The organism is Streptomyces cyaneofuscatus, from assembly GCF_000718135.1.
GTDB classification, from domain to species: Bacteria; Actinomycetota; Actinomycetes; order Streptomycetales; family Streptomycetaceae; genus Streptomyces; species Streptomyces cyaneofuscatus.
Genome location: NZ_JOEM01000003.1, coordinates 170035 through 283916 on the forward strand (window position 1 = coordinate 170035; position 113882 = coordinate 283916).

General features: G+C 70.1%; 108 protein-coding genes and 3 tRNA genes (1 of these 111 running past the window's edge). 61 read left to right on the top strand and 50 right to left on the bottom strand.

The window, feature by feature from the left end:
- The first annotated feature begins 162 nt into the window (after nt 1–162).
- Both IF17_RS0106255 and IF17_RS0106260 read left to right on the top strand, forming a co-directional pair.
- Nucleotides 163–1341 carry a metallophosphoesterase gene (locus IF17_RS0106255; RefSeq protein ID WP_244890431.1) on the top strand — a complete coding sequence of 393 codons (1179 nt, stop codon included), beginning with the start codon at nt 163–165 and terminating at the stop codon, nt 1339–1341.
- 181 nt (nt 1342–1522) lie between these two features.
- Nucleotides 1523–2344 carry a hypothetical protein gene (locus IF17_RS0106260; protein WP_030562997.1) on the top strand — a complete coding sequence of 274 codons (822 nt, stop codon included), beginning with the start codon at nt 1523–1525 and terminating at the stop codon, nt 2342–2344.
- A gap of 101 nt (nt 2345–2445) precedes the next feature.
- On the opposite strand, the gene IF17_RS0106265 is transcribed toward IF17_RS0106260, so the two are convergent.
- On the bottom strand, nt 2446–2802 hold the full coding sequence (locus IF17_RS0106265) for a DUF805 domain-containing protein (RefSeq protein ID WP_018513833.1): 357 nt from the start codon (nt 2800–2802) through the stop codon (nt 2446–2448).
- A 304-nt stretch (nt 2803–3106) separates the two neighbouring features.
- A complete protein-coding gene (gene thiC / locus IF17_RS0106270; protein WP_030562998.1) occupies nt 3107–4897 on the bottom strand; it encodes a phosphomethylpyrimidine synthase ThiC in 1791 nt (596 codons plus the stop codon).
- Nucleotides 4898–5093: 196 nt separating this feature from the next.
- On the opposite strand from thiC, the gene IF17_RS0106275 reads away from it, so the two are divergent.
- On the top strand, nt 5094–6446 hold the full coding sequence (locus tag IF17_RS0106275; RefSeq protein ID WP_030562999.1) for a YibE/F family protein: 1353 nt from the start codon (nt 5094–5096) through the stop codon (nt 6444–6446).
- A 29-nt stretch (nt 6447–6475) separates the two neighbouring features.
- Here the strand turns inward: IF17_RS0106275 and IF17_RS0106280 are convergent, their stop codons facing one another.
- The 4 genes from IF17_RS0106280 to IF17_RS0106295 all read right to left on the bottom strand — a co-directional run bounded on the left by IF17_RS0106280 (nt 6476) and on the right by IF17_RS0106295 (nt 8733).
- Nucleotides 6476–6913, bottom strand: coding sequence for an SsgA family sporulation/cell division regulator (locus IF17_RS0106280; RefSeq protein WP_030563001.1), 438 nt, complete (start codon nt 6911–6913; stop codon nt 6476–6478).
- A gap of 101 nt (nt 6914–7014) precedes the next feature.
- The gene (locus IF17_RS0106285) at nt 7015–7785 is read right to left on the bottom strand and encodes an IclR family transcriptional regulator (protein WP_280518057.1); all 771 of its coding nucleotides are present in this window, start codon (nt 7783–7785) and stop codon (nt 7015–7017) included.
- Between the two features lie 270 nt (nt 7786–8055).
- The gene (locus IF17_RS0106290) at nt 8056–8268 is read right to left on the bottom strand and encodes a DUF5326 family protein (RefSeq protein ID WP_030563005.1); all 213 of its coding nucleotides are present in this window, start codon (nt 8266–8268) and stop codon (nt 8056–8058) included.
- A 147-nt stretch (nt 8269–8415) separates the two neighbouring features.
- Nucleotides 8416–8733: a cupin domain-containing protein gene (locus IF17_RS0106295; RefSeq protein WP_030563007.1), complete on the bottom strand. Its 318-nt coding sequence runs from the start codon at nt 8731–8733 to the stop codon at nt 8416–8418.
- Nucleotides 8734–8822: 89 nt separating this feature from the next.
- Between IF17_RS0106295 and IF17_RS0106300 the strand changes: the two genes are divergently transcribed.
- The 4 genes from IF17_RS0106300 (at nt 8823) to IF17_RS0106315 (ending at nt 11875) form a co-directional block, all read left to right on the top strand.
- Nucleotides 8823–9200 (top strand): phage holin family protein, encoded by a 378-nt coding sequence (locus IF17_RS0106300; protein WP_030563010.1) that lies wholly within the window; start codon nt 8823–8825, stop codon nt 9198–9200.
- 34 nt (nt 9201–9234) lie between these two features.
- Nucleotides 9235–10359 (top strand): cystathionine gamma-lyase, encoded by a 1125-nt coding sequence (locus tag IF17_RS0106305; protein ID WP_030563012.1) that lies wholly within the window; start codon nt 9235–9237, stop codon nt 10357–10359.
- Nucleotides 10360–10403: 44 nt separating this feature from the next.
- Nucleotides 10404–10883: an NUDIX domain-containing protein gene (locus IF17_RS0106310; protein ID WP_030563015.1), complete on the top strand. Its 480-nt coding sequence runs from the start codon at nt 10404–10406 to the stop codon at nt 10881–10883.
- 125 nt (nt 10884–11008) lie between these two features.
- Nucleotides 11009–11875, top strand: a complete 867-nt coding sequence (locus tag IF17_RS0106315; RefSeq protein WP_030563017.1) for a GNAT family N-acetyltransferase — start codon at nt 11009–11011, stop codon at nt 11873–11875.
- A gap of 25 nt (nt 11876–11900) precedes the next feature.
- Here IF17_RS0106315 and IF17_RS0106320 read toward each other — a convergent pair whose 3' ends face one another.
- Together IF17_RS0106320 and IF17_RS0106325 are read right to left on the bottom strand one after the other, a co-directional pair.
- Nucleotides 11901–12326 carry a GlcG/HbpS family heme-binding protein gene (locus IF17_RS0106320; protein ID WP_030563019.1) on the bottom strand — a complete coding sequence of 142 codons (426 nt, stop codon included), beginning with the start codon at nt 12324–12326 and terminating at the stop codon, nt 11901–11903.
- Nucleotides 12327–12430: 104 nt separating this feature from the next.
- Nucleotides 12431–13642 (bottom strand): MFS transporter, encoded by a 1212-nt coding sequence (locus tag IF17_RS0106325; protein WP_030563022.1) that lies wholly within the window; start codon nt 13640–13642, stop codon nt 12431–12433.
- 140 nt (nt 13643–13782) lie between these two features.
- Here IF17_RS0106325 and IF17_RS0106330 point away from each other — a divergent pair, with 140 nt between their 5' ends.
- Entirely contained in the window at nt 13783–14241 is a 459-nt protein-coding gene (locus IF17_RS0106330) for a MarR family winged helix-turn-helix transcriptional regulator (RefSeq protein ID WP_030563023.1), read from the top strand.
- 28 nt (nt 14242–14269) lie between these two features.
- Nucleotides 14270–14722: a GNAT family N-acetyltransferase gene (locus IF17_RS0106335; RefSeq protein WP_030563026.1), complete on the top strand. Its 453-nt coding sequence runs from the start codon at nt 14270–14272 to the stop codon at nt 14720–14722.
- An 85-nt stretch (nt 14723–14807) separates the two neighbouring features.
- Here IF17_RS0106335 and IF17_RS0106340 read toward each other — a convergent pair whose 3' ends face one another.
- The 3 genes from IF17_RS0106340 to IF17_RS1000000137540 all read right to left on the bottom strand — a co-directional run bounded on the left by IF17_RS0106340 (nt 14808) and on the right by IF17_RS1000000137540 (nt 17625).
- The gene (locus IF17_RS0106340; protein ID WP_030563028.1) at nt 14808–16187 is read right to left on the bottom strand and encodes a serine hydrolase domain-containing protein; all 1380 of its coding nucleotides are present in this window, start codon (nt 16185–16187) and stop codon (nt 14808–14810) included.
- A gap of 39 nt (nt 16188–16226) precedes the next feature.
- On the bottom strand, nt 16227–16883 hold the full coding sequence (locus IF17_RS0106345) for a M15 family metallopeptidase (protein ID WP_030563029.1): 657 nt from the start codon (nt 16881–16883) through the stop codon (nt 16227–16229).
- A gap of 163 nt (nt 16884–17046) precedes the next feature.
- Nucleotides 17047–17625, bottom strand: coding sequence for a winged helix-turn-helix domain-containing protein (locus tag IF17_RS1000000137540; protein WP_078615817.1), 579 nt, complete (start codon nt 17623–17625; stop codon nt 17047–17049).
- 112 nt (nt 17626–17737) lie between these two features.
- Here IF17_RS1000000137540 and def point away from each other — a divergent pair, with 112 nt between their 5' ends.
- The gene (def, locus tag IF17_RS0106350; protein ID WP_030563031.1) at nt 17738–18400 is read left to right on the top strand and encodes a peptide deformylase; all 663 of its coding nucleotides are present in this window, start codon (nt 17738–17740) and stop codon (nt 18398–18400) included.
- Nucleotides 18401–18459: 59 nt separating this feature from the next.
- On the opposite strand, the gene dnaB is transcribed toward def, so the two are convergent.
- On the bottom strand, nt 18460–19938 hold the full coding sequence (dnaB, locus tag IF17_RS0106355; protein WP_030563034.1) for a replicative DNA helicase: 1479 nt from the start codon (nt 19936–19938) through the stop codon (nt 18460–18462).
- Between the two features lie 459 nt (nt 19939–20397).
- On the opposite strand from dnaB, the gene IF17_RS0106360 reads away from it, so the two are divergent.
- Entirely contained in the window at nt 20398–21735 is a 1338-nt protein-coding gene (locus tag IF17_RS0106360; RefSeq protein WP_030563036.1) for an MATE family efflux transporter, read from the top strand.
- 173 nt (nt 21736–21908) lie between these two features.
- Here IF17_RS0106360 and rplI read toward each other — a convergent pair whose 3' ends face one another.
- From rplI to rpsF, 4 genes are all read right to left on the bottom strand, one after another.
- Nucleotides 21909–22355: a 50S ribosomal protein L9 gene (gene rplI, locus IF17_RS0106365; protein WP_018513854.1), complete on the bottom strand. Its 447-nt coding sequence runs from the start codon at nt 22353–22355 to the stop codon at nt 21909–21911.
- An 18-nt stretch (nt 22356–22373) separates the two neighbouring features.
- The gene (rpsR, locus tag IF17_RS0106370; protein WP_003967857.1) at nt 22374–22610 is read right to left on the bottom strand and encodes a 30S ribosomal protein S18; all 237 of its coding nucleotides are present in this window, start codon (nt 22608–22610) and stop codon (nt 22374–22376) included.
- Between the two features lie 43 nt (nt 22611–22653).
- Nucleotides 22654–23283, bottom strand: a complete 630-nt coding sequence (locus IF17_RS0106375; protein ID WP_030563038.1) for a single-stranded DNA-binding protein — start codon at nt 23281–23283, stop codon at nt 22654–22656.
- 74 nt (nt 23284–23357) lie between these two features.
- The gene (gene rpsF / locus IF17_RS0106380) at nt 23358–23648 is read right to left on the bottom strand and encodes a 30S ribosomal protein S6 (RefSeq protein WP_015609864.1); all 291 of its coding nucleotides are present in this window, start codon (nt 23646–23648) and stop codon (nt 23358–23360) included.
- Nucleotides 23649–23998: 350 nt separating this feature from the next.
- Between rpsF and IF17_RS0106385 the strand changes: the two genes are divergently transcribed.
- The 3 genes from IF17_RS0106385 to IF17_RS0106395 all read left to right on the top strand — a co-directional run bounded on the left by IF17_RS0106385 (nt 23999) and on the right by IF17_RS0106395 (nt 26731).
- Complete coding sequence (locus IF17_RS0106385) at nt 23999–24340, top strand: hypothetical protein (RefSeq protein WP_030563039.1); 342 nt, start codon at nt 23999–24001, stop codon at nt 24338–24340.
- 162 nt (nt 24341–24502) lie between these two features.
- Nucleotides 24503–25621: a lipid II:glycine glycyltransferase FemX gene (locus IF17_RS0106390; protein WP_018513857.1), complete on the top strand. Its 1119-nt coding sequence runs from the start codon at nt 24503–24505 to the stop codon at nt 25619–25621.
- Nucleotides 25622–25699: 78 nt separating this feature from the next.
- Nucleotides 25700–26731 carry an alanine racemase gene (locus IF17_RS0106395; protein ID WP_030563041.1) on the top strand — a complete coding sequence of 344 codons (1032 nt, stop codon included), beginning with the start codon at nt 25700–25702 and terminating at the stop codon, nt 26729–26731.
- A gap of 15 nt (nt 26732–26746) precedes the next feature.
- Here IF17_RS0106395 and IF17_RS0106400 read toward each other — a convergent pair whose 3' ends face one another.
- Together IF17_RS0106400 and IF17_RS0106405 are read right to left on the bottom strand one after the other, a co-directional pair.
- Nucleotides 26747–28249: a glycosyltransferase family 87 protein gene (locus IF17_RS0106400; RefSeq protein WP_051883898.1), complete on the bottom strand. Its 1503-nt coding sequence runs from the start codon at nt 28247–28249 to the stop codon at nt 26747–26749.
- 171 nt (nt 28250–28420) lie between these two features.
- On the bottom strand, nt 28421–31141 hold the full coding sequence (locus IF17_RS0106405; protein ID WP_244890427.1) for a transglycosylase domain-containing protein: 2721 nt from the start codon (nt 31139–31141) through the stop codon (nt 28421–28423).
- Between the two features lie 399 nt (nt 31142–31540).
- On the opposite strand from IF17_RS0106405, the gene IF17_RS0106410 reads away from it, so the two are divergent.
- The 3 genes from IF17_RS0106410 to IF17_RS0106420 all read left to right on the top strand — a co-directional run bounded on the left by IF17_RS0106410 (nt 31541) and on the right by IF17_RS0106420 (nt 34760).
- Nucleotides 31541–32224: a PadR family transcriptional regulator gene (locus IF17_RS0106410; RefSeq protein ID WP_018513862.1), complete on the top strand. Its 684-nt coding sequence runs from the start codon at nt 31541–31543 to the stop codon at nt 32222–32224.
- A gap of 59 nt (nt 32225–32283) precedes the next feature.
- On the top strand, nt 32284–33366 hold the full coding sequence (locus IF17_RS0106415; RefSeq protein ID WP_030563048.1) for an inositol-3-phosphate synthase: 1083 nt from the start codon (nt 32284–32286) through the stop codon (nt 33364–33366).
- A gap of 125 nt (nt 33367–33491) precedes the next feature.
- Nucleotides 33492–34760 carry an MFS transporter gene (locus tag IF17_RS0106420; RefSeq protein ID WP_030563050.1) on the top strand — a complete coding sequence of 423 codons (1269 nt, stop codon included), beginning with the start codon at nt 33492–33494 and terminating at the stop codon, nt 34758–34760.
- 114 nt (nt 34761–34874) lie between these two features.
- Here IF17_RS0106420 and IF17_RS0106425 read toward each other — a convergent pair whose 3' ends face one another.
- Nucleotides 34875–36317 carry a CCA tRNA nucleotidyltransferase gene (locus tag IF17_RS0106425; RefSeq protein WP_030563052.1) on the bottom strand — a complete coding sequence of 481 codons (1443 nt, stop codon included), beginning with the start codon at nt 36315–36317 and terminating at the stop codon, nt 34875–34877.
- Between the two features lie 182 nt (nt 36318–36499).
- Here IF17_RS0106425 and IF17_RS0106430 point away from each other — a divergent pair, with 182 nt between their 5' ends.
- The 7 genes from IF17_RS0106430 (at nt 36500) to trxA (ending at nt 46162) form a co-directional block, all read left to right on the top strand.
- Entirely contained in the window at nt 36500–38794 is a 2295-nt protein-coding gene (locus IF17_RS0106430) for a DUF6049 family protein (RefSeq protein WP_030563054.1), read from the top strand.
- A gap of 50 nt (nt 38795–38844) precedes the next feature.
- Nucleotides 38845–41007, top strand: coding sequence for a murein biosynthesis integral membrane protein MurJ (murJ, locus tag IF17_RS0106435; RefSeq protein ID WP_030563056.1), 2163 nt, complete (start codon nt 38845–38847; stop codon nt 41005–41007).
- Between the two features lie 129 nt (nt 41008–41136).
- Nucleotides 41137–42879, top strand: a complete 1743-nt coding sequence (locus IF17_RS0106440) for a protein kinase family protein (RefSeq protein ID WP_030563058.1) — start codon at nt 41137–41139, stop codon at nt 42877–42879.
- Between the two features lie 100 nt (nt 42880–42979).
- Complete coding sequence (gene sigM / locus IF17_RS0106445) at nt 42980–43696, top strand: RNA polymerase sigma factor SigM (protein WP_030563060.1); 717 nt, start codon at nt 42980–42982, stop codon at nt 43694–43696.
- Entirely contained in the window at nt 43693–44697 is a 1005-nt protein-coding gene (locus tag IF17_RS0106450) for an anti-sigma factor family protein (protein ID WP_030563062.1), read from the top strand. Before sigM ends, IF17_RS0106450 begins: the two co-directional genes overlap by 4 nt.
- A gap of 113 nt (nt 44698–44810) precedes the next feature.
- Nucleotides 44811–45782: a thioredoxin-disulfide reductase gene (trxB, locus tag IF17_RS0106455; RefSeq protein WP_018513871.1), complete on the top strand. Its 972-nt coding sequence runs from the start codon at nt 44811–44813 to the stop codon at nt 45780–45782.
- A 44-nt stretch (nt 45783–45826) separates the two neighbouring features.
- Nucleotides 45827–46162, top strand: a complete 336-nt coding sequence (gene trxA, locus IF17_RS0106460; protein ID WP_018489839.1) for a thioredoxin — start codon at nt 45827–45829, stop codon at nt 46160–46162.
- An 86-nt stretch (nt 46163–46248) separates the two neighbouring features.
- Here the strand turns inward: trxA and IF17_RS0106465 are convergent, their stop codons facing one another.
- From IF17_RS0106465 to rpmH, 9 genes are all read right to left on the bottom strand, one after another.
- Nucleotides 46249–46866 carry a GNAT family N-acetyltransferase gene (locus IF17_RS0106465; RefSeq protein WP_030563065.1) on the bottom strand — a complete coding sequence of 206 codons (618 nt, stop codon included), beginning with the start codon at nt 46864–46866 and terminating at the stop codon, nt 46249–46251.
- 322 nt (nt 46867–47188) lie between these two features.
- On the bottom strand, nt 47189–48268 hold the full coding sequence (locus IF17_RS0106470) for a ParB/RepB/Spo0J family partition protein (protein ID WP_030563067.1): 1080 nt from the start codon (nt 48266–48268) through the stop codon (nt 47189–47191).
- The gene (locus IF17_RS0106475; RefSeq protein ID WP_076967657.1) at nt 48265–49338 is read right to left on the bottom strand and encodes a ParA family protein; all 1074 of its coding nucleotides are present in this window, start codon (nt 49336–49338) and stop codon (nt 48265–48267) included. Before IF17_RS0106475 ends, IF17_RS0106470 begins: the two co-directional genes overlap by 4 nt.
- 317 nt (nt 49339–49655) lie before the next feature.
- Nucleotides 49656–50372, bottom strand: a complete 717-nt coding sequence (gene rsmG / locus IF17_RS0106480) for a 16S rRNA (guanine(527)-N(7))-methyltransferase RsmG (RefSeq protein ID WP_018513875.1) — start codon at nt 50370–50372, stop codon at nt 49656–49658.
- Nucleotides 50373–50481: 109 nt separating this feature from the next.
- Nucleotides 50482–50994 (bottom strand): Jag family protein, encoded by a 513-nt coding sequence (locus IF17_RS0106485; protein ID WP_015609843.1) that lies wholly within the window; start codon nt 50992–50994, stop codon nt 50482–50484.
- Between the two features lie 14 nt (nt 50995–51008).
- Nucleotides 51009–52262: a membrane protein insertase YidC gene (gene yidC / locus IF17_RS0106490; protein WP_030563069.1), complete on the bottom strand. Its 1254-nt coding sequence runs from the start codon at nt 52260–52262 to the stop codon at nt 51009–51011.
- 3 nt (nt 52263–52265) lie between these two features.
- The gene (gene yidD, locus IF17_RS1000000137550) at nt 52266–52625 is read right to left on the bottom strand and encodes a membrane protein insertion efficiency factor YidD (RefSeq protein ID WP_076967656.1); all 360 of its coding nucleotides are present in this window, start codon (nt 52623–52625) and stop codon (nt 52266–52268) included.
- Nucleotides 52622–52993 carry a ribonuclease P protein component gene (rnpA, locus tag IF17_RS1000000137555; protein WP_076967655.1) on the bottom strand — a complete coding sequence of 124 codons (372 nt, stop codon included), beginning with the start codon at nt 52991–52993 and terminating at the stop codon, nt 52622–52624. Before rnpA ends, yidD begins: the two co-directional genes overlap by 4 nt.
- Before the next feature lie 19 nt (nt 52994–53012).
- Nucleotides 53013–53150: a 50S ribosomal protein L34 gene (gene rpmH / locus IF17_RS0106505; protein WP_003967884.1), complete on the bottom strand. Its 138-nt coding sequence runs from the start codon at nt 53148–53150 to the stop codon at nt 53013–53015.
- Between the two features lie 381 nt (nt 53151–53531).
- Here rpmH and dnaA point away from each other — a divergent pair, with 381 nt between their 5' ends.
- From dnaA to IF17_RS0106550, 9 genes are all read left to right on the top strand, one after another.
- Nucleotides 53532–55379: a chromosomal replication initiator protein DnaA gene (dnaA, locus tag IF17_RS0106510; RefSeq protein ID WP_078615809.1), complete on the top strand. Its 1848-nt coding sequence runs from the start codon at nt 53532–53534 to the stop codon at nt 55377–55379.
- Between the two features lie 895 nt (nt 55380–56274).
- The gene (dnaN, locus tag IF17_RS0106515; protein WP_015609839.1) at nt 56275–57405 is read left to right on the top strand and encodes a DNA polymerase III subunit beta; all 1131 of its coding nucleotides are present in this window, start codon (nt 56275–56277) and stop codon (nt 57403–57405) included.
- 140 nt (nt 57406–57545) lie between these two features.
- Complete coding sequence (gnd, locus tag IF17_RS0106520; RefSeq protein ID WP_030563075.1) at nt 57546–58430, top strand: phosphogluconate dehydrogenase (NAD(+)-dependent, decarboxylating); 885 nt, start codon at nt 57546–57548, stop codon at nt 58428–58430.
- 67 nt (nt 58431–58497) lie between these two features.
- A complete protein-coding gene (gene recF / locus IF17_RS0106525; protein WP_030563077.1) occupies nt 58498–59628 on the top strand; it encodes a DNA replication/repair protein RecF in 1131 nt (376 codons plus the stop codon).
- A complete protein-coding gene (locus IF17_RS0106530; RefSeq protein ID WP_237667117.1) occupies nt 59625–60263 on the top strand; it encodes a DciA family protein in 639 nt (212 codons plus the stop codon). The genes recF and IF17_RS0106530 overlap by 4 nt, the downstream gene beginning before the upstream one ends.
- A gap of 421 nt (nt 60264–60684) precedes the next feature.
- On the top strand, nt 60685–62754 hold the full coding sequence (gyrB, locus tag IF17_RS0106535; RefSeq protein WP_030563079.1) for a DNA topoisomerase (ATP-hydrolyzing) subunit B: 2070 nt from the start codon (nt 60685–60687) through the stop codon (nt 62752–62754).
- A 47-nt stretch (nt 62755–62801) separates the two neighbouring features.
- A complete protein-coding gene (gyrA, locus tag IF17_RS0106540; RefSeq protein ID WP_030563081.1) occupies nt 62802–65441 on the top strand; it encodes a DNA gyrase subunit A in 2640 nt (879 codons plus the stop codon).
- Between the two features lie 93 nt (nt 65442–65534).
- A complete protein-coding gene (locus tag IF17_RS1000000137340) occupies nt 65535–66155 on the top strand; it encodes a DUF3566 domain-containing protein (RefSeq protein ID WP_030563083.1) in 621 nt (206 codons plus the stop codon).
- Between the two features lie 71 nt (nt 66156–66226).
- Nucleotides 66227–66300: transfer RNA gene (locus tag IF17_RS0106550), tRNA-Ile, on the top strand.
- Nucleotides 66301–66619: 319 nt separating this feature from the next.
- Here the strand turns inward: IF17_RS0106550 and IF17_RS0106555 are convergent.
- A complete protein-coding gene (locus IF17_RS0106555; protein ID WP_030563085.1) occupies nt 66620–66991 on the bottom strand; it encodes a DUF6344 domain-containing protein in 372 nt (123 codons plus the stop codon).
- A 291-nt stretch (nt 66992–67282) separates the two neighbouring features.
- On the opposite strand from IF17_RS0106555, the gene IF17_RS1000000137565 reads away from it, so the two are divergent.
- Both IF17_RS1000000137565 and IF17_RS0106565 read left to right on the top strand, forming a co-directional pair.
- Nucleotides 67283–67417, top strand: coding sequence for a DLW-39 family protein (locus tag IF17_RS1000000137565; protein WP_003958712.1), 135 nt, complete (start codon nt 67283–67285; stop codon nt 67415–67417).
- 353 nt (nt 67418–67770) lie between these two features.
- The gene (locus IF17_RS0106565; protein WP_030563087.1) at nt 67771–69120 is read left to right on the top strand and encodes a hypothetical protein; all 1350 of its coding nucleotides are present in this window, start codon (nt 67771–67773) and stop codon (nt 69118–69120) included.
- 9 nt (nt 69121–69129) lie between these two features.
- On the opposite strand, the gene IF17_RS0106570 is transcribed toward IF17_RS0106565, so the two are convergent.
- Together IF17_RS0106570 and IF17_RS0106575 are read right to left on the bottom strand one after the other, a co-directional pair.
- Complete coding sequence (locus IF17_RS0106570; RefSeq protein ID WP_030563089.1) at nt 69130–70506, bottom strand: serine/threonine-protein kinase; 1377 nt, start codon at nt 70504–70506, stop codon at nt 69130–69132.
- A 126-nt stretch (nt 70507–70632) separates the two neighbouring features.
- On the bottom strand, nt 70633–71181 hold the full coding sequence (locus tag IF17_RS0106575) for a helix-turn-helix domain-containing protein (RefSeq protein WP_030563091.1): 549 nt from the start codon (nt 71179–71181) through the stop codon (nt 70633–70635).
- A gap of 180 nt (nt 71182–71361) precedes the next feature.
- Here IF17_RS0106575 and IF17_RS0106580 point away from each other — a divergent pair.
- Nucleotides 71362–71434 (top strand) — tRNA-Ala (locus tag IF17_RS0106580).
- A gap of 158 nt (nt 71435–71592) precedes the next feature.
- On the opposite strand, the gene IF17_RS0106585 is transcribed toward IF17_RS0106580, so the two are convergent.
- Nucleotides 71593–72105 (bottom strand): DUF3515 family protein, encoded by a 513-nt coding sequence (locus IF17_RS0106585; RefSeq protein ID WP_030563093.1) that lies wholly within the window; start codon nt 72103–72105, stop codon nt 71593–71595.
- A 238-nt stretch (nt 72106–72343) separates the two neighbouring features.
- Nucleotides 72344–73060 carry a DUF5324 family protein gene (locus IF17_RS0106590; RefSeq protein ID WP_030563095.1) on the bottom strand — a complete coding sequence of 239 codons (717 nt, stop codon included), beginning with the start codon at nt 73058–73060 and terminating at the stop codon, nt 72344–72346.
- 279 nt (nt 73061–73339) lie between these two features.
- On the opposite strand from IF17_RS0106590, the gene IF17_RS0106595 reads away from it, so the two are divergent.
- Nucleotides 73340–73867 (top strand): peptidylprolyl isomerase, encoded by a 528-nt coding sequence (locus IF17_RS0106595; RefSeq protein WP_030563097.1) that lies wholly within the window; start codon nt 73340–73342, stop codon nt 73865–73867.
- Nucleotides 73868–73983: 116 nt separating this feature from the next.
- On the top strand, nt 73984–74889 hold the full coding sequence (locus IF17_RS0106600) for a rhomboid family intramembrane serine protease (protein WP_030563099.1): 906 nt from the start codon (nt 73984–73986) through the stop codon (nt 74887–74889).
- A 269-nt stretch (nt 74890–75158) separates the two neighbouring features.
- Here IF17_RS0106600 and crgA read toward each other — a convergent pair whose 3' ends face one another.
- Nucleotides 75159–75413: a cell division protein CrgA gene (crgA, locus tag IF17_RS0106605; RefSeq protein WP_018513895.1), complete on the bottom strand. Its 255-nt coding sequence runs from the start codon at nt 75411–75413 to the stop codon at nt 75159–75161.
- Between the two features lie 142 nt (nt 75414–75555).
- On the opposite strand from crgA, the gene IF17_RS0106610 reads away from it, so the two are divergent.
- The 6 genes from IF17_RS0106610 (at nt 75556) to IF17_RS0106635 (ending at nt 80138) form a co-directional block, all read left to right on the top strand.
- Nucleotides 75556–76323: a DUF881 domain-containing protein gene (locus tag IF17_RS0106610; RefSeq protein WP_203611258.1), complete on the top strand. Its 768-nt coding sequence runs from the start codon at nt 75556–75558 to the stop codon at nt 76321–76323.
- Nucleotides 76324–76354: 31 nt separating this feature from the next.
- A complete protein-coding gene (locus IF17_RS0106615) occupies nt 76355–77059 on the top strand; it encodes a class E sortase (protein ID WP_030563103.1) in 705 nt (234 codons plus the stop codon).
- Between the two features lie 89 nt (nt 77060–77148).
- Complete coding sequence (locus tag IF17_RS0106620) at nt 77149–77337, top strand: hypothetical protein (protein WP_018513898.1); 189 nt, start codon at nt 77149–77151, stop codon at nt 77335–77337.
- On the top strand, nt 77334–77972 hold the full coding sequence (locus IF17_RS0106625) for an aminodeoxychorismate/anthranilate synthase component II (protein ID WP_018513899.1): 639 nt from the start codon (nt 77334–77336) through the stop codon (nt 77970–77972). The genes IF17_RS0106620 and IF17_RS0106625 overlap by 4 nt, the downstream gene beginning before the upstream one ends.
- Nucleotides 77969–79384, top strand: coding sequence for a class E sortase (locus tag IF17_RS0106630; protein ID WP_030563105.1), 1416 nt, complete (start codon nt 77969–77971; stop codon nt 79382–79384). Before IF17_RS0106625 ends, IF17_RS0106630 begins: the two co-directional genes overlap by 4 nt.
- Nucleotides 79385–79409: 25 nt before the next feature.
- Nucleotides 79410–80138, top strand: coding sequence for a class E sortase (locus IF17_RS0106635; RefSeq protein WP_030563108.1), 729 nt, complete (start codon nt 79410–79412; stop codon nt 80136–80138).
- Nucleotides 80139–80235: 97 nt separating this feature from the next.
- Here the strand turns inward: IF17_RS0106635 and pknB are convergent, their stop codons facing one another.
- From pknB to IF17_RS0106665, 6 genes are all read right to left on the bottom strand, one after another.
- Nucleotides 80236–82239, bottom strand: a complete 2004-nt coding sequence (gene pknB, locus IF17_RS0106640) for a Stk1 family PASTA domain-containing Ser/Thr kinase (RefSeq protein ID WP_030563110.1) — start codon at nt 82237–82239, stop codon at nt 80236–80238.
- A gap of 172 nt (nt 82240–82411) precedes the next feature.
- On the bottom strand, nt 82412–83869 hold the full coding sequence (locus IF17_RS0106645; protein WP_030563113.1) for a peptidoglycan D,D-transpeptidase FtsI family protein: 1458 nt from the start codon (nt 83867–83869) through the stop codon (nt 82412–82414).
- Nucleotides 83866–85266: an FtsW/RodA/SpoVE family cell cycle protein gene (locus tag IF17_RS0106650; protein WP_030563115.1), complete on the bottom strand. Its 1401-nt coding sequence runs from the start codon at nt 85264–85266 to the stop codon at nt 83866–83868. The genes IF17_RS0106645 and IF17_RS0106650 overlap by 4 nt, the downstream gene beginning before the upstream one ends.
- 22 nt (nt 85267–85288) lie before the next feature.
- Nucleotides 85289–86737, bottom strand: a complete 1449-nt coding sequence (locus IF17_RS0106655; protein ID WP_030563117.1) for a Stp1/IreP family PP2C-type Ser/Thr phosphatase — start codon at nt 86735–86737, stop codon at nt 85289–85291.
- A gap of 135 nt (nt 86738–86872) precedes the next feature.
- Nucleotides 86873–87391, bottom strand: coding sequence for an FHA domain-containing protein FhaB/FipA (locus IF17_RS0106660; protein ID WP_003967913.1), 519 nt, complete (start codon nt 87389–87391; stop codon nt 86873–86875).
- Between the two features lie 10 nt (nt 87392–87401).
- A complete protein-coding gene (locus IF17_RS0106665) occupies nt 87402–88256 on the bottom strand; it encodes an FHA domain-containing protein (RefSeq protein ID WP_030563120.1) in 855 nt (284 codons plus the stop codon).
- Nucleotides 88257–88574: 318 nt separating this feature from the next.
- Between IF17_RS0106665 and IF17_RS0106670 the strand changes: the two genes are divergently transcribed.
- Nucleotides 88575–88657, top strand: a tRNA-Leu gene (locus IF17_RS0106670).
- A gap of 304 nt (nt 88658–88961) precedes the next feature.
- Nucleotides 88962–89810, top strand: coding sequence for a ScbR family autoregulator-binding transcription factor (locus tag IF17_RS0106675; RefSeq protein WP_030563122.1), 849 nt, complete (start codon nt 88962–88964; stop codon nt 89808–89810).
- Nucleotides 89811–89957: 147 nt separating this feature from the next.
- On the opposite strand, the gene IF17_RS0106680 is transcribed toward IF17_RS0106675, so the two are convergent.
- On the bottom strand, nt 89958–90569 hold the full coding sequence (locus IF17_RS0106680; protein WP_030563124.1) for an FMN-dependent NADH-azoreductase: 612 nt from the start codon (nt 90567–90569) through the stop codon (nt 89958–89960).
- 135 nt (nt 90570–90704) lie between these two features.
- On the opposite strand from IF17_RS0106680, the gene IF17_RS0106685 reads away from it, so the two are divergent.
- The 4 genes from IF17_RS0106685 to IF17_RS0106700 all read left to right on the top strand — a co-directional run bounded on the left by IF17_RS0106685 (nt 90705) and on the right by IF17_RS0106700 (nt 94096).
- Complete coding sequence (locus IF17_RS0106685) at nt 90705–91058, top strand: winged helix-turn-helix transcriptional regulator (RefSeq protein WP_030563126.1); 354 nt, start codon at nt 90705–90707, stop codon at nt 91056–91058.
- A gap of 138 nt (nt 91059–91196) precedes the next feature.
- A complete protein-coding gene (locus IF17_RS0106690) occupies nt 91197–92669 on the top strand; it encodes a DUF2252 domain-containing protein (protein WP_244890429.1) in 1473 nt (490 codons plus the stop codon).
- Nucleotides 92670–92785: 116 nt separating this feature from the next.
- The gene (locus IF17_RS0106695) at nt 92786–93682 is read left to right on the top strand and encodes a J domain-containing protein (RefSeq protein ID WP_030563129.1); all 897 of its coding nucleotides are present in this window, start codon (nt 92786–92788) and stop codon (nt 93680–93682) included.
- A 69-nt stretch (nt 93683–93751) separates the two neighbouring features.
- Nucleotides 93752–94096 (top strand): rhodanese-like domain-containing protein, encoded by a 345-nt coding sequence (locus IF17_RS0106700; protein ID WP_030563131.1) that lies wholly within the window; start codon nt 93752–93754, stop codon nt 94094–94096.
- Between the two features lie 51 nt (nt 94097–94147).
- Here IF17_RS0106700 and IF17_RS0106705 read toward each other — a convergent pair whose 3' ends face one another.
- From IF17_RS0106705 to paaA, 6 genes are all read right to left on the bottom strand, one after another.
- The gene (locus IF17_RS0106705) at nt 94148–95296 is read right to left on the bottom strand and encodes an acyl-CoA dehydrogenase family protein (RefSeq protein WP_030563133.1); all 1149 of its coding nucleotides are present in this window, start codon (nt 95294–95296) and stop codon (nt 94148–94150) included.
- Between the two features lie 127 nt (nt 95297–95423).
- Nucleotides 95424–96482, bottom strand: a complete 1059-nt coding sequence (locus IF17_RS0106710; RefSeq protein WP_030563135.1) for a 2Fe-2S iron-sulfur cluster-binding protein — start codon at nt 96480–96482, stop codon at nt 95424–95426.
- Nucleotides 96483–96980 (bottom strand): 1,2-phenylacetyl-CoA epoxidase subunit PaaD, encoded by a 498-nt coding sequence (paaD, locus tag IF17_RS0106715; RefSeq protein WP_018513915.1) that lies wholly within the window; start codon nt 96978–96980, stop codon nt 96483–96485. It lies immediately after the preceding gene.
- Nucleotides 96974–97690: a 1,2-phenylacetyl-CoA epoxidase subunit PaaC gene (paaC, locus tag IF17_RS0106720; RefSeq protein WP_030563137.1), complete on the bottom strand. Its 717-nt coding sequence runs from the start codon at nt 97688–97690 to the stop codon at nt 96974–96976. The genes paaD and paaC overlap by 7 nt, the downstream gene beginning before the upstream one ends.
- Complete coding sequence (paaB, locus tag IF17_RS0106725; protein ID WP_018513917.1) at nt 97687–97977, bottom strand: 1,2-phenylacetyl-CoA epoxidase subunit PaaB; 291 nt, start codon at nt 97975–97977, stop codon at nt 97687–97689. The genes paaC and paaB overlap by 4 nt, the downstream gene beginning before the upstream one ends.
- On the bottom strand, nt 97974–99035 hold the full coding sequence (paaA, locus tag IF17_RS0106730) for a 1,2-phenylacetyl-CoA epoxidase subunit PaaA (protein WP_030563139.1): 1062 nt from the start codon (nt 99033–99035) through the stop codon (nt 97974–97976). Before paaA ends, paaB begins: the two co-directional genes overlap by 4 nt.
- Before the next feature lie 115 nt (nt 99036–99150).
- On the opposite strand from paaA, the gene IF17_RS0106735 reads away from it, so the two are divergent.
- The 3 genes from IF17_RS0106735 to IF17_RS0106745 are packed head-to-tail and all read left to right on the top strand — an operon-like array spanning nt 99151 to nt 102040.
- Entirely contained in the window at nt 99151–99969 is an 819-nt protein-coding gene (locus IF17_RS0106735) for a DUF5819 family protein (RefSeq protein ID WP_179115546.1), read from the top strand.
- Nucleotides 99966–101333 carry an HTTM domain-containing protein gene (locus IF17_RS0106740; protein ID WP_030563143.1) on the top strand — a complete coding sequence of 456 codons (1368 nt, stop codon included), beginning with the start codon at nt 99966–99968 and terminating at the stop codon, nt 101331–101333. Before IF17_RS0106735 ends, IF17_RS0106740 begins: the two co-directional genes overlap by 4 nt.
- On the top strand, nt 101330–102040 hold the full coding sequence (locus tag IF17_RS0106745) for a TrmH family RNA methyltransferase (RefSeq protein ID WP_026241811.1): 711 nt from the start codon (nt 101330–101332) through the stop codon (nt 102038–102040). The genes IF17_RS0106740 and IF17_RS0106745 overlap by 4 nt, the downstream gene beginning before the upstream one ends.
- Nucleotides 102041–102045: 5 nt before the next feature.
- On the opposite strand, the gene paaN is transcribed toward IF17_RS0106745, so the two are convergent.
- A complete protein-coding gene (gene paaN / locus IF17_RS0106750) occupies nt 102046–103746 on the bottom strand; it encodes a phenylacetic acid degradation protein PaaN (RefSeq protein ID WP_030563145.1) in 1701 nt (566 codons plus the stop codon).
- Nucleotides 103747–103902: 156 nt separating this feature from the next.
- On the opposite strand from paaN, the gene IF17_RS0106755 reads away from it, so the two are divergent.
- Nucleotides 103903–104499 carry a TetR/AcrR family transcriptional regulator gene (locus tag IF17_RS0106755; RefSeq protein ID WP_030563147.1) on the top strand — a complete coding sequence of 199 codons (597 nt, stop codon included), beginning with the start codon at nt 103903–103905 and terminating at the stop codon, nt 104497–104499.
- A gap of 15 nt (nt 104500–104514) precedes the next feature.
- On the opposite strand, the gene IF17_RS0106760 is transcribed toward IF17_RS0106755, so the two are convergent.
- On the bottom strand, nt 104515–105120 hold the full coding sequence (locus tag IF17_RS0106760) for an Lrp/AsnC family transcriptional regulator (protein WP_380893047.1): 606 nt from the start codon (nt 105118–105120) through the stop codon (nt 104515–104517).
- A 259-nt stretch (nt 105121–105379) separates the two neighbouring features.
- Between IF17_RS0106760 and pdhA the strand changes: the two genes are divergently transcribed.
- The 7 genes from pdhA to IF17_RS0106795 all read left to right on the top strand — a co-directional run bounded on the left by pdhA (nt 105380) and on the right by IF17_RS0106795 (nt 113735).
- Nucleotides 105380–106537: a pyruvate dehydrogenase (acetyl-transferring) E1 component subunit alpha gene (gene pdhA / locus IF17_RS0106765; protein WP_030563149.1), complete on the top strand. Its 1158-nt coding sequence runs from the start codon at nt 105380–105382 to the stop codon at nt 106535–106537.
- Nucleotides 106534–107565, top strand: a complete 1032-nt coding sequence (locus IF17_RS0106770; protein ID WP_030563151.1) for an alpha-ketoacid dehydrogenase subunit beta — start codon at nt 106534–106536, stop codon at nt 107563–107565. Before pdhA ends, IF17_RS0106770 begins: the two co-directional genes overlap by 4 nt.
- A complete protein-coding gene (locus tag IF17_RS0106775; RefSeq protein WP_030563153.1) occupies nt 107565–108995 on the top strand; it encodes a dihydrolipoamide acetyltransferase family protein in 1431 nt (476 codons plus the stop codon). The genes IF17_RS0106770 and IF17_RS0106775 overlap by 1 nt, the downstream gene beginning before the upstream one ends.
- 91 nt (nt 108996–109086) lie before the next feature.
- Nucleotides 109087–110004, top strand: coding sequence for an NTP transferase domain-containing protein (locus IF17_RS0106780; protein ID WP_030563155.1), 918 nt, complete (start codon nt 109087–109089; stop codon nt 110002–110004).
- Complete coding sequence (locus IF17_RS0106785) at nt 110001–111500, top strand: molybdopterin molybdotransferase MoeA (protein ID WP_030563157.1); 1500 nt, start codon at nt 110001–110003, stop codon at nt 111498–111500. The genes IF17_RS0106780 and IF17_RS0106785 overlap by 4 nt, the downstream gene beginning before the upstream one ends.
- Nucleotides 111501–111531: 31 nt before the next feature.
- Entirely contained in the window at nt 111532–112650 is a 1119-nt protein-coding gene (locus IF17_RS0106790; protein WP_076967632.1) for a potassium channel family protein, read from the top strand.
- 98 nt (nt 112651–112748) lie between these two features.
- The gene (locus IF17_RS0106795; RefSeq protein WP_030563160.1) at nt 112749–113735 is read left to right on the top strand and encodes an NAD(P)H-quinone oxidoreductase; all 987 of its coding nucleotides are present in this window, start codon (nt 112749–112751) and stop codon (nt 113733–113735) included.
- 58 nt (nt 113736–113793) lie between these two features.
- On the opposite strand, the gene IF17_RS0106800 is transcribed toward IF17_RS0106795, so the two are convergent.
- Nucleotides 113794–113882 carry the final stretch of a bacterial proteasome activator family protein gene (locus tag IF17_RS0106800; protein ID WP_076967631.1) on the bottom strand. The gene runs 460 nt beyond the window's last position, so the window shows 89 of its 549 coding nt (coding positions 461–549); its start codon lies beyond the right edge, outside the window — the gene reads right to left on this strand; its stop codon occupies nt 113794–113796.

A 113882-nucleotide genomic window follows, 5' to 3' on the forward strand; every position in this document is an offset into this window, starting at 1 on the left:
TGATCGGCTCTTTTCGGACCAATCGGCCGGTGAACCGTACGTGCGCCCGGATTCACCACCCCTGGTGCGTCACACAGATCGATCCGCATTCCTATGATGGGCGCACGACACCGCGGACCACCTCTACCAGGCAGGGCCCGTCAGGTGTACGGCGGCGCGACGGTGGTGGAGGGGTCGATGACTCAGGGGGCCGGTCAGGAACCCGTGGTGCGGACGGCGACGTTGCGTGACTTCAGAGTTCCGCCGTACGCACAGACGCCCGTACCACCGGAGGCACCCGGCGCGGCGCCTCACCCGCCCGTGCCCCCGCACGCGCCGACGCCGCCCGCCCCGGTCCCGCACGCCTCCGTGCCCCCGCACGCGCCGGCGCCGCCCCACCTGCCGCACCCCGGCAACGCGAACGTCGGCGACGAGCCCCCGGAGGGGTACACCCCCACCGAGCGCGACCTCCCCGTCATCAACCGCGGCGACACCGTAAAGATGGAGACCGTCCCCGAACCCCGCCCCGTCAGCGGGGAGGGGCGCGGCCCGCTCTTCGTCGTCGGCGACGTCCACGGCTACCTGGACGAGCTGGTGGCCGCCCTCGCCGCCCAGGGCCTCATCGACGCCGAAGGCAACTGGGCCGCGGGCAACGCCCGGCTCTGGTTCCTGGGCGACTTCACCGACCGCGGCCCCGACGGCATCGGGGTCATCGACCTCGTCATGCGGCTCTCCGCGGAGGCGGCCGCCGCGGGCGGCTACTGCAAGGCCCTGATGGGCAATCACGAGCTGCTGCTCATCGGCGCCAAGCGGTTCTCCGACACCCCCGTCAACTCCGGTGCGGGCACCGCCACCTTCCAGGCCGCCTGGCTGCTCAACGGCGGCCAGAAGAGCGACATGGACCGCCTCCAGGACGTCCACCTCCAGTGGATGTCCCGGCTCGACGCGGTCGTCGAGGAGGACGGGCATCTGCTGATGCACTCCGACACGACGGCCTACCTCGACTACGGCTCCACCATCGAGGACGTCAACGACACCATCACCGCCATTCTCACGCGCAACGACGCCGACGAGTGCTGGGACCTCTTCCGCAAGCTCACCAAGCGCTTCGCCTTCCGCGACGAGGGCGGCGCCGAAGCGGTGCGCGAGCTGCTGACGACGTACGGCGGACAGCGCGTCGTCCATGGTCACAGCCCGATTCCGTACCTCCTGGGCGAGGTCGGCACCGAGGACGGCGAGGACGGTTCGGGGCCGGTGGTGAACGGTCCGCACGTCTACGCCGAGGGGCTCGCGATCGCCATGGACGGCGGAGTGACCATGGCCGGAAAGCTACTGGTCGTCCAACTGCCCCTGCATGACTGACCTTCGGCGGGGAAGACGCTTCTGGATCGGACCGCACCGATCATCGGGCCTATTTCCGGAAACACCCTGTCACCCCGTGCCGTGAGCGCTCTACCATCGGCTCATCAGTGGCAGGCTCTCCTCCGTTTCCGCCCGATCGCCCGGTCAACGCGGGCTGCCGGGCCCGACGGAGCATCGGGGGATGCAGATGACAAGCGCTCCGCACCTGCAGGCCGAGGACGGTCCCGAGTACGCCCGGATCCTGGGCGACGCACTGCGTCACGCCCATGAACGCCCGGATCTGGAAGGCGTCGGTGACCGGCTCAACACCGAACAGCTGCGCACGATGGCGCTCAACGCCACAGCGCTGATCACCGCGGCCGCGGCCACCGAGTACGAGCACTACGTGAAGGCCCGCGCCGAGCTGCGCGCGGCGAGCGCGACCGTACCGGAGGGCGGGAGTTACGGGGACACGTCGTCGGCCACCGGGCCCGGCGCCGGCGTAGGAGCGGTCCTCACGGTCCTCACGCCGATCCTGGCGGGCACCGCAGCCGTGATCTTCCTGCTCGTCGGCTATCTGATGAGGGCCCTCAGCCCGTCCGTCGGCTTCGGCACCACCATGATCGCGGCCGGGTGGTTCTTCGCGGCCGTCGCCGCCGCGGCCATCCTGGTCGCCGCCGTGGGGCTGCTCGTCACCGCCCTGCGCAACGGCTCCACCTCGCGGGCCGCCGAGGACGAGGAGGACGAGCTTCCGGAGGAGGTCGCCCGGGCCCGGGAGGCCTGGCGCCACGCCCTGCTGGAGCGTGGCATCCTGCCGTTCCTGCGGGACGCCCTGGCCGACCCTACCGCGGGCCCCGCCGCCCGGACCCCGCACCGCTCGCCGAACCGGATCCCGAAGGTCGGCTACAGCAGGCCGGACTTCTCCGGCCCCGAGGAGGGCCCGTCGGCCGGACCCCGTCCGACGTTCACGAGCCCCGACTTCACCAGCCCGGACTTCGGCGGCCCGGACCACCGGCCGGAGTAGGGCCGAGCCGTAGCCCCGGGGGGGTCCGGAAACGCCACAGGCCGGGGCGGCGAATGCCGCGCCCGGCCTGTGCGGTGCTCCGGCCCTGCCGGAGCGGTGGATCAGCCCACCTGCGGGGCGAGCTTCGGGTTGGTGCCGTACTGGTTCGGCTCCTGCTTGCCCTCGGAAGCGAGGAAGACGATCAGGATGATGAAGCCGACCAGCGGGATCAGCCCGATCAGCAGCCACCAGCCGGAGCGGCTGGTGTCGTGCAGGCGGCGCACACCGACGGCGAGCGTCGGGATGAGGATCGCGACGGCGTAGATGTAGGAGAGGAAGTCCGCGCCGATCAGACCGCCGACGATCGACAGCACCAGGCTGATGACGAAGCTGATGAGCGTGAACATCCAGTACTCCTTGCGGCGCGCGCGCCCGCTGAAGCCTGCGTAGTTCTTGAGTACTGCCAGGTACCAGTCCATGGTGTTTCCCTCCCCGAGGCCCCCGTGCGAGGGCCGCCAAAATTCAGCCAAGCAAGCCGGAAAGTAAGCCACAGATAAGGAACAGGTCAAGCCCAGTTGACGCAGCAGCGAAACGTACATCCAGCTGCCGCACGACTGTATCCATACTGTCGCTTAACAAGGCCCACTATCACCCCATATGATGACCAAGGACGCAATACGCACATAGCGGTACGCCTCCTGACGTCACGTCACCGGGCACGGCCCGTACAAAGGCCGTCCCCGACACCTGCCGAGGTGCCGGGGACGGGGAAGACCGCGGACGCTAGTCGGCGATCGGCAGGTAGACCCGGTTGCCCGCGGCCGCGAACTCCTTCGACTTCTCGGCCATGCCCTCCTCGATCTCCTCCTGCGAACCGCCGTGCTGCCGGCGGATGTCCTGGGAGATCTTCATGGAGCAGAACTTCGGCCCGCACATGGAGCAGAAGTGCGCCGTCTTCGCCGGTTCGGCGGGCAGCGTCTCGTCGTGGAACTCCCGGGCCGTGTCCGGGTCGAGGGCCAGGTTGAACTGGTCCTCCCACCGGAACTCGAACCGTGCGTCGGAGAGCGCGTCGTCCCACTCCTGCGCGCCCGGGTGTCCCTTGGCGAGGTCGGCCGCGTGGGCGGCGATCTTGTAGGTGATCACGCCCGTCTTCACGTCGTCCCGGTTGGGCAGCCCCAGGTGCTCCTTGGGCGTGACGTAGCAGAGCATCGCCGTGCCCCACCAGGCGATCATCGCGGCGCCGATGCCTGAGGTGATGTGGTCGTAGGCGGGCGCGACGTCCGTGGTCAGCGGGCCGAGCGTGTAGAACGGCGCCTCCTCGCAGATCTCCTGCTGGAGGTCGATGTTCTCCTTGATCTTGTGCATCGGGACGTGCCCGGGGCCCTCGATCATCGTCTGGACGCCGAACCGCTTGGCGATCGTGTTCAGTTCGCCCAGCGTGCGCAGCTCGGCGAACTGCGCCTCGTCGTTGGCGTCCGCGATCGACCCGGGGCGCAGCCCGTCACCGAGGGAGTAGGTGACGTCGTACGTCGCGAGGATCTCGCACAGCTCCTCGAAGCGCTCGTAGAGGAAAGACTCCTTGTGGTGCGCCAGGCACCAGGCCGCCATGATCGAGCCGCCGCGCGAGACGATGCCGGTCTTGCGACGGGCCGTCAGCGGGACGTACGGCAGGCGCACCCCGGCGTGCACCGTCATGTAGTCCACGCCCTGCTCGGCCTGCTCGATGACGGTGTCCTTGTAGATCTCCCAGGTCAGCTCCTCGGCCCGGCCGTCCACCTTCTCCAACGCCTGGTAGAGCGGCACCGTTCCGATCGGCACGGGGGAGTTGCGCAGCACCCACTCGCGGGTGGTGTGGATGTTGCGGCCGGTGGACAGGTCCATGACCGTGTCGGCGCCCCACTTGGTCGCCCAGGTCATCTTGTCCACCTCCTCCTCGATGGAGGAGGTGACGGCCGAGTTGCCGATGTTGGCGTTGACCTTCACCAGGAACCGCTTGCCGATGATCATCGGCTCGATCTCGGGGTGGTTGACGTTGGCCGGCAGCACGGCCCGGCCCGCCGCGATCTCCTCACGGACGACCTCGGCCTCGACGTTCTCCCGGATCGCGACGTACTCCATCTCCGGAGTGATCTCGCCCCGCCGTGCGTACGCGAGCTGGGTGACGGGCCGTCCGTCGCGGCTGCGGCGCGGCTGGCGCGGCCGGCCGGGAAAGACCGCGTCGAGGTTGCGCAGCCCGCCGCGCGGCGAGGTGTGCTTGAGCCCGTCGTCCTCGGGACGGACCGGGCGGCCCGCGTACTCCTCGGTGTCGCCGCGCGCGATGATCCAGTTCTCCCGCAGGGGCGCGAGGCCCCGGCGGACATCGGTGTCGATCCCGGGATCGGTGTACGGCCCCGACGTGTCGTACAGCGTCACGTCCTTGCCGTTGGTGAGGTGCACCTGTCGGACCGGCACCCGGAGGTCCGGGCGCGAGCCCTGGACGTACCCCTTGTGCCAGCCGATGGACTTCCCGGCCTCGTCGCCCTGGGGCTGGTCGTTCTGTTTCGAGGCAGGCGTGCGTGCGTCCGCTGTGGTCATGAGACCTACTCCCTACGCCGGCATTACCCGGTAACAGGTTCGGCGGTCGGCGCAGCGTGTCCCGTACGGATGTACGGCGGTCAGCGCCCTCTCAGCCCGGTGCTCCGAGCTCCCGCGTGTGCAAAGGTGCCTCCACGCTAGCGTCCTTTCCGGCGAGCTGACCAGAGGGCCCTCCTGTTCTTGCGATGATCGCCCCGTGACCTCCCCCCAAAGCGACCCCGCGCCCCAGCCGCCTCAGCCGCCCCAGGGCCATGTACACGGCCACACGCACAGCCACGGACCCGCCACTCCCGTCTCCAAGCATCTGCGCAAGGTCATCGCCGCTGTGGTGATCCCCTTCGCCACGGCGGTCGTCGTCGGCCTGATCGCGTTCTGGCCCGGCGGCGTCCCCGACCACGAGCGCACCGGCGTCGGATTCGACCGGCAGACCCAGGACGGCAAGGTCGTCCAGGTCGTCAAGGTCGACTGCGCCGACGTCAACGCCGCGCAGGTCCCCCCGACCGGTGACACCTCCACCCCTTCGGGCCGGGAGGCCGTCAACGAGCAGGAGGGGGAGTGCGCGAAGGCGACCGTCGAGGTGACCAGCGGCGACGACAAGGGCCGTAAGTTCGTCGAGGTGGTCCAGCCCGACGCGCCGCGCCAACTCCGCGAGGGCCAGGGCGTGGTCGTGGCGTACGCCCCCGACGCGCCCCGCGACCTCCAGTACAGCGTCACCGATGTGAACCGGAAGATCCCGATGACGCTGCTGGCCGCGATCTTCGCGCTGGCGGTGATCGCGGTGGGCCGGCTCCGCGGGGTGATGGCGCTGGTGGCGCTGGCCGTCTCGTTCGCCGTACTGACGCTGTTCATCCTGCCGGCGATCCTGCAGGGTTCGAATCCGCTGGTGGTGGCGGTGATCGGGGCCAGCGCCATCATGCTGGCGGCGCTCTACATGTGCCACGGGGTGACGGCACGAACGTCTGTCGCGGTCGTCGGCACGCTGATCTCGCTGCTGCTGATCGGGCTGCTCGGCTCCCTGTTCATCGGCTGGGCGGATCTGAGCGGCAACACCGATGACAACACCGGCCTCATCCACGGCCTATATCCGGACATCGACATGAGCGGTCTGCTGCTGGCCGGTGTCATCATCGGATCGCTCGGGGTGCTCGACGATGTGACGGTCACCCAGACCTCCGCCGTCTGGGAGCTGCACCAGGCGGACCCGCGGATGGGTTGGCGCGGGCTGTACCGGGCAGGTATCCGCATCGGACGGGACCACATCGCCTCGGTCGTGAACACCCTGGTGCTGGCGTACGCGGGCGCGGCGCTGCCGCTGCTGCTGCTCTTCTCCATCGCCCAGTCCAGTGTGGGGACGGTGGCCAACAGCGAGCTGGTCGCCGAGGAGATCGTCCGGACGCTGGTCGGCTCGATCGGCCTGGTCGCCTCGGTGCCGGTGACCACGGTGCTCGCCGCACTGGTGGTCTCCGCGGACCGCCCGGGCGCCGGCACCTCGTCCTCCACGGCCGCCGCCCCCGCACGGACGGGCAGGGGCCGCCGCCGTAAGGCGTGAAGGGCGCGAGGCCAGGAGGTACGTGCCGCTCAGCCCGCGTTCTGCTCCTCGGCGAGGATGCGGCCGAGCGCCTCCTCCAGGTTCCCGTCGAAGTCACCCAGCGTGTGCTCCTGACCGAGGGGCACCAGCTTGTCGGTTCTGTCGAGGAAGGCGACGAGCGGTGCCGTACCGGCCCGGAACAGCGCGCGATCCGCGCCGACCTGGAGGCGGATGTGCACATCGCAGAGACCCTCGGGTTCGGTCGGTCCGATGTGCACATCGCCGTCGCCGCTCGGGCTGTTGATCCCGTCCAGCAGCAGCTCGCGGCCGAATGCCCAGGTCACAGGGGCATCGCCGGGCAGATGGAACGTCATCCGGATGGCATAGGGATCAGCCACCTCGTACCGGAGCTCCACCGGAATACGGAACGAGAGCTCCTCGGAGACGAGGAAGCTCATCATGACCTCTGCTTGAACCGACTCGCGCATCGTTCAACCCCGCAGTAGATGAAACTGGCCAGGAATGATCCACCATGGCCCTATTGACGCCATCGTGGTGCACGCGATAGCAGATCACAAGGAGTGATTTTTCAGATACTGATAGAGAACACGAACGAACGCAAGAGGCTCGCCACTTCGCCACGTAGCTGTTCGACTGCGGGCAGCAACCGTTCTTCTCGGTCCAGGGGTACGGAAATGGCCATCGCCGCAATGGTGGCACCGGCTGTGACGGGAATGGCGGCGCAGACGGTCCCCAGTGCGTACTCCTGGCGTTCGATGACCGGTTCACCCCGCCGCAACGTTCGCAGCCGCTCCAGAAGTGCCGCGCGATCTCGCACTGAGTAACGAGTAAGGGGCCGAACGGGGTGCCGGTCGAGGTGATCCTCGCGGTCCTTCTCGTCGAGCTGGCCGAGAAGGCACTGCCCGATCGCGTGCGCGTGGCCGGTCTCCCGGAAGGAGGCCCACTCGTCGACCGCCGGGGCCTCGGGGGCGTCCGCGACCGCGATGAGCTCGATCTCGCCGTCGCGGTAGACGGCGCAGTACACCGGGACCCCGATGGCGTCCCGCCAGTGCGCGAGGGAGTCGGCGATGGAAGCAGGGCGGGGTCTCGCGGCCCGGGCCGCGGTGAGGTTCTCGGCGGCCGCCCCGAAGAGGAAGACACCGTTCTCGCGGCGGAGATAGCCCTCATGGGTGAGGGTGCGCAGCAGGTGGTACGCGGTCGGCAGCGGAAGGCCCGCCTCCCGTGCGAGTTGCTTGGCGGGCGCCCCGTCCCGATGGGTGCCCACAGCCTCCAGCAGCCTCAACGCCCGCTGAACCGAACCGATCAACGTCGGGGCAGTGGTGCTCGATGCCGTGGTCAAAGGTCACCCCCAGGCATGGTGACGGGCCGTCAGCCCTCCCGTGGAGGCCGCCCCCACGGGCCCGCCGCACCCACGACCGGACGGTCGTTCAAACCACTGGTCACTCGGTCGGTTCGGTGACAGAAGGTCACATTCCAGATGGCGGCAGCGTTATGTCACTGTATCGGCCGCCTCCGGCAGGAGGGGGTTTTCCTCCTGGACTTAGCTCAGCTGGGCTAATCCGCAGGCCTGTGCGTACCCCCGGCCCCGCACCGGCCCGCGGCGGCCTTCCTACCAGTCACCCCGTGAGGACGACGAGGACGTGAACTTGCGTACGACGAAGATCAGACCGCCGACCAGGACGACGAAGACCAGCACCTTGAAGAGCAGGCCGATCACGAAGCCGATGACGCTGGCGATCAGACCGCCGAACACGAAGATCGCGATGACGGGCACCGCGATCCACTTCACCCACCAGGGCATCCCCGCGTATATCTCCCGCACGGCCATCGCCATCTACCTCGTCTCTCTGGGTTCCTGCCTCGATGCTAAAGGCGCGGGGGATCCCGGCGGGGGCCTCGCAGCCCTTGAAGACCCCTGATCGAACCCTTAGGGAACCCGGGGCTCAGCCCTCCGGAGGCGCCGGAACCCTCAGCCCTCCGGAGGCGAGAAGACGACCATCACCCGCAGGTCCTCGGTGATGTGGTGGAACTTGTGGGCCACCCCGGCCGGCACATAGACGACGCTCCCCCGGCCGACCTGCGTCGTCTCCGTCCCCACCGTGATCGACGCCCGGCCGCTGACGACGAAGTACACCTCGTCCTGCTGGTGCGGCTGCTGCGGGTCGAGTTCGCCCGCGTTCAGCGCGTACAGGCCGACGGACATGTTCCGCTCCCGCACGAACTGCAGATAGGCGCCGTCGTTGGCGGCCCGCTCCGCCTCCAGCTCATCCAGTCTGAATGCCTTCATTGGCCCGTCCACCCCTTGTGACCCGTGCTTACGGGTTCCGCATGCGCTGTCGGTGTGCACCACCGATCATGTCTGCCACGATCAGACACATGAAGAATTTCGCAGTCAAGACGATCGCCAACGCGGGTGCGCTGGCCGTGGCCATCTGGCTGATCGGGAACATCACACTGGAGGGCGGCTCCACCGGCCGCAAGGTCCTCACCCTGATCCTGGTCGCGCTGATCTTCGGTCTGGTGAACTTCCTGGTCAAGCCGCTGGTCCAGCTCCTGACATTTCCGTTGTTCATCCTGACCCTCGGACTGATCACCCTGGTGGTCAACGCCCTGATGCTGCTGCTGACCTCCTGGCTGGCCGGCGTCTTCGACCTCAGCTTCCATGTCGAGGGCTTCTGGACCGCCGTACTCGGCGCCCTGATCATCTCGGTCGTCTCCTGGGCCCTCAACATGGTCCTGCCCGACGAGGACTGAGCCGGACCCACTCGCATCGACTTACGGAGCAGCCATGAGCACCATGGGCGACGGAACGCGCGCGGTACGCGCCGGCCTTCCCGAACCGGAGCAGTACGAACCGACCCTGCCCGGGCCGGTCTTCGCCGCGCACTTCCACCTCTCCGGCGAACCGGTGGGCCCCTATACCTACGGCCGGGACACCAACCCGACGTGGACCCACCTGGAGCGGGCCATCGGCGAGCTGGAGGCGCCGGGCGAGGACGTGAGCACCACGGTGTTCGCCTCCGGGATGGCGGCGATCACCGCCGTACTGCTCTCCCAGGTCCGCACCGGGGACACCGTGGTGCTGCCGGACGACGGCTACCAGGCGCTGCCGCTCGTACGGGAGCAGCTGACGGCCTTCGGCGTCGAGGTCCGCACCGCGCCGACCGGCGGCGACGCCCAGCTGGCGCTGCTGGAGGGGGCGAAGCTGCTGTGGATCGAGAGTCCCTCCAACCCGGGCCTCGACGTCTGCGACATCCGCCGCCTCGTGGCCGCCGCGCACGAGGCGGGCGCGCTGGTCGCCGTCGACAACACCCTGGCCACCCCGATCGGCCAGCGCCCGCTGGAGCTCGGCGCGGACTTCTCGGTCGCCAGTGACACCAAGGGCATGACCGGGCACGGCGACATCCTGCTGGGCCATGTCACCTGCCGCGATCCCCTGCTGACCGCCGATGTACGGCGCTGGCGCAAGGTGGTCGGAGCGATCCCGGGCCCGATGGAGGCCTGGCTCGCCCACCGGTCGCTCGCCACGCTCCAGCTGCGCATCGACCGGCAGTGCACCACGGCTCTGGCCCTCGCCGAGGTGCTGGCCAAGCGGGCCGAGGTCACCGGGCTGCGGTATCCGGGGCTGCCCGCCGACCCGTCGTACGGGATCGCCGTGCGCCAGATGCGGCGCTTCGGTTCGGTGGTGTCGTTCGAGCTGGCCGACCGGGAGACGGCGGAGCGCTTCCTGACCGCGCTGCGGCTGGTCGACGACGCGACGAGTTTCGGGGGTGTACGGTCCACCGCCGAGCGCCGGGAACGCTGGGGCGGCGACGCCGTGCCGGAGGGCTTCATCCGCTTCTCGGTCGGCGCGGAGGACCCGGAGGATCTGCTGGCGGACGTCGAGCGGGCGCTGGACGAGGCGGTCCGGTAGGCCGGAGGAGTTTCAGACGGGCCCGCGCGGGCCACTCTCTTGCCATGACCGAACGTCCTGTGGTCAAGCGCACCGCACGCGCCATCCTGCTCGACGGCGACGACCTCGTCCTCATCAAGCGCACGAAGCCGGGGGTCGATCCGTACTGGCTCACCCCCGGCGGCGGGGTCGAGCCGGAGGACGCCACCGTCGTCGACGCGCTCCACCGCGAGGTCGACGAGGAGCTCGGTGCCAAGATCATCGATGTGGTGCCCTGCTTCGTCGACACCGTCGAGCACATCGCGGACGGCGGCGTCACCGGGGTGAAGGTCCAGCACTTCTTCGTCTGCCGGCTCGCGTCGATGGACGTCACCCGACGGCACGGCCCGGAGATCGACGAGCCGTGCGGGGAGTACGAGATCGTCCGGGTGCCGTTCAGCCGGGTGGGGATCGCCGCCGTCCACCTCGTACCGCTCTCCCTGCGCCACTATCTGGACGGCAACATCGAGGGCGTACGGGCGATGCACGCGCCCGACCTGGGCTGACAGGCCCGGACCCCCGCGCGGCCGCGCTTCATGTTTCACGTGAAACCAGGCGGGGGGACTTCGGTTCTCGGCCAGTTCCGGGAAACCGGTGGACGGGCGATCATCACGTCGGACAGCCTGGCCCCATGCACAGCCCCTCACCCCTGCCCCTCGTCGACCTGCCCGTACGGCGTCTCACCCGGGGAGACCTGGTCGCCTGCGCCGACCTCTCCGAGGACCGGGGCTGGCCACGCGACGAGCACCGATGGGGGCTGCTGCTCTCCGCGGGTACGGGGTACGGGATCGCGGAACCCGACGGCAAGGGCCTGGTCGCGGCCTGCGTGGTGACGTCGTACGGGCCCCGCCTGGCGGCCGTCGGCATGATGCTCGTCGCCGCACGCCACGCCCGCCAGGGGATCGCCAGGCGGCTCATGCGCCATGTGATGGAGGAGACCGGGTCCACCCCGCTCGCCCTGTACGCCACACCTGAAGGGCAGCGGCTCTACGAGGAGCTCGGCTTCGCCCAGGTGGGCCGGACCGAGCGGGTCCTCGGCCGGTTCCGGGCGAAGGGCCGGCCGACGGCCGTCACCACGCGTCCGGCCGCCGCGGACGACCTCCAGGCGATGGTCCGCCTCGACCTGCCGGTCTTCGGCATCGACCGCACGCACCTCATCGCCCGGCTCCCGGCCTTCTCCGACCGGCTCCGGGTCGCGGAGGAGAACGGCGAGCTGACCGGTTACGCGGCCCTCTGGCCGAGCGGCGACGCCCATGTCGTCGGCCCGCTCATCGCGCGCGACACGGCCACCGCGAGGGCCCTCGTCGCCGCGCTGGCCGCCACGACGGACCGGCCGCTGCGGGCCGATGTCGACGCGCGCCATGAGGAGCTGCTCGGCTGGCTGGTGGAGCACGGCCTCGAACCGGGCTCCCGTACCGCGGTGATGACGTACGGCATCGAGGACCTCCCGGGCGACGCCACCCGCAGGTTCGCCCCGCTGACCATCGCGACGGGCTGAGGCCCCCTGCGACGGGTGCTCGACCTCAGACGAGGGAGTCCGCGGCGGCGGAAGCGAACCCGTGGTCCTGCTCCGGCGCTCCGCCGCCGACCCCGACGGCACCGATCAGCCGGCCGTCCCGGTGCAGGGGGACACCTCCGGCGATGAAGAGCAGCGGGCGGTCCAGCGCGGTCGGCAGGGTGTGGAAGAGCCCGCCGGGCTGGACGGCGTCGACCAGGTCCGCGGTGGGGGCGTCGAGCTGCAACGCGGTGAACGCCTTGCGGGTGCTGGTCTCCCCGGCGATGAGGACCGCCCGGTCGTCGCGCCGGAAGGCCAGCAGGTGGCCGCCCGCGTCCACGACGCTCACGGCGACGGCGACCCCGGCCGCCTCGGCGGCGCTGCGGGCGGCTGCGACGAGAGCCTCGGCGTCCTGGATGGTCAGCGGGGCGACAGCGGTGGCGGTGGTGCTCATGGAATTGCTCCTGATCGTTGTGGGGTGCGGTGAAGTGGGTGGTGCGGTGAAGTGGGTGGTGCGGTGGGGTCGGTGGCGCGGTGGGGGAGGCTCCGGGGCGGGGCTCAGTGCTGGGCAGGGGCGGCGACCGGCGCGGGGCCGCTCCCGGCGACGATCCGGCCTTCGGCACCGGCGGTACGGCGCTCCAGCAGGCTGGAGACCACGGCCAGCACCAGGGCGGACGCGGCGAGGACCGCGCCGACCCAGTTGGGGGCGGTGTAGCCGAGGCCGGCGGCGATCACGAGGCCGCCGAGCCAGGCGGAGAGGGCGTTGCCGAGGTTGAAGGCCCCGATGTTGACCGCGGAGGCCAGGGTGGGGGCGCCCGCCGCCTGGTCGAGGACCCGCTTCTGCAGCGGGGGCACGGTCGCGAAGCCGAGGGCACCGATGAGGACGGTGGTGACGGCCGCCGCGATCTTGTTGTGAGCGGTCACGGTGAAGAGGCCGAGCACGAGGGCGAGCGCGCCGAGCGAGACGTACAGCATCGGCATCAGATGGCGGTCGGCGAACCGTCCGCCCACCAGGTTGCCGCCCACCATGCCGAGGCCGAAGAGGACCAGCAGCCAGGTGACGGAGGAGGCCGAGTAGCCGGCGATCTCGGTCATCATCGGGGTGATGTAGGTGATCGCGGCGAAGACTCCGCCGAAGCCCAGGACGGTCATGGCCATCGCGAGCAGGACCTGGACATTGCGGAACGCGGCCAGTTCGTGGCGGACGCGTACACCTTCGGGCTTGGGCTGCTCGGGGACGAGCTTCGCGACTCCGACGAGTCCGATCACCCCGAGGAGCGCCACCAGGACGAACGTGGTCCTCCAGCCCGCGGACTGCCCGATGTAGGTGCCGAGCGGGACGCCGACGACGTTCGCGACGGTGAGTCCCGTGAACATCATGGCGATGGCCCCGGCCTTCTTCTGCGGGGCGACGAGATCGGCCGCGACCACGGAGCCGATGCCGAAGAAGGCGCCGTGCGCGAGGGAGGCGACCACCCGGCCGGCGAGCATGACACCGAAGACGGGGGCGAGGGCGGACACGACGTTGCCCACGATGAACAGCCCCATCAGGAGCATCAGCATCCGCTTACGGGTGACCCGGGTGCCCAGCAGAGTCATCAGCGGGGCGCCGAGGACGACCCCGAGCGCGTAGCCGGTCACCAGGAAGCCTGCGGTCGGGATCGAGACCTGGAAATCCGCGGCAACCTCGGGGAGCAACCCCATGATCACGAACTCGGTCGTTCCGATCCCGAATGCCCCGATGGCCAGGGCGAGGAGCGCGAGCGGCATGGGTTTCCACCTTCCCTGAAGATTGCGTCTGCGCCTTACGAGCGTCCACAATAATTGCAGGCGCTGGTTAATTGCAAACGCGGGCTATTGCAGGCGTCCCCTATCCTGGAACCACGCAGCTCCCGCCCGGAGGAGAGACCATGACCGCGACCGACCCCGCCCTGACCGCCCTCGCCCAGGGCTGGTGCGCCCTCTCCCTGCTCCACGGGAAGATCGAAGCCCGCATCGAGCGCGCCCTCCAGTCGGGCCACGGGCTCAGCGCACGGGAGTATTCGCTGCTCGACGTGTTGAGCCGGCAGCACAGCGGACCCGGCGGCCATCTCCAGATGAAGCAGGTCGCCGACGCCGTGGTCCTCAGCCAGAGCGCCACCACCCGCCTGGTCACGAGGCTGGAGGACCGCGGGCTGCTGACCCGGTACCTGTGCGACACCGACCGGCGGGGCATCTACACCGATGTCACCGAGGCCGGGCTCACCCTGCTCGCCGAGGCCCGGCCGACCAACGACAGCGCCCTGAGGGCGGCGCTGGACGAGGCGTCGGAGAACCCCGAGCTCGCACCCCTGGTCCGGGCCGTGGAAGAGCTCAAGGTCCCGGCCTGACAGCCGCGGAGCGCGTAATCTGCCGATCATGAGCGATCTTGAGATACGCCCCGTTGTCGAGACCGACCTCGACGCCGTGGTGGCCATGCTGGCCGACGACCCGCTCGGCGCGCAGCGCGAGTCACCGGACGACCTCACCCCGTACCGCGCGGCCCTCCGACGGCTGGCCGACGACCCGAACCAGCACGTCGTCGTCGCCGTCCGCGAGGGCCGTGTGGTCGGAACCCTCCAGCTGACCGTGGTCCCCGGGCTGTCCCGGCGCGGTGCCATCCGGTCGATCATCGAGGCCGTCCGCATCCACGCCGACGAGCGGGGTAGCGGGCTCGGTACGCAGCTGATCCAGTGGGCGGTCGACGAATCCCGCCGCCAGGACTGCCAGTTGGTGCAGCTGACCTCGGATGTCACCCGCGAGGACGCGCACCGCTTCTACGAGCGACTCGGCTTCACGGCCAGCCACGTGGGCTTCAAGCTGGCTCTCTGAAGGACTCGCTTTTCGCACGACAACGGCCGGTGGGGTGGGTGTTTCACGTGAAACACCCACCCCACCGGCCGTCACAACTCAGGCGTCAGCCGCCGATCCCCCGCCAGCCCGCCGGGTCCAGTCCCCCGGGAACGTCCGCTCCCGCCTCATACGGCTCACGGGTGAAGGCGAACGAGCCGAGGTCGAGGTGGTCGACCGAGCCGTCGGCCCTGCGGACGACGCGAAGGGTCTCCCCCGCGTAGTAGTCGTCCTGGCCCGTCCAGGTGCCGTCCGGCCGGGGCGTGAAGGCCGCTCCCCGGCCGGTGCCGCCCAGCGGCCTGAGCTCGAGGCCCCGGCCCCCGGTCAGCCGCAGCGTGAACGTGTGGGTCCCCCAGTGCCAGATCCCGCTCAGGGCCAGCAGCTCCTCGTCGGCCTCGGGCAGCGGGCGCCAGGGCTCCGGGATCCGCGGCTCCGCCTCCGCGACGATACTCAGGAGCTCGGCGGCCACCGTGGCGGCGGGCAGCCCCGAGGTGGCGTTGGCGAGGGTTACCGCGGCGACGTCGTCCTCCTCGCTGAACCACAGGCCGGCAACGAACCCGGGCAGCGAACCCGCGTGCCCGAAGAGGACGCGGCTGTCGGTCTTCACCACCTGCAGCCCGAGACCGTAGGCGTTGCCCCCGCCCTCGGCGGCGGGCGCGGCGGGCGTCCTCATCTCCCGTACGGAAGCGGCCGACAGGACCCGATCGTCGCCCTCGGCCAGGAAGGCCGCGAAGCGCAGCAGGTCGGCCGCGGTCGACCAGAGCTGGCCGGCGGGCGCCATCAGTCCCAGATCCTCGGCAGGCTCGCGCACCACCACATCGGCCCAGGGATGAACGGCCCAGCCCTGCGCGTACGGAGCGACCGGCCCGCCCGTCGTACGGTGCATGCCCAGCGGCTCCAGGATCTCGCGGCGCAGCGCCTCCTCCCAGGAGACTCCGCGAACCGCTTCGATCAGCGAACCGAGCAGGGTGTAGCCGGGGTTGGAGTAGTGGAAGCGGTGGCCCGCCGGGTGCATCTGCGGCCGCTCGCCGAGTACGTCGCCGAGCTCCGGCCGCAGGGCCCCCGGGGTCCGCTCCCACCAGGGGGCAGGCGCCTCGGCGCCGAGCCCCGCGCTGTGGCCGAGCAGTTGGAAGACGGTCGCGCCGCCCGCTCCGGTGCCGGGGAGGTGCTTCTCCAGCTGGTCGTCCAGGTCGATCAGCCCCTCGTTCCGCAGTCGCAGAACCAGAACCGCGGTGAACGTCTTGGTGATCGAGCCGATCCGGTACTGCGTATCGGCGTCCGGCACCTGCCCCTCCAGGCCCGTACGCCCCCCGCTCCAGACGATCCGGCCCTCCCGCCGCACGGCGGCCGCGAGAGAGGGCGCCCGGCCGTCCCGCTGTGCCGTGGCGAGGCGATGGAGGAGGGAGCGGCGGGTGCTGGGGAGCAGTTCTTCACTGGGAGAAGTCATGGTCAACCCTTACCAGGCAGGGAGTTTTGGTGTCTGCGGTCAGTGGAATTCCCTGGGCCCGTAGAGAGCGGCGGCCGCTCCTTCCTTGAGTGCCCAGTAGCGGTCTCCGTACGACCAGTGCCACCACTCCGTCGGGTAGTTGACCAGGCCGGCGGCGGTGAGCGCCGTGCCCAGGATGTCCCGGTGGGAGCGAGCCTCAGCGCTGATGTTGTCGGCCTGGGTGTAACAGGCGCCGGCGCTCTCCTCCGGGGAGGCGCTCATCCGCGTGCCCATGTCGAGCTCGCGCCCCTCGTCATCGGCGAGCGTCAGGTCGACGGCGGCACCGGCGCTGTGCGGAGCGATCTCAGGCGGGGACACGTAACGGCTGGCCGCCGAACGGAGCTGCTCATCGGCCCAATCCGGGTGCTCGGCGCGGAGTTGGGCTGCGTACTCCTCGAAATAGCGGCGCTGGAGGGACGGCGGGCGATAGCCCTCGACGAACAGCAGCCGCAGCCCCGAAGGCAGCTGTCCCTGTGCTGCGAGGAGTCGGTCGAGCACCCCTTCCCGCAGGTGGGCGAAGGCACCGGCGGAGTCCGAGCGCTTCCGCTCGTCGACCAGCAACAGGCCGCCCCTGCACACGTCCACCAGCGGCTCCCCGCACTCCTGGACGGGCACGGCCGCAACCTTCGGGTCGGACATCAGAACGATCTCAGTCATGAAGCGGTCATCTCGTGACCTCGCGGGGGCTCACGGCGGAGCCCCGTTGCAGGTTCCGCGTGGGCTTGAGGGCCTGGAGAAGGATGCCGGGGCGCGCCCCAGGTTTGCCGTCGAGTCGGCTGCGTGGAGCTCCTCCAAGCGAGCAGGAACAGCCAACCGCGTCTCAGCCCTGGCCCGCGTCGTCTGCTGGGTGAGGAAGAAGAGGGAAGAGCCGACTGATGAGGGCCACCGGGCGGGCGCTTTCGGGCCGGGACAGGGGTCGTTGTTCGCGGCCTTGGTAGGGCGCGAGCGTCCGTCGGATCACGTCCGCGACCCGGCGCATCTCTTCAGGTGTCAGGTAGGCGACGGTGCTGAAGGCTTCGTCGTGGCGCCATTCGGACGGCGCCTCATCTCGTTGGTTCTGCCATCGTCGCCAGCTCTCGTCCTCCAACCCCCTGGCCAGGTCACCGAACTGATCTTCAACAGCTCCGTCGGCAGCGGCGTCCTGCTGCCTCAGACGCCAGGGCCGTGCGCGGCCCCCGCTGTGGGGCGCTTCTTCGATGTATCCGTGGCGTGCGAGCTGCCGCAGGTGAAAAGAGCAGAGACCAGAGCTGTAGCCCAGCCGGGAGGCGGCTTCGGTCGCCGTGAGGGCACCGACTTCGGCGAACAGGCCCAGCAGGGCTGTCCGGACCGCGTGCTCTCGTAGTTCATTTCCGTTGCCGGCCGTCTGGCCGTCAGGGGGGTTGAGGTCATCTTCAGTCACTTTGCAAAGTCTGCTACTTTGCAAAGACCCTGGCAAGCAGTAGTTCTTGCTGAAGGCATCGGCCGCGGTGACCTCCGCGGCATCTGTGGCGTGCGCGAAAGGGGAGACAGCCATGTCTGTTCGTCATGAGCAGTCCCGTCCCGTTGACCGGCGAGTTCGCGTGCAGGGCCGCCCCGTCGACACCTATCCGGCTCTGCCGCCGGAGGCGGAACAGGGATCGGTTCGCAGGGTCACGGTGGTGGGTGAAGAGATCCTGAGCCGTTGGTGCCAGGAGGTGACCGAGTTCGGCTCCCCTGAGTTGTCCAGCCTGATCAACGACATGTTCCTGACGATGTATGTCGCCGACGGTGCCCGCATGGCGGCCAACCAGGTGGACGTCGACCTGCGGCTGTTCGTCTATGACTGCTCGGACGACTACGGAATCCGACATGTCGGCCACATCGTCAACCCGGTTCTGGACCTGCCCGATCCGGGAAGCCGCCGGCTCCTTGACGACTTCGAGGGCTGTCTGTCCGTGCCCGGTGCCGGAATGGCGGTTCCCCGCACCGATCGTGCTGTCGCCCGCGGGTTCGACAAGGACGGCAACCCCCTCGTCATCGAAGGGACGGGCTACTTCGCCCGGTGTCTGCAGCACGAGACCGACCACCTCTTCGGTCACACCTATCTCGACAGGCTCTCCAAACGGGACCGTAAAGATGCGCTGCAGCAGATGGCAGATCACCGGGAGGACGTTTTCGCCCGACGAGCCAGGAAGGCAGCCGGCTTGACGCAGTGAGAGGGGGATGGTCCGTACGGCGGCCCGCGCGCGGGATCTGGGAACCCACACGGTCGCCCTCAGGTCTGCGCCATGTCCACGAAGCGCGAGTAGTGGCCCTGGAAGGCCACGGTGATGGTGGCCGTCGGGCCGTTACGGTGCTTGCCGACGATGATGTCGGCCTCGCCCGCGCGCGGTGACTCCTTCTCGTACGCGTCCTCGCGGTGGAGCAGGATGACCATGTCGGCGTCCTGCTCGATGGAGCCGGACTCACGCAGGTCGGAGACCATCGGCTTCTTGTCCGTGCGCTGCTCGGGGCCACGGTTCAGCTGCGAGAGCGCGATCACCGGGACCTCCAGCTCCTTGGCCAGCAGCTTGAGGTTTCGGGACATGTCCGAGACCTCCTGCTGACGGCTCTCGGACCGTTTCGACCCGCCGGCCTGCATCAGCTGGAGATAGTCGATGATCACGAGCTTGATGTCGTTGCGCTGCTTGAGCCGACGGCACTTCGCGCGGATCTCCATCATCGACAGGTTGGGGGAGTCGTCGATGTAGAGCGGGGCGGCCGAGACCTCGGGCATGCGGCGCGCGAGCCGCGTCCAGTCCTCGTCCGTCATCGTGCCGGACCGCATGTGGTGCAGGGCCACCCGCGCCTCGGCCGACAGCAGACGCATCGCGATCTCGTTGCGCCCCATCTCGAGGGAGAAGATGACGCTGGGCAGGTTGTTCTTGATCGACGCGGCGCGGGCGAAGTCCAGCGCCAGCGTGGACTTACCCATGGCGGGGCGGGCCGCGATGACGATCATCTGGCCGGGGTGCATACCGTTCGTCAGGGCGTCGAGGTCGGTGAAGCCCGTCGGGACGCCGGTCATCTCGCCGCTGCGCGACCCGATGGCCTCGATCTCGTCGAGCGCGCCCTCCATGATGTCGCCGAGGGGGAGGTAGTCCTCGCTGGTGCGCTGCTCGGTGACGGCGTAGATCTCGGCCTGTGCGGAGTTGACGATCTCGTCGACGTCCCCGTCGGCCGCGTATCCCATCTGCGTGATCTTCGTGCCGGCCTCGACGAGCCGCCGCAGGACCGCCCGCTCGTGGACGATCTCCGCGTAGTACGAGGCGTTGGCGGCGGTCGGGACGGACTGCACCAGGGTGTGGAGGTACGGCGCTCCGCCGACCTTGGTGATCTCCCCGCGCTTGACCAGCTCGGCGGCCACCGTGATCGGGTCGGCCGGCTCGCCCTTGGCGTACAGGTCGAGGATCGCCGTGTAGACGGTCTCGTGCGCCGGGCGGTAGAAGTCGTGGCCCTTGATGATCTCCACGACGTCGGCGATGGCGTCCTTGGACAGCAGCATGCCGCCGAGCACCGACTGCTCCGCGTCCAGGTCCTGGGGAGGCACCCGCTCGAACCCGGGGGAGCCGCCGTCCCAGCCGTCGTCCGAGCCCCGATCGTGCCGGTCCTCGCGGTTCCCCTTGCGCTCCCCTCGGCGCGGGCGGGAGACAGGAAGACGGTCGCCGGGACCAGCCTCGGTCCAGGGGTCGTCCAAAGGCTCGGGGATGCTCACCCGGCCCACCTCCTCCCGTCCGCTTCGCGGACCTAGCCGTGCCACTCTTTCTTACGGCACGGCGCTGACAAACAAGTCGCCCGACTCCGCTTCCGGCGCGTCTGGTTCTGCTGATTCCGGTGCCGGAACGGAGTGCGGGCGCCGGACCACGGTAGGCCTGTCCGCACCGTCAGCCAATCTGGTTATCCACAGGGCATGTGGATGACGGACCAGATGCTGTGGAGAAGTCCGCAGAACCTGTGCACGGAACGGGGGACAGCACTGTGGACAAACTCATAGCAGGACCAGCATCGCCTACTTGACCTGCATGTTCTCCATCCACTGACTGTGGGGGAGAAAAACTTTCGCCCCGATTTCAAGATCACGGGAAACGGCTCCCGGATGAACGCGCCAGCCGTGCCCGAGTAAGGGACACTTGACCATTGCATCTCTTACCTGTGGAAGATTAGATTGACCCTCATGACTCCGGCCCCCACCACTCCCCGAACAGGCCGTCGACGGCACGACCGCGAGATCATCGCCCTCGCCGTACCGGCGTTCGGCGCGCTGGTCGCCGAGCCCCTGTTCGTGATGGTCGACAGCGCCGTCGTCGGCCACCTCGGCACCCCGCAGCTGGCCGGTCTCGGAATCGCCGCGGCCCTGCTGATGACCGCCGTGAGCATCTTCGTCTTCCTCGCCTACGCCACCACGGCCGCCGTCGCCCGCCGTGTCGGGGCGGGCGATCTGCCCGCCGCGATCCGCCAGGGCATGGACGGCATCTGGCTCGCCCTGCTGCTCGGTGCCGTCGTCGTGGCGCTCGCCATCCCCTCGGCCCCCTGGCTCGTCGACGTCTTCGGCGCCTCCGACACCGCCGCCCCGTACGCCATCACGTATCTGCGGATCTCCAGCTTCGGCATCCCGGCGATGCTCGTCGTCCTCGCCGCCACCGGCGTGCTGCGCGGACTCCAGGACACCCGCACCCCGCTGTACGTCGCCATCGGCGGTTTCACGGCGAACGGCATCCTCAACGTGACCCTCGTCTACGGAGTCGGGCTCGGCATCGCCGGATCCGCCTGGGGCACGGTGATCGCCCAGGTGGGCATGGCGGTCGCCTACCTCATCGTGGTCGTACGCGGAGCCCGTAGACACGGCGCCTCCCTCCGCCCCGACGCCGCCGGCATCCGGGCCAGCGCCCGCGCGGGCGTGCCCCTGCTGGTCCGGACCCTGTCGCTCCGGGCCGTCCTCATGATCGCCACCGCCGTGGCCGCCCGGCTCGGCGACACCGACATCGCCGCGCACCAGATCATCCTCTCCCTCTGGAGTCTGACCGCGTTCGCCCTCGACGCCATCGCCATCGCCGGGCAGGCCATCATCGGCCGGTACCTGGGGGCGAACGACGAGAAGGGCGCCCGCGAGGCCTGCCGTCGCATGGTCGAGTGGGGCATCGGCTGCGGCATCGCACTCGGGGTGCTGATCATGCTCGCCCGGCCTCTCTTCATCCCGCTCTTCACCAGCGATCCCGCGGTGAAGGACACCCTGCTCCCCGCCCTCCTGGTCGTGGCGGTCTCGCAGCCGATCGCTGGAGTGGTCTTCGTCCTGGACGGGGTCCTGATGGGAGCGGGAGACGGACGCTACCTCGCGTGGGCCATGCTGGTGACGCTGGCCGTCTTCGCCCCCGTCGCGCTCCTGGTGCCTGCCCTCGACGGCGGCCTCACCGCCCTCTGGTGGGCGATGACGCTGATGATGGCCGTCCGGCTGATCACCCTCTGGGTGCGTACCCGCTCCGGCCGCTGGATCGTCACCGGAGCGACCCGCTGATACGCGGGCTCCACGGACCGTTTCACGTGAAACGGAAGCGGAAACGGTCCGCGCTGTTTCACGTGAAACACGTGGGCCTGTTTCACGTGAAACAGGCCCGCACCCCCACACACAACAAAGGGCCGCACCCCCAACGGGGTGCGGCCCTTCACCTGCTCTGCTGAGCTCTGCCCTTAGGCAGCAACGACCTCGACGGCCAGCTTCGCAGCGACCTCGGGGTGCAGACGGACGGACACCTGGTGCCCGCCCAGCGTCTTGATCGGCGAACCGAGCTCGACGCGACGCTTGTCGACGTCCGGACCACCGGCGGCCTTGATCGCCGAAGCGACGTCAGCCGGGGTGACCGAGCCGAAGAGACGGCCGGCGTCGCCGGAGCGAACAGCCAGACGGACCTTCACGCCCTCGAGCTTGGCCTTGATCTCGTTGGCCTGCTCGATCGTCGCGATCTCGTGGATCTTGCGGGCGCGGCGGATCTGCGCCACGTCCTTCTCGCCGCCCTTGGTCCAGCGAATGGCGAAGCCACGCGGGACCAGGTAGTTGCGGGCGTACCCGTCCTTGACGTCGACGACGTCGCCGGCGGTGCCGAGGCCGGAGACCTCGTGGGTGAGGATGATCTTCATGCTGTTGTCACCCTTCCCTTATCGCGCGGTGGACGTGTAGGGCAGCAGCGCCATCTCACGGCTGTTCTTGACAGCCGTGGCGACGTCACGCTGGTGCTGCGTGCAGTTGCCGGTGACGCGGCGGGCACGGATCTTGCCGCGGTCGGAAATGAACTTCCGCAGCATGTTCGTGTCCTTGTAGTCCACGTACTGGGTCTTGTCCTTGCAGAACGCGCAGACCTTCTTCTTAGGCTTGCGCACAGGCGGCTTCGCCATGGTGTTTCTCCTGTGTGATCAAGAAGTGGGGGTACGAGCCGCCCTAGAAGGGGGGCTCGTCCGAGTAGCCGCCGCCGGAGCCACCGGAGCCGCCGGAACCACCGGGGCTTCCGCCCCAGCCGCCCCCGCCGCCCTGCTGGCCGCCGCCCTGCGGGCCGCCTGCCGGCGCGCCGGTCGCCCACGGGTCGTCGGCGGGTGCACCGCCGCCGCCCTGCTGGCCACCGCCACCGGAGCCGCCGCCCCAGTTGCCGCCACCCTGCTGGCCGCCACCGCCGCCGTATCCGCCCTGGCCGCCCTGACCGCCGCGACCGGTGGTCTTGGTGACCTTGGCCGTGGCGTTCTTGAGGCTGGGGCCGACTTCCTCGACGTCCAGCTCGTAGACCGTGCGCTTGACGCCCTCACGGTCCTCGTAGGACCGCTGCTTCAGCCGGCCCTGCACGACGACGCGCATGCCTCGCTGGAGCGACTCCGCGACGTTCTCCGCCGCCTGACGCCAGACCGAGCAGGTGAGGAACAGGCCTTCGCCGTCCTTCCACTCATTGGTCTGCCGGTCGAAGATGCGGGGAGTGGACGCGACACGGAACTTCGCGACCGCCGCACCGGACGGGGTGAAGCGCAGCTCGGGGTCGTCGACGAGATTGCCGACGACCGTGATGACGGTCTCGCCTGCCATGGGTGAACCTCTCGGCGGGGATTGCTTCTGGCTGCTTGCTGCTACTCGGACCCGAAAACCGCTGAGCTAGATGCTCAGTGGATCTCGGGACGGAGGACCTTGGTCCGGAGGACCGACTCGTTCAGGTTCATCTGGCGGTCGAGCTCCTTGACGACCGCAGGCTCGGCCTGCAGGTCGATGACCGAGTAGATGCCCTCGGGCTTCTTCTTGATCTCGTAAGCGAGCCGACGACGGCCCCAGGTGTCGACCTTCTCCACCTTTCCGTTGCCCTCACGGACGACGGAGAGGAAGTTCTCGATCAGCGGGGAGACTGCTCGCTCCTCGAGATCGGGGTCGAGGATGACCATCACCTCGTAGTGACGCATGTGGAACCCACCTCCTTTGGACTCAGCGGCCACGGTCGTTCCGTGGCAGGAGGGTCGTGATGCGTATCGCAACGGCGTCTGTCGAAAGAACCCCCGGCACTGACGATCCGCTCCCGGGAAGATTCCTGGAGGAGGGGCTCGCCGCGCTGGCCTGGGCAGACACCGGTGCAGACCGTACAGACTACCTGTAGACCGGCTTCCGGTTGAAATCCGGAGGTCAGCGGGCACATCCGGTCCGGATCCGCCCTCCGGATCCCGGAGGGCGGATCCGGAGCCCCAGGGGCACAATCGAGACAGATGCGGTGTGAGAGGCGCTACATTCCACCGCCCGTCCGGCCAGGAGGTCATCCATGGCACAGACCATTCGTCCCGCCGGCTCCCGGTCCACGACCGGCCGCCCCGCCACCGGCTCGCTCTTCGCGACGGACGGCAGGCCGCACCCCGTCCAGGACGTCCTGATGGCGGTGACCGGAGTGCTCGGCGTCCTCGCCTTCGTGACGGCGATGTTCCACCACCTGCACCTGATCAGCTCGTGGGCGGGGCTGGTCGGCATTCTCACCGGCCTCTACGGCCAGTACATCTCGAAGACCACCTGGGAAAGGTTCGGCCTGATCATGGGGATCGGCGCCTCCGCGGTCGGTTTCTACCTCGGCATGGCGCACGGCGGCCTCTTCGGCGGCGTCATCACCTGACCGGCGCAGGACCCGGTGCGGCCGTCCAGGCGGCCGCACCGGTCCACCGCGGGCGTTCCGGCCGTACGCGGCCAGGCCGGGTGCCCCTCGGTCACAGTAGGCTTCGGCGCGAGAGCCGGAGCCCCTGACCGATGGGGACACACCTGCCGAGGAGCGCCCCGCATGAGCCTGACCCTGAGGACCATCAGCCGAGAGCAGCATCTGGCGTACATCCAGAGCCTGCCCTCGGCCAGTCACTGCCAGGTCCCGGCGTGGGCTGATGTGAAGACCGAGTGGCGCTCGGAGAGCCTGGGCTGGTTCGACAAGAACGGCGAGATCGTCGGCGCCGGGCTCGTCCTGTACCGCCAGCTGCCGAAGATCAAGCGCTACCTGGCGTACCTGCCCGAGGGCCCGGTCATCAACTGGTACGCGCCCAACCTGAGCGACTGGCTCCAGCCGATGCTCGCCCACCTCAAGCAGCAGGGCGCGTTCTCCGTGAAGATGGGCCCGCCGGTGGTCATCCGGCGCTGGGACTCCGCGGCCATCAAGTCCGGCATCCAGGACCCGGACGTGAAGCGCCTGCGCGACGTCGAGGCCACCCACATCGAGCCGCGCGCCTTCGAGGTCGCGGACCGGCTGCGGAAGATGGGCTGGCAGCAGGGCGAGGACGGCGGCGCCGGATTCGGTGACGTACAGCCTCGTTACGTCTTCCAGGTGCCGCTGGCCAACCGCTCCCTGGAAGATGTCCTCAAGGGCTTCAACCAGCTGTGGCGCCGCAACATCAAGAAGGCCGACAAGGCCGGCGTCGAGGTCGTCCAGGGCGGCTACGAGGACCTGGCCGAGTGGCAGCGGCTCTACGAGATCACGGCCGTGCGCGACCACTTCCGCCCGCGCCCCCTCTCGTACTTCCAGCGCATGTGGACGGTCCTCAACTCCGAGGACCCCAATCGGATGCGGCTCTACTTCGCCCGGCACAACGGCGTGAACCTCTCCGCCGCCACGATGCTCGTCGTCGGCGGGCACGTCTGGTATTCCTACGGCGCCTCCGACAACATCGGGCGCGAGGTCCGGCCGTCGAACGCCATGCAGTGGCGGATGCTCCGCGACAGCTACGCGATGGGCGCCACCGTCTACGACCTGCGCGGGATCAGCGACTCGCTGGACGAGAACGACCACCTCTTCGGCCTGATCCAGTTCAAGGTCGGCACCGGCGGCGAGGCCGTGGAGTACGTCGGTGAGTGGGACTTCCCGCTGAACAAGGTGCTCCACAAGGCGCTCGACATCTACATGTCGCGCCGCTGACGCGCTTCAATACCCACCTCGGCACACCCCGTTCGCTCCCTGATTCACCGCAGCCACCAGAAAGGTTCCGGGCCGGCCATGGCGCTCTCCCTCTACGTCGACACCGCGCGCTGGCGGGCGCACCAGAAGTCCGTGATCGACCAGTTCCCCGGCCTCGTACCGGTCTGCAAGGGCAACGGGTACGGCTTCGGCCACGAGCGGCTCGCCGACGAGACGATCCGCTTCGGCTCCGACACCCTCGCCGTCGGCACGACGTACGAGGCCGCCACGATCAAGGACTGGTTCAGCGGTGACCTGCTCGTCCTGACCCCGTTCCGGCGCGGTGAGGAGCCCGTACCGCTGCCGGACCGCGTCATCCGGTCCGTCTCCTCCGTCGACGGGGTGCACGCCCTGGTGGGCGCCCGGGTCGTCATCGAGTGCATGAGCTCGATGAAGCGCCACGGGGTCAAGGAGGAGGAGCTCGGGCTGCTGCACGCGGCGATCGAGGACGTACGCCTCGAAGGCTTCGCACTGCACCTGCCGCTGGACCGCACCGACGGCTCGGACGCCGTCGAGGAGGTCATAGGGTGGATGGACCGCCTGCGCGCCGCCCGGCTGCCGCTGCACACCATGTTCGTCAGCCACCTGCGCGCCGAGGAACTGGCCCGGCTCCAGCAGCAGTTCCCGCAGACCCGCTTCCGCGCCCGCATCGGGACCCGGCTCTGGCTGGGCGACCACGAGGCCACGGAGTACCGGGGGGCCGTCCTGGACGTCACGCCCGTCGTCAAGGGCGACCGGTTCGGCTACCGCCAGCAGAAGGCTGCGTCCGACGGCTGGCTGGTCGTCGTCGCGGGCGGTACGTCGCACGGGGTCGGCCTGGAGGCGCCCAAGGCGCTGCACGGGGTGATGCCGCGGGCCAAGGGGGTCGCGCGCGCCGGTCTGGCCACGGTCAACCGGAACCTGTCGCCGTTCGTCTGGGCGGGCAAGCAGCGGTGGTTCGCCGAGCCGCCGCACATGCAGGTGTCGATCCTGTTCGTGCCGTCGGACGCGCAGGAGCCCCGGGTCGGCGACGAGCTGGTCGCCCACCTGCGCCACACGACCACGCAGCCCGACCGGCTCGTCGACCGCTGAGCGAGCGGCCCCGGGTCAGTGCTCCCGGGCCGCGCCCCACTCCACCTGAGGCCCGGTGGCCGCCGGGGCCGTGTGCCCGGACGTCCGGGCGTCGGGGGCCAGCACGAACGCGTCCGGCGCCCCGTCGAGCACGCCGCCCGACGGGTCGTCCGACCCGTCCCGGCGCACCGGGTCCTTCTCCGGCAGCAGGATGTCCCGGACGACCAGGGCGCACAGGTACAGGGTGCCCAGCAGGTGCAGGGCGATCGCGAGCTGGTACCCCTCCTGCGGCAAGCCCTGGTGCTTGTCGCCGCCGCTCGTGTACGCGAGGTAGAACCAGATCCCCAGGAAGTACATGACCTCGCAGGCCTGCCAGATGAGGAAGTCGCGCCAGCGCGGCCGGGCCAGGACGGCGAGCGGGATCAGCCAGAGCACGTACTGCGGCGAGTAGACCTTGTTCGTCAGGATGAACGCGGCCACCACCAGGAACGCCAGCTGGGCGAAGCGCGGCCGGCGGGCGGCGGTGAGTGCCAGGCCGGCGATGCCCGCGCAGAACACGACCATCAGGACCACGGATGCGGTGTTCACCGTCTCCACGTCGATGGGCTTGCCGGTGCGCTGGGTGATGATCAGCCAGAACGAGCCGAAGTCGATGGGCCGCTCCTGGCTGAAGGTGTAGAACTTCCGCCACCCCTCGGGGGCGTAGAGCATCACCGGCAGGTTCACCGCCAGCCAGGCCGCCCCCGCGCCGAGCAGGGCGGTGCCGTACTCGCGCCACCGGCCGGCCCGCCAGCAGAGCACCAGGAGCGGGCCGAGCAGCAGGACGGGGTAGAGCTTGGCCGCCGTCGCGAGGCCGATGAGGACGCCGAACGCGAGCACCCGGCCCCGCGACCACATGAGCATCGCGGCGGCCGTCAGGGCGACGGCCAGCAGGTCCCAGTTGATCGTGGCGGTGAGGGCGAAAGCGGGGGCCAGCGCGACCAGCAGGCCGTCCCAGGGGCGCCGCCGGTGGGTGCGTACGGTGCACACGGCGATGATCACCGCGCAGATCATCAGCATGCCCGCGTTGACCATCCAGTACATCTGCTCGCGCTGCTGGATGGGGTCGCTGTCCGGTGTGAGGGTCAGCCAGGCGGCCACCTGCATGAAGACCCCGGTCAGTACGGGGTACTCCAGGTGCTGCATGTCGCCGCTCAGCCGGTCGAAGTAGGGCACCAGCCCGTCGGCGAAGCCGCGTCCCAGGAAGAGGTGCGGGATGTCGGAGTAGCAGGCGTGCGTGTACTGGGAGGTGGCTCCGCGGAACCAGGCCCACTCGTAGCAGGGGATCTTCTGGACCATGCCGAGCGCGAACATCCCGATCATGGTCAGGGCGACGACCCGGACGGGCGTCAGCGGACCGTCGCCGAGCCGTGCCCAGCGCCCCACCCGCCCGCCGAACAGCTCACTGCCGGCCGCCGCGACCTCGTCCTGATCGGTGGGCCGCACGACGGGCCGCTCCTGCTGCTGCACGCTCGTGTCCTCTGCACTGGGGCTTGGCATGCCGCACATCCTGCCGTACGGGGCTGTGGCCGGGGCATGGACCGGCCCAGGACACGGGCAGGGGCCCCTGGTGGCCCGGAACGCGACGAGGGCCGCCGCACCGTCTCTCCGGTGCGGCGGCCCTCGTCCTACGGGCGTCCAGGGCTGTTCACGGGCCCTGCTGCGGTGCGGCTATCCGCCGTTGGCGCCGCTCCATAGGCCGCCATTGGTCCCGGCGTTCCCGCCGTTGGCACCCTCGGTGGTCCCTTCGGTGGTGCCGGTGTTGGCGCCACCGTCCGCCCCCGCGTTCGCACCACCGTCGGCTCCGGCGTTGGCACCACCGTCGGTGGTGCCGGTGTTGGCACCGCCGTCCGCCCCCGCGTTCGCACCACCGTCGGCTCCCGCGTTCGCTCCACCGCCGTTGGGGTTCTGGCACTCCCGGTCCCAGAAATCGCAGGTCTTGCTCGGCGTGGGAGACGGAGTCGTGGGCGTCGGGGAAGGCGTCGGCGGCTCCGGCTCCTCGGTGGTGGGCGTCGGCGAGGGTGTCGGGCTCGGCGTCGGGGTCGGGGTCGGGCTGGCCGCGCCACCGCCCCAGATCTCCTCGCCGATGGGCTGCGGCTTCGGGAACGAGAGGACCTTCTCCCCCTTCATCGCCGCGGTCATGTAGTCGTGCCAGATGGACGCCGGGAACGAGTTTCCGTGGATCTTCTTCTCGCCGCCGGTGCCGAACATCTCCTCGAACTTGCGCTTGGTGTTGGTCTCGTCGTCGTCCAGGCGGAACATGCTGATCGCCGTCGAGAGCTGCGGGGTGTAACCGACGAACCAGGCGGACTTGTTGCCGTCCGTCGTACCCGTCTTCCCCGCCGCCTCACGTCCCTCGAGCCGTGCGGGCTGGCCCGTGCCGTTCTCCACCACGTTCTTCAGCACGTCCGTGACGTTGTCCGCGACGACTGTGCTGAAGGCGCGCTTGGACTGCTTCTTGTGCTGGAAGACGGTCCTGCCGTTCTGCTTCACCTCGGTGACGGAGTACGTGGGGTTCTGCTGGCCGCTCGTGGCGAAGGTGGCGTAGGCACCGGCCATACGGATGGCACTGGGCGAGGACGTACCGATGGAGAACGACGGAACGGTGGAGTCCGCCATCATGCCGTCGTCCTTCAGGCCGGCGAGGACGGCGGCTTCCTTGACCTTGTCCGTCCCGACGTCCATACCGAGCTGGACGAAGGGGGAGTTGGCCGACTGCTCCATGGCGTGCCGCAGGTCGATCTCGCCGTGGTCGTAGTCACCGTCGTTGGTCTGGAGCCACTCGTTGTCGTCCTTGTCCTTCCAGACCTCGCCGTTGTACTCCTTGATCTGGAGCTTGTTGTCGCCGTTGTAGATGCTCTCCGGCGAGACGAGGGTGCGCTGGGAGTCGTCCTGGTCCGGCCCGAGCTTCGGGTCGCGTACGCCGTACCGCATCGCCGCGGCCAGCACGAAGGGCTTCCACGTCGAGCCGACCTGGGCGCCGGTGGCGTCGGCGTTGTTGGTGAAGTGCTTCGTGGCGTCCTGCCCGCCGTACGTGGCGAGAATGGCGCCCGTCTTGGTGTCCACCGAGGCTCCGCCGAACTCCACGTGGGTGTCCGTCTTCGGACGCTCCTCGGGACGGATCTTGGCCTTGTAGACCTTGTCCACCGCTTTGGCGAGGTCGTCCACCTTCGTCTTGTCGAAGGTGGTGTGAATCTCGAAGCCGCCGAGCTCCATGTCCTTGGCCGTGATCTTCTCGGTGTTGTTGGCGAGGAAGTACTTACGCGCCAGCTCCACCAGGTAGCCGGTCTGTCCACCCAGCTTGGCGTTCTTCTTCAGCGGCTTGGGCTCGGGGAACTTCTTGTACTTCGCCCGCTCCTCCGCCGACATCTTGCCGTCCTTGACCTGCTCGTCAAGGATCCACTTCCAGCGCTCCTCGGCGCGTTCGCGGTTCTTCGCCGGGGTCGCGCCCTTGGGGTCGATGTCGGTGGCGCCGGCCGGGTCGTAGTAGCTCGCCCCCTTGAGGAGCGTCGCCAGGAAGGCGCACTCGCTCGGGTTCAGGTCCGTGGCGTCCTTGTCGTAGTACGTACGGGCCGCGGCCTGCAGACCGGAGGCGCCTCGTCCGTAGTAGGAGACGTTGAGGTAGCCGGCCATGACCGTCTCCTTCTTCTCCTCCCCGGCGACCTTGAGGGTGATGAAGAGCTCTTTGAACTTCCGCGAGAGCGTCTGGTCCTGGTTGAGCCGCGAGTTCTTCACGTACTGCTGGGTGATGGTCGAACCACCCTGGGTCTGACCGCCCGTGGCCATGTTGAACACCGCACGGCCGATGCCCTTGGGGTCGATGCCCTGGTCCGTCCAGAAGCTCTTGTTCTCAGCCGCGACCACGGCATTGCGCATCGCCACGGGGATCTGCTCGTAGCTGATCTCCTGACGGTTGGCCACACCGCCGGTCGCCACCATCTGGTCGCCGTTGGCCCAGTAGTAGACGTTGTTCTGCGCCTTGGCGGCATCCTGGATCCTCGGCTTGTCGACCAGGGCGTACGAGACGCCTGCCACGCCCATCAGCATGCCGAGGAAGCCCACGCAGAGGCCCGAGACGAGCTTCCACGAGGGCAGCCAGCGACGGAATCCGTACCGGCCGTGCCGCGGGTAGTCGATCAGGCGCTTCTTGCCGGGAGGTCCGGCGTCGCCGCCACCGCCGGCCCGCCGGCGGCCCCCGCCGCGCTGAGCCGCACGGCGGGCCTCGGCACGGCTGCCGTACGGGCGCTCCTCGCCCTGCGGCTCGGCATGTGCCACGGATGTAGCTCTGCGTGACGGCGCTGCTCGGCGTCCGGCTGGCTGCTGGGCGGCTCGTCTGGCCGCGGCCCGCCCGCCACCTTGCGGCTGAGACGATTTGCGACGGTGCTCGCTCATGGAACGACTACTCCTCGGGCAGGCGAGAGCGCCTGGAAGCGGCAGTTGAGATCCGGTCCCCCCGAATTACGGACCAGCCCTGCGGAAGGCTCATCCGCAGTACATCCGGCAGTCCGCGATAACTGACGCACAACGGCGCCTCACGGTTCCCGGTGGTCTGCATGCCGCACAGACTACGCACGGTCAAAACCCTCCTAGGGCCGAACTTCACCCCAAACAACGCAAGTCGCTCCCTACGAATTGGCGATGTGACGCCGCTCACGAAGGTCACCCTTGTCGAACCCGTCGGACCGATCTATCGTGCTGATGTATCGAGTCGATACATCAGCACGGCATAAGTACATCGGTGGATCCGGCAGACGGTTCCCGCGGAACCAGCGGCAGAAGGAGGAGACGCACGTGAGCCGACGCTCCGGCATCCTCGAGTTCGCCGTCCTCGGGCTGCTCCGCGAGTCTCCGATGCACGGCTACGAGCTGCGCAAACGCCTCAACACCTCGCTCGGCATCTTCCGTGCGTTCAGCTACGGGACTCTCTACCCGTGCCTCAAGACGCTGGTGGCCAGCGGGTGGTTGATCGAGGAGCCCTCCGGCGACGAGGCCGACGCCACGCCCGCCTCGTCCCTCACCGGGCGCCGGGCGAAGATCGTCTACCGGCTGACGGCGGAAGGTAAGGAGCACTTCGAGGAGCTGCTCTCGCACACCGGTCCGGACGCCTGGGAGGACGAGCACTTCGCGGCACGCTTCGCCTTCTTCGGCCAGACCGAACGCGACGTGCGGATGCGCGTCCTCGAAGGCAGGCGCAGCAGGCTGGAGGAGCGTCTGGAGAAGATGCGCGCCTCCCTCGCCCGCACACGTGAACGACTCGACGACTACACACTTGAGCTGCAGCGACACGGCATGGAGTCCGTGGAGCGCGAAGTGCGCTGGCTGAACGAGCTCATCGAGAGCGAGCGGTCGGGACGGGATCAGAGACGATCCTCGCCCGAGGGCTCTGCTCAGCAGGACACATCAGGAGAGACGGGCGGCCTGCCCCGGCACCGGGGTGACACCCCGCCGGATCCGTCCGACGACACCGCCAAGTGAAGTCACCGCATTCCGCGGGGACTTCATCGGAAACACCGATTACACAGGGAGCAACCGGAATGGGTTCGGTTCGCGTAGCCATCGTAGGCGTGGGCAACTGCGCCGCCTCGCTGGTGCAGGGCGTCGAGTACTACAAGGACGCAGATCCGGCCGGCAAGGTGCCCGGCCTGATGCACGTCCAGTTCGGCGATTACCACGTCAGCGACGTCGAGTTCGTCGCCGCCTTCGACGTCGACGCGAAGAAGGTCGGCCTCGACCTCGCGGACGCCATCGGCGCCAGCGAGAACAACACCATCAAGATCGCGGATGTGCCGAACACGGGCGTCACCGTCCAGCGCGGCCACACCCACGACGGTCTGGGCAAGTACTACCGCGAGACGATCGAGGAGTCCGCGGACGCCCCGGTCGACGTCGTCCAGGTCCTCAAGGACAAGCAGGTCGACGTCCTCGTCTGCTACCTCCCCGTCGGTTCCGAGGTCGCCGCGAAGTTCTACGCGCAGTGCGCCATCGACGCCAAGGTCGCGTTCGTCAACGCTCTCCCGGTCTTCATCGCCGGCACCAAGGAGTGGGCGGACAAGTTCACCGAGGCCGGTGTCCCGATCGTCGGCGACGACATCAAGTCCCAGGTGGGCGCCACCATCACGCACCGCGTGATGGCGAAGCTCTTCGAGGACCGGGGCGTCGTCCTGGACCGCACGATGCAGCTGAACGTCGGCGGCAACATGGACTTCAAGAACATGCTCGAGCGTGAGCGCCTGGAGTCCAAGAAGATCTCGAAGACGCAGGCCGTCACCTCGCAGATCCGTGACCGCGAGCTCGGTGCGGACAACGTCCACATCGGCCCCTCCGACTACGTGGCCTGGCTGGACGACCGCAAGTGGGCGTACGTGCGCCTCGAGGGCCGCGCCTTCGGTGACGTTCCGCTGAACCTGGAGTACAAGCTCGAGGTGTGGGACTCCCCGAACTCGGCCGGTGTCATCATCGACGCCGTCCGTGCGGCGAAGATCGCCAAGGACCGCGGCATCGGTGGCCCGATCCTCTCGGCTTCGAGCTACTTCATGAAGTCCCCGCCGGTGCAGTACTTCGACGACGAGGCCCGCGAGAACGTCGAGAAGTTCATCAACGGCGACACCGAGAGCTGAACCGGCTCTCACGCCTGACCGCATCACCGGAGCACTGAGCGGCGACGCTCACCTCATCCTGCCGCACGTCGGGGGTCCCCGGGCAATCCGCCCGCGGACCCCCGACGTGTGTGACGCTTACTCCCATGTCTGTCGCGCGTGATCTGCGCACTCTCCTGCGCCTGCGGAACTTCCGCCGCCTGCTCACCGTGCGGCTCCTGTCCCAGTCCGCCGACGGCGTCTACCAGGTCGCCCTCGCCGCGTACGTCGTCTTCTCGCCGGAGAAGCAGACCTCGGCGGCCGCCATCGCCTCGGCCATGGCCGTACTCCTCCTCCCGTACTCGCTGATCGGCCCGTTCGCGGGTGTCCTCCTGGATCGCTGGCCCCGCCGCCAGGTATTCCTGTACGGGAACCTCCTGCGGGCCGCCCTGGCCTCCTGCACGGCCCTGCTGATCCTCGCCTCGGTACCGGACTGGCTCTTCTACGCCTCGGCCCTCTGCGTCACCGCCGTCAACCGCTTCGTGCTGGCGGGGCTCTCCGCCGCGCTGCCGCGGGTGGTCGACGACGAGCGACTGGTGGTCGCCAACTCGCTCTCCCCTACGGCCGGCACCCTCGCCGCCACTGCGGGCGGTGGCCTCGCCTTCGTCGTACGGCTGGTGGCCGACGAGTCGGACGCGGCGGTCGTCCTGCTGGGGGCCATGCTCTATCTGCTCTCCGCGCTGGCGTCGCTGAGCCTGCCGCGCACGCTGCTGGGGCCCGACCCCGACGGAACGCCCCTCCGGCTGCGGGCCGCACTGACCGTCACGGCACACGGGCTCGCCGCCGGACTCCGCCACCTGGCAGAGCGCACGCACGCGGCCCGGGCGCTGGCCGCGATGACCGTGCTCCGCTTCTGCTACGGCGCGCTCACCGTTATGGTGCTCATGCTCTGCCGCTACGCCTGGTCGGACGACGGGTCCGACGGACTGGCCCTGCTCGGCCTGGCGGTCGGGGCCTCCGGTGCGGGATTCTTCGTCGCCGCCGTGGTGACGCCCTGGGCCGTGGCGCGGCTCGGACGGTACGGATGGATCACGGCCTGCGCCGGATCCGCAGCCGTCCTGGTTCCGGCCCTGGGGCTCTCCTTCGCCCCCGTGCCGATGCTGATCGCCGCCTTCGTGCTCGGCGTCGTGACCCAGGGATCGAAGATCGCGACGGATACGGTCGTCCAGACGTCGGTGGACGACTCCTTCCGCGGCCGGGTCTTCTCCCTCTACGACGTGCTCTTCAACGTCGCGTTCGTGGGCGCTGCGGGAGTGGCGGCGCTGCTGCTCCCGCCGGATGGAAGATCCATCGTCGTGGTGGCCGGAGTGGCCGTGCTGTACGCGGCCGTCGCGGTGGCCATGTTCCGCCGGCGCTGGACGAGCAGCGGCGGGTAACCGGTCCCGGATGTGCTGAGGGGATGTGCTGAGGGGCGTTGTTTCACGTGAAACAACGCCCCTCAGCACATCCGGTGTGGGTGATGTTTCACGTGAAACATCACCCACACCGGCTCAGCTCTGCTCCGCCCACCATTCCTTGAGCGCCGCCACCGCCGCGTCATGCCCCATCGGGCCGTGCTCCAGCCGCAGCTCCAGCAGGAACGCGTACGCCTTGCCGATCACCGGACCGGGGCCCACCCCCAGCGTCCGCATGATCTCGTTGCCGTCCAGATCCGGGCGGATGGAGTCGAGCTCCTCCTGCTCCTGGAGCAGGGCGATCCGCTCCTCCAGCCCGTCGTAGGTCCGGGAGAGGGCGTTCGCCTTGCGCTTGTTCCGGGTCGTGCAGTCCGACCGGGTCAGCTTGTGGAGGCGTTCCAGGAGCGGTCCGGCGTCGCGCACATACCGGCGGACGGCGGAGTCGGTCCACTCCCCGTCGCCGTACCCGTGGAAGCGCAGGTGGAGCTCGACCAGCTTCGACACGTCCTTGACGAGGTCGTTGGAGTACTTCAGCTCAGTCATGCGCTTCTTGGTCATCTTGGCGCCGACCACCTCGTGGTGGTGGAAGGAGACCCGGCCGTCCTTCTCGAACCGCCGCGTCCTCGGCTTGCCGATGTCGTGGAGCAGGGCCGCCAGCCGCAGAACGAGGTCGGGGCCGTCCTCCTCCAGGTCGATGGCCTGTTCCAGGACGGTCAGCGAGTGCTCGTAGACGTCCTTGTGACGGTGATGCTCGTCACTCTCCAGCCGCAGCGCGGGGAGCTCGGGCAGCACATGGCCGGCCAGCCCGGTGTCGACGAGGAGGCCCAGGCCCTTGCGGGGGTGGGCGGAGAGAAGGAGCTTGTTGAGCTCCTCGCGGACCCGCTCGGCGGAGACGATCTCGATCCGGCCGGCCATCTCCGTCATCGCGGTGACGACCTCGGGGGCGACCTCGAAGTCCAGCTGCGCGGCGAACCGGGCGGCACGCAGCATGCGCAGCGGGTCGTCCGAGAATGACGCCTCAGGCGTCCCCGGGGTGCGCAGCACACGCTCGGCCAGGTCCTTCAGGCCTCCGTGCGGGTCGACGAACTCCTTCTCCGGCAGCGCGACGGCCATCGCGTTGACCGTGAAGTCCCGGCGCACGAGGTCGTCCTCGATGGAGTCGCCGTAGGAGACCTCCGGCTTGCGCGAGGTCCTGTCGTACGCCTCCGACCGGTAGGTCGTGACCTCGATCTGGTAGCCGTCCTTCTGGGCGCCGACGGTGCCGAAGGCGATCCCGACCTCCCACACCGCGTCGGCCCAGGGACGGACGATGGCCAGCACGTCCTCGGGGCGGGCGTCGGTGGTGAAGTCCAGGTCGTTCCCGAGCCTGCCGAGCAGCGCGTCGCGGACCGAGCCGCCGACCAGCGCAAGGCCGAATCCGGCCCCCTGGAAGCGGCGGGCGAGGTCGTCGGCGACCGGGGACACTCGCAGCAGCTCACTCACCGCGCGATGCTGCACCTGGTTCAGTGCACTGGCGTTCTCTTCGTTGGCGTTCGGCACAACAGAAAAGGGTACGTGCACCGACCGGTCGCGGCGTCATCGTTTATCCGGACCCTGCGGGCCTCCCGCGATCATGTGAGCCGGACCCCAGCACTTCGGCCCTCCGCACCTCGTTACCATGCGGGGACGCAGGACCGACAACGATCGACAGACTCCGATGACGACGAGGGACGGGTAAGCGCGTGGCCCAGGCGGCAGACATCCAGGGGATGCGTCCCTCTCCTGCCCGCCGATGGCTGCGGCGCACGGTCCCCGTGGTCCTCGGGGCACCTCTGCTGGCCGGACTGCTGGCCGTCCCGGCGACCGGGAGCGCGGTGGCCGCCGAACCGGCGAAGGCCCCCACGGGATCCCGCACCGTCGATGTGTCCCTGGACACGCTCTCCCCCGCCGCCCCCGTCGAGGGGGACACCCTCACCGTCTCCGGGACGCTCACGAACAAGGGCAAGGAGACGATCGACGACGCCGAGGTCGACCTGCGGGTGGGCCCCCGGCTCTCCGGCCGGGGAGAGGTCGACGACGCCGCCAAGCGCAAGGGCTACACCCCGGGCGCCGACCCGGCCCCGATCGACGACAAGTACACGGTGAAGATCCCCAAGCTCGCCAAGGGGATCAGCCAGAACTTCACGCTCACCGTTCCCGTCGACAAGCTGGACCTCGACGCCTCGGGCGTCTATCAGTTGGGGGTCTCGGTCTCCGGCCGCACCGCGGCCACCCCCTACGAGCAGGTGCTGGGCATCGAGCGCTCGTACCTCCCCTGGCAGCCCGAGAAGAGCGACAAGAGGACGAAGCTCACCTTCCTCTGGCCGCTGATCGCTTCCCCGCACGTCACCGCCGAGACGCGCTCGGACGAACAGCAGACGCCGGTGTTCGCCGACGACAAGCTGGCCGAGGAGCTGGCGCCGGGCGGACGTCTGCAGCAGATGGTCGCCCTCGGCAGCCGGCTCCCCGTCACCTGGGTCATCGACCCGGACCTGCTGGCGAGCGTCGCCGCGATGGCCGGGGGGTACGAGGTCAAGTCCGGTGACACGACCGTGCCGGGCAAGAACCGGGCCGTAGCAGGACAGTGGATCACCGCCCTGCAGAAGGTCGTCGAGGACGGCAAGGTGATCGCCCTGCCGTTCGCCGACCCGGATCTGGCCTCCATCGCGCACCGGGGCAAGAAGGTCTCCGGAACGCTGAGCCATCTGCAGAACGCCTCCACGGTGGGCGCCACCACGGTGGAGACCATCCTCCACGTGAAGCCGTCCACCGACTTCGCCTGGCCCGTGAACGGCGCGGTCGACCCGGGCATCGTGGACGTGGCGACCTCCGCGGGCGCCCATCATGTGATCGCCCGCAGCGACAGCTTCCCGGAGACCGGCGGCCTGCCGTACACCCCGACGGCGGCACGGCCGATCGGCGGGGGCACCACCGCCGTCGTCGCCGACTCCCGGCTCTCGGCCGTGTTCGACCGCAGCATGCTCCGGGCGGGCGCCTCGACCCTCGCGGTCCAGAACTTCCTCGCGCAGACCCTCGCGCTGAACGAGCAGGCGCCGGACAAGGAACGCAGCATCGTCGTGGCACCCCAGCGGATGCCCACGGCCGCCCAGGCGCAGTCGATGGCACGCGCCCTGGAGGCACTCTCGGGCGACCGCTGGACGCAGCCGCAGGACCTGGTCGCCGCCGCCGAGGCGAAGCCGGATCCGCTGGCGACCACGAAGGTGCCGCGGGCCTCCGCGTACCCGAAGAAGCTCCGCAGCCAGGAGCTGCCCACCCAGGCGTTCCAGGACATCCGGACCACCCAGGGCTCCATCGACAGCTTCGAGACCATCCTCACGCTCCCCGAGCGCGTGGTGACCCCCTTCGGCAACGCGGTCAACCGCTCGATGTCGACGTCCTGGCGGGGCCGCTCCCAGGAGGCGCAGACCTACCGGGACGACGTGCTCAAGCACCTCAAGAACCTCACCGGCGAGGTCCAGCTGATCGCCAAGTCGGACGTCACCCTCTCCGGCCGCAGCGCGACGATCCCGGTGACCGTGCAGAACAAGCTGGTGCAGGGCGTCGACCGGCTCGTCCTGAGGCTGAAGTCGGACAACATCCGGCTGAAGTTCAACGACGGCGGGACGATGGCCGAACTGCCGGTCCGGATCGGGGGCGGGCACAGCCAGTCGGTGAAGTTCGACACGGCGACCAGCGCCAACGGACGCGCCCAGGTGACCGCCCGGCTCTTCACCGAGGACGGCACGCCGTACGGCGAGGAGATGACCTTCACCGTGAAGGTCTCCGAGGTCACCCCCACCGTGCTGCTCGTCATCGCCGGCGGACTGCTCCTCCTGGTGCTGGCCGGGGTCAGGATGTACAGCCACCGGAAGCGCACCGTGGCAAGCGACACGGCGAACGGCGACGGCGGCGAACCCGAGCAGCCGAGTGACCCGACCCCGGACACCGGACCGGAAAGCGGGGCCCCGTCGGGAACGGGTGAGAAAGTGGACCGTTGAGCGATGTCCGTCATGGCCGGCCGGCCGGGGACGATGAGGTAGGGGTTTCGATGAACGCGCCGTACGACGGTGACCGCGGCCAGGGCGCCGGCGGAGCAGGGTCTCCGTCCGGCCCCCCGGTTCCTCCTGGCCCGGGCCAGGAGGGCCAGGTGCCGCCCGACCCGTACCTCCAGCACGCCTACGAGGACGACCCCTACCGGGCGCAGGACCTCGCGGCCCAGGACCCGGTGGGCGAGGCGCTCTACGACCGGGCGTCCCACCCGCCGCCGCCCCCGGGCACCTACCAGGAGCCGCAGGCGCTGTACCAGCAGCCGCCCGCGGCCCCGTACGCACCCGACCCGCGCATCTGGGCCCAGACACCGCCTCCCGAGCCCTCGGGGCCCTCACGCCACCTCCCGTACGGCGACGATCCGGCGACCACCCAGTTCGTCGGCGTCGATGCCCTGGTCACCCAGGCGTCGGACGACCGGCAGGAGCCGGACGCCTTCGCCCACCTCTTCCGGGACCAGGAGGGGGCGGGGAAGGTCCCGGGCCCGCCCGAGCCGGAGCCCGTCGCCGCTCCGGTCCCGCCGAAGTCCGGCGGCGGCAAGTTCTCCGGGGTGCTGAAGTCCAGCGCGTTGATGGCCGCCGGCACGCTCGTCTCCCGGCTCACCGGCTTCATCCGGTCCCTGGTGATCACCGCGGCTCTCGGCGCCGCGCTGCTCGGTGACAGCTTCACCATCGCGTACACGCTGCCGACCATGATCTACATCCTCACCGTCGGCGGCGGTCTCAACTCGGTCTTCGTCCCGCAGCTCGTCCGCGCCATGAAGGACGACGAGGACGGCGGCGAGGCCTTCGCCAACCGGCTGCTGACCCTGGTGATGGTGGCGCTCGGCCTGATCGTGGCCATCGCGGTCCTCGTCGCGCCGGTGCTGATCCAGCTGATGTCGAACACCATCGCCGACGATGTCGCCGCCAACAGCGTCGCCGTCACCTTCGCCCGGTACTGCCTGCCCACCATCTTCTTCATGGGCGTGCACGTGGTGATGGGTCAGATCCTCAACGCCCGGGGCAAGTTCGGCGCGATGATGTGGACCCCGGTCCTCAACAACATCGTCATGATCATCACGTTCGGCCTCTTCATCTGGGTGTACGGCACCTCCGCCGAGTCCCGGATGGGCGTGGACACCATCCCGCCGGAGGGCATCCGGCTGCTGGGTATCGGCACCCTTCTCGGGCTGGTCGTCCAGGCGCTGGCGATGATCCCGTACCTGCGCGAGGCGGGCTTCCGCTTCCGCCCCCGCTTCGACTGGAAGGGCCACGGGCTCGGCAAGACGGTCAAGCTGGCCAAGTGGACCGTGCTGTTCGTCCTGGCCAACCAGGCCGGCGTCCTGGTCGTCACCCAGCTCGCCACCGCCGCGGGCAAGCTGTCCGGCAAGGACGGCACCGGCTTCCTCGCCTATTCCAACGCCCAGCTGATCTGGGGCATGCCGCAGGCCATCATCACCGTCTCCGTCATGGCCGCGCTGCTGCCCCGCATCTCCCGCGCCGCCCACGACAACGACCCCGGCGCGGTCCGCGACGACATCTCGCAGGGGCTGCGCAACTCCGCCGTCGCCATCGTCCCGGTCGCCTTCACCTTCCTCGCGCTCGGCCTGCCGATGTGCACCCTGCTGTACGCCTCCAGCGGCGCCGAGGCAGCCCGCTCCATGGGCTTCATCCTGATGGCGTTCGCCCTCGGCCTGATCCCGTACTCCGTGCAGTACGTCGTGCTCCGCGGCTTCTACGCGTACGAGGACACCCGCACCCCCTTCTACAACACGGTCATCGTGGCGGCCGTCAACGCCGCCGCCTCCGCCCTCTGCTACGTCGTCCTGCCCGCCCGCTGGGCCGTCGTCGGCATGGCCTTCTCCTACGGTCTCGCCTACGCGGTCGGCGTCGGTGTCGCCTGGCGCCGACTGCGCACCCGGCTCGGCGGCGACCTGGACGGTGCGCATATCGTGCGGACCTACGCCCGGCTCTGCATGGCGGCGGTACCCGCGGCCGTCATCGGCGGCGGCATCGGCTTCGCGATCCTCGAACTTCTCGGCACGGGCGCTCTCGGATCGCTGGCCGCGCTGATCTGTGGCGGCACCCTCCTCATGGGCGTCTTCTTCGTCGCGGCGAAGAAGATGCGCATCGAAGAGGTCAACGGCCTGGTCGGCATGGTCCGTGGACGGCTCGGACGCTGAATGAGCGCACGGCCGCACAACCATCGCCGGACTCCGCGTGTCGTGGATAGCGCCGGAGTGTGGGCACAATTGGCGTGACTGTGGCGAGCTGGCCGGCTTCGCGCAACGGATGGGGAGGCAGGAACGACGGTGGCGGAACGTAGCACGGCTGCCGTCGACGTGGCCGACAACGGCGGCGACGAGCCGCTGGCCGCCAAGGCGGACAAGGCCACGAACGACGGAACGGCGCAGGCCGAGGAGACCGAGGGCGCGAGCCCCGAGACGCCCGAGAACCCCAAGGGTCACGACGGCGGGCGGGCACGTTCCGAGGCCGTTCCGGCGACCCCCGATGTACACAGCGGCCACAAACTGGCCGAGCGCTACCGGCTGGAGGAGTGCGTCACCCGTCTGGACGGCTTCAGCAGCTGGCGGGCGGTCGACGAGAAGCTGCGCCGCGCGGTCGGCGTCCACCTGCTGCCCGCGAACCACCCCCGGGCCCGCTCCGTGCTGGCCGCGGCCCGGTCGTCCGCCCTGCTCGGCGATCCTCGTTTCGTCCAGGTCCTCGACGCCGTCGAGGAGGACGATCTCGTCTACGTCGTCCACGAATGGCTCCCGGACGCCACTGAGCTCACCGCTCTGCTGGCCGCCGGACCGATGGACGCCCACGACGCCTACCAACTCGTCAGCCAGCTCTCCCACGCGATGGCGGCCGCCCACCGTGAGGGCCTGACGCACCTTCGGCTCACCCCCGGCGCCGTCCTGCGCAGCTCCACCGGCCAGTACCGGATCCGCGGGCTCGCCGTGAACGCCGCCCTGCGCGGCATCACCTCCGAACGCCCCCTGCGTCAGGACACCGAGGCGATCGGCGCCCTCCTGTACGCGGCGCTGACCAAGCGCTGGCCGTACGAGAGCGACGCGTACGGTCTCTCCGGGCTGCCCAAGGGCATGGGGCTCATCGCTCCGGACCAGGTCCGCGCCGGCGTCCACCGCGGGCTCTCCGAGCTCGCCATGCGCGCCCTCGCCAACGACGGGGCCACCGCCTCCCGGCAGGAACCCCCCTGCACGACCCCGGACGAACTGGCCAAGGCCGTCGCGGCCATGCCGCGCGTCCTGCCGCCGGAGCCCACGTTCGCCGCCCAGCCCGTCTACCAGCAGCCCGTCTACCAGCGGACGACGTATCAGCAGGGCACCTACGGACGGCCGTCCACCCATCCGTCGTCGGTGCCCCAGCCGGTGCTGGCGGCCCCTCCGGCGCCCCTCCAGAGCCGTACCGGACGGGTACTCAAGTGGAGCGTCTCGGCCCTCCTCATCGCCGCTCTCGGCCTCGGCAGCTGGCAGCTCGCGGAGATCCTGCTCGACCAGCGCAAGGGCTCCGACGACACCGGTGTCACCCAGCCGACCGACGACGAGAAGCCGGCGCCCGCCCCGCCCAAGCCGCTGACCATCGCGGACGCCACCGAGTTCATGCCCGACGGTTCGGGGATCCAGCCGGGGGACGTACCGAACACCATCGACGACGATTCCTCCACGGCGTGGGTCACCCCTCGCTACCGGGGCTTCGCCCACTTCGGCAACCTCCCGCAGCGCCGGCAGGGCAGCGGGATCATCGTCGACCTGGGGAAGGTCCAGGACGTCCGCTCCGTCGATGTGGACATGTACCGCAGCGGTCAGACGACGGCGGTGTTCGCCGCGGACCCGGACGCCTCCTCACCCTCCTCGCCGACGGACTTCCCCCAGCAGATCGTCAAGAAGACGGTCGCGGGGAAGACGCTCAAGGAGGAGCTGGAGAAGCCCGTCCGGACGCGCTACGTCCTGATCCACATCACGGAACTACCCGCGGACGGCACCGGCGGCTACCGCGGCGGGATCAACGACATCTCCGTCCTCGGCTGATCAGGAGCTGGTGTGGAGACTCCGCACCGGCCCTGATCGCCCGGCGCGCGGCCCGTTAATGTGGCACACGACATCGGATCCGGTTCGGAGGGGGAGCACGGTGGATTCCGTTCCACCAGAGGCGCCGGGCGACTCGGACCTGCTCGCCCTCCATGTGGCGGGTGACCCCGACGCCTTCGGTGAACTCGTACGCCGCCACCGCGACCGGCTGTGGGCCGTGGCGCTGCGCACCCTCGGGGACAGGGAAGAGGCGGCCGACGCCGTCCAGGACGCCCTCGTCTCCGCCTTCCGGGCCGCCCACACCTTCCGCGGCCAGTCCGCCGTCACGACCTGGCTGCACCGCATCACCGTCAACGCCTGCCTCGACCGGGTCCGCAAAGCCGCCTCCCGCAAGACGTCACCGGTGGACGACGCGGAGCGGCTCGACCAGCTCCTGGAACCCCACGAGTCGGCCGAAGCCCCCGCCGAACGGCAGGATCTGCACCGCCAGCTCTTCGCCGCCCTGGCCACCCTCCCCGCTGAACAGCGCGCGGCCCTCGTCCTGGTCGACATGCAGGGATATCCCGTGGCCGAGGCCGCCGACGTCCTGGGCGTCCCGACCGGGACCGTGAAGAGCCGGTGCGCCCGGGGCCGGGCGAGACTGGCCCCCCTGGTCCGGCACCTGCGCGGCGCGACCGGCGACGAGGATCCCGACGGGGAGAGCCACGTCACCGGAAGGAACCGGACGCCTGGTGCATCCGTCCCATCTGCGTCAGGACCGAAGGACGTAGGAGCGAACGACCCGGCCGCTGTGAAGGGAGGAGGTGGACGCCCGTGACATCCACGACCGGCACGGCCCAGCACCCGGAGGTCTCCGAGATCTCCGATCTCACCGAGGGGCTGCTCACCCCTTCCCGCGCGGGAGAGATCCGCGACCACCTCGCGGAGTGCGAGCTGTGCGCGGAGGTACGGGACTCCCTGGAGGAGGTCCGCGAGCTGCTCGGCACCCTGCCGGAACCTGAGCCGATGCCCGAAGACATCGCCGCCCGGATCGACGCGGCGCTCGCCGCCGAGGCCCGTCCCGCCTTTCCCGCCGATGAGGCGGCAGACGATTCCCGGACCACCGCTGTTTCACGCGATGCCGACGCTTCACGTGAAGATGCCGATGTTTCACGTGAAACATCGAGCGCGGATACCGGCGGCCCGTCCTCCGTGATGCCCCGCACCGACTCCTCCCCGGCCCGCCCTGCGGGCCACCCCCAAGGGTCCACGGGGCCCGGGCGCAACCGTGCCCGACGCCGTCGGCGTGCGGTGTTCCTGGGCACCGCGTGCGGCGCCGCGATCATCGGCATGAGCGTCTTCTTCCTCCAGAACCTGTCGTCGTCCTCCGACTCCTCGGGTGCGTCGGCCGACCGTGCTGTCAGCGCATCCGAGGGCGGGGCACACGCCTACTCCCAGGACACGCTGGAGACCGAGGTCCAGGACCTCCTGGCCGGTGACGTCGGCGCGGAGGACTTCACCGGGCAGAAACGGTCGCCGAGCGAGGACGAGCAGGTGGCACCGGAAGCGGAATCGCCCGACACCAAGGCCTCCAGGAGCCCGCTCATCGCCCCTGCCGTCGCCGTACCCCCGTGCGTGCAGCAGGCCACCGGCCGCACCACACCGGCCCTCGCCATCGACGAAGGGACCTATCAGGGGACGGACGCCTTCCTCGTCGTCCTTCCTCACCCGAGCGACCCCACCCGCGTGCAGGCCTATGTCGTCGCCTCCTCCTGCGTGGACACCGCTCCCGGGTCGACCGGTCGACTGCTGCTCACAGAGGCGTACGACCGCCCCTGAGGACCGCTACGGCACGTCGGGAATGCAACACCCGTAGGATCCGTTGGGTGGGGTGAGAGTCGTTGAACCGACCCCGTAGGCAGTAGGCAGTCTGCAGAGACGAGGAAGAACCCGTGAGCGACGTCCGTAATGTGATCATCATCGGCTCCGGACCGGCCGGGTACACGGCCGCGCTCTACACCGCTCGTGCCTCACTGAACCCGCTGGTCTTCGAGGGCGCGGTCACGGCCGGCGGCGCACTGATGAACACCACCGACGTGGAGAACTTCCCCGGCTTCCAGGACGGCATCATGGGCCCCGAGCTCATGGACAACATGCGAGCCCAGGCCGAGCGCTTCGGCGCCGAGCTGGTTCCCGACGATGTCGTCGCGGTGGACCTCACCGGCGACATCAAGACGGTCACCGACACGGCGGGCACCGTACACCGTGCCAAGGCCGTCATCGTCACCACCGGCTCCCAGCACCGCAAGCTCGGGCTGCCCAACGAGGACGCCCTCTCCGGCCGCGGTGTCTCCTGGTGCGCCACCTGCGACGGCTTCTTCTTCAAGGACCACGACATCGCCGTCGTCGGCGGCGGCGACACGGCCATGGAGGAGGCGACCTTCCTCTCCCGCTTCGCCAAGTCCGTCACCATCGTCCACCGCCGCGACACCCTGCGTGCCTCCAAGGCGATGCAGGACCGGGCCTTCGCCGACCCGAAGATCAAGTTCGCCTGGGACAGCGAGGTCGCCGAGGTCAAGGGTGAGCAGAAGCTCTCGGGCCTGACCCTGCGGAACACCAAGACCGGCGAGCTCTCCGAGCTCCCGGTGACCGGCCTCTTCATCGCCGTCGGACACGACCCGCGCACCGAGCTCTTCAAGGGCCAGCTGGAGCTCGACGACGAGGGTTACCTGAAGGTCGAGGCGCCCTCCACCCGCACCAACCTGACCGGTGTCTTCGGCGCCGGTGACGTGGTCGACCACACCTACCGGCAGGCCATCACCGCCGCCGGCACCGGCTGCTCCGCCGCGCTGGACGCCGAGCGCTTCCTCGCCGCGCTGGCCGACGTGGAGCCCGCCGAGCCGGAGAAGACCCCGGCAGTCTGAACTTCCCCACCGCACGCCCACCCCGAGAGACTAAGGAGGCCGCCGTGGCCGGCGACCTGAAGCACGTAACCGACGACACGTTCGACGATGTCGTCCTCAAGAGCGAGAAGCCCGTTCTGGTCGACTTCTGGGCTGCCTGGTGCGGCCCGTGCCGTCAGATCGCTCCCTCGCTGGAAGCGATCGCGGCGGAGCACGGCGACCAGATCGAGATCGTCAAGCTCAACATCGACGAGAACCCGGCCACCGCCGCCAAGTACGGCGTGATGTCCATCCCGACCCTGAACGTCTACCAGGGCGGCGAGGTCGCCAAGACCATCGTCGGCGCCAAGCCGAAGGCTGCGATCCTCCGCGACCTCGAAGGCTTCATCAGCGCCAAGTAGTCACGCGCGCCCCGGCGCGATGTTTCACGTGAAACGGGCCCACCCCCTCAACGGGGTGGGCCCGTTTCCGTACCGTCCGAGTCCGCTCAGAGCGGGCGCAGCGCCGGTTCCTTCTGCACTGCCCCCAGGAGCCGGTCGAGAGCCATCTCGACGTCCTCCTTCCAGGAGAGCGTCGTCCGCAGTTCCAGCCTCAACCGCGGATACCGGGGGTGGGGCCGCACGGTCTTGAAGCCGACCGCCAGCAGGTGATCCGCCGGGAGCACGCAGCCGAACTCCTCCGCCCGGGCGTCCCCGAACGCCTCGATCGCCTTGAAGCCCCGGCGCAGTACGTCCTTGGCCACCGTCTGCACCATGACGCGACCGAGCCCTTGGCCCTGATACCCCGGAACGATCAGACCGGTGATGAGCTGAACGGCGTCGGGGGAGACCGGGCTGGTAGGGAAGGCCGTCGAGCGTGGGACGTAGGCAGGCGGCGCGTAGAGGACGAACCCCGCCGGGACGTCGTCCACATAGACCACCCGGCCGCAGGACCCCCACTCCAGGAGCACCCCGGAGATCCAGGCCTCCTTCTCCAGCTCCGGCTTGCCCGCCTTTACCGCGGCTTCCCCGCTGACCGGGTCAAGCTCCCAGAAGACGCACGCGCGGCAGCGCTCGGGGAGATCTTGAAGGTTGTCCAAGGTGAGCGGTACAAGCCGACGCCCCATGGCGGCGATCCCTCACTTCTCTCGCCCGCCGCATCACGTGCGGCCGCCAGCGCGTTCCGTTCGTGGAACAGACTGCCGACGAATCCCCCGACGGCTCCCAGGCCCAGCCCGACCGTCACCAGCCGACTGCGGCTCACTGTTCGCAAGGTCCCCGCCCTCCTCCGAGGTCGATCACCGTGGATGCGCCATCCCAGATCGCATCGTATCCACCCAGAGGTGATGCGGATACCGAGAGAGGGCAAAGGGCGGGCCGTGTTCCGGTGAGCACCGGAACACGGCCCGCCCTTCACGCGGTCCTACGGGCAAGCGGACGCCAGGGGAGTCAGCTCTCGTCGTCCTCGTCGGGAGCCTCGGCGAGACGGCGCTCCAGCACCTTTCCCTCACCCGGGGCGAGGGAGCCGAGAATCCGGTCCAGATCCTCCATCGAGGCGAACTCGACGGTGATCTTCCCCTTCTTCTGGCCCAGGTCGACCTTCACCCGGGTCTCGAAGCGGTCCGAGAGCCGGGTCGCCAGATCGGTCAGTGCGGGGGACAGCCGCGCACCGGCCCGGGGGCCCTTCGGCTTGGGCGAGCTCGTGGGACGCGAACCCATGAGCGTCACGATCTCCTCGACCGCGCGGACCGAGAGGCCCTCCGCAACGATGCGGTGGGCCAGCCGGTCCTGCTCCTCGGAGTCGTCCACCGACAGCAGGGCGCGGGCGTGGCCGGCCGAGAGAACGCCCGCGGCCACCCGCCGCTGCACGGGCGGCGAGAGCCGCAGGAGCCGCAGCGTGTTGGACACCTGGGGACGGGACCGCCCGATCCGGTCGGCCAGCTGGTCATGGGTGCACTTGAAGTCCTTGAGGAGCTGGTCGTACGCGGCAGCCTCCTCCAGCGGGTTCAGCTGAGCCCGGTGGAGGTTCTCCAGCAGGGCGTCCAGGAGGAGCTTCTCGTCGTCCGTGTCGCGGACGATGCTCGGAATCCGCTCCAGGCCCGCTTCACGGGAGGCGCGCAGACGGCGCTCGCCCATGATGAGCTCGTAGCGGTCCGTCCCCACCTTGCGTACGACGACCGGCTGGAGAAGACCCACCTCCTTGATGGAGGTGACCAGCTCGGCCAGGGCGTCCTCGTCGAAGACCTCACGGGGCTGGCGGGGGTTCGGCGTGATCGAACCGATGGGCAGCTCGGCGAAGTACGCACCGGACGTCCCCGACTCCTGGTCCGGCGCGGACGCCGGCTCCGGCACCACCGGGGACGACGGGAGTGCGGTCACCTTCGCGGCCGCCACCCCCCGCTCCGCCGTCAGAACCGGTCCCCCGCCGGAGGCGGAACCGCCTCCCGGGCCCGGCACCTGCTTCTCCTGGGGAGCGGCGGGGATCAGCGCACCGAGCCCACGCCCCAGCCCTCTACGTCGCTCACTCACTGAATGCCCTCCGAAACGTTCTGCTGGCTGTTCTGAATCGCGTGGGCGTGCTGGGCCTCGTAGTGCACCCCGACACCCCGCAGGGCGATCTCCCGGGCGGCTTCGAGATACGAGAGCGAGCCGCTGGACCCCGGGTCGTAGGTCAGCACGGTCTGCCCGTAACTCGGCGCCTCCGAGATACGGACGGACCGCGGGATGCTCGTCCGCAGCACTTCCTTGCCGAAGTGGGTACGGACCTCCTCGGCGACCTGGGAGGCGAGCCTGGTCCTGCCGTCGTACATGGTCAACAGGATCGTGGACACATGCAGATCCGGGTTCAAGTGGCCCCGCACCAGGTCGACATTGCGCAGCAGCTGACCCAGGCCCTCCAGCGCGTAGTACTCGCACTGGATGGGGATCAGCACCTCCGCCCCGGCCACCATGGCGTTCACCGTGAGCAGGCCGAGGGAGGGCGGGCAGTCGATGAGGATGTAGTCCAGCGGCTGCTCGTACGCCTGGATGGCCCGCTGGAGACGGCTCTCCCGCGCCACCAGCGACACGAGCTCGATCTCCGCACCGGCGAGATCGATCGTCGCGGGGGCGCAGAAGAGACCCTCGACGTCCGGGACAGGCTGCACCACTTCGGAGAGCGGCCGGCTCTCCACCAGCACGTCATAGATCGACGGAACATCGGAGTGGTGATCGATCCCCAGCGCTGTGGAGGCATTGCCCTGGGGGTCGAGGTCGACCACCAGGACCCGAGCACCGTGCAGGGCCAGCGAAGCAGCGAGGTTGACCGTCGTGGTCGTCTTACCGACCCCGCCCTTCTGGTTGGCCACCACGATGACGCGGGTCCGGTCAGGGCGAGGCAGCCCCTCACCGGCGCGACCGAGGGCCTCCACGGCCAGCTGGGCAGCGCGACCGATGGGTGTGTCGTCCATCGGCGGCGGTGTTTCACGTGAAACACCGTCCCCCACGGACTCGGTTCGGGGGCCGGGGACCGGATCGGTCATCGGTCCCGCGATGTTGGCGTCGGACCGCAACGGTTCACTCTCCTCGACTTCAGGCTCGCAATGAGGAGAGCCTGCCATGCTTTCGGGGTCGTGAACCAGCGAGGCCCGCTGATCTGTGGATGAATCCGGGCGTGTGGACAACTCGGTAACCCGTACGGGTTTCCGGTCGCGCGGTGTGGCAGCCGCACGACCGCGGCCGATGATTCCCTGCAGCAGAGAGCGACGTTTCACGTGAAACACGATGCCCCCGCATCGCAACTACCAGGCCACGACACTCCGCAGGGGGTACAGATGGCCACTTTCCCGGCATTTCACTGCTAGACGGTAGAGATCGCTTGGAAGGGGCCATGCCGGACCGCTCTCCACCCGGCCGACCCCGACACGAGCGGCAGCCCTCAGCGGCGGCGTCGGGTGCGCCCCACCCGCGCGGCCTTGGCCCTCTTTGCGGCGAACCTCACACCGCCCGGGCTCTCGCCCACCACCACGCGCACCACCGTGGAGAGCGGATCGACCACGCCCTCGCCGACCTGGAGCACCTCGGTCTCCAGCACACCGAGCTTGCTCAGGGCCGCCCGGGCGCCGTTGATCTCTTCCTCGGCGGTGTCGCCCTTCAGTGCGAGCATCTCCCCGTAGGGCCGCAGCAGGGGCACGCCCCAGCCTGCCAGCCGGTCCAGCGGCGCCACGGCACGAGCGGTCACCACATGGACGGGCTGAAGCGTCCCGAGGACCTCCTCGGCCCTCCCACGCACCACCGTCACATGGTCCAGGCCGAGCAGCTCGACGACCTCCTGGAGAAAGTTCGTCCGGCGGAGCAGCGGCTCCAGCAGCGTGATCTTGAGGTCGGGGCGTACCAGGGCCAGCGGGATGCCGGGCAGGCCGGCGCCCGAGCCCACATCGCAGACCGTCACGCCTTCCGGCACCACCTCGGAGAGCACCGCGCAGTTCAGCAGGTGCCGCTCCCACAGCCGCGGCACCTCACGCGGTCCGATCAGGCCACGCTTCACGCCGGCATCGGCGAGCAGCTCCGCGTACCGGACAGCCTCCGGGAAGAGCTCTCCGAATACCGCCTGCGCCTCTTCAGGTGCCTGGGGGAGCTCTGCAGCGTCCGTCACGGGGACCGTCCTTCCGTACCGCACTAGCGCACTGGGGGTGGCTGACTATCAGGCTGACAAAGATCGGCCCCGCCTGCGAACAGACGGGGCCGACAGTACAAGGATCCGGTCAGGCCGGGAGAACGACGACGAAGCGCTGCGGCTCCTCGCCCTCCGACTCGCTCCGGAGACCGGCTGCGGCGATCGCGTCGTGCACGACCTTGCGCTCGAACGGCGTCATCGGGTCCAGCTTGACCGGCTGGCCCGAGGTCTTGACGTCGTTGGCGGCCTTGGCACCCAGCTCGGCGAGGATCTCGCGCTTCTTGGCCCGGAAGCCGCCGATGTCCAGCATCAGACGGCTGCGGTCGCCGGTCTCCCGGTGGACCGCCAGCCGGGTCAGCTCCTGGAGCGCCTCCAGCACCTCACCGTCGCGTCCCACGAGCTTCTGGAGTTCACGCGGGGAGTCGCTGATGATCGATACCGCGGCCCGGTCCGCCTCGACGTCCATGTCGATGTCGCCGTCGAGGTCGGCGATGTCGAGCAGGCCTTCGAGGTAGTCGGCTGCGATCTCCCCCTCCTGCTCAAGGCGGGTCAGAGTGTCGCTGCCCTCGGCGGCGGCCGTGGAGGTGGTGCCTTCCGTCACGGGTGGACTCCTTCTTACTTCTTGGACGGGTGCTTGGGCCGCTGCGGGCCCTTGCGCTGTCCGGACTTGGCTTGGCGTGAGGAGCCGGAGGCGGACTTGCCCGCCGACGTCGGCTTGTCGTCCTGCGGTGCGTCCTGCTTCTGGAGCGAGGTCTTGGAACCGGCCGCGGGCTCGTCCTTGGCGGCCGCACCGGCGGTGGTGGCCGTCTGGCGCTTCGCCTTGGTCTGGCGCTTGGGCTGCTGACGCTTGGCCGCGGCGCTCTCTCCCTCGGGAACGACCTCGCCCTTCTTGACGGTGCCGTCCTCCTGGGCGACGAGACCCTTCTTGCTCAGCCCGGTGATGAACTTGCGCTCGATGTCGTTGCGGTCGGGGCCCTTGGCCACGATCGCCTTGACGGTCCGGCGCTGCGTCCGGCCACGGACCTGACCACGGGAGTCCACGGTCTTGAGCACCCGCTGGAGGTAGGCATCCTGCGCCTTGCTGCCCGGCGTCGGGTTCTGGTTGATCACGTACATCTGCTGACCCATGGTCCAGACGTTCGTGGTCAGCCAGTAGACGAGGACACCGACGGGGAAGTTGACACCCATCACGGCGAAGATGACCGGGAAGATGTACATCAGCATCTTCTGCTGCTGCATGTACGGGGTCTTCACCGTGAGGTCGACGTTCTTCGTCATCAGCTGGCGCTGGGTGAAGAACTGCGAGGCCGACATCAGCACGATCATGACGGCGGTGACGACCCGGACGTCCAGCAGCGTGGCGTCGAGCGACTGGAGCTTCTCGACGCTGTCGGTGAACTTCGCGGCCAGCGGCGCACCGAAGATGTGGGCCTGACGGGCGCTGTCCAGCAGGTCCTGGTTGATCGCGCCGATCTTCTTGCCCGAGGCGATGGACGACAGCACGTGGTACAGGGCGAAGAAGAACGGGGACTGCGCCAGGATCGGAAGGCACGAGGAGAGCGGGTTGGTGCCCGTCTCCTTGTACAGCTTCATCATCTCTTCGGACTGACGCTGCTTGTCGTTCTTGTAGCGCTCCTGGATCGCCTTCATCTTCGGCTGGAGCACCTGCATGTTGCGGGTCGACTTGATCTGCTTCACGAAGAGCGGGATCAGGCAGATCCGGATCAGCACCACCAGGGACACGATGGACAGGCCCCAGGCCCACCCGGAGTCATCGCCGAAGAGCGCTCCGTAGACCTTGTGGAACTGGACGATGACCCACGAGACGGGCGTGGTGATAAAGCTGAACAGACTGGCAATCGTGTCCACTAATCAGGCTCCTTGAGCATTGGGCGAGGTCTCTGTGGCCGGGCTCGGGGGTTCGGAGACCGGCCCCCCGGACGGCACATCAGCGGCGGGCTCCCCGCCCTTGCCGCCGCGCAGGCCGTTGCGCAGCAGCTCGTGCCACCGCGGACGCTTGCGTTGCGGGACATGGTCCACACCGCCGGGTGACCACGGGTTGCATCGCAGGATGCGCCAGGCGGTCAGCGCCGTTCCCTTGATCGCACCGTGCCGGTCGATAGCCGTATATCCATAGTGGGAACACGACGGGTAATAGCGGCAGACAGGCCCGAGGAGTGGGCTGATCGTCCACTGGTACAGCTTGATGAGGGCAAGCAGCGGGTACTTCATCTCGCGCCCCCTCCCAGCAGCCGCTGAAGGGCGGCATCCAGGTCTCGGGCCAGCTGTGCATGGTCGGCGTCGCCCGCACCGGGCAGCGCTCGTACGACAACAAGGCTACCGGGGGGCAGCTGCGCCAGCCGGTCGCGGACCAGATGGCGAAGCTTCCGCTTCACCGCGGTGCGGACGACCGCGCCTCCCACCGCTTTGCTGACAACGAAACCCGCACGCGGCGCGGGGAGAGTCTCCCCCGTCACGTGCGGGTCCGTTTCACCGCTGCGTAGGTGGACGACGAGCAGTGGACGTCCGGCTCGACGTCCTCGTCGTACCGCGGTCGCGAAGTCCTCGCGCCGCCTCAGCCGATTCTCGGTAGGCAGCACGTCATGGACCTGTAAGCGATCAGGCGGACAGGCTGCTGCGGCCCTTGCCACGGCGGTTGGCGAGAATCGCGCGGCCGGCACGGGTACGCATGCGCAGACGGAAGCCGTGGGTCTTGGCGCGACGGCGGTTGTTCGGCTGGAAGGTGCGCTTGCTCACTCGGGGGCTCCAGAAATGATTCGTGTCTTGGCGGGACATCGCCTGGCTGTCACCGTGCGCCCACGAGGAACTCGCGTAAACGCCTTAGTGCACCGCTTCACAATCACAGATCGTGATCTTTGCCCATCGGAGGCAGGCGGCAGCAGCCATCGACAACTCGACCTGGTCACGGTACGCGCGGCTACGCCATCCGGTCAAACCGGCTCCGCGCGACCCCCCATTGTGCACAGCCTGTGGACAACAACTTGAACCGCGCGGCCCGGCCTGACTACCGTGGCTGAACTCCGGTTCTTTTCCTTCCCGACTGCCGGGCCTCACCCATCCCGACCCATCCCGTCCCGAGAACCACACATTCGTGGGACATGCGAGAGAGCGTGCCTTGTGGCTGACGTACCTGCCGATCTTGCCGCAGTGTGGCCACGAGTGCTGGAGCAACTCCTCGGGGAGGGCCAGCAGGGCATCGAGCCGAAGGACAAGCAGTGGATCGAGCGCTGCCAGCCGCTGGCACTCGTCGCCGACACCGCACTCCTGGCCGTCCCCAATGAATGGGGCAAGCGCGTCCTCGAAGGGCGCCTCGCCCCGCTCATCAGCGAGACGCTGACCCGGGAGTGCGGCCGCCCCATCCGGATCGCGATCACCGTCGACGACTCCGCGGGCGAGCCGCCCTCCCCGCCGGCGCCCCCGATGCACCAGTCGCATCAGAGCCAGCAGGGCCACCGCTACCAGGGGCAGCCGCGTGACGACGGGCGGGACGACGGCTACGACGGATACGGCCACCGCCCCTCCGACGACGGCATGCCGACGGCCCGCCCGGCCTATCCCGACTACCAGCAGCAGCGCCCCGAGCCGGGCGCCTGGCCGCGCACCCAGGAGGACCTCTCCTGGCAGCAGCCGCGGCACGGGGGCTACCAGGACCGCGAGCAGCCCGCCTCCGACACCTACCGCGAGACCGAGTCGTACCGCGACCAGCCCTCCGAGCAGTGGCGTGAGCCGTACGGAACCGGCCGCCCCCAGCAGCCGCAGCACGACTACCGGTCGCAGCCCCCCGAGCGCCAGGGGTACGAGCAGCAGCGCGACCGCCACGACCAGCACGACCAGCAGCACCGCCAGGGCGGTCCCGGCCCCGGTCGTACCGGTGGCCCGGGTCCCGGCCCGATGGGCGCCCAGCCCGCGCCCGCGCCGGGACCGGGTGAGCCGCACGCCCGGCTGAACCCGAAGTACCTCTTCGACACCTTCGTCATCGGCGCCTCCAACCGGTTCGCGCACGCCGCCGCCGTGGCCGTCGCCGAGGCACCCGCCAAGGCGTACAACCCCCTTTTCATCTACGGGGAGTCGGGGCTCGGTAAGACCCACCTGCTGCACGCGATCGGGCACTACGCACGGAGCCTCTACCCGGGCACCCGGGTGCGGTACGTGAGCTCGGAGGAGTTCACCAACGAGTTCATCAACTCGATCCGCGACGGCAAGGGCGACACCTTCCGCAAGCGGTACCGCGATGTCGACATCCTCCTGGTCGACGACATCCAGTTCCTGGCGAGCAAGGAGTCGACGCAGGAGGAGTTCTTCCACACCTTCAATACGCTGCACAACGCGAACAAGCAGATCGTGCTCTCCTCGGACCGGCCGCCCAAGCAACTGGTGACGCTGGAGGACCGGCTCCGCAACCGCTTCGAGTGGGGCCTGACCACCGACGTCCAGCCGCCAGAGCTGGAGACCCGGATCGCCATCCTCCGTAAGAAGGCGGTGCAGGAGCAGCTGAACGCGCCTCCGGAGGTCCTGGAGTTCATCGCCTCGCGGATCTCGCGCAACATCCGTGAGCTGGAGGGCGCCCTGATCCGGGTGACGGCCTTCGCCTCCCTCAACCGGCAGCCGGTGGACCTCGGGCTGACCGAGATCGTGCTGAAGGACCTGATCCCGGGCGGCGAGGAGTCCGCACCGGAGATCACGGCGCCGGCCATCATGGCGGCCACCGCGGACTACTTCGGTTTGACCGTGGAGGACCTCTGCGGATCCTCGCGCAGCCGGGTCCTGGTGACGGCGCGCCAGATCGCCATGTATCTGTGCCGGGAGCTCACGGATCTCTCGCTGCCGAAGATCGGCGCGCAGTTCGGCGGCCGTGACCATACGACGGTGATGCACGCGGACCGGAAGATCCGGGCGCTGATGGCCGAGCGCCGCTCCATCTACAACCAGGTCACCGAGCTCACCAACCGCATCAAGAACAGCTGACGAAGGCTCCTGACTGCCTCATAAGGCGCCTCGCGACGACCTCCCACGGTCCGCGCGAGGCGCCTTTCGTCGTTCCTGAGGGGTCCCGGGAGCGGTCGCAGCGGTCTCCTCCGCACCGGGCCTGTTCGAATACGGGCTGCTCAGAGCTCCTTCTCCACAGATGTGCGGGATTTCTTCCGTCCACAGCCTGGGGACCGGGAAGTTGTCCATATTGCGTCCACAGGCCTGGCTGCCGATACTCCATCAGGCCAGGTCACATGGTTGGGGATTTGTGGTCAACCGTGATCCACAGCCTGTGGACAGTTTCCTCGTCCACAGGGGGAGCTTCCGGTTGTCCACCGTCGGCCCACAAGCTGGACGCTGTTGTCCCCAGCTCGGCCCGGCTTCTCCACACCTCTGTCCACTGTTCGGCAACAGAACACGCCCTCTCACCGCCCGGAGTGAAAGGCGTCACACCAAGCTGCCTGATTGGGCTGTGGGGAACGTGGGTAAAGCTGGGGACAGGCCTGGGGAGAAGTGACCCCCTCCTGTGCATCGGGTGTGCAGAACTTCCGCCCGTCCACAGAAAGCCCCGGTTGTCCACGGGTGCCACCCACAGGGTCGGTGGACAAAAAACCGGTACTGACCTGCGCAAACGACGTTATCCACGGTTTCCACAGGGCCTACTACTACTACCACTCAGAGTTAGCCAGGAATCCGCTTCGAAGTGGGGCCTGTGTACAACTCGCCCGGCGACCGCCTCGCCGCGTTTTGCTCGACTTGACCCCGAGCAGCAACGACTGTCGGTGCTGTGCGTCAGACTGGACCCCGGAGCCACCCCGGCCGTCGGCAGGGAGCTCCGGTCCAGACGACGAAGGCCAGCAGGGCGAGCGAGCAACAGCAGGAGGCGGTTCCGGTGAAGATCCGGGTGGAGCGCGATGTACTCGCGGAGGCGGTGGCCTGGGTGGCCCGCAGCCTCCCGGCCCGTCCGCCGGCGCCCGTTCTCGCGGGCCTTCTGCTGAAGGCCGAGGACGGAGCCCTCTCCTTCTCCAGCTTCGACTACGAGGTCTCGGCCAAGGTCTCCGTGGACGCGGAGGTCGACGAGGACGGCACGGTGCTCGTCTCCGGCCGGCTGCTCGCCGACATCTGCCGCGCCCTCCCCAACCGCCCGGTGGAGATCTCCACCGACGGTGTACGGGCCACGGTGGTCTGCGGCTCCTCGCGCTTCACCCTCCACACACTGCCTGTGGAGGAGTACCCGGCGCTGCCGCAGATGCCGACCGCCACGGGCACCGTCCCCGGTGAGGTCTTCGCATCGGCCGCCGCCCAGGTCGCCATCGCCGCCGGCCGCGACGACACGCTGCCCGTGCTGACCGGTGTGCGCATCGAGATCGAGGGCGACACCGTCACCCTCGCCTCCACCGACCGCTACCGCTTCGCGGTCCGCGAGTTCCTCTGGAAGCCCGAGGACCCGGAGGCCTCCGCGGTCGCCCTGGTGCCCGCCAAGACGCTCCTGGACACCGCCAAGGCGCTCACCAGCGGTGACACGGTCACCCTGGCGCTCTCCGGCTCCGGTGCCGGTGAGGGGCTGATCGGTTTCGAGGGCGCGGGACGCACGACGACCACGCGGCTGCTCGAAGGCGACCTGCCGAAGTACCGCACGCTCTTCCCCACCGAGTTCAACTCGGTCGCGGTCATCGAGACCGCCCCCTTCGTCGAGGCCGTCAAGCGTGTGGCCCTCGTCGCCGAGCGCAACACCCCGGTCCGGCTCAGCTTCGAGCAGGGCGTGCTCATCCTGGAAGCCGGTTCCAGCGACGACGCACAGGCTGTGGAGCGCGTCGACGCGGTGCTGGAGGGCGACGACATCTCGATCGCCTTCAACCCGACGTTCCTGCTGGACGGTCTGAGCGCGATCGACTCCCCGGTCGCCCAGCTCTCCTTCACCACGTCCACCAAGCCCGCCCTGCTCAGCGGGCGCCCGGCCGTGGACGCCGAGGCGGACGACGCGTACAAGTACCTGATCATGCCGGTGCGCCTCTCCGGCTGATCCGATCGTCACCGGTGGGCCCGTTCGGCGCGGAGCGGGCCCACCGCGCTGTCCCGCCGTGCTGAGCCCCGCCGGGCGTAGGCTCGGACCCGGGCGGGATACGCCCCGACGCTATCGCCACGACGCTTAAGGAATCTCTGATGGAGCTCGGTCTCGTCGGCCTCGGCAAGATGGGCGGCAACATGCGCGAGCGCATCCGCCGCGCAGGCCACACCGTCATCGGTTACGACCGCAACCCGGATGTCGCCGATGTCCACAGTCTCGAAGAGCTTGTGGGCAAGCTGAAGGGCCCGCGGGTCATCTGGGTGATGGTCCCGGCCGGTGCCGCGACGCAGTCCACGATCGACGAACTCGCCGTACTGCTCTCGCCCGGCGACGTCGTCGTCGACGGCGGGAACTCGCGCTGGACCGACGACGAGAAGCACGCCGTCGAGCTGGGGCTCAAGGAGATCGGCTTCGTCGACTGCGGCGTCTCCGGCGGCGTCTGGGGCCTGGAGAACGGCTACGCCCTGATGTACGGCGGCACCGCGGAGAACGTGGCGAAGGTCCAGCCGATCTTCGACGCGCTCAAGCCCGAGGGCGACTTCGGCTCCGTCCACGCGGGCAAGGTCGGCGCCGGCCACTTCGCGAAGATGGTCCACAACGGCATCGAGTACGCCATGATGCAGGCCTACGCCGAGGGCTGGGAGCTCCTGGAGAAGGTCGACTCCGTCACCGACGTGCGCGAGGTCTTCCGCTCCTGGCAGGAGGGCACGGTCATCCGTTCCTGGCTGCTCGACCTCGCGGTCAACGCCCTGGACGACGACGAGCACCTGGACAAGCTCCGGGGCTTCGCCGCCGACTCGGGCGAGGGCCGCTGGACGGTGGAGGCCGCGATCGACAACGCGGTGCCGCTGCCCGCCATCACGGCGTCCCTGTTCGCGCGGTTCGCCTCGCGCCAGGACGACTCGCCGCAGATGAAGATGATCGCCGCGCTGCGCAACCAGTTCGGCGGCCACGCGGTCGAGTCCAAGTCCGAGAACTGACCGGACCGCCGGCGGCGCGTCGGCAGCGAAACAACCAGCGAAGCACCACCGGGAGAGGTCGGCCACCATGCACGTCACCCATCTCTCGCTGGCCGACTTCCGCTCGTACGCCCGGGTCGAGGTCCCTCTCGACCCGGGCGTCACCGCGTTCGTGGGGCCCAACGGGCAGGGCAAGACCAATCTCGTCGAGGCCGTCGGCTATCTCGCCACGCTCGGCAGCCACCGGGTCTCCTCGGACGCCCCCCTGGTGCGGATGGGCGCCGAGCGGGCCGTGATCCGCGCGGCGGTGACCCAGGGCGAGCGCTCGCAGCTGATCGAGCTGGAGCTCAATCCCGGCCGTGCCAACCGGGCCCGTATCAACAGGTCCTCGCAGGTCAGACCGCGTGACGTGCTCGGGATCGTACGGACGGTGCTGTTCGCGCCGGAGGACCTGGCGCTGGTCAAGGGCGACCCAGGGGAGCGGCGGCGGTTCCTCGACGAGCTGATCACCGCGCGCTCGCCCCGGATGGCCGGGGTCCGCTCCGACTACGAGCGGGTGCTCAAGCAGCGCAACACCCTGCTGAAGTCCGCCGCCATGGCGCGCCGGCACGGCGGCCGGTCGATGGACCTGTCCACCCTCGACGTCTGGGACCAGCACCTGGGCCGGGTCGGCGCCGAGCTGCTCGCGCAGCGCCTGGACCTGATCGCCACGCTCCAGCCGCTGGCCGACAAGGCGTACGGGGACGTGGCGCCGGGCGGCGGCCCCGTGACCCTGGAGTACCGCAGCTCGGTGGGCGAGGACATCGACCCGGCGAGCACCCGTGACGAGCTGTACGAGCGGCTGATCGCGGCGCTCGTCGGGGTCCGCAAGCAGGAGATCGAGCGCGGGGTGACGCTGGTGGGTCCGCACCGGGACGACCTGCTGCTCGGCCTGCGGTCCATGCCCGCGAAGGGGTACGCGAGCCACGGGGAGTCCTGGAGCTACGCGCTGGCGCTGCGGCTGGCCAGTTACGAGCTGCTGCGCGCCGAGGGCAACGAGCCGGTGCTGGTCCTGGACGACGTCTTCGCCGAGCTGGACGCCCGCCGCCGGGAGCGGCTGGCGGAGCTGGTGGCCCCGGGCGAGCAGGTGCTGGTGACGGCCGCGGTGGCGGAGGACGTGCCCGGCGTGCTGGCGGGGGCGCGATACGCGGTGTCGGCGGGCGAGGTGGAGCGGGTATGACCGGCCGGGACGGAGAGTCCGGGGGCGCTTCCGCCGCGGAGGGGACGTCGAGCGGTACGGGGCCTGCGGCCCGTGGTGACGGCGGATCCGGTGGTACGCCGGCGGACGCCGGGAGCCCCAAGCCGCCCGAGGTGTCCGGGGTCGACCTCGCCCGGGTCGCGCTGCGGGCGGCGAAGGAGCAGGCCAGGGCGCGGGGTGCGGCGGCCCAGCAGAAGAAGCAGGCCAGGCGCGGCGGCGGGCTGCGCTCCGGGGCCCGCTCGGACGGCCGCGATCCGCAGCCGCTGGGCTCCGCGATCAACCGGCTGATCACCGAACGCGGCTGGGAGACCCCGGCGGCGGTGGGCGGGGTGATGGGGCGGTGGCCGCAGATCGTGGGCGACGATCTGGCCAACCACTGCGTCCCCCTCCGCTACGACGAGGACCCGGCCGCGCGGGTGCTCACTGTGAGCTGCGACTCCACGGCGTGGGCGACCCAGCTGCGGCTGCTGGCCCCGCAACTGGTGGCCCGGCTCAACGCGGATCTGGGGCAGGGCACCGTACGGATGATCAAGGTGCTCGGTCCGGGGGGCCCGGAGCGCCGGTTCGGGCCGCTGCGGGCGCCCGGCAGCAAGGGGCCCGGGGACACCTACGGGTGAGTGCCCCGCTGCCCTCCGACTGCTGATCGGACATCCCGCCACCCAACCCTGAGCTGCACTTTTGGCTGGATCTTGTCGTGTCCCTGATGCTCGCGCACGGGGCTTCGGGCGGCCCGGAGCTCCCGGTTCACCACGGTTCGTACCGGCGGAAACCGGGGGGTGCGGCCGGAGCGTCCCTCACCGTAGCGGGAAGTTGACAGGCCGAAGCGCTCCATGCCCGTCAGGGCCTCTTGGGGCCCCTCCCTGAATATGGGGAGTCGTCAACCGTCGATTCAGGGCGGCACATGCGTACTCAGGTACCGGCAAACCCCCATTCATGTCAGTGCTACCGGTAGACTGGTGAGTAATCCCGCCGCTGAGGCGGGAGTCGTCGATACAAGCCGAACGACGCAGCCGCTCCCGCCTGTCCGGAAGACGGCCTGTGCTGTGCCAGAAAGGGCGCTTCGTGGCCGATTCCGGCAACCCCAACGAGAACATTCCGTCCACAGCCGGTGAGCCGGGCGAGGCCTCAGCCTCGTACGACGCCAGCGCGATCACCGTGCTGGAAGGGCTGGACGCGGTCCGCAAGCGGCCTGGTATGTACATCGGCTCGACCGGTGAGCGCGGCCTGCACCACCTCGTGCAGGAGGTCGTCGACAACTCGGTCGACGAGGCGATGGCGGGTCACGCGACCACCATCGACGTCACGATCCTCGCCGACGGCGGCGTGCGCGTGATCGACAACGGCCGTGGCATCCCGGTCGGCATCGTGCCGTCCGAGGGCAAGCCGGCCGTCGAGGTCGTGCTCACCGTGCTGCACGCGGGCGGCAAGTTCGGCGGCGGCGGTTACGCCGTCTCCGGCGGTCTGCACGGCGTCGGTGTCTCCGTCGTCAACGCCCTGTCCACCCGGGTCGCGGTCGAGGTCAAGACCGACGGCTACCGCTGGACCCAGGACTACAAGCTCGGTGTCCCCACCGCCCCGCTGGCCCAGCACGAGGCCACGGACGAGACGGGCACGTCGGTCACCTTCTGGGCCGACGGCGACATCTTCGAGACCACCGAGTACAGCTTCGAGACCCTCTCGCGCCGCTTCCAGGAGATGGCGTTCCTCAACAAGGGCCTCACCCTCAAGCTGACCGACGAGCGCGAGTCGGCGAAGGCCACGGCGGGCGCCGACAGCGCCGAGGCCGTCGAGGTGCCCGAGGAGGAGACGACCCGTTCGGTCACGTACCACTACGAGAACGGCATCGTCGACTTCGTCAAGTACCTCAACTCCCGCAAGGGCGACGTCATCCACCAGTCGGTGATCGACATCGAGGCCGAGGACAAGGACCGTCTCCTCTCGGCCGAGATCGCCATGCAGTGGAACACGCAGTACACCGAGGGGGTCTACTCCTTCGCCAACGCGATCCACACGCATGAGGGCGGTACGCACGAGGAGGGCTTCCGCGCCGCGCTGACCTCCCTGGTCAACCGGTACGCGCGCGAGAAGAAGCTGCTGCGCGAGAAGGACGACAACCTCACCGGCGAGGACGTACGCGAGGGTCTCACCGCGATCATCTCGGTGAAGCTGGGCGAGCCGCAGTTCGAGGGCCAGACGAAGACCAAGCTGGGCAACACGGAGGCCAAGACCTTCGTGCAGAAGGTCGTCCACGAGCAGCTGACGGACTGGTTCGACCGGAACCCCAACGAGGCCGCCGACATCATCCGCAAGGGCATCGCCGCCTCGACCGCCCGCGTGGCGGCCCGCAAGGCGCGCGACCTGACGCGGCGCAAGGGGCTCCTGGAGAGCGCCTCGCTGCCCGGCAAGCTGAGCGACTGCCAGTCGAACGACCCCACCAAGTGCGAGATCTTCATCGTCGAGGGTGACTCCGCCGGTGGTTCGGCGAAGTCCGGCCGCAACCCGATGTACCAGGCGATCCTGCCCATCCGAGGCAAGATCCTGAACGTCGAGAAGGCCCGGATCGACAAGATCCTCCAGAACACCGAGGTCCAGGCGCTGATCTCGGCCTTCGGCACCGGGGTCCACGAGGATTTCGACATCGAGAAGCTCCGCTATCACAAGATCATTCTGATGGCGGACGCCGACGTCGACGGCCAGCACATCAACACCCTGCTGCTGACCTTCCTCTTCCGCTTCATGCGGCCGCTGGTCGAGCAGGGCAACGTCTATCTGTCGCGCCCGCCGCTCTACAAGATCAAGTGGGGCCGGGACGACTTCGAGTACGCGTACTCGGACCGGGAGCGCGACGCGCTCGTGGCGCTCGGCAAGCAGAACGGCAAGCGGATCAAGGAAGACTCGATCCAGCGCTTCAAGGGCCTCGGCGAGATGAACGCCGAAGAGCTGCGCGTCACGACCATGGACGTCGACCACCGGGTCCTCGGCCAGGTCACGCTGGACGACGCGGCGCAGGCCGACGACCTGTTCTCGGTGCTCATGGGTGAGGACGTCGAGGCACGGCGCTCGTTCATCCAGCGCAATGCCAAGGACGTCCGCTTCCTCGACATCTGAGTCGGCCGTACCAGCGACGCCGCAGCTCGAAAGGACTTTGACCAGCAATGGCCGACGAGAACACCCCTGTGACACCTGAACCCGCGACGCCCGAGGAAGTCACCGTCCCCGGTGTGGGCATGCGCGTCGAGCCCGTCGGGCTCGAGACGGAGATGCAGCGCTCCTATCTCGATTACGCGATGTCCGTCATCGTCTCGCGTGCGCTGCCCGACGTACGGGACGGCCTCAAGCCCGTCCACCGTCGGGTGCTGTACGCGATGTACGACGGCGGGTACCGCCCCGAGAAGGGGTTCTACAAGTGCGCCCGCGTCGTCGGTGACGTCATGGGTACGTACCACCCGCACGGCGACTCCTCCATCTACGACGCCCTGGTGCGCCTCGCGCAGCACTGGTCGATGCGCATGCCGCTGGTGGACTCCAACGGCAACTTCGGTTCCCCGGGCAACGACCCGGCCGCCGCCATGCGGTACACCGAGTGCAAGATGATGCCGCTGTCCATGGAGATGGTCCGGGACATCGACGAGGAGACCGTCGACTTCCAGGACAACTACGACGGCCGCAACCAGGAGCCGACGGTCCTGCCGGCGCGCTTCCCGAACCTGCTGGTCAACGGCTCCGCGGGCATCGCGGTCGGCATGGCGACCAACATCCCGCCGCACAACCTGCGCGAGGTCGCCGCCGGTGCCCAGTGGTACCTGGAGCACCCCGAGGCCTCGCACGAGGAGCTGCTGGACGCGCTGATCGAGCGCATCAAGGGCCCCGACTTCCCGACCGGCGCGCTGGTCGTGGGCCGCAAGGGCATCGAGGAGGCGTACCGCACCGGGCGCGGCTCCATCACGATGCGCGCGGTCGTCGCGGTCGAGGAGATCCAGGGCCGGCAGTGCCTGGTCGTCACGGAGCTTCCGTACCAGACCAACCCCGACAACCTCGCGCAGAAGATCGCCGACCTGGTCAAGGACGGCAAGGTCGGCGGCATCGCGGACGTCCGCGACGAGACCTCCTCGCGTACGGGGCAGCGCTTGGTCGTCGTCCTCAAGCGGGACGCGGTCGCCAAGGTCGTCCTGAACAACCTGTACAAGCACACCGACCTCCAGTCGAACTTCGGCGCCAACATGCTGGCCCTCGTCGACGGGGTGCCGCGCACGCTGTCGATCGACGCGTTCATCCGCCACTGGGTGACGCACCAGATCGAGGTCATCGTCCGGCGGACCCGGTTCCGGCTGCGCAAGGCCGAGGAGCGGGCGCACATCCTGCGCGGCCTCCTGAAGGCCCTGGACGCCATCGACGAGGTCATCGCCCTCATCCGGCGCTCCAACACCGTGGAGATCGCGCGTGAGGGCCTGATGGGCCTGCTGGAGATCGACGAGATCCAGGCGAACGCGATCCTGGAGATGCAGCTGCGCCGGCTGGCCGCGCTGGAGCACCAGAAGATCACCGCCGAGCACGACGAGCTCCAGGCGAAGATCAACGAGTACAACGCGATCCTGGCCTCGCCCGAGCGGCAGCGCCAGATCGTCAGCGAGGAACTGGCCGCGATCGTCGAGAAGTTCGGCGACGACCGGCGCTCCAAGCTGGTGCCCTTCGACGGTGACATGTCCATCGAGGACCTGATCGCCGAGGAGGACATCGTCGTCACGATCTCCCGCAGCGGCTATGTGAAGCGCACGAAGACGGACGACTACCGCTCGCAGAAGCGCGGCGGCAAGGGGGTGCGCGGAACGAAGCTGAAGGAGGACGACATCGTCGACCACTTCTTCGTCTCCACGACGCACCACTGGCTGCTGTTCTTCACGAACAAGGGCCGCGTCTACCGGGCCAAGGCCTACGAGCTCCCGGATGCCGGCCGGGACGCGCGCGGCCAGCACGTCGCCAACCTGCTGGCCTTCCAGCCGGACGAGAAGATTGCCCAGATCCTGGCGATCCGCGACTACGAGGCCGTGCCGTACCTGATCCTGGCGACGAAGGGCGGTCTGGTGAAGAAGACCGCGCTCAAGGATTACGATTCGCCTCGCTCGGGCGGTGTCATCGCGATCAACCTGCGCGAGATGCCGGAGGGCGGCGACGACGAGCTGATCGGTGCCGAGCTGGTGTCGGCGGAGGACGATCTGCTGCTCATCAGCAGGAAGGCGCAGTCGATCCGGTTCACCGCGACGGACGACGCGTTGCGGCCGATGGGCCGTGCCACCTCGGGCGTCAAGGGCATGAGTTTCCGTGAGGGAGACGAACTGCTCTCGATGAATGTCGTCCGGCCCGGTACGTTCGTCTTCACCGCAACCGACGGCGGGTACGCGAAGCGGACCCCCGTCGACGAGTACCGCGTCCAGGGCCGCGGCGGCCTCGGTATCAAGGCTGCCAAGATCGTCGAGGACCGGGGCTCGCTCGTCGGTGCGCTGGTGGTCGAGGAGACCGACGAGATCCTCGCCATCACGCTCGGCGGTGGTGTGATTCGTACGCGAGTCAATGAAGTCAGGGAGACGGGCCGTGACACCATGGGCGTCCAACTGATCAATCTGGGCAAGCGGGATGCCGTCGTCGGCATCGCGCGCAATGCCGAGGCCGGTCGTGAGGCGGAAGAGGTCGATGGGGCCGATGATGCTGAGAGCGAGACGGCCGAGGTCCACGCCGAGAGCGTGGTAGAGGGCACTGTCGAGGGCACGGAGCCTTCGACCGGGGAGCACGAGGAGTAGAGCGTGAGTGGAGCCACGGGCGCCGGTTCGGCCGCTTCCGGAGCAGGAGCGAACGGTGCCCGTGGCCCTGCCACGGACTCCCAAGGGGGCACTGTGACGGACACACGAGGGCCTCAGCCCCAGTACGAGGGTTACGCGACCGGGCCGCTGCCCGGCGAGCGTGAGCCCGCACCGGGGCCGTCGGGGCCGTACCACCCGCCTCAGGCGTACCAGGCGCCCGGCGGGGGCACCCAGGGCGGCCAGCAGCGCCCCGGGCAGGGCGGGGGCACGCTGGGCGGCGCGCAGGGCGTGGGCGGGGCCCAGGCGACGCGTAAGCCGCGTACGGGGGCGCGGACCACTCCGCGTACCCGCAAGGCCCGACTGCGGGTGGCCAAGGCCGACCCGTGGTCGGTGATGAAGGTCAGCTTCCTGCTGTCGATCGCCCTGGGCATCTGCACGGTGGTGGCGGCGGCGGTCCTGTGGATGGTGATGGACGCGATGGGCGTCTTCTCCACCGTGGGCGGCACGATCAGCGAGGCCACCGGCTCGAACGAGAGCAACGGCTTCGATCTGCAGTCGTTCCTCTCGCTGCCGCGGGTGCTCATCTTCACGTCGGTCATCGCCGTGATCGACGTGGTGCTGGCCACCGCGCTGGCGACGCTGGGCGCCTTCATCTACAACCTGTCGGCGGGCTTCGTGGGCGGCGTCGAGCTCACGCTGGCCGAGGACGAGTAGCGCGCCGAGTATCGATTTTGGGACTGGCCCCGACGTGCGCTAATCTTCAGAAGTCAGCGCGAGAGCGCGGCGGGGCTATAGCTCAGTTGGTTAGAGCGCATCCCTGATAAGGATGAGGCCACAGGTTCAAATCCTGTTAGCCCCACAGAACGAAGACCCCCAGTCACCAGTGGCTGGGGGTCTTCGCGTTGGGCGGTGGGGGTGGGGGACGGGGTGTGCCGGCGCCGGGTTCGCGGCAAGCCTGTGTTGTACGGCGCCGGCACCCTTCCTCGTACGGCACACGCTTCCTTGCACGGCACTTCTGCTCGTACGGCACACGCTTCCTTGCACGGCACCTCTGCTCCTACAGCACACGCTTCTCGTACGGCACCGGCCCCGGACGCACGGAAAGGCCCCGGCGCACGGAAAAGGCCCCCGGCCGGTGTGAACCGGACAGGGGCCCCGGGGTGCGGTGGGCGCCGGGATCAGGGGGGCGGGGCCGGGGAGTCGCCTTCCGGGGCCGTGTGGTGGGGGGCGGCGGTGGTGGTGCGGGTCGCGGACGCCGGGTCGGCCGACAGGTGGCGGGTGGCCGGGGAGGAGCCGTGGGCCTCGGCCCGGATGCGCTGCTTCATCGTGGGCGGCAGGGCCCGGTCACGCGGAAGGGTCCATCGGACCGAGGGGGCGAGTGGAGTTGCCGCCGTGGCACCCGTGTGCTCCTGGGTCGTGGCGCTCGGCTGCGCGGCGTTCGTGGCGTTCGCGGCGCTCGCCGTGGCGGTGGCGAGGCCCAGCGACGCCAGCAGGGCGAAGAAGGCGGTGATGAAGGCGGTCCAGATGCTCTTGGGCTGGAAGGTGCTCATGGCCCCTCGCTTTCGGGTGGTCCGGTTGCTGACTTCTCCGATCATGTGGATCCGGGCCGCGATTTCGGGGAGCGACGCCCGCAGTGCGCCGATCTTCGGATTAACACCACTCGTATGGTGCAACCGGGGCTGACGGACCGTCCGGAACGCGTCACGGGGCTCGGCGGGGGCCTCGTCGGGGTGCCGGGGACGGGCTGCTTTTGGGTTCCAGGCAGGTCACCGATCGGTATCGGCCGGTGTGTATAGTCGGCGGCAGAAGGCCCCTATTCCAAGGAAAGACGAGGTCGCGCGGTGAAGAAGCTTCTCCTGGTCGCACTGGCTGCCATCGGCGGGCTCCTCGTGTACCGCCAGATCCAGGCGGATCGCGCCGAGCAGGATCTGTGGACGGAGGCAACCGACTCCGTGCCCGCAGGTTCGGGTGTGTGAGACGGCACAGTCTGTTACGGGCCCCGGTCGCTGAGCGGCCGGGGCTTCGTGCTGTCCGGGCCCCGGGTGTCGCCCGTGCTGACGGGTGAGGGCCGTGATGCGTTTCTCTTGAATTCACCTGAGCAAATCAGTAACTTGCTTAAGCAAAGAATCTGATGGGGTGTGCCGCGGCAGGAACGCGGACAAGAAGGGCAATCCGGCTGTGGCCGGAGACAGCAGCGGTGTGGGCGGGGCAGGATGGACCGGCAATTGCGGTCGCTGCCGGAGCGGGCGCCCTGGTGATCACGGCCGGGGGAGCCCTCTTCGTACGCAGCCGTCGCAGGGCGGCCATGCGGACGACGAGGGGGAAGCGCGTGAAGAGGCAGCGCAACAGGGGGCGGGCGACGCTGGCGGCTCTCGCCGCGATGTGCGCCGTGGCGGCGCTGCCGGGACAGGCGTACGCGGACGGCCCGCCGGCGTACGGCTTCGACCCCGGCGCGAAGAACGTGCAGGGCGCGGTGCGCAACGCCGAGGCCTCGGTCCTGCAGCCGGGGGCCGTGTACCGCAGCTCGATCGAGCCGGGCGAGCAGCTCTACTACCGGGTGAAGCTCGACAGCCTCACCGACGCCTATGTCTCGGCGGTCGCCGTGCCGAAGAGCGGCGGCTCGGTGGCGTACGGGGACGGGATCACCGTCAGCATCCGGGACCTCAACGACTCGCGGTGCAGCTCCAACCAGACCACCTTCGGCTCGGGCGAGACACCGCGGCCGATCGCCGCGTACGCGCACCGGACCGTCGGCAAGGGGTCGAGCACCACCTGCAAGGAGGCCGGGACGTACGACGTCCTCGTCGAGCGCGAGAGCAAGCCCACCTCCAGCCCCGAGGCCTGGAACCTGGAGCTGAGGTTCGTCGAGGAGCCCGCGCTGAAGAGCGGCGGGCCCACGGAGACGACCGCGCCGAAGGACTGGCCCTCGGCCACGCCCGCCCCCCTGGACGTCGAGGCGCAGAAGCGTACGGGCGGCAGCAGTTACTACGACGCCACCAGCCTGACGACCGGCGAGTGGATCGACGAGATCGCCCCGGGCCAGACCCGCTTCTACCGGGTGCCGGTGGACTGGGGGCAGCAGATCTACGCCTCCGCCGTGCTCAGCAACACCACGGCCGACTCGACGGAGTTCATCGGCAACGCCCTCACCCTCTCGCTCGACAACCCCGCCCAGGGGCACATCACGGACACCTCCCTCTCCTACTCCGGCAAGTCCGCGACCACGGCGCTGAAGCCGCTGCCGCCGGTCGCGTACCGCAACCGGTACGACTACAGCTCCCAGGTCAGCACCCTGCGTTTCGCGGGCTGGTACTACCTGTCGGTGACGCTCAGCCCGAAGGTCGCCGAGAGCTACGGCAAGGACCCGATCGCGCTGACGATGTCGGTCCAGGTGAAGAACGAGGCCGGTGCGTCGCCGTACGACGGTGACCCCGGGATCTTCGCGGTGACCGAGAAGGACAAGGAGCTGGCCCAGAGCGGCGACAGCGCTCCGAAGGCCGCGAAGAGCGCGACGATGCAGGTCGTCGCGGCGGGAGCGCTCGGGACGGGCGCCGTGCTGGTGCTCGGCCTCGGCGCCTGGACGCTGCTGGCCCGCCGCCGCGCGGCCGCCGCCGGCGGACCCGGCCAGGTCCACGAGCAGCAACCGCCGTTCGGGGGGCCGCCGCAGCAGGGCTGGTGACGGCCGCCCTTACATCTGGGTGAGCGCCCAGATGCCGACCGCGAAGCAGATCAGCGCCACCACCAGTACCGGGACCGCCACCTTCGGGGGCGGACCCGGCCGCGTCTGCCGTACGGGAACGGGGGCGGCGGCAGGGGAGGCCGCGGGGGCGTGGGCGGCGAAGGAGTGGTGTTGTGGCTGGTGGTGCTGCTGGGCCGTGTAGGGGCGGGTGGCCGAGGCGTCGTACGGTACGCCGGAGGTCGGCGCCTGGGAGGGGTCCGGGGCTCCGACGGCGTACGGCGATGGCGACGGGGCGGCGGGCTGGGCGGGCAGCGGGGCCGGGGGCGGGGGTGGCGTGGCGATGGGCGCGGACGCTGACGTGGGCTGGTGGAACTGGGGCTGCTGCGGCTGCTGTTGAGGCTGCTGTTGTGGCGGGGGCGCCAGGTGGAAGCTGCCGGTCTCCGACATGGAGACGGGCGGGGGCGGCGATACGGGCGGCTGCGGTGCCCCGGATGGCTGAGGCGCCTTCACGGGGCCGTCGGGGCCGAACCCCGCGGGCAGTGGCCCGATCTGGTCGAACACCTCCACCGGCTCGTCGTCCGGACCGGGTTCGGGCAGCATCTCGACCGCCGCGGCCAGGGCCTTGCGCGCACCCGTCGCCGTACGGAACCGGGCCTGCGGGTCCGGCTGGAGCAGCCCGGCGAGCACCTGCCAGAGCGGCTCGGGGATGCCGTCGGGGGCGCCCGGGGTGCCGTGGGCGGCGAAGTGCTCGACCAGCGCCTGGGAGTCGGGCTTCTTGCCCTGGAGGAGGTAGAGGGCGACCAGGCCGACCGCGAAGAGGTCCGCGGGGAAGTCGGGCTCGGCGCCCATCATCTGCTCGGGGGCGAAGTAACCGGGCGTGCCGACCACGTAGTTGGTCTCGGTCAGCCGGGGCTCGCCCTTGCGCATCGAGATGCCGAAGTCGGAGAGGCGCAGATGGGGGCGGCCCGTTCCGGTCGCCTCCATCAGGATGTTGGCCGGCTTGATGTCCCGGTGGACCACCCCTTCGGCGTGCACCGTGGAGAGGCCGGAGAGCAGCTGGTCCAGGAGCAGGCAGACGAAGCGCGGGGGCAACGGGCCGTAGTCGCCTATGACATGGGCGAGCGAGCCGCCGCTCACCAGGTCCATGGTGAACAGGACTTTGTCGTCGTCGGCGGCCCAGCTGGCCGGGGCGAGGACATGCGGGTGCTCGATGCGCAGAGCCTGCTCGCGGACGAAGCGCAGCAGCGTGTGCGCGTCGCTCTGCTGCAGGACCTTGGCCGCGACGTACCTGCGGCGCCGTTGGTCCCAGGCTCGCCAGACGGCGCCGACCCCACCACGTCCGATCGGATCGATCAGCTCGTACCGACCAGCGAAGACCTCACCCATTGCGCTGTGCCCGCTCCCAGTTCCTGTTGTCGCCGCGGCTCTGCGGGGACCAGGGACCCCGGCTGTGCGAGGCCCTGGCTCCGTCGTCGTACGTCCGTACGGTCCTGCCGTCGTGGTCTCGAGCCGCTAGCTCTGGTGTCCCTCGTAGTGCGCGACCGCGTCCGCGGTGCGGCCGGCTCCGTACACCCGGAGGAACTCTGCCAGTTCCGGGTGGGTCGGGGCGAGGGCGTCGGCGGCATCGATGATGTCGCCGGCCGCCGATACCGACCTCAGCAGGGACTGGATCTCGCGCACCACGCGGCGGACGGTGGGGGCGCCGCCGGTCGACGCGGTCTGGCCGGTGCCGGTCAGGACGGACCCGCCCTGCGATTTCTTGATCTCTTCCATCCGGTCGGTGGCCTCGCCCGCGCTGACGCTGCCGTCCGCGACCTGGCTCGACAGCTCCTGAAGTGCCTGGACGCGCTGGACGACCGCCGGGTTCCCGATCTTGGCCCGCTGGCCGCTCATCAGCTGGGAGAGCATCGGGGCGGACAGCCCGAGAACCGCGGCAAGCCGTGCCTGGTTCAGGCCGAGATCGTCGATCAGCCGACGGAAGAGTGCCCCCAGCGGCTCCCCGTACCAACTGCGCTGAAGCTCTCTGGCTCTTGCCGTCGCCTCTTGCTGCGCTGCGTCCATTGCGTCTCCCCTTCGCTGCGGCTTCGCTGCTGCGAACCTCGTCGAGCATCTTACGGAGCGTGGTCGTCCACCGGGAGTCCCTATCCTTTTGCAAGATGGGGTGGAGCACCCGGTACTCTTGTCCCGGATGGTTGCCGTGGCACGGACGTGTTTCGGCGTTGTCCTTGTTTGCCGTGTTTCGGGGCCTTAGCTCAGTTGGTAGAGCGCTGCCTTTGCAAGGCAGATGTCAGGAGTTCGAATCTCCTAGGCTCCACATCGATGAACACCCCCTGACCGACGGAAACGTCGGCCAGGGGGTGTTCTGCGTCGCTCCGGCCGTCGCGGTGACGTCGCTGAGCAGAAGCAAAGCGGCCGGGACTGTGCTCGTCTGCCGGGCGGTGTCCTCCACCGCATGCCGTCTGACCAGCGGTGTCATCCGGAGGGCGTCGGAGGCCGCACGTCGTCGAGGTTGATGCACTTCGTGTACGTCTTCACGGGCTCGACCAGGGCGGACAGGTCGACCAGGACGTCGTCCACGGCGGCCACGTCGTCGGAGACCACGACCTCCACGGCCGGGTCGCGGCCGTAGGTGACGACCACCTTCCCGCCGTCCTTCGACCGGTCCTCGCGGAAGACCCAGTCCACGCCGTCGACGGTCGCGCACGGGTCGAGGGTCGGTACGGGCAGCTCGACGCCGCAGCGCAGCACGATCGCGTTCTCGCCCCAGACCGCGACGCCCGGGCGGTCGGTGAAGGCCAGGTCCTGGCCGCCGAGGCGGTCCGGGTAGCGGTCGGCGAGCTGCTTGCAGGCGGCGTCCCCGGCGTGCGGTGCGGCGGTGACGCCTTCGCCCGGCGAGTCCGCGCCGCACGACACCAGGACACCGGCGGCCAGTACGGAGGCCGCCGCGGCGAGTACGGCCCTCCGCGGCCGGGGGATGCGCACCACAGGAAGGACCTTTCGTGAGGGCGGGGACGACCGGCGGAAGCTACGCCCGCACCGGCCCCTCGCGGCTCAGTGTGTCACCCGGCCCTCGGCAGGCTGTGGGCGAGGGGCGGTGACCGCCCGGTGTGCTCGGGGGCCTCGCCGGAGGCACGACGAGAACGCCGGTCCCCCGCGGGGCCGGTGAAGGCCTGCGGGGGACCGGCGTTCTCTTCTTTTACGTGCCGTTACGGCGGCGGCGCCCTCAGGGGCGGTCGTCGAGGCCCGGGGTGTCCCCGTTCGCCTCGGCCTCGGCCTGCTTGGCCTTGACCTCCGGGTCGAGCACGGCCTGGCCGCTGCCGTCGACCGAGCTCAGCGGCGAACGGTCGTCGCCCACCTCGGTGGCGACGGGCGGCTCGACCAGCCAGTCCGGGTTGGCCTGCTTGTCCCACCAGCGCCAGGCGGCATAGGCGCCGCCGGCGACGATGCCCAGCACCAGGAGCCCCTTGGTCGCCCGGCCGGCCCTGGCCCGCCGCTCGTGCTTGCGGGCCAGCTTCTGGATCTCCTTGGCCGTGACGTTGCTCCGCAGTGCGGCCAGCGCGGCGGCGCTGCGGGCGGTCGCCTGCTCGGCGACCGGCAGGGCCACCGCCCTGGCGTGCTCCACGCGCGGCGCGGTGTAGTCGGCGGCGGTCCGGGCGGCCTTCCGGGTCGAGTGCGCCGCACGCTGCGCGGCCTCGTCGACCTTCGGCGGCACATGTGTCAGGGCCTGTTCGAGACGCGGTGCGAGATGGGACTCGTACTGGACGCGGGCCTGCTTGGCGGCCTTGGTCACCTTGGGCGCGAGCTGGACACGGGCCTCGTGCGCGTAATGTGCAGCCTGCTTCTTGGCCGTGTCGGCGTACGGCGCCACCACTTCCGCGGCGTGCTGCGCGCTGTCCCTGGCCGAGTCGGTTGCGGCGCGCACGCTGTCGATGCGGGTCACGGGATCCTCCTCCTTGGTGGCGGGTAGGTACTCCGCCTTTCCGCCCCATGCGAAATCATGCCTGTTGCGGCCATGACCGGCACTCAGAACGGGCATCCGGGTCATGATCGCTATTTCCGTCAAAACGGTTCAAGTCGGTAAAACAGTGCAAGTGAAGTGTGCCGACGACAATGCCATGGTTCAGCGGTTAACGCGCCGTTCTGCCAGGCATCCGGCCGTACATTTCCCGGTACGTGGGAGGATCGGCGGACGTCAGCGAAGGATTACGGAAGGCAGATCGTGGCCGAGGAGCTTTACGCCACCTTGAAGACCAGCCAGGGCGACATCGCGATCCGGCTTCTGCCGAACCACGCGCCCAAGACGGTCCGGAACTTCGTCGAGCTGGCCACCGGAGAGCGCGAGTGGACCAACCCCGAGACCGGCGCGAAGTCCACGGACCGGCTCTACGACGGCACCGTCTTCCACCGGGTGATCAGCGGGTTCATGATCCAGGGCGGCGACCCGCTGGGCAACGGCACGGGCGGCCCGGGCTACAAGTTCCCCGACGAGTTCCACCCGGAGCTGGCCTTCACCAAGCCGTACCTGCTGGCCATGGCCAACGCGGGCCCGGGGACCAACGGCTCGCAGTTCTTCCTGACCGTCTCGCCGACCGCCTGGCTGACCGGCAAGCACACCATCTTCGGCGAGGTCGCCGACGAGGCGGGCCGCAAGGTCGTCGACGCCATCGCGGCCACTCCGACCAACCCCCGTACCGACCGCCCCGTGCAGGACGTGGTCATCGAGTCGGTCGTCGTCGAGACCCGCTGACGTCCCGCTCCGACGGGAACCAACCGCCCCGCCCGTCCGTACTGTTACATAGCGGACCAGCGGGGCGGCCGTGCGTGCGGTGCCCCGGGGTGAGACCGAGAGGCAGGCCAGGACCGATGGACCAGCAGCCGCCGGCGGGCCGGGGCGTACCGGAGGGCGGGGAGGCCGTGCCGACGTGCTACCGGCACCCCGACCGGGAGACCGGGATCAGCTGCACGCGCTGCGAGCGGCCGATCTGCACCGAGTGCATGGTCAGCGCCTCCGTCGGCTTCCAGTGCCCCGACTGCGTACGCCAGGGCTCGGGCACCGGCCACCACCCGGCCGCGAGCATGCCCCGCACGCTGGCCGGCGGCACCGTGGCCGCCGACCCGCGGCTGGTCACCAAGATCCTGCTCGGCATCAACCTCGCGGTCTTCGTTCTGGTCGCGGCCGCTCCGGAGTCCCTGCTCAACGATCTGGTGCTGCTCGGCCGGGCCTGGGACCCGACGCCGCCGCCGGGCTCGATCGAGGGCATCGCCGAGGGCCAGTGGTATCGCCTGGTGACCTCGATGTTCCTCCACCAGGAGGTGTGGCACATCGGGTTCAACATGCTGGGGCTGTGGTGGCTCGGCGGACCGCTGGAGGCCGCGCTCGGCCGTGTCCGCTATCTCGCGCTCTATCTGCTCTCCGGCCTCGCGGGCAGCGCCCTGACCTATCTGATCGCCGCGCCGAACCAGCCGTCGCTCGGCGCCTCCGGTGCGATCTTCGGCCTGCTGGGCGCCACCGCGGTGCTGATGCGCCGGATGAACTACGACATGCGCCCGGTGCTGATCCTGCTGGCGCTGAACCTGGTCTTCACCTTCACCATGGGCGGGATCGCCTGGGAGGCGCATGTCGGCGGTCTCGTCGCGGGCGTCCTGATCGCGACAGGGCTGGTGCACGCGCCGCGCGAGCACCGTACGGCTGTGCAGGCCGGGAGCTGTGCGCTGGTGCTGCTGGCGTCGGTGGCGATCATCGTTGCCCGCACGATGTCCCTGAGCTGAGCGGTCTCAGGGGCCCTCTGCCCCCAGGGCAGACCTCAGTTGTCCACAGTGAGGCCGGGATCTTGTGCATGGCAAGGGGAACATCTGTGCCCACCATCGCTGAGCTGGGTTTTTCCTGCGGAAAACGAGGTGCAGCCCCCCTCGGAGAGGGAGGCTGCAGTCACACCGGCGTCAACTTGGGTGCAGGTTATCCACAGATCGTCTGACCTTTTCCCCTGGCTGTGGATAACTCTGTGGGTAACTCAGGGCAAGGCTTGCGTGAGGGCGCGCTACTTCCACTGCGTGGAGACGGCGAAGCCACCGGCGATGAAGCCGAAGCCCACGACGATGTTCCAGTTGCCCAGGGCGTCGATCGGCAGATCGCCTTCGGTCACGTAGAACACCACGATCCAGGCCAGCCCGATGAGGAACAGGGCCAGCATCACCGGAGCGACCCAACTGCGGTTGGTCAGCTTTATAGCGGTTGCCTGCTTCGCCGCGGGCGGCGTGAAGTCGGCCTTCTTGCGGATACGTGACTTCGGCACGAGGGACTCTCCTGTCGATGCGCTGCGTGACCGCGCAGGGATCTGTGGCGGGCGCCGGGGCGGGGATGCCAGGGGGCATGCTGCCTCCCCCGGGCGTCCGTTAGCGTAGTGCTTCCATGGCGCCCGATGAGATAAGGGTACGTTGAGCAATTCTGCCGACTCTCCCGAAGGCCCGGTCCGGCACACCTCCGTGTGGGCGGCCCGGGGGCTCACCGCTGCCGTTTTCGCCCTGGCCGGACTGATCTTCGTCACCAGCGCCAACACGGCCAAGGGCACCAATCTGCGCAGCGACTCCTCCTTGCTCAAGCTCTCCGACCTGATCAAGGAACGCAGCGAGAACAACGCCGAGCTGAACGACTCGGTCGCCTCCGCGCGGGCGGACATCGACGCGCTTGCCCAGCGCGACGACGGCTCCACCGAGGCCGAGGACGCCAAGCTGAAGGCCCTGGAGAAGGCGGCCGGTACCACGAAGATCACCGGCGACGCCGTCAGCGTCACCCTCAACGACGCGCCCCCCGATGCCACCGCCAACCCCGGCTACCCCGAGCCGCAGCCCAACGACCTGGTCATCCACCAGCAGGACCTCCAGGCCGTGGTGAACGCCCTCTGGCAGGGCGGGGCGCGCGGGATCCAGGTGATGGACCAGCGGCTGATCTCCACCAGCGCGGTCCGCTGCGTCGGCAACACCCTGATCCTCCAGGGCCGCGTCTACTCCCCGCCGTACAAGGTCACCGCCGTGGGCGACCCCGGCAGGCTCAAGCAGGCGCTCGACAACTCCACGGCGATCCAGAACTACCAGCTGTACGTGAAGGCGTACGGGCTGGGCTGGAAAGTCGACGAGGACGACGCGGTGACTCTTCCCGGCTACTCGGGCACAGTGGACCTCCACCACGCGAAGCCTGTGGAGTGAACCCGAGCTGATCCCCCGGGGAGGCCGTCCGGTGTCGTCACGACTGTCGGCGCGATCGTTACGGCTCGTCGTCAGAACCTTCAGTGAACTGTGCATCACCGTGGGCGCCTTGATCGTCCTGTTCGTCGCCTACGTCCTGCTGTGGACGGGGGTCAAGGCCGCCGACGCGGCCGAGGGCGAGATCGAGACGCTCCACAGCCGCTGGGCCCAGGAGCCCGCGGCCCTTTCCCCCGGCCCCTCCTCAGCGCCGTCCCCGGCCCCGTACCGCGACGGAAAGCCCTTCGCGACGCTGCACATCCCCCGCTTCGGCGCCGACTGGGAGTGGCCCGTCCTGGAGAACACCGAGGCCAGGACCTTGCAGAAGGGGCTCGGCCACTACAGCGGCACCGCCCGTCCGGGAGAGACGGGCAACTTCGCGGTCGCCGGGCACCGCCGGACCTACGGAGACCCCTTCAAGGACTTCCCCCGACTGCGCCCCGGGGACGCGGTGATCGTCAACGACGGCACGACCTGGTTCACGTACCGCATCGCCAAGGAGCCCTACCGGACCGTGCCCACCGACACCGCCGTCGTCGACCCCGTCCCCCGCCGCTCCGGCTTCGAGGGGCCCGGCCGCTATCTGACGCTCACCACGTGCGAGCCCGAGTGGGGCAGCAGCCACCGGCTGATCGCCTGGGCCCACCTGGACGCGACGCGGCCGGTGAGCGAGGGGAAGCCGCCGGACCTTACCGGCTGACCCGGGCCCGGCCGGGGTTTTCCACAGGCTGCCCCACGCTCCGGCCGCGGCACTCTAGTCTGGTGCGGGTACCGAATGAAGGGGTCAGCATGTACGGCTGGATCTGGCGGCATCTGCCGGGCAACGCATGGGTGCGCGGCGTCATCGCGCTCGTGCTGGTTCTGGCGGTCGTCTACGCGCTGTTCCAGTACGTCTTCCCCTGGGCGGAGCCGCTGCTCCCGTTCGGTGAAGTGACCGTCGACGGCGCGAGCGCCGGTGGGGCAGGAGCCGGGCAGTGAGCGCACGCATCCTCGTCGTGGACAACTACGACAGCTTCGTCTTCAACCTCGTCCAGTACCTCTACCAGCTCGGCGCCGAGTGCGAGGTGCTGCGCAACGACGAGGTGACCACCGCCCACGCCCAGGACGGCTTCGACGGCGTCCTGCTCTCGCCGGGCCCCGGTACGCCCGAGCAGGCCGGGGTCTGCGTGGAGATGGTGCGCCACTGCGCGGACACCGGCGTTCCGGTCTTCGGCGTCTGCCTGGGGATGCAGTCGATGGCCGTCGCGTACGGCGGTGTCGTCGACCGGGCCCCCGAGTTGCTGCACGGCAAGACCTCGCCCGTGGACCACGAGGGCAAGGGCGTCTTCGCCGGGCTGCCCTCCCCCTTCACCGCGACCCGCTACCACTCGCTCGCCGCCGAACCGGCCGCGCTGCCCCCGGAGCTGGAGGTCACGGCCCGCACGGCGGACGGCATCATCATGGGGCTGCGCCACCGGGACCGGGCCGTGGAGGGCGTGCAGTTCCACCCCGAGTCGGTCCTCACCGAGTACGGACACCTGATGCTCGCCAACTGGCTGGAGCAGTGCGGCGACCAGGGGGCCGTCGCGCGGTCGGCGGGGCTCGCGCCGGTGGTGGGCAAGGCCGCGGCGTGACCACCCGCCCCGAGGACGACACCGGACTTCAGGGCCCGTACGCGCAGGGGACGTACGGGGCCGACGGGGCGTTCGTCGCGGCGGTGGACGGGCTCGCGGACCCGCTCAACGACCCGCTGCCGGGCTCGCTCCAGGACCCCTCGCCGCCCGACCCGCTCAACGACTCGCTCAGCCACCCGCACAACGGTCCGCTTCCCGGGCAGCACGCCTCCCCGTGGTTCCGGAGCGGGACCGTCCAGGGGGACGCGGGCGGCGGACGGCAGGGCGCGGCGCCGGTGGGGGCGGCTGTGCCGCCGACGCCACCTGCGTACGGGGGGCCTCAGCAGCCGCAGGGCGGCCCGAGCGAGTGGTACGACCCCGAGGGGTACCGGCGGGACTGGTACGGCTCCCAGCAGGCCCCTGTACCCCCTGCCTCGCCTTCCCCGGTGTCCTCTCCCGCACCTTCCCCTGTGGTGGCTCCGGCCGACGAGACCCTGGGGCTGCGGACCGCGGACACCCGCCGAATAGTGGCGGAGCCGTACGAACGGCCCGAGCCTGCCGATGAGGCCCAGCCGTCCGACCCGGCTGAACGGTCCGAGCCGGCCGATCCGGCCGAGCCGGTCACCGGAGGACGGGCCGAGCGGCGCCGGGCGGCCAAGGGGCGCGGTGGCCGCCGCCCCGCCCCGCCGGCCGGGCATGCCACCGCGCCCTCCGCCCCCATGTCCCGGATGGAGGCGCGGCGCGCGGCGAAGGCGGCCAAGGACAGCCCGGCCGTGGTCGCCAGCCGGGCCGTCGGCGAGATCTTCATCTCGCTGGGCGTCCTGATGCTGCTGTTCGTGACCTACCAGCTCTGGTGGACCAACGTCCGGGCCGAGCAGATCGCCGGCAACGAGAAGAACAAGATCGAGCAGGAGTGGGCCAAGGGGGCGGGCAAGCCCGGGGCGTTCGCGCCGGGCCAGGGCTTCGCCATCATGCACATCCCCAAGCTGGACGTCGTCGTTCCGATCGCCGAGGGCATCAGCAACGAGAAGGTCCTCGACCGGGGCATGCTCGGCCACTACGGCGAGGGCAAGCTGAAGACGGCGATGCCCGAGGACAAGCAGGGCAACTTCGCCGTGGCCGGCCACCGCAACACCCACGGGGAACCGTTCCGCTACGTCAACAAGCTCACCCCCGGCGACCCGATCGTGGTCGAGACGAGGGACGCGTACTACACGTACGAGATGACCAGCCTCCTGCCGTCGACCGTCCCGTCCAACATCTCGGTGATCGAACCGATCCCGGTCGGATCAGGGTTCACCAAGCCCGGCCGGTACATCACGCTGACCACCTGCACCCCGGAGTTCACGAGTACCTACCGGCTGATCGTCTGGGGCAAGATGGTCGACGAACGGCCGCGCAGCGAGGGGAAGCCCAAGGCGCTCGTGGGCTGAACATCATCACGACAGGGGCGGTGCGGTGACAGCGAGGACCGAGCACGACGAGCGGACCGACGCGTCCGCGCCCCCCGCGCCCCGGCCGAGCAGGCACCCCATCGCCACGGCCGTCAGTGTCTTCGGGGAGCTCCTGATCACTGCGGGCCTGGTGCTCGCGCTCTTCGTCGCGTACTCGCTGTGGTGGACCAACGTGCTCGCCGACCGTGAGGCCGACCGGCAGGGCGACACGGTCCGCAGCAAGTGGGCGGACGGGCCGGGCGCCCTGGACACCAAGGACGGCATCGGCTTCCTGCACGTCCCCGCCATGAAGAACGGCGAGGTGCTGGTCAAGAAGGGCACCGACCCCAAGACCCTGAACAACGGCATCGCGGGCTACTACACGGACCCGATCCCCTCCGCCCTCCCCTGGGACGACGAGGGCAACTTCACGCTGGCCGCGCACCGGGACGGCCACGGCGCGAAGTTCCACAACATCGACAAGCTGAAGAACGGTGACGCGCTCGTCTTCGAGACCAAGGACACCTGGTACGTGTACAAGGTCTACAAGTCGCTCCCCGAGACCACGAAGTTCAACGTCGACGTGATCCAGCCGGTCCCGGAGGAGTCGGGCGTCAAGAAGCCCGGCCGCTACATCACCCTGACGACGTGCACCCCGGTCTACACCTCGAAGTACCGGTACATCGTCTGGGGCGAGCTGGAGCGTACGGAGAAGGTCGACAAGGACCGTACGAAGCCGGTGGAGCTGCTTTAGCCGTCCCCTTCGCACGCGCGGGTCATGAGGAAGGGCCCCGGTCACCACGGATGGTGACCGGGGCCCTTCCTCATGCAGGGGACTGCGGGCGGGTGGGCTACCTGCCCGACGGGCCTCCGAAGATGCCGCCGCCGCCCTGGTCCCCGCCGCCGCCCGGGGTGGCGAAGATGTTGACCGCCGAGTTCTTGTCCACGGTCTCACCGACCCCCGGCTGCACGACGGCCACGACGGCGTTGTCCTCCTGCGACCCCTGGACGTTGCCGACCTGCAGGCCCGCCTCCTGGAGCTTCGCCTTGGCCTCGCCGAGCGTCAGGCCCTGGATCTGTGGGACCTGGGTCTTCTCCGGCTCCGGCGGCTCCGTCGGCTCCACCGGACCCTTGGAGACCTTGAGGACGATCTGCGCGTCCTTGGCGTGCTTGCCGGGCTGCGGGGTCTGCTCGATGACCGTGTCCTTCGGCTCCTCGGAGTCGACGTCGGTCCGCGAGATGTTGGTGAAGCCGATGCCCCGCAGCTGCTGTTCCGCCGCCGCGAAGGTGCGGGTGCGCATGTCGGGCAGGTCCAGGGTCTCCTTCTTGGCGACCGTGATGGTCACCTCGGAGCCGTCCTCCGCCTGACTGCCGCCGTCGGGCTTCTGCTTGATCACCGTTCCCTCGGCCTTCTCGGACTCGACCGCGGTCACGTTGACCGTGAAGCCCTTGTCCTCCAGGGCCTTGCGGGCGCCGTCCTCGGACTTCTCCAGGACGTCGGGCACCTCGATCTTCGGCGCACCGGAGGAGACCATGACCTCGACGGTCCCGTTCTCGTCCATCTCGCCGTTCTCGGGGGTCTGCGAGCAGATGTCGCCCTTCTCCTGCTGTTCGCACGGCTCCTCGCCGGCGACCTTGAGGACGACCCCGGCTCTCTCGACGAGCTGTTCCGCCTCCTTGACGGTGGAGCCGACCAGGTTCGGCACGGGGACCTGGTTGTCGTTGCCGCTGTCGCTGAAGACGGCCCGGCCGATGAGGATCGCGCCGATGAGCACCAGGATGCCCGCGACGACCAGCAGGATCGTCGAGGTGTTGCTCTTCTTCTGCGGCTGGCGCCGACGGCTCGCGCGGTCGTCGTAGCCGTAGCCGCCGTCGTCCGGGTTGACCGGCGGCAGCATCGACGTCGGGGCGTTGTTCGGGTCGGTCGGGCGCAGGGCGGTGGTGGGCTGGTCGGCGTTGTAGCCGTCGTAGCCCCCGTACCCCGCGGCGCCCATCGCCGCGGCTGCCGCGACCGGTCGGCCGTCGAGGCAGGCCTCGATGTCGGCCCGCATCTCGTCGGCGGACTGGTAGCGGTAGTCGGGGTCCTTGGTGAGCGCCTTCAGCACGATCGCGTCCATCTCGGGCGTGATCTCGGGGTCGAAGTTGCTCGGCGGCTGCGGCTCCTCGCGCACGTGCTGGTAGGCCACGGCGACGGGCGAGTCCCCGACGAACGGGGGCCGGACCGCGAGGAGCTCGTAGAGGAGGCAGCCGGTGGAGTACAGGTCGGAGCGCGCGTCGACCTGCTCGCCCTTGGCCTGCTCCGGGGAGAGGTACTGGGCGGTGCCGATGACCGCGGCGGTCTGCGTCATGGTCATGCCGGAGTCGCCCATGGCCCGGGCGATGCCGAAGTCCATGACCTTGACCTGGCCGGTGCGCGTCAGCATGACGTTGGCCGGCTTGATGTCGCGGTGGACGATCTGGGCGCGGTGCGAGTACTCCAGCGCCTGCAGGATGCCGACCGTCATCTCCAGCGTGCGCTCGGGCAGCAGCCGCCGGCCGGAGTGCAGGAGCTCCCGCAGGGTCGACCCGTCGACGTACTCCATCACGATGTACGGGATGGAGACCCCGTCGACGTAGTCCTCGCCGGTGTCGTAGACGGCGACGATCGCGGGGTGGTTGAGCGAGGCGGCCGACTGGGCCTCACGGCGGAACCGGGCCTGGAAGGACGGATCGCGGGCCAGGTCGGCCCGGAGCGTCTTCACAGCTACGGTGCGGCCGAGCCGGGTGTCGTGGGCGAGGTAGACCTCGGCCATGCCACCACGGCCGAGCACCGAGCCCAGCTCGTACCGGCCGCCGAGGCGACGCGGCTCTTCCATAACTGTTCCAGCCCTCTCCGTCAGTCCTGACCGCACCCGTGTGTGTGGTCCGGCGGTGCGCTGTTCGCGCATACGCTACCGGGCACGGGTGGAGTGATCAGCCCGCACCCGTCAGCCGATATCCGACCGGTATCCGATGTCCGGAATGGGCGGGCGGAAGCCGTGACGGGTCTCACTGCTTGCCGTCGACGACCGCCTTCATCACGTCACGCGCGATCGGGGCGGCCAGCCCGCCACCGGAGATGTCGTCCCGGTTGGCGTTGCCGTCCTCGACCACGACGGCGACGGCGACCGGGGAGCCGTTGTCGGTCTTCGCGTACGAGATGAACCAGGCGTACGGCTTCTCGCTGTTGTTCAGACCGTGCTGGGCGGTACCGGTCTTGCCGCCCACTGTGACGCCGGGGATCTGCGCGTTGGTTCCCGTGCCCTTCTCGACGACGGTCTCCATCATCTGCTGGACCTTCTGGGCGTTCTCGCCGGACAGCGCCCGGCTCAGCTCTTCGGGTTCGGCGGTGTAGATGTCGTCCAGGTTGGGCGCCTGGCGCTTGGCGACCATGTACGGCTGCATCAGCTTGCCGTCGTTGGCGATGGCGGAGGCCACCATGGCCATCTGGAGCGGGGTGGTCCGGTTGGACGCCTGGCCGATGCCGGCCATCGCGTTCTGCGGCTTGTTGTCCTCGGGGTAGATGCTCGCGTCGGCGCGGACGGGCGTGAAGACTTCCTTGTTGAAGCCGAACTTGTCCGCCTGCTCGATCATCTTCTTGTTGCCGAGGTCGTCGCTCATCTTCCCGAAGACGGAGTTGCACGACACCCGCAGGGCTTCACGCAGCGAGGCGTCCTTGCAGGGGATGTTGCCCTCGTTCTGGAGCGGGATCTGCGTCTGCGGCAGCGTCCAGGGCAGCGGGGAGTCCGTCTTGGCGTCGATGTCGTCGTAGAGCCCGTTCTCCAGGGCGGCGGCGGCGGTGACGACCTTGAAGGTGGAGCCCGGGGGGTAGGTCTCGCGCAATGCCCGGTTGAGCATCGGCTTGTCCTTGTCCTTCAGGAGCTTCTGCCGGGCGTCGGAGTCCTCGAGCGAGTTCCCGGCGAAGACCGAGGGGTCGTACGACGGGGTGCTCGCGAGAGCCAGAATCGCACCGGTCTGCGGGTCAAGGGCGACGACGGCGCCCTTCTTCTCGCCGAGTCCCTTGAAGGCCGCCTTCTGCGCCGCGCCGTTGAGGGTGGTGACGACGTTGCCGCCCTGCTTCTTCTTCCCGGTGAACATCGACAGCGTCCGGTCGAAGAACAGCTGGTCGCTGTTGCCGGTGAGGATGCCGTCCTCGAGGTTCTCCAGCTGCGAGGAGTCGAAGGCCTGGGAGGAGTAGCCGGTCACGGGGGCCCAGAGGGGGCCGTCCTTCCAGACCCGCTTGTACTTGAAGTCCCCGTCCTCGGTCTCGGCAGAGCCGGTGATGGCCTTGCCGTCCACGATGATGTCGCCGCGCTCGTGGGCGTAGCGCTCGATCTGGACGCGGCGGTTGTACTTGTGGCTGTTCAGCTCGTCCGCACGGACGTACTGGAGCCAGTTGTCCCGGATCAGGAGGGCCAGGACGAGGATTCCGCAGAAGATCGCGATCCGGCGCAGTGGCTTGTTCACGGTCGGACCACCTGCGTCATCTCTGCGTCGGTCGAGGGTGCGGGCGCCGGGGCGGGACGGCGTGCGGTGTCGCTGATCCGGATCAGGATGGCGATCAGGGCCCAGTTGGCCAGTACGGAGGAACCGCCCGCCGCCAGGAACGGCATCGTCATACCGGTGAGCGGGATGAGACCCATCACACCGCCGGCGACGACGAACACCTGGATCGCGAACGATCCCGAGAGGCCGATCGCGAGAAGCTTGCCGAAGGGGTCGCGGGCGGCCAGCGCGGTGCGCACCCCGCGCTCCACGATCAGGCCGTAGATGAGGAGCACACCCATCATCCCGGCGAGCCCCAGCTCCTCGCCGACGGTGGCGAGGATGAAGTCGGAGTTGGCGGCGAAGCCGATCAGGTCTGAGTGGCCCTGTCCGAGACCGGTCCCGAGGGTGCCTCCGGAGCCGAAGGCCATCAGGGACTTGGCCATCTGCTCGCTCGCCGCCTGCTCACCCCAGCCCGCGAACGGGTCGAGCCATGCGGTGACGCGCTGCTGGACGTGCGGTTCGAACGAGGCGACACCGACAGCACCGATCCCGGACATCAGCAGGCCGAAGACGATCCAGCTGGTGCGCTCGGTGGCGACGTACAGCATCACGACGAACATGCCGAAGAAGAGCAGCGAGGAACCGAGGTCGGTCTCGAAGACCAGGATCAGGATCGAGAACGCCCAGACCATCAGGATCGGGCCCAGATCGCGGCCGCGAGGCAGGTACAGGCCCATGAACCGGCGGCTGGCCAGCGCCAGCGCGTCCCGCTTGACCATCAGGTAGCCCGCGAAGAACACCGCAATGATGATCTTGGCGAACTCGCCGGGCTGGAGCGTGCCGACGCCGGGGATCTTGATCCAGATCTTGGCGCCGTTCACCGCGGGGAAGAACATCGGCAGGATCAGCAGGAACAGCGCCACGAGCATGGAGATGTACGTGTAGCGCTGGAGGATGCGGTGGTCCTTCAGGATGACCAGAACCGCGACGAGCATGCCCACGCCGATGGCCGAGAACAGCAACTGCTTCGAGGCAGCGGGGGCGAAAGTCTTCAGAGCCTGGAACCGTTCGGACTGGTCCAGGCGCCAGATGATCGCCAGGCCGAGGCCGTTCAGGAGCACGGCCAGGGGCAGCAGCAGCGGGTCGGCGTACTTGGCGAACCTCCGCACCGCGAGGTGGGCGACGCCGCCGAGCAGGGCGAGCCCCGCTCCGTAACCGAGCATGCCCGAGGGCAGCTCGCCGTTGAGGGCGAGGCCCACGTTGGCGTAGGCGAACACCGAGATGGCGACGGCGAAGATGACGAGCGCCAGCTCGGTGTTGCGGCGGCTCGGTGCGTCGATCGCGCCGATGGTGGTCGTGTTGGTGACAACGCTCATGGTGCTGAAGGCCCCCTACGGCTTACTGCTTACCGCACTGCGGGACCAGCTTCTTCTCTTCCTCCGAGAGGCTGGGGCCGGGAGTGGGAGTCGCGGTGTTCGGCTTGGTCCCCGTGGTGGGGGGAGTGGCGGAGTTCTCGGCCTCGGCCTCGGCCGCGCGGCGCTGCGCGTCCTTCTTGCAGGCGGACGCCTGGGTGGCGAGCTCGTCGACCTTCTTGCGGGCGTCGGTGATGCTGCCCTCGGCGATCGTCGCCTCGACCTGCTTGCGCTGGTACGGCGGCAGGTACTTGAGCTCGATCTCGGGGTGGTTCTTCTCGACCTCGGAGAGCGAGATCCAGGCGAGGTCCTGGCTGATGCCGCGGAACAGCGCCACGTTCTCGTTCTGCGCGCCGACGTAGAACTGGGTCTGCGTCCAGCGGTAGCCGCCGTAGAGGCCGCCCCCGATCACGCCGAGGATCAGCACGGTGAAGACGGACCGCTTGAGCCACTTGCGGCCGCCGCGCGGCTTGGCCAGGTCGTCGTCCGTGTAGGAGTCGTACGAGCCGTCCGGCAGGGAGCCGTAGCCGGAGTCACCGCTGCCGGGCGGGCCGAAGCCGCCCGAGGGGGGCGGGACGGGACGTCCGAGACCGGCCGCGCGGCCGGCCGGGGTCTGCATGGCCCCGCCGTCGTTCAGCACCGCCTGGTTCTCCGCGACCGCGCCGACGACGACCGGGGTGTCGTTGAGACGGCCGGCCAGGGTGTCGTTGTTGTCGACGTCCAGGACGTCGGCCACGATGCAGGTGATGTTGTCTGGGCCGCCGCCGCGCAGCGCGAGCTGGATGAGCTCCTGGATGGTCTCCTGCGGGCCCTGGTAGCTGGCCAGGGTCTCTTCCATCGTCTGGTGCGAGACCACGCCGGAGAGGCCGTCGGAGCAGATCAGATAGCGGTCGCCGGCGCGGACCTCACGGATGGAGAGGTCCGGCTCGACGTGGTCGCCGCTGCCCAGCGCCCGCATCAGCAGGGAGCGCTGCGGGTGGGTGGTGGCCTCTTCCTCGGTGATGCGGCCCTCGTCGACGAGGCGCTGCACCCAGGTGTGGTCCTGGGTGATCTGGGTCAGGACGCCGTCGCGCAGCAGATACGCGCGGGAGTCGCCGACGTGCACCAGGCCGAGTCGCTGGCCGGTCCAGAGAAGGGCGGTGAGCGTGGTGCCCATGCCCTCCAGCTGGGGGTCCTCCTCGACCATGACGCGCAGCTGGTCGTTGGCCTGCTGCACGGCGGTGGCCAGGGAGGTCAGGATGTCCGAACCGGGGACGTCGTCGTCGAGCTGGACGAGCGTGGAGATCACCTCGGAGCTGGCGACCTCACCGGCCGCCTGGCCGCCCATGCCGTCGGCGATGGCGAGCAGCCGGGGTCCGGCATAGCCGGAGTCCTCGTTCCCCTCCCGGATCATGCCCTTGTGCGATCCGGCGGCGAAGCGCAGGGACAGACTCATGCGCACCTGCCCCGTCGACGCCGCGTCGGGGTACAGCCTGTCTCGAGCCACACTGCCCACCCTCCGGTCGGGAACCGGGCAGCGTCCGTCGTCCAGGCCGCCGCGGCTCGCTCGCTCCGCTCGCTCATTGTCGTACTACTTCCGCAGCTCGATGACGGTCTTGCCGATACGGATCGGCGCGCCCAGCGGAACAGGCGTCGGGGTGGTGAGCCGGGTCCGTTCCAGATACGTGCCGTTGGTGGACCCGAGATCCTCCACGATCCACTGGCCGTCCCGGTCGGGGTAGATCCTGGCATGCCTGCTGGACGCGTAGTCGTCGTCCAGCACGATCGTCGAATCGTGGGCCCGGCCCAAAGTGATGGTCTGGCCCTGGAGCGCGACCGTGGTGCCCGTGAGGGTGCCTTCGGACACGACCAGCTTGGTGGGTGCCCCGCGGCGCTGGCGCCCGGGCTGCTGGCGCTGCTGGGGCGGCGCCGCTTGTTGTTGTTGGCGGCCCTGTTGCGGGCGCGCGTCGGCGGCAGTGCGGCGTGAGCCGCGCTGCGTGACGCGCGTTCCGAACAGGTCGCTGCGGATGACCTGGACGGCCACGATCACGAACAGCCACAGAACAGCCAGGAAACCTAGCCGCATGACCGTCAGGGTCAGCTCTGACATTGCCCCCGCTTCACCCTTCGGCTTGCCGGTAAACGATGGTGGTGCTTCCCACGACGATCCGTGAGCCGTCGCGGAGCGTAGCGCGGGTGGTGTGCTGCCCGTCCACCACGATGCCGTTGGTGGACCCGAGATCCTGGATCGTCGAGGGCGTTCCGGTCCGGATCTCACAGTGCCGGCGCGATACGCCGGGGTCGTCGATCCGCACGTCGGCGTCGGTGGATCGTCCCATCACCAACGTCGGGCGGGAAATCTGATGGCGTGTGCCGTTGATCTCGATCCAGCGCCGCACCTGGGCGTCCGGCAGGGCGCCGGGCCCGGCCGACGGGCGCCGGTCGCTCGCGGGGGCCGAGGGCCGCACACCGCCGGGCGGCGGGGCCGCGGGCATCGGCGGAGCGGCGGCCGGCGGGTAGCCGTAGCCACCGGGGGCCTGCGGGGCGGGCCGCCCGGGGGCAGGCCGCTGGGGCTGGTCGAACTGGTCCTGCTGTGACGAACTCGACGCCAGGGTGCGGCTGCGCACCCGGTAGAGACCGGTGTCGAGGTCGTCGGCCTTCTCCAGGTGGACCTTGATCGGCCCCATGAAGGTGTAGCGCTGCTGCTTGGCGTAGTCGCGCACCAGGCCGGACAGCTCGTCGCCCAGCTGGCCCGAGTACGGGCTGAGCCGCTCGTAGTCGGGCGTGCTGAGCTCGACGATGAAGTCGTTGGGGACGACGGTCCGCTCGCGGTTCCAGATCGTCGCGTTGTTGTCGCACTCCCGCTGGAGGGCGCCTGCGATCTCGACCGGCTGCACCTCGGACTTGAAGACCTTGGCGAAGGTGCCGTTGACCAGCCCTTCGAGGCGCTGCTCGAAACGCTTCATGACCCCCATGGGGCACCTCCTCCGGTGTCATCGTCCCTGTACTGCTTACTGATCGTATCCACGCGTCGGGAAATCGGCTGGTTCCCCTTCTCTGCCCTGTGGATGAGTGTCACCCCTCACACGGATCGTAGAGGTGGCCTCCTCACAGTGTCCCGCACACGTGATGCTCTCTGGAGGAGTGGGGGCGGCGGCTCCGCGTTCCCGTTTCCCTTCCCGGGATCGGCGAAACAACGGATGTGAATCCACCCTGTCCAGCGTGCTAATCTTCCGGATGTCGCCAGGCGCTCGCACCACACAGGTGAGAGAGGGTCTGGAAACACCACTCTTGCGCGAGTGGCGGAACGGCAGACGCGCTGGCTTCAGGTGCCAGTGTCCTTAGGGACGTGGGGGTTCAAATCCCCCCTCGCGCACAACGGCAGTCGCTTGCGACTGTGAGTTGATTCGAGAGAACCCCCGCTTCGGAGAAATCCGGAGCGGGGGTTCTTCGTTGTTGCGTCGTCGGTTCGCCGGCCGGCCGTGTCGGCGGTGGGGAGGCGGGGTAAACACGGCGTGCGGTCGGTATGCCCGCCGGAACCCTGGGCGCTCACTGGAGCGGTTTCCGGACAGACCGATGGTCTGCGGGGCGGCGTCCATGCATACGCTGACCGCAGAGGCTGGATCGACGGCTGCTCGGCAGTGAAGGGCTGAGCGCACAGAACGTCCCGGAGGCAGGAAATGGCGAAGCAGGCTCGCGCGGTGCAGACGTGGCGGTCGATCGTGGATGCCGCGGCGAGTGTCTTCGACGACTACGGCTACGAGCGTGCCGCCATCTCGGAGATCCTCCGCCGGGCCAAGGTGACCAAGGGGGCGTTGTACTTCCACTTCGCGTCCAAGGAGGCCATCGCCCAGGCGATCATGGACGAGCAGACCTCCACGGTCGATTTCGCCCAGGAGGGATCGCCGCTCCAGTCGCTGGTGGACGGCGGCCAGCAGTTCGCCTACGCCCTGCGCCACAACGCCATGGCGCGCGCCGGGACCCGTCTCTCCATCGAAGGTGTCTTCCTCGGCGGGCCGCACCCCTGGGGCGACTGGATCGACGCGACGGCCCGGATGCTGGAGCTGGGCAAGGAGCGGGGCGAGGTGCTGCCGCATGTCGATCCGATGGTGTCTGCCAAGGTCATCGTGGCGTCGTTCACCGGTATCCAGCTGATATCGGAAGCCGACTCCGGGCGGGCGGATCTGCGCGAGCAGGTGGCCGAGATGTGGCGCCACCTTCTTCCGTCGATCGCCCACCCCGGTGTCATCGCCCACATCAAGCCGGAGGGCCGGGTGGATCTCGCGGCCCAGGCGCGCGAGAAGGCGGAGCAGGCCGAGCGGGAGGCCCGGGAGATCGCCGCCGCCGCGGAGGCGGCCCGTGGAACCGCCGCGGCCGGCCGGAACGGCGGGGGCGGCCCGCGCGGTGGTGGGGCAGGTCGCGGTACGCGGGACCAGCCCGAGGGGGAAGGCGCCGAGGAACCTGCCGGGGCCGGGGCTGGGCCGGATTCTGAGGTCGGGGCGACGGCGGCGGCCGGTGGGCGGATCTGACCGGACGGGCGGCTGTGCCGTGCTGTGCTTCGTTTCACGTGAAACGTCCGGTTGCTCACGGCTGACGGCTGACTGCTCACAGAACAGGACCGCGGAACTCGATCGAGTTCCGCGGCCCTGTTTTTCGTTGTGGCGGTACCCGCCGGATCAGGCGGCGAGGCGGGTGGCGAGGGCCTTGGCCTTCTGCCGGGCCTCGTCGAAGGCCTTGGCGCGGGAGGCCTCGGCGAGCGGGACCAGCTCGGCCATCGACGGCTGTGTGTGGGCGAGGGTCAGCTCCGGAACGATGAAGTCCACCTCGGCGGAGAACATGCTCGTGAGCAGCTTCTCCAAGTAATTCTGGACAAATTCGAAGTCCTCGCGCGGGGTGCCCGGCGCGTACGAGCCGCCGCGGCTGGCGACGACGGTCACCGGGGTCCCCGCGACGGGGGAGTCCGGTCCCGCGTTGTGCCCGACGATGATCACTTGGTCCAGCCAGGCCTTGAGGGTCGACGGGATCGTGAAGTTGTACATCGGGGCGCCGATCAGGACGGCGTCCGCCGACGCCAGCTCCTCGGCGAGCTCCCGGCGCAGCGGGTCGTCAGCGCCCGCGACCACTGCTGCCGCGTGCAGGTGGGGTACCGGGTCGGCGGCGAGATCGCGGTGGACGACGGTCCCGTCCGGGTTCTCGTCGCGCCAGGCCTGGACGAACGCGGCGGTGACGTCCCGGGACGCGGAGCCCTGCGGGAGGACGGCGGAGTCGAGGTGCAGAAGCGTGGCCATGGGGATCTCCACAGAGAGCGAAGGGGATGGGTGGCGGCGGATGACGGGCGCGCCACCCCTTTCCGTACGTAACTACTAATAGCATAGTCCCTTACTTTTCATAAGTGACCTACGGTGGCGCAGTACCCTGGGGGTATGGCAGATCACAGCGAGCAGACCTGTCGGCGGGTCGATGTGGGCATCAGTCGCGTCTTCGAGCTGTTCGGCAAGCGCTGGACCGGGCCGATCGTCTCGGTGCTGCTCCAGCGGCCTGTGCACTTCGCGGAGTTGCGCCGCGCGATTCCCGGGATCAGCGAGCGCATGCTCTCGGACCGGCTGACCGAGCTCGGGGCGGCCGGTCTGGTGATCCGTGAGGTCGACGAGGGGCCGCCGCTGCGCGTCGCGTACCGGCTCACCGAGGCCGGCGCCGCGATGGAGCCTGCGCTCAAGGAGCTCGGGCAGTGGGCGGACACGTACCTCGGGGAACCGGAGCCGGGCACCGGCTGCTGAGACCTCCGCTGAGACGTCCGACGAGGGCTCCGACGAGGGCTCCGACGAGGGCTCCGACCGGTGCTTACGGCCGCGGGGGGAACGGCGGTACGGTCGTGCTCGGTCGGAGAGTTGACGAGGCGGGGGAGGCGACGCTCCATGGGCGTCATCGAAGGCGTGGGCGTGAGCGGCGCGGGGGCGGGCCCCGGTGCTGGAGCGGCTCCGGAAGAGCGGCTCGCGGGGGCGGAGCCCCGTATACCGGTCGTGCCCGGGTTCGCCCGGCGCGGGGAGGCGGGTTCCGCCAAGGCCGCGGGCAGGGCGCTCCGCGACCGGGTTCCGCGTTCCGCGCACGGTTCGCTGGTCCTGCCGTCGGGCCGTCCCGACGCGGTGCGGGCCGTCGAGGAGTCCAACCGGGGCCGGGTGCCGGGGCTCACGCCGATCCGGGTGGGGCGGATGGCCGCCTCGCCCTTCGCCTTCCTGCGCGGCTCGGCCGGGCTGATGGCCCACGACCTGATGGGGACCCCGGTCACCGGGGTGGGCGCCCAGCTCTGCGGCGACGCGCATGCGGCCAACTTCGGTCTCTACGGCGATGCCCGGGGCAACCTGGTCATCGACCTCAACGACTTCGACGAGACCGTCTTCGGCCCCTGGGAGTGGGACCTCAAGCGGCTCGCCACCTCGCTCGTGCTGGCGGGCCGGGCCGCCGGGGCGAACGAGGAGACCTGCCGCAAGGGCGCGTACGACACCGTCGGCGCCTACCGGCGCACCATGCGGCTGCTGGCGCGGCTGCCCGCGCTCGACGCCTGGAACGCCATCGCGGACGAGGAGCTCGTCTCGCACACGGACGCCCGGGACCTGGTCGGCACCCTGGAGAAGGTCTCGGAGAAGGCCCGCAGGAACACCAGCGCCCGGTTCGCCGCCCGGTCCACGGAGGACTGCCTCGACGGCGGCCGGCGCTTCGTCGACGCCCTGCCGGTGCTGCGCCGGGTGCCGGACGCGGAGGCCTCGGCGGTCGCGGCGGGGCTCGGCGCCTACCTCTCCACCATCTCCGAGGACCGGGTGCCCCTGCTGGCGCGGTACGCGATCCACGACGTGGCGTTCCGCGTGGTCGGCACCGGCAGCGTCGGGACCCGGTCGTACGTGGTGCTGCTGCTCGACCACCGTGGGGAACCGCTGGTCCTCCAGGTGAAGGAGGCACGTCCGTCGGTCCTGGCGCCGTATCTGCCGGCGGTCGGCTTCGAGGCGCCGCAGGAGGAGCACGAGGGCCGTCGGGTGGTGCTGGGCCAGAAGCGGATGCAGGTCGTCAGCGACATCCTGCTCGGCTGGACGGACGTGGACGGCAGGCCGTACCAGGTGCGCCAGTTCCGTAACCGCAAGGGCAGCGTGGACCCCGCCGCGCTCACCGTCGAACAGGTCGACGACTACGGCCGGATGACCGGGGCCCTGCTGGCCCGCGCCCACTCCCACAGCGCCGATCCCCGGCTGCTCGCGGGCTACTGCGGCAAGAACGACGAGCTCGACGCGGCGGTGGCCGACTTCGCGGTGGCCTATGCGGACCGTACGGAGGCGGACCACGCGGAGCTGGAGCGGGCGATCAAGGCGGGCCGGGTGGCCGCCGAGCGGGGCGTATGAGGGCGCAGCGGTGACCTGCTCCGGCCCGGTGTCCGCTGCGCCGGGCCGGGGGCGGGGACCGTGCGCTTACGGGCCGTGCGGTACGGGGCGTGCGGCCGTGGCCATACGCTGGACGGGTGACCCACGAAGCCGCCGGGGTGCCTCCCACCCGGAACGATGATGACCGGCAGGACGACGACCGGCCCGCCGAGCCGCAGCAGCCCGCACCGGAAGCCGCTGCTTCAGCAGGAGACGCCGCGCCGCGTCCCGAGGCGCGGCTGGCCAAGGCCGTGCAGGCCGCCGAGCAGGCGCTGATCGAGTTCGAGATCGCGGTGGAGACCTTCCGGGTGGAGGTCGAGAACTTCTCCCGGCTGCACCACCAGAAGCTCGGCCCGATGTACGCGCGCCTCGACGAGCTGGACGCGCAGATCGCCGAGGCGCGGGCCGCGAAGACCGGTGACCCCGAGGACCTGCGCAAGGCCAAGGAAGCGCGGGACATCGTCATGCCGATGCCCGGCGTCGACGAGCTCTTCCACGACTGGATGGACTCCGACGGGCTCTCCCCCGAGGCGTCCGCCATGCTCACCGAGCAGCCCGTACGGCCGCCGAAGCGGGTCAGGCCGAGCGAGGAGGCCCGCAAGCTCTACCGTGAGCTGGCCCGCAAGGCCCACCCGGACCTGGCCCAGGACGAGCCGGAGCGGGAGCGCCGGGACGAGTTCATCACCCGCGTGAACGCCGCCTACGGGCGCGGTGACGTCGAGCTGCTCAAGGAGCTGGCGGCCGAGTGGGCGGCGGGCCCGGCCCGGCCGCTCGCCCCGCTCAGTGAGAGCGAGGAGCTCTACGCCCGCCTTGAGTGGCTCAGCAGGCGCAAGGAGCTGCTCACGGTGCTCGCCAAGGAGCTGGAGGAGGGCGCGATCGGCTCGATGCTCCGGATGGCTCCCGACGACCCGGACCAGCTGCTGGAGGACATCGGGGAGCAGCTGCTGGGCGAGGTGTCCCGGCGGGAGGCCGAGCTCGCGGAGCTGGTGCAGTAGCGTTCCCGGTGACTTGGGGGGTCTCCGGCGGACCCCCGGCCCGCGTACGTACGAGAGAAGGCATGACCCATGAATTTCGCCCCGCTGCCCTCGGTGGACGTCGCTCAGGTGCCGCTCGACGGCCTGGTCCTGGACGTCCGCGAGAACGACGAATGGGCGGCCGGTCATGTCGAGGGCGCGCTGCACATCCCGATGAGCGACTTCGTGGGCCGGTTCGGTGAGCTGACGGAGGCCGCCGGGGACGGCCGTCGCGTCCATGTGATGTGCCGGGTCGGCGGCCGGTCCGCCCAGGTCACGCAGTACCTGGTCCAGCAGGGGATCGACGCGGTCAACATCGACGGCGGCATGCTCGCCTGGGACGGGGCCGGGCGCCCGATGGTGACGGACGACGGGGCGTCGGCCTTCGTCCTCTGAGCCCTTCCTGCGGGCTCTCCGCCTCTGGGTCCTTCCTGCGGGCTCTCCGCGTCAGGCCAGTGGGTGGGCGGCCAGCAGGTCGCCCAGTGCCTCCTCGTGGGCCGCCGCCGGGCCGAGGGAGAGCTCGATCTGCTTCGCCCAGGCGTGGAAGCGGTGCAGCGGGTAGTCGGTGTCCGCGCCGAAGCCGCCGTGCAGGTGCTGGGCGGTCTGCACGATGCGGCGCACCCCGTCGGAGGCCCAGATCTTCGCCACGGCGATGTCGCCCGCGGCGGGCAGCGGGCCTCCGGCGCCGGTGGAGATCCGCCAGGCGGCCTGCCAGAGCGTCACCTCCATGGCCCGCAGGTCGATGTACCGGTCGGCGGCCTGCACCGCCACCGCCTGGAACGTGGCGACGGGAAACCCGAACTGCTCGCGCTTCCCGGTGTATTCGGCGGTCATCGCGAGCACCCGCTCGCCCAGACCGAGCGCCAGCGCGCAGGTCCCCGTGGTGAGCAGGTCCCGCAGCCACTCCCAGGCTCCGGGCGCGTCGATCAGTTCGCGCGCCTCCACCTGTACGCCGTCGAGCCGCACCTCCGCCAGGCGTTCGCCGCTGGTGGAGACCTGGTCCGCGAGGGTGACGCCCTGGCGGGCGGGGTCCACGAGGGCCAGGACGGCCCGCCCCTCGCCGGTGTGGGCGGGGACGGCTATCCGGTCGGCCACCTGGGCCCAGGGGACCGCCGACTGCACGCCGTCCAGCACCCAGCCCGAAGGAGCGGCCCCGGGGCCCTCCGGCCGTGCGGTGACGGCGAGTTCGGCCGGGTCATGGCCCGTGCGCCCGTTGGCCCCGGCGGTCAGGACCAGCTCGCCCCCGGCGGCCCGGGGCAGGAGCTCCGCCGCGAGGCTGCCCTCCCCGTACCGCTCGATGGTCATGGCGACCGCGCAGCTCTCCAGCAGCGGGACCCTGGCCAGGACCTTGGCCGACTCGCGCAGCACCAGGAAGAGCGCGACCGGGTCGAGCCCGGCGCCGCCGTAGTCCTCCGAGAGCGTGAGGCCGAGCAGGTCCGAGCCCGCGAGCTCGCCCCACAGCCGGCGGTCGATGTCCTCGGCCACGGCCCCCGGCGTCAGGGCGGGGCTGGGCACGCTGTCGGGCGCGACGCCGGAGAAGACCGCCCGGGCCGCCTCCACGGCTGCCTGCTGTTCCTCGGTGAAGGTGAAGTCCACTGTCCCGGCCTCCCGTTGGCGCCTTGAAACCCGAACCTTCCTGGCGGGCCGTCAAGATAGAACAGGTTCTAGGAGAAGGGAACAGGTTCTACGGGAAGGGCGAGCCCGCTGCGGTAAGGGCGCGGTGTCAGCGGTCGAAGTCCAGCTCCACTTCCGGGGTGAGCGGATGCGACTGGCAGGCCAGCACGAAGCCCGCGTCCGTCTCCTCCGGCTCCAGCGCGAAGTTCCGCTCCATCCGGACCTTTCCCGAGACCAGGAACGCCCGGCAGGTCCCGCACACCCCGCCCTTGCAGGCGTACGGAGCGTCCGAGCGGCTCCGCAGCACCGTTTCCAGCAGCGACTCCGTGTCCTGGACGGGCCAGCTGCCGGAACGGCCGTGCAGGGTGGCCGTCAGCGTGGCGTCGGAGGGTGCGGCGACCTTGACGACCGTGACATCGGACGGGCCGTCGTCGACGTGGAAGATCTCCTGGTGGACCCGGGCCCGGTCGACGTCCAGCGCGCGCAGGGCCTTCTCCGTCCCCCGTACGAGACCGAGCGGCCCGCACAGGAACCAGCCGTCCACCTCCGCCACCGGGAGCACCGCCGGCAGCAGGGCGGTGAGCCGCTCGGTGTCCAGGCGGCCCGAGGGGAGCCCGGCCGACTGCTCCTCCCGGGAGAGGGCGGTGATCAGCTGGAAGCGGTCCGGATAACGGTCCTTGAGGTCGGCCACCTCGTCCAGGAACATCGTGGAGGCCGCCGTGCGGTCGCTGCGGATCAGGCAGAACCGCGCCTTCTCCTCCCGCGCCAGGAGGGTGGCCGCCATCGACAGCACCGGCGTGATCCCGCTGCCGCCGACGACCGCCGCGAAGAGGCCCGGACGCGGCTCCAGCACGAAGCGGCCCATCGGAGGCATGGCCTCCACCTGGTCCCCGACGGACAGCTCCTTCAGGGCGTAGGTGGAGAACGCCCCGCCCTCGACCCCGCGGATGCCGACCCGGACCACCGGCTCGGCGGGCTGCTCGGTGGCCGGTGCGCAGATCGAGTACGAGCGGCGGATCTCCTTGCCGTCCACGCTGAAGCGCACGTTGAGGTGCTGGCCCGGCTTGTGGCGGAAGGTCTCGCGGAGCTCGGCCGGCACGGCGAAGGTCACGGCCACCGCATCGTCCGTGATCCGTTCGATCGCGCTGACCCGGAGCGGATGGAACATCTACAACTCCTTGAAGTGGTCGAACGGTTCGCGGCAGGCGACGCAGCGGCGCAGGGCCTTGCACGCCGTGGAGGAGAACCGGCTGAGCAGCTCCGTCTCCGTGGAGCCGCAGTGCGGGCAGCGCACCGAGAGCGTCAGGGGAACCGGGCCGCCGTCGGCGCTGTGGGCGCGCGGGGGCGCTATGCCGAACTCGGCGAGCTTGCGGCGGCCTTCGGCGCTGATGTCGTCGGTCGACCAGGCCGGTGCGAGCACCGTGACCACGGAGACCTCGGGCACACCGTTCTCGTGGAGCACCCGCTCGATGTCGGCGGACATGGCCTCGATCGCCGGGCAGCCGGTGTACGTCGGGGTGAGCCGGACCGTCACCCGGCCCGGGCCCTCCACGTCCACGCCGCGCAGGACGCCGAGCTCGGCCAGGGTCAGCACCGGCAGCTCGGGGTCCGGGACGGAACCGGCGAGGGTGCGCAGCTCCGCCTCCAGCGGGGTGTCGGTCACCATGACGCCCCCGGGTGGCTGCGGTGCAGGTGCTGCATCTCGGCGAGCATCCGGCCGAAGGACTCGGTGTGCACGCCCTGGCGCCCCGCGCCCGCGGTCCAGGCGCCGGTGCGCGGCCCGGTCGGCAGCGTCAGCGTGGCCCGCTCCACGGTGCCGGTGACGGCCAAGAGCCAGGCGCTCTCCAGCTCCTCGGGGTCGACGCCGGAGCCGGTGGCGTCCAGCCCTTCGACCGGCTGGAACATCTCGCCGGTGAAGCGCCAGAGCGCCTCCAGGCCGGCCTGCATCCGCTCATGGCTCTCGGCGGTGCCGTCGCCGAGCCGCAGGGTCCACTGCTCGGCGTGGTCGCGGTGGTAGGCGACCTCCTTGACGGCTTTCGCCGCGAGGTCCGCGAACTCACCGCCGCCGGCCGCCAGCCGCTCGTACAGCAGGTGCTGGTAGACGGAGAAGTAGAGCTGGCGGGCGATGGTGTGGGCGAAGTCCCCGTTGGGCTGCTCGACCAGCTGGAGGTTGCGGAAAGCCCGCTCCTCGCGGAGGTAGGCCAGCTCGTCCTCGTCACCGACGAGCGAGAGCAGCACCCGCGCCTGCCCCAGCAGGTCCAGGGCGATGTTGGCGAGCGCCACCTCCTCCTCCAGGACGGGGGCGTGGCCCGCCCACTCCCCCAGCCGGTGCGAGAGCACCAGCGCGTCGTCGCCGAGGGCGAGGGCGGCGCTCACAGGTGCTTCACCCCGTCCGGGATCTCGTAGAAGGTCGGGTGGCGGTAGGGCTTGTCGCCGGCCGGCTCGAAGAACGAGTCCTTCTCGTCGGGCGAGGAGGCGGTGATCTCGGTGGAGGGGACGACCCAGATGGAGACGCCTTCGGAGCGCCGGGTGTAGAGGTCGCGCGCGTTGCGCAGGGCCATCTCGGCGTCGGGCGCGTGGAGGCTGCCCGCGTGGGTGTGGGACAGCCCGCGCCGCGAGCGCACGAACACCTCCCACAGCGGCCAGTCGGTCGAGCTGCTCATGCCGTCTCCTCCACGTGCTGTGCGGGCTGTGCTGTCCGGGTGGACGGGGTGGTGTGCTTGGCGGCGTACGCGGCGGCCGCGTCCCGGACCCAGGCGCCCTCTTCGTGGGCCCTGCGCCGCTGGGTGATCCGCTGCTCGTTGCACGGCCCGTTGCCCTTGAGGACCTCCTGGAACTCCGTCCAGTCGATCGCGCCGAAGTCGTGCTGTCCGCGCTCCTCGTTCCACCGGAGGTCGGGGTCCGGCAGGGTCAGGCCCAAGGCCTCCGCCTGGGGCACGCAGATGTCCACGAAGCGCTGCCGCAGCTCGTCGTTGGAGTGCCGCTTGATCTTCCAGGCCATCGACTGCTCGGAGTGGGACGAGGCGTCGTCGGGCGGGCCGAACATCATCAGGGAGGGCCACCACCAGCGGTCCACCGCGTCCTGGGCCATCGCGTGCTGGGCCTCGGTGCCGCGGCTGAGGGCGAGCAGCAGCTCGTACCCCTGGCGCTGGTGGAAGGACTCCTCCTTGCAGATGCGGACCATCGCGCGGGCGTAGGGGCCGTAGGAGCAGCGGCAGAGCGGCACCTGGTTGGTGATGGCCGCGCCGTCCACCAGCCAGCCGATCGCGCCGACGTCGGCCCAGGTCAGGGTGGGGTAGTTGAAGATCGACGAATAGCGCTGGCGGCCGGCGTGGAGCTTGTCGAGCAGCTCCTCGCGGCTGGTGCCCAGCGTCTCGGCCGCGCTGTAGAGATACAGGCCGTGGCCTGCTTCGTCCTGGACCTTGGCCATCAGGATCGCCTTGCGGCGCAGCGAGGGCGCGCGGGTGATCCAGTTGGCCTCGGGCTGCATGCCGATGATTTCCGAGTGGGCGTGCTGGGCCATCTGGCGGACCAGCGTGGCGCGATACGCCTCGGGCATCCAGTCGCGCGGCTCGATGCGGTCGTCGGCCGCGACGGCCGCCTCGAAGACCGCGAGGCGTGCCGCGTCCGCCGCGTCCGGGGCCGTGCCCGCGGCCCGCCCTGCCGCTTTCGCCGTGCCTGAGGTGCTCTGCGTCGTCTGGTCCGCAGTCACTGCCGCCATCCCGGGCTCCCTACCGACCGATCGTTCGGTTCATTGACTTCAATGGTCGGTCGGAGGCCCGTAGGGTGTCAACCCTGTGGATAACCCAGTGGTGATCGATCGTGAGCGGGGCGGGATGGATGCGGACCACGACGGGAGCTCCGGGCGCGGGGATTCCGGCAGCGTGCACGAGGACGTCCGGCCGCAGGCCGTGAGCCGTGAGCCCGCCGGACCGGACGCTCCGGCACCCGAAGCGGAGGCCCCGGAGCCCGCCCCGGATCGCCCCGGCGCCGGTGTCGGCATAGCCGGGCTCTCGTTCGGCTACCAGGTCGTCGCCGCCCTGGCCCTCTCCCTCATCGGGCTCCTGGCCTGCGCACAGGTGGCCATGGTCTTCCTGCACGTCGCCCCGTCCAACACGCTGACCAAGCAGCACGGCAAGACGGTCGACGACTGGATCTACCCCGAGTTCGAACAGAACTGGAAGCTCTTCGCCCCCAACCCGCTCCAGCAGAACATCGCCGTCCACGTCCGGGCCGAGGTGGCCGGGGCCGAGGGACGCCGCACCACCGAGTGGATCAGCCTCACCGACGGGGACGCCGACGCGATACGCGGCAACCTCTTCCCCAGCCATGTGAACCAGAACGAGCTCCGCCGGGGCTGGGACTTCTACGTGAACTCGCACGACGACCGGAACAAGCCCAACGGGCTCCGCGGCGACCTCTCCGAGCGCTACATCCGGCGCATCGCGATGCTGCGGCTGGACGGGGTCGACCTGGGCGGCACGGTCGAACGGATCCAGATGCGGTCGGCGAGCAGCCTGATCACCCCGCCCTCGTGGTCCACCGAGAAGGCCGACACCCGCCCGAGCTACCGCGTACTCCCCTGGTGGTCCGTGAACCCCGACGACCTGCCCGCACCGCGTGACGCGGCGCGCGCCGAGGAGGGGGACAAGTGACCACCACCCCGCCCACCGCACCGGTGACGAGCCCGCCCGCCCCCGGTCCGGGCCCCGGCACCCCGGCCTCCGGCGCACCGGACCGGATCGCCGCCGCCGGGGCCGCTCTGGCCCGCGCCATCCAGCGCGTCACCGCATCGGCCCTCGGCCCGTACCAGAGCGCCGTCATCCGGATCGGCTTCGCCGCCACCTACCTGTTCTTCCTGGTGCGCGAGGTGCCGCACCGCCATGAGCTGTACGGTCCCGACAGCCCGTGGCACTGGGACCTGGCCCGGCAGCTCACGGCCGGGAACGAGGCCTTCTCCGTCCTCCTCTGGTCGGACAGCGTGCTCTGGTTCGAGGTGGTGTACGCCCTCACCGTGCTGTCCGCCGCCGGTCTGCTCCTGGGCTGGCGCACCCGGACCATGTCGGTCCTCTTCATGGTCGGCGTGCTCTCCGTACAGAACCGCAGCGTCTTCATGGGCGACGGCGGCGACAACGTCATCCACCTGATGGCGATCTACCTGGTCTTCACGCGCTGCGCCCAGGTCTGGTCGCTGGACGCCCGCCGCGCCGCCCGCGACACGGAGCGCGGCGCGCTGGGCCTGCCGCCCCGGCGGGACGCCGTCGGCCCGGTGCTCTGGGCGGTCCTCGGCCCGGTCCTGCTGGGGGCCACCCTGATGGACGGCCTCGGCGGGACCTGGTGGCTTCCGGTGCTGCTGTGGATCCTCTGGCTCTCCGCCGCCGCCTGGTGGGCCGCGAACCGCTTCGCGCCCGGCGGGCAGCCGCGCGCCCTGCTCGACGTGCTGGCCAACCTCGCCCACAACGCGACGCTCCTCGTGATCATGGTCGAGGTCTGCCTGATCTACGCGACCGCCGGCTGGTACAAGATCCAGGGCTCCCGCTGGCAGGACGGCACCGCGCTCTACTACCCGCTCAAGCTCGACTACTTCGCCCCCTGGCCCGCCCTCTCGGACGTGCTCGCCTCCAGCGGGGTGATGGTGATGGTGCTGACGTACGCGACGGTCATCGTCCAGGTCGCGTTCCCGTTCACCCTGTTCAACCGGCGGCTCAAGAACGTCCTGCTGGTCATCATGATCGGCGAGCACGCGGGGATCGCCCTGCTGCTCGGGCTGCCGTTCTTCTCGATGGCGATGATCGCGGCCGACGCGGTGTTCCTGCCGACGGTCTTCCTCGTCTGGCTGGGCGGCCGGGCCGCGCTCGGCCGGCGGCGGCTGCTCGGGTGGCTGCCGCGGCGGTCGCGCTCCCCTGAGGCCGGCGGCCCGCAGGAGGTGCCCGCCGCGCGCCCGGCGCCGGAGGAACGCGACGGTACGGGGGAGGCCCCGCCGCACGGCACCGGCGGGGGCCATACGCTCGTCGGGTGAGCAGCGAGACCGGCAGCACCGGCAGTACCCCAGAGCCCGCGCCCGTGGACCCCGTCCCGGCCGAGCCCGTCCAGTACGACGACGGCTACGGGCAGGAGATCGGCGTCGGGCCGCACCCGCTGCCGTGGCCGGAGGGCGAGCGGTACGACCCCGAGCTGCTGGCCCACGGCGACCGGCGCAACGTCGGTGACGGCTACCGCTACTGGACGCGGGAGGCGATCGTCGCCGATCTCGACCTGCGGCGCCACGACTTCCATGTGGCCGTGGAGAACTGGGGCCACGACTTCAACATCGGCTCGGTCGTGCGGACCGCCAACGCCTTCCTGGCGAAGGAGATCCACATCGTGGGCCGGCGGCGCTGGAACCGGCGCGGCGCCATGGTCACCGACCGCTACCAGCATGTGCGCCACCACCCGGACACGGCGGACCTGACCGCGTGGGCGGCGGCCGAGGGGCTGCCGATCATCGGGATCGACAACCTCCCCGGCGCCGTACCGCTGGAGCGCACCGAGCTGCCGCGCCGGTGTGTGCTGCTGTTCGGGCAGGAGGGTCCGGGCCTCACCGAGGAGGCGCGCAAGCACGCCTCGATGGTGTGCTCGATCGCCCAGTTCGGCTCGACCCGGTCCATCAACGCGGGGGCCGCGGCGGCGATCGCGATGCACGCGTGGGTGCAGCGCTACGCCGATGTCCCCGACCCCCGCCGGTAGAACACCTACGCCTGGCGACGCACCTCGACCACGCGGAAGCGGTTGGCGACGAAGGCCGCGTCGCACAGGGCCGCGTTGGCCGCCGGGTTGCCGCCCGAGCCGTGGAAGTCGGAGAAGGCCGCCGTCTGGTTGACGTAGACCCCGCCGGTCAGGTTCAGCGAGAGCTGGGCCGACTCGTCCAGGCAGACCTCCTCGATCGCCCGCTCCACCTCGGCGGAGGTGGTGTAGGCGCCGACCGTCATGGCGCCCTTCTCACGGATCGTGCGGCGCAGCAGCTCCAGAGCCGCGTCCGTCGACTCGACCGCCACGGCGAAGGAGACCGGGCCGAAGCACTCCGAGAGGTACGCCGCGTCCTCGTCGGTCTTCGTGCCGTCCAGCTTCACGACGACCGGCGTACGGACGACGGCGTCGGGGAATTCGGCGTTGGCGACCGTACGCGAGGGGAGAGCCACCTCGCCCAGCTCGCCGGCCGCCTCCACCCGTGCTTTGACGTCCGGGTTGACCAGGGCGCCGAGCAGGGCGGAGGCGCGGGCGTCGTCACCGAGGAGTCCGGTGACGGCCGCCGCGATGTCGGTGACCACCTCGTCGTACGACTTGGCGCCGTCGTCCGTGGTGATGCCGTCCCGGGGGATCAGCAGGTTCTGCGGGGTGGTGCACATCTGGCCGCTGTAGAGCGAGAGCGAGAACGCCACGTTGCCGAGCATGCCCCGGTAGTCGTCGGTGGAGTCGACGACGATCGTGTTGACGCCGGCCTTCTCCGTGTAGACCTGCGCCTGGCGGGCGTTGGCCTCCAGCCAGTCGCCGAAGGCGGTGGAGCCCGTGTAGTCGATGATGCGGATCTCGGGTCGGACCGCGAGGGTCTTGGCGATGCCCTCGCCCGGCCGCTCGGCGGCGAGCGCGACCAGGTTGGCGTCGAAGCCCGCCTCGGTGAGCACCTCACGGGCGATCTGCACGGTGAGCGCCAGCGGCAGCACGGCCCGGGGGTGCGGCTTCACCAGCACAGGGTTGCCCGTGGCGAGCGAGGCGAACAAGCCCGGGTAGCCGTTCCACGTGGGGAAGGTGTTGCAGCCGATGACCAGCGCGATCCCGCGACCGGTCGTGGTGAACGACTTGGTCAGCTTCAGCGGATCGCGCTTGCCCTGCGGCTTGGACCAGTCCGCCGTCTCCGGCGTGCGGACCTGCTCCTGATAGGCGTACGCGACGGCCTCCAGGCCACGGTCCTGCGCGTGCGGGCCGCCCGCCTGGAACGCCATCATGAAGGCCTGGCCGCTGGTGTGCATCACCGCGTGGGCCAGCTCATGGGTGCGGGCGCTGATCCGCGCCAGGATCTCCAGACAGACCAGGGCCCGGGTCTCGGGACCCGCCGCCCGCCACGCGGCCGTACCGGCCTTCATCGCCGGGAGCAGGACGTCCAGGTCGGCGTGCGGATACTCGACGCCGAGCTCCGGGCCGTACGGCGAGGTCTCCCCGCCCGTCCAGCCGTCGGTGCCCGGCTGGCCGAGGTCGAGCCGGGTGTTCAGCACCGCGTCGAACGCGGCCTTGCCCTCGGCCGCCCCGAGACTGCCCGGGGCGCCGCCCTCGCCGTACGCCTTCGGGTGCTCGGGGTGCGGGGACCAGTACGCGCGCGTACCGATCGTGTCGAGGGCCTGGTCGAGCGTGGGCCGGTGGGTCTCGGACAGCTGCTGGGGGGTGAGCGCGGCGGCCATGGCGGACCAACTCCTCATCGAGCCGGGCGGGGACGTACGGACGGAGTTAGAGTAACCGAACGATCGGTCGGGACAAGGGGCCCCGGCGAACCTGTGGATAACTTCAGTGGTCCCCGCCTGCGCGGGGCAGGCCCCTCATGGGGGAGGATCGCGGACATGACCACGGCCAAGCGGGACACGTACACCCCGGAGACGCTGCTCACCGTCGCTGTTCGTGTCTTCAACGAGCGCGGTTACGACGGCACCTCCATGGAGCATCTCTCCAGGGCGGCGGGCATCTCCAAGTCCTCCATCTACCACCATGTGGCGGGCAAGGAGGAGCTGCTGCGCCGGGCCGTGAGCCGGGCGCTCGACGGGCTCTTCGCCATCCTGGAGGAGCCGGGGGCGGTGCGCGGGCGCGCGATCGAGCGGGTCGAGTACGTCACGCGCCGGACCGTGGAAGTACTGATGGCGGAGGTCCCCTACGTCACGCTGCTGCTGCGGGTGCGCGGCAACACCAAGACCGAGCGCTGGGCGCTGGAGCGGCGGCGCGAGTTCGACCACCGGGTGGCGGAGCTGCTGAAGGCCGCGGTGGCCGACGGGGATCTCCGGGCCGATGTGGACATACGGCTGGCCACCCGGCTGCTCTTCGGCATGGTCAACTCGCTGGTCGAGTGGTACCGGCCGCAGCCGGGCGGCTTCCCGGGCGAGGAACAGCTCGCCGACACCGTCGTCCAGCTCGCCTTCGAGGGGATGCGGGCGACCGGCCGCTGACCGTGTCCGGCTTGGTCAGGCCAGCTCGGCCGGGCGGTCCGGGCGCGGGCCGAGGTCCGTCTCCTCGAACACCAGCAGCGTGCGCGTCGACAGCACCTCGGGGATGGACTGGATCCGGGTGAGGACCAGCTCGCGCAGCGCCCGGTTGTCCGGCGTGTGCACCAGCAGCAGGACGTCGAAGTCGCCGCTGACCAGCGCGATGTGCGTGGCCCCGGGCAGCGCCTGGAGCTGCTCGCGCACGGTGCGCCAGGAGTTCTGCACGATCTTGAGCGTGATGTACGCCGAGGCGCCCTGCCCGGCCCGCTCGTGGTCGACCCGCGCACCGAAACCCCGGATCACGCCGTCCTCGACGAGGCGGTTGATCCGGGCGTAGGCGTTGGCGCGCGAGACATGGACCCGCTCGGCCACCGACCGTATGGAGGCGCGGCCGTCCGTCTGGAGAATGCGCAGGATGTCGCGGTCGATGGCGTCCAGGGGGCGCGCGGGCGGGGGCGTGGGGGAGGCCGGGCCCGATGGCGGGGGCGGTGCCGAGGGCGTGGTGGCCGGGGCCGTCGAGGGCGTCGCCGAGGGGGCGATCCGGCCGGGGTCCTCGCCTCTGTCGGCCATTTGTTCAGCTGCCATCTGCCCGCGCCTCCCTGTTGTGGACGACCTGCCTCTATCCCAGGCTGTGGAGAACCGTTTGTCCACAGGCTGAAGGTGCCTGTAGCCAAAATGCGCTCGCGACCGAACAATCGGTAGGTGAGGCACACCACACCGGTGCCTCGCCCGCTCCGCGACATCCTCGCGACATCTCTTGCCATCACCACCCATATCGACACCCTCGATCTCTCGATCGCACGATCGCCACCCTGATCTCCATCGATGCCTGGAGGTGCCTTCCATGACGGTCCAAGAGCTGCCCGGCGCGGCCACCTACCGGCCCACGCCGCCCCCGGCCTGGAAGCCGATCACCGACCCCGCCCCGCTGCTCCCGGACCCGGAGCCCTACCGGGTGCTCGGTACGGACGCGGTCGCCGACGTCGACCCCGAGCTGCTGCTCCGCCTCCACGCCGAGCTGGTCCGCGGCCGCCGGTACAACACGCAGGCCACCGCGCTGACCAAGCAGGGCCGGCTGGCGGTCTACCCCTCCAGCACCGGCCAGGAGGCGTGCGAGATCGCCGCCGCCCTGGTGCTGGAGGAGCGGGACTGGCTCTTCCCCAGCTACCGGGACACGCTGGCGGCCGTGGCGCGCGGCCTCGACCCGGTCGAGGCGCTGACCCTGCTGCGCGGCGACCGGCACACCGGCTACGACCCGCGTGAGCACCGCATCGCCCCGCTCTGCACCCCGCTCGCCACGCAGCTGCCGCACGCGGTGGGCCTGGCGCACGCGGCCCGCCTCAAGGGCGACGACGTCGTGGCGCTCGCCATGGTCGGCGACGGCGGCACCAGCGAGGGCGACTTCCACGAGGCGCTGAACTTCGCGGCCGTCTGGAAGGCCCCGGTGGTCTTCCTCGTGCAGAACAACGGCTTCGCCATCTCCGTGCCGCTGGCCAAGCAGACCGCCGCCCCCTCCCTCGCGCACAAGGCCGTGGGGTACGGGATGCCGGGCCGCCTGGTCGACGGCAACGACGCGGCCGCCGTGCACCAGGTGCTCAGCGAGGCCGTGGCCCGGGCCCGGCGGGGCGGCGGGCCGACGCTGATCGAGGCCGTCACCTACCGCATGGAAGCCCACACCAACGCCGACGACGCCACCCGCTACCGGGTGGACAGCGAGGTCGAGGCCTGGCGGGCCCACGACCCGGTCCTGCTCCTGGAGCGCGAGCTGACCGGCCGCGGGCTGCTCGACGACGAGGGCATCGCGGCGGCGAAGGAAGCGGCCGAACGCATGGCCGCCGCACTCCGCGACCGGATGAACGCCGACCCGGAGCTGGCGCCGATGGACCTCTTCACCCACGTCTACGCCGAGCAGACCAGCCAGCTCCGCGAGCAGGCGGCCGCCCTGCGGGCCGAGCTGGACGCCGAGCAGGACCACGAGCACAGCGCGGAGGAAAGCCGATGACCACCGCGGCGACGAAAGCCGGCGGACGTACGGCGAAGGCGAAACCGGCCACCATGGCGCAGGCCCTCGGACGGGCGCTGCGCGACTCGATGGCCGAGGACCCGACCGTGCACGTGCTCGGCGAGGACGTCGGCACCCTGGGCGGGGTCTTCCGGATCACCGACGGGCTGGCCAAGGAGTTCGGCGACGACCGGTGCACCGACACCCCGCTGGCCGAGGCGGGCATCCTCGGGGCGGCCGTCGGCATGGCGATGTACGGGCTGCGGCCCGTGGTGGAGATGCAGTTCGACGCGTTCGCCTACCCGGCGTTCGAGCAGCTGATGAGCCATGTCGCGAAGATGCGCAACCGCACCGGGGGAGCCATGCCGCTCCCCATCACCGTGCGCGTGCCCTACGGCGGTGGCATCGGCGGCGTCGAGCACCACAGCGACTCCTCCGAGGCGTACTACATGGCCACCCCCGGCCTCCACGTCGTCACCCCGGCCACGGTGGACGACGCCTACGGCCTGCTGCGCGCCTCCATCGCCTCCGACGACCCCGTGGTCTTCCTGGAGCCCAAGCGGCTCTACTGGTCCAAGGCCGACTGGTCGCCGGAGGCCCCGGCCGCCGTCGAGCCGATCGGTAGGGCCGTGGTCCGCCGGACCGGGCGCAGCGCCACGCTGATCACGTACGGGCCCTCCCTGCCGGTCTGTATGGAGGCCGCCGAGGCGGCGGTCGCGGAGGGCTGGCACCTCGAAGTCGTGGACCTGCGCTCGCTGGTGCCGTTCGACGACGAGACGGTCGCGGCCTCGGTGCGGCGCACCGGCCGTGCGGTCGTCGTCCACGAGTCCCCCGGCTTCGGGGGCCCCGGCGGCGAGATCGCGGCCCGGATCACCGAGCGGTGCTTCCACCACCTGGAGGCCCCGGTGCTGCGGGTGGCCGGCTTCGACATCCCGTACCCGCCGCCCATGCTGGAGCGGCACCATCTGCCGGGAGTGGACCGGGTGCTCGACGCGGTGGCCCGGTTGCAGTGGGAGGCGGACAGCTGATGGCCCAGGTCCTCGAATTCAAGCTGCCGGACCTCGGCGAGGGTCTGACCGAGGCGGAGATCGTGCGCTGGCTGGTGGAGGTCGGCGATGTCGTCGCCATCGACCAGCCCGTCGTCGAGGTCGAGACGGCCAAGGCGATGGTGGAGGTCCCCTGCCCCTACGGGGGTGTGGTGACCGCGCGGTTCGGCGAGGAGGGTTCCGAACTCCCGGTCGGGGCGCCGCTGCTGACGGTCGCGGTCGGTGCGACGGACGCCTCTTCCGCTGCCCCGGGGGACGACGGGGCTGCCGCCGAGGAGCCTTCCAGCGGGTCCGGTTCCGGGTCCGGCAACGTGCTTGTGGGGTACGGGACCGGTGCGCCGGCCGCCCGGCGCCGTCGCATCCGGCCGGAGCGGAACACCGCCTCCGCCGCTCCCGCTGCTCCCGCCGCTCCCGCTGTGGTTTCCGCCCCCAGCCGCCCCGCTCCGGTCGCGGTCGCCGTCGGCGAAGTGAACGGGCGGCAGGGGCCCGTGGCCGTGGTCTCCCCTCTCGTACGCCGGTTGGCCCGGCAGCACGAGATCGACCTGCGGCAGCTGACGGGCTCGGGCCCCGACGGGCTGATCCTGCGGGCCGACGTCGATTCCGCGATCCGGCGGGCCGGGGAGGCCGTCACTGAGGTGGAGGCGCGTACGACCGCCGAGTCCGTCGTGGCCGCGGCGCCCACGGTCCACGCGGGCACGGCCGCACCGGCGACCGCCGAGCGGATTCCGCTGCGCGGGGTGCGCGGAGCGGTCGCGGACAAGCTGTCGCGCAGCCGGAGCGAGATCCCGGACGCCACCTGCTGGGTGGACGCGGACGCCACCGAGCTGATGGCCGCCAGGGCCGCGATGAACGCCGCGTCGGGCCCGTCCGGCGGGCCCAAGGTGTCGGTCCTGGCCCTGCTGGCGAGGATCTGCACGGCGGCACTGGCCCGCTATCCGGAGCTCAACTCCACCGTGGACACGGCCGCGCGGGAGATCGTGCGCCTGCCCGGCGTGCACCTCGGGTTCGCGGCGCAGACCGAGCGGGGCCTCGTCGTCCCCGTCGTCCGCGACGCGCACACCCGCAACGCCGAGTCGATCGGGGCCGAGATCGCCCGGCTGACGGAGCTGGCGCGGACCGGGAAGCTCAGCCCCGCCCAGCTGACCGGTGGCACGTTCACGCTGAACAACTACGGGGTGTTCGGGGTCGACGGCTCGACGCCGATCATCAACCACCCCGAAGCGGCGATGCTCGGCGTCGGCCGGATCATGCCCAAGCCCTGGGTGCACCACGGTGAGCTGGCCGTACGTCAGGTCGTGCAGCTCTCGCTCACCTTCGACCACCGGGTGTGCGACGGCGGAACGGCCGGGGGATTCCTCCGGTACGTGGCCGACTGCGTGGAGCAGCCCGCGGTGCTGCTGCGCACCCTGTAGGCCTGCCGTTACGCGGACGCCCTCTCCGGACCCGGCCTTGTCGGCCACCCCGGAGGGGGCGTCGGCGTCAGGTGGTGCCCATAATCGACGTATGACCGCCTACGACGTGATCGTCCTGGCCGGCGGGGCCGCGAAGCGGCTCGGCGGTGCCGACAAGCCGGCCGTACGGGTCGGCGGCCGCGCGCTGCTCGACCGGGTGCTGGCGGCCTGCTCCGGCGCGGGCGCCACCGTCGTGGTGGGTGGCCGCAGGCCCACCTCCCGACCGGTCACCTGGACTCGCGAAGTCCCCGAGGGCGGAGGCCCGTTGGCGGCGCTCGGCGCGGGGGTGCGGCTGACGACTGCGGAGCGGGTGCTCGTCCTCTCCGCCGACCTGCCGTTCCTGGGCCCCGCCACGGTCGAGGCGCTGCTCGCCGCGGCCGGTGAGGACGGCCGGGACGGCGCGCTCTGCACCGACCCCGACGGCCGCGACCAGCCGCTCGTCGCCGTCTACCGGGGCGAGCCGCTCCGCCGCGAGCTGGCCCTGATCGCCACCGAGCACGGCGGCCTGGCCGGGCTGCCGCTCCGGCTGCTGACCGGGGAGCTGGATCTCGCCCGGGTCGATGCCGGGCCGTACGCCGCGTTCGACTGCGACACTTGGGACGACATCGCCGCCGCCCGCGCCCGGATCAGGGAGCATGGGGCCGTGCTGGACGAATGGATCACCTCGGTCAAGAACGAACTGGGAATCGAACTCGACGTCGACACCGACGTCCTGCTCGACCTCGCCCGCGACGCCGCCCACGGGGTCGCGCGGCCCGCCGCACCGCTCACGACCTTCCTGGTCGGGTACGCGGCGGCCCGGGCGAGCGCCGGCGCGGGGCCGGAGGAAGCCGCGGCGGCGGTCGCCGAGGCCTCCCGCAAGGCCACTGCGCTCGCCCTGCGCTGGGAGGCCGAAGCCGCGGCCGAAGGCGCGGGCGCGGAGAAGGGGACCCGGCCGGAGGCGAGCGGCGAATCGGCCGGAACACCATGACCGGCGACGACGCCGAAGAGCTGGCCGTCGAGCAGGCCTTGGCGCTGGTCGGCGGACGGAACCAGACGCATGGCCGAGCCGACGATCAGGCGCATGACCGAGCCAATGATCAGGCGCGTCACCGAGCTGACGATCGGACGGGCGATCGGATGGGCGATCAGACGGGCAATCAGGCAGGCGATCAGATGCCGCACAACCAGAACCCCGGTGCGCCCGCCGACCCGCACCCCGCCCCGTGTACGACACCCTCCCCCTCCCCGGCCCTCCCCTGGGACCGTGCGCGGGCCGTAGCCGCGCGGGCCGGGCGGGGCGGGCCGCTCGCCGTGGTCCGGCTGCCGCTCGACCGTGCCCTGGGCCATGTGCTCGCCGAGCCCCTCGCCGCCCTCACCGACCTGCCGTCCTTCGACACCTCGGCCATGGACGGCTGGGCCGTCGCCGGGCCCGGCCCCTGGACGTACGAGGAGGGCGTGAGCCTGCTCGCGGGGGTCAGGGAGAGCCCCGCCGCCGCCCGCCTGCCCGACGGCACCGCCGTACGCATCGCCACCGGAGCCCGTACCCCCGCCGACACCACCGCGGTCATCCGCAGCGAGCACGCCCACGTCGACGAGGCCAGGGGCCTGCTCTCCACCCGGCGGCCCGTCGTCACCGGCCAGGACATCCGCCCCCGGGGCCAGGAGTGCCGCTCGGGCGACGAGTTGGTGCCGGCCGGCACCGTGGTCACCCCGGCGGTGCTCGGGCTCGCCGCCGCCGCCGGGTACGACGCCCTGCCCGCCGTCCCCCGCCCCCGCGTCGACGTCCTCGTCCTCGGTGACGAACTCCTCGCCGCGGGCCTCCCGCACGACGGCCTGATCCGCGACGCCCTCGGCCCCATGCTCGGCCCCTGGCTGCGGGCCCTGGGCGCCGAGGTCTCCGGCCCCCGCCGCCTCGGGGACGACGCCGAGGCCCTGCGCGAGGCCCTCACCTCCTCCGACGCCGACCTGATCGTCACCACCGGCGGGACCGCCTCGGGCCCGGTCGACCATGTGCACCCGGTCCTGGCCGCCCTCGGGGCCGAGCTGCTCGTGGACGGCGTCACCGTGCGCCCCGGCCACCCCATGCTGCTGGCGCGGTTCGCCCCGGACGGGCCCCACCTGGTCGGGCTGCCCGGCAATCCGCTCGCGGCCGTATCAGGGCTCCTGACCCTCGCCGAACCGCTCCTCGCGGGGCTCGCGGGCCGTCCGGCGCAGGACGCGTACCGGGCGCTCGTCCACGCCGATGTGCCCGGCCATCCGCAGGACACCCGCCTCGTTCCCGTGGTCCACCGCGCGGGCCGGGCGGGCGGCCGGGACCATGTGGCGCCCCTGCGGTACAACGGTCCCGCCATGCTCCGAGGGATCGCCGCGGCGGACGGGCTGGCAGTGGTGCCCGCCGGCGGGGTACGGTCCGGCACCGAGGTGGAGATTCTGGATCTCCCATGGGCCCCGGCGACGCCGTGGACGGAAGGGTGTTTCACGTGAAACTTCCCGACCACGAGAAGGGGTGTTTCACGTGAAACTTCCCGGTCACGACGCGATGGCCAGGCGGGCCGACGAGCACGTCCTACCGACGCGGGTGATGCTCCCCCGCCGGGTCGTCGACGGCCCGGCCCGGCAGGTCGGCAAGCGGCTGCTGATGGCGCTGCTCGTGCTGGCCGCGACGGTGCTCATCGTCTGGCTCGATCGCGCGGGCTACAACGACAACGCCGACGGCAAGGTCGATCTGCTGGACGCGGTCTACTACGCCACGGTCACCCTCTCCACCACCGGGTACGGTGACATCACCCCGTACAGCGCCGGAGCCCGGCTGATCAACGTGGTGCTCGTGACACCGCTGCGCGTGATGTTCCTGATCATCCTGGTCGGCACCACTCTCGAGGTCCTCACGGAACGGACCCGCGAGGACTTCCGGCTGAAGCGTTGGAGGGCCAACTTGCGTGACCACACCGTCGTCGTCGGCTTCGGCACCAAGGGCCGTTCGGCGATCCAGACCCTCTGCGCCACCGGCCTGGCGAAGGAGCAGATCGTCATCGTCGATCCGGCCTCCAAGGTGATCGAGGCCGCCAACGCGGAGGGCTTCACCGGCGTGCTCGGCGACGCCACCCGCAGTGATGTCCTGCTGCGGGCCGAGCTCCAGAAGGCGCGTCAGATCATCATCGCCACCCAGCGCGACGACACCGCCGTGCTGGTCGCGCTGACCGCGCGCCAGCTGAACCGCGGCGCGAAGATCGTAGCGGCGGTCCGCGAGGAGGAGAACGCCCCCCTGCTGCGGCAGTCCGGCGCCGACGCGGTGATCACCAGCAGCGGCGCGGCCGGACGGCTGCTCGGCCTCTCCGTGCTCAGCCCGAGCGCGGGCACGGTGATGGAGGATCTGATCCAGCAGGGCAGCGGCCTCGATCTGATCGAGCGGCCGGTGATAAAGGCCGAGGTGGGCAAGAGCGTCCGGGAGACCGAGGACCTGGTCGTCAGTGTGCTGCGCGGCCACCGGCTGCTCGGTTACGACGACCCGGCGGCCAGCCCGTTGCAGCTGACGGACCGGGTGATCACCATCGTGCGCGCCAGTCCGCCGACCGGCTCCGGCCCGTCCGGCCCCCAGCTGCCCCATCTGCCGCTGCCGCCGCACCGCTCCTGACCCCCGGAAACCCCACCGCTCCTGACCTGAGGAAACCGCACCGCTCCTGACCCCCGGAAACGGGGCAGGGGGCCGGTGGCGGGAGTAGCCTCGCGGCCATGCATGCGATCACGATCCCCGAACCCGGTGGCCCCGAGGCGCTCGTCTGGGCCGAGGTGCCCGATCCCGTACCCGGCGACGGCGAAGTCCTCGTCGAGGTCGTCTCCAGCGCCGTCAACCGTGCCGACGTCCTCCAGCGGCAGGGCTTCTACAACCCGCCGCCCGGCGCCTCCCCCTACCCCGGTCTGGAGTGCGCGGGCCGGATCGCGGCGCTCGGCCCGGGGGTGACCGGCTGGGCGGTCGGCGACGAGGTGTGCGCGCTGCTGTCCGGCGGCGGCTACGCGGAGAAGGTCGCCGTACCGGTGGGCCAGCTCCTCCCCGTACCGCACGGCGTGGATCTGACGACGGCGGCCGCGCTGCCCGAGGTGACCGCGACCGTCTGGTCCAACGTCTTCATGGTCGCCCACCTCCGCCCCGGTGAGACCCTCCTCGTCCACGGCGGCTCCAGCGGGATCGGCACCATGGCGATCCAGCTGGCGAAGGCGGTCGGCGCCCGGGTGGCCGTCACGGCGGGCAGTCCGCAGAAGCTCGCCGAGTGCGCGGCGCTCGGCGCCGACATCCTCATCGACTACCGCGAGCAGGACTTCGTGGCGGAGCTGGAGAAGGCGACCGGCGGGGCGGGGGCCGACGTCATCCTGGACATCGTCGGCGCCAAGTACCTGGACCGGAACGTGAAGGCGCTCGCCGTCAACGGCCGCCTGGCGATCATCGGCCTTCAGGGCGGCGTGAAGGGCGAGCTGAACCTCGGCGCGCTGCTGACCAAGCGGGCCGCCGTCACCGCGACCTCGCTGCGGGGCCGCCCCCTCGGCGAGAAGGCCTCCATCATCGCCGCCGTACGCGAACATGTGTGGCCGCTCATCGCGGACGGGGTGGTCCGGCCCGTCGTGGACCGTACGGTCCCCATGGCGGACGCCGCGGAGGCGCACCGGGTGCTGGAATCCAGCGCCCACATCGGAAAGGTGCTGCTGGCGACCCCGAACGCCTAGAACGCGGCGGGGCCCGGCACACGCCACCGTGTGTGCCGGGCCCCGCGCGTTCACGCGTCTACAGGTACGGTCCCGAACGGATCGGCCCGTGCGGGTCCCCGCCGCCTTCCTCGTCCTCGTGGGCCATCCCGGGCGGCAGCGCGCGGC

Bases quoted from the DNA above. Each gene is read 5' to 3' on its own strand.
- IF17_RS0106620 (WP_018513898.1), top strand. From the start codon at position 77,149: ATGTACGGCTGGATCTGGCGGCATCTGCCGGGCAACGCATGGGTGCGC.
- IF17_RS0106340 (WP_030563028.1), bottom strand. From the start codon at position 16,187: ATGACTTCTCCCAGTGAAGAACTGCTCCCCAGCACCCGCCGCTCCCTC.
- IF17_RS0106780 (WP_030563155.1), top strand. From the start codon at position 109,087: ATGACCGCCTACGACGTGATCGTCCTGGCCGGCGGGGCCGCGAAGCGG.
- IF17_RS0106420 (WP_030563050.1), top strand. From the start codon at position 33,492: ATGTCTGTCGCGCGTGATCTGCGCACTCTCCTGCGCCTGCGGAACTTC.
- IF17_RS0106655 (WP_030563117.1), bottom strand. From the start codon at position 86,737: ATGAGTCTGTCCCTGCGCTTCGCCGCCGGATCGCACAAGGGCATGATC.
- IF17_RS0106300 (WP_030563010.1), top strand. From the start codon at position 8,823: ATGAAGAATTTCGCAGTCAAGACGATCGCCAACGCGGGTGCGCTGGCC.
- IF17_RS0106755 (WP_030563147.1), top strand. From the start codon at position 103,903: ATGACCACGGCCAAGCGGGACACGTACACCCCGGAGACGCTGCTCACC.
- IF17_RS0106680 (WP_030563124.1), bottom strand. From the start codon at position 90,569: ATGGCCACGCTTCTGCACCTCGACTCCGCCGTCCTCCCGCAGGGCTCC.
- pdhA (WP_030563149.1), top strand. From the start codon at position 105,380: ATGACGGTCCAAGAGCTGCCCGGCGCGGCCACCTACCGGCCCACGCCG.
- IF17_RS0106280 (WP_030563001.1), bottom strand. From the start codon at position 6,913: ATGCGCGAGTCGGTTCAAGCAGAGGTCATGATGAGCTTCCTCGTCTCC.
- IF17_RS0106305 (WP_030563012.1), top strand. From the start codon at position 9,235: ATGAGCACCATGGGCGACGGAACGCGCGCGGTACGCGCCGGCCTTCCC.
- yidD (WP_076967656.1), bottom strand. From the start codon at position 52,625: ATGAAGTACCCGCTGCTTGCCCTCATCAAGCTGTACCAGTGGACGATC.
- rpsF (WP_015609864.1), bottom strand. From the start codon at position 23,648: ATGCGTCACTACGAGGTGATGGTCATCCTCGACCCCGATCTCGAGGAG.
- paaD (WP_018513915.1), bottom strand. From the start codon at position 96,980: ATGGTGACCGACACCCCGCTGGAGGCGGAGCTGCGCACCCTCGCCGGT.
- IF17_RS0106770 (WP_030563151.1), top strand. From the start codon at position 106,534: ATGACCACCGCGGCGACGAAAGCCGGCGGACGTACGGCGAAGGCGAAA.
- IF17_RS0106315 (WP_030563017.1), top strand. From the start codon at position 11,009: ATGCACAGCCCCTCACCCCTGCCCCTCGTCGACCTGCCCGTACGGCGT.
- IF17_RS0106775 (WP_030563153.1), top strand. From the start codon at position 107,565: ATGGCCCAGGTCCTCGAATTCAAGCTGCCGGACCTCGGCGAGGGTCTG.
- rplI (WP_018513854.1), bottom strand. From the start codon at position 22,355: ATGAAGATCATCCTCACCCACGAGGTCTCCGGCCTCGGCACCGCCGGC.
- gyrA (WP_030563081.1), top strand. From the start codon at position 62,802: ATGGCCGACGAGAACACCCCTGTGACACCTGAACCCGCGACGCCCGAG.
- IF17_RS0106735 (WP_179115546.1), top strand. From the start codon at position 99,151: ATGGATGCGGACCACGACGGGAGCTCCGGGCGCGGGGATTCCGGCAGC.
- IF17_RS0106345 (WP_030563029.1), bottom strand. From the start codon at position 16,883: ATGACTGAGATCGTTCTGATGTCCGACCCGAAGGTTGCGGCCGTGCCC.
- IF17_RS0106570 (WP_030563089.1), bottom strand. From the start codon at position 70,506: ATGGGTGAGGTCTTCGCTGGTCGGTACGAGCTGATCGATCCGATCGGA.
- IF17_RS0106795 (WP_030563160.1), top strand. From the start codon at position 112,749: ATGCATGCGATCACGATCCCCGAACCCGGTGGCCCCGAGGCGCTCGTC.
- murJ (WP_030563056.1), top strand. From the start codon at position 38,845: ATGAACGCGCCGTACGACGGTGACCGCGGCCAGGGCGCCGGCGGAGCA.
- IF17_RS0106395 (WP_030563041.1), top strand. From the start codon at position 25,700: ATGGCGCTCTCCCTCTACGTCGACACCGCGCGCTGGCGGGCGCACCAG.
- IF17_RS0106710 (WP_030563135.1), bottom strand. From the start codon at position 96,482: ATGTTCCATCCGCTCCGGGTCAGCGCGATCGAACGGATCACGGACGAT.
- paaN (WP_030563145.1), bottom strand. From the start codon at position 103,746: ATGGCCGCCGCGCTCACCCCCCAGCAGCTGTCCGAGACCCACCGGCCC.
- IF17_RS0106785 (WP_030563157.1), top strand. From the start codon at position 110,001: ATGACCGGCGACGACGCCGAAGAGCTGGCCGTCGAGCAGGCCTTGGCG.
- IF17_RS0106760 (WP_380893047.1), bottom strand. From the start codon at position 105,120: ATGGCAGCTGAACAAATGGCCGACAGAGGCGAGGACCCCGGCCGGATC.
- IF17_RS0106575 (WP_030563091.1), bottom strand. From the start codon at position 71,181: ATGGACGCAGCGCAGCAAGAGGCGACGGCAAGAGCCAGAGAGCTTCAG.
- IF17_RS0106400 (WP_051883898.1), bottom strand. From the start codon at position 28,249: ATGCCAAGCCCCAGTGCAGAGGACACGAGCGTGCAGCAGCAGGAGCGG.
- IF17_RS0106325 (WP_030563022.1), bottom strand. From the start codon at position 13,642: ATGCCGCTCGCGCTCCTCGCCCTGGCCATCGGGGCATTCGGGATCGGA.
- paaB (WP_018513917.1), bottom strand. From the start codon at position 97,977: ATGAGCAGCTCGACCGACTGGCCGCTGTGGGAGGTGTTCGTGCGCTCG.
- IF17_RS0106310 (WP_030563015.1), top strand. From the start codon at position 10,404: ATGACCGAACGTCCTGTGGTCAAGCGCACCGCACGCGCCATCCTGCTC.
- rpsR (WP_003967857.1), bottom strand. From the start codon at position 22,610: ATGGCGAAGCCGCCTGTGCGCAAGCCTAAGAAGAAGGTCTGCGCGTTC.
- IF17_RS0106675 (WP_030563122.1), top strand. From the start codon at position 88,962: ATGGCGAAGCAGGCTCGCGCGGTGCAGACGTGGCGGTCGATCGTGGAT.
- IF17_RS0106265 (WP_018513833.1), bottom strand. From the start codon at position 2,802: ATGGACTGGTACCTGGCAGTACTCAAGAACTACGCAGGCTTCAGCGGG.
- IF17_RS0106260 (WP_030562997.1), top strand. From the start codon at position 1,523: ATGCAGATGACAAGCGCTCCGCACCTGCAGGCCGAGGACGGTCCCGAG.
- IF17_RS0106660 (WP_003967913.1), bottom strand. From the start codon at position 87,391: ATGTCAGAGCTGACCCTGACGGTCATGCGGCTAGGTTTCCTGGCTGTT.
- IF17_RS0106465 (WP_030563065.1), bottom strand. From the start codon at position 46,866: ATGGGGCGTCGGCTTGTACCGCTCACCTTGGACAACCTTCAAGATCTC.
- IF17_RS0106295 (WP_030563007.1), bottom strand. From the start codon at position 8,733: ATGAAGGCATTCAGACTGGATGAGCTGGAGGCGGAGCGGGCCGCCAAC.
- IF17_RS0106390 (WP_018513857.1), top strand. From the start codon at position 24,503: ATGAGCCTGACCCTGAGGACCATCAGCCGAGAGCAGCATCTGGCGTAC.
- IF17_RS0106700 (WP_030563131.1), top strand. From the start codon at position 93,752: ATGAATTTCGCCCCGCTGCCCTCGGTGGACGTCGCTCAGGTGCCGCTC.
- IF17_RS0106530 (WP_237667117.1), top strand. From the start codon at position 59,625: ATGACCGGCCGGGACGGAGAGTCCGGGGGCGCTTCCGCCGCGGAGGGG.
- pknB (WP_030563110.1), bottom strand. From the start codon at position 82,239: ATGGAAGAGCCGCGTCGCCTCGGCGGCCGGTACGAGCTGGGCTCGGTG.
- IF17_RS0106685 (WP_030563126.1), top strand. From the start codon at position 90,705: ATGGCAGATCACAGCGAGCAGACCTGTCGGCGGGTCGATGTGGGCATC.
- IF17_RS0106375 (WP_030563038.1), bottom strand. From the start codon at position 23,283: ATGGCAGGCGAGACCGTCATCACGGTCGTCGGCAATCTCGTCGACGAC.
- IF17_RS0106320 (WP_030563019.1), bottom strand. From the start codon at position 12,326: ATGAGCACCACCGCCACCGCTGTCGCCCCGCTGACCATCCAGGACGCC.
- def (WP_030563031.1), top strand. From the start codon at position 17,738: ATGTCTGTTCGTCATGAGCAGTCCCGTCCCGTTGACCGGCGAGTTCGC.
- IF17_RS0106335 (WP_030563026.1), top strand. From the start codon at position 14,270: ATGAGCGATCTTGAGATACGCCCCGTTGTCGAGACCGACCTCGACGCC.
- IF17_RS0106555 (WP_030563085.1), bottom strand. From the start codon at position 66,991: ATGAGCACCTTCCAGCCCAAGAGCATCTGGACCGCCTTCATCACCGCC.
- IF17_RS0106385 (WP_030563039.1), top strand. From the start codon at position 23,999: ATGGCACAGACCATTCGTCCCGCCGGCTCCCGGTCCACGACCGGCCGC.
- IF17_RS0106330 (WP_030563023.1), top strand. From the start codon at position 13,783: ATGACCGCGACCGACCCCGCCCTGACCGCCCTCGCCCAGGGCTGGTGC.
- paaA (WP_030563139.1), bottom strand. From the start codon at position 99,035: ATGGCGGCAGTGACTGCGGACCAGACGACGCAGAGCACCTCAGGCACG.
- recF (WP_030563077.1), top strand. From the start codon at position 58,498: ATGCACGTCACCCATCTCTCGCTGGCCGACTTCCGCTCGTACGCCCGG.
- IF17_RS0106665 (WP_030563120.1), bottom strand. From the start codon at position 88,256: ATGGGGGTCATGAAGCGTTTCGAGCAGCGCCTCGAAGGGCTGGTCAAC.
- IF17_RS0106360 (WP_030563036.1), top strand. From the start codon at position 20,398: ATGACTCCGGCCCCCACCACTCCCCGAACAGGCCGTCGACGGCACGAC.
- IF17_RS0106600 (WP_030563099.1), top strand. From the start codon at position 73,984: ATGGACCAGCAGCCGCCGGCGGGCCGGGGCGTACCGGAGGGCGGGGAG.
- IF17_RS0106415 (WP_030563048.1), top strand. From the start codon at position 32,284: ATGGGTTCGGTTCGCGTAGCCATCGTAGGCGTGGGCAACTGCGCCGCC.
- thiC (WP_030562998.1), bottom strand. From the start codon at position 4,897: ATGACCACAGCGGACGCACGCACGCCTGCCTCGAAACAGAACGACCAG.
- IF17_RS0106405 (WP_244890427.1), bottom strand. From the start codon at position 31,141: ATGAGCGAGCACCGTCGCAAATCGTCTCAGCCGCAAGGTGGCGGGCGG.
- gnd (WP_030563075.1), top strand. From the start codon at position 57,546: ATGGAGCTCGGTCTCGTCGGCCTCGGCAAGATGGGCGGCAACATGCGC.
- IF17_RS0106690 (WP_244890429.1), top strand. From the start codon at position 91,197: ATGGGCGTCATCGAAGGCGTGGGCGTGAGCGGCGCGGGGGCGGGCCCC.
- IF17_RS0106475 (WP_076967657.1), bottom strand. From the start codon at position 49,338: ATGGCAGGCTCTCCTCATTGCGAGCCTGAAGTCGAGGAGAGTGAACCG.
- IF17_RS0106650 (WP_030563115.1), bottom strand. From the start codon at position 85,266: ATGAGCGTTGTCACCAACACGACCACCATCGGCGCGATCGACGCACCG.